Genomic DNA, 93,661 nt, shown 5'->3' on the forward strand with positions numbered 1-93,661 from the left:
AAGGACGGCGCGATCATGATCAACGGCGGCTCGTCCTCGGGCGTGGCCGTGGCGGTCCAGGGTCTCTGCCAGGAAGCGGGCATCATTTTCATGGCCGGCCTCACCCATGCCAACGACACCACCGGCAAGGACCGCAAGGCCAACGGCTTCCGTCACTTCTTCAACGCCTACATGTCGGGGGCCGCGCTGGCGCCGGTGCTGGCCAAGGAGATGGGCGAGGATCGCCGCGCCTACCACCTGACCGCCGACTACAACTGGGGCTGGACCCAGGAGGAATCGATCGTCGCCTCGACCGAGGCGCTGGGCTGGGAAACCGTCAACACGGTCAAGACCCCGCTCGCCTCGACCGACTTCTCGTCCTACATCACGCCGGTCCTGAACTCGGGCGCCGACGTGCTGGTGATCAACCACTACGGCGGCAACATGGTCAACTCGCTGACCAACGCCATCCAGTTCGGCCTGCTCGACAAGCAGGTGAACGGCAAGGACTTCAAGATCGTCGTACCGCTCTACTCCGAGCTGATGGCGCAGGGCGCCGGCGAGAACATCAAGGGCGTGCTGGGCTCGATGAACTACAACTGGCAGCTCGAGAACGAGGGCTCGAAGGCGTTCGTCAAGTCCTTCGGCGAGAAATACGGCAAGCCGCCGTCGAACTCGGCCCAGACCTGCTATGCGCAGGTTCTGCTCTATGCCGATGCCTGCGAGCGGGCCGGCACGTTCAACCCCTGTGGCGTGGCCGAGGCGCTGGAAGGCTTCGAATTCGACGGGCTGGGCAACGGCAAGACGCTCTACCGTGCCGAAGACCACCAGTGCTTCAAGGACGTGCTGGTCGTGCGCGGGGCGCAGAACCCGACCAGCGAGTACGACACGCTGGAAATCGTCGAGATCACGCCGGTCGAGCAGGTCATGTATCCGCCGGACCATCCGATGTTCGGTGGCGAAGAGGCCTCGCTGGGTGAGTGCAACCCGGGCGCGTAACCGCCCCGGTCCCCCGGCCGCCGACGCGCGGCCGGGGCTTTCATCCGACACTTCCGGATACACCCAAACCGACGTAACCCACGGGTGGGAACAATGGACGCAATCATTCTGCAAATTCTCAACGGGCTCGACAAGGGCTCGGCCTATGCGCTGATCGCGCTGGGGCTGACGCTGATCTTCGGCACGCTCGGAGTCGTCAACTTCGCGCATGGCGCGCTGTTCATGATCGGCGCCTTCTGTGCCGTGACGGTGCAGCGCATCCTGAACCTCAGCGTGACCACGGTCGACGAAAGCCGCAAGGACTTTCTCGGCAACCCGCTGAAGGTGGAGACGCCCTATGTCGAGACCTGGTTCGGGCCAGAGGTCGGGGCGACCATCGCCGACTGGTCGGTGCCGATTGCGATCCTGTTTTCCATCCCGATCATGCTGCTCATCGGCTTCATCATGGAGCGCGGCCTGATCAAGCATTTCTACCGCCGCCCCCATGCCGACCAGATCCTCGTGACCTTCGGCCTGGCCATCGTGCTGCAGGAGATCATCAAGTATTTCTACGGCGCCAACCCGATCCCCACCCCGGCGCCGGAGGCCTTCGCGGGCAGCCTGGACCTGGGCGTCATTTTCGGCTTCGACCCGAACGCGATCATCTACCCCTACTGGCGGCTGATCTACTTCGTCTTCGCGGCGCTGATCATCGGCGGGGTCTTCGCCTTCCTGCAATTCACCACCTTCGGCATGGTCGTCCGCGCCGGCATGGCCGACCGCGAGACCGTGGGCCTGCTGGGCATCAACATCGACCGCCGCTTCACCATCATGTTCGGCATCGCCGCGGCGGTGGCGGGGCTGGCGGGGGTGATGTACACGCCGATCAACCCGCCCAACTATCACATGGGCATGGATTTCCTCGTGCTCAGCTTCGTGGTCGTCGTCGTCGGCGGCATGGGCAGCCTGCCGGGCGCCGTGCTGGCCGGGTTCCTGCTGGGCATCCTCGAAAGCTTCGCCTCGACCACCTGGGCGACCACGACGATCCCGGGGATCAACCAGATCATCATCTACCTTGTCGCCATCATTGTCCTGCTGACCCGCCCGCGCGGTCTGATGGGACGCAAAGGCGTGATGGAGGACTGAACCAATGCTGGGACTGAACAAGAAAGACACGGCGCTTTTCCTGATCGTCATCGCCCTGACGATCCTGGCGCCCTTCATCCTGAACCCCTTCCCCACGAACAGCGCCATGGCCCAGTTCAACGCGGGCTACCCGGACCTGATGCAGCGCTTCGTGATCTTTGGCATCTTCGCCATCGGGTTCAACATCCTCTTCGGCCTGACCGGCTATCTCAGCTTCGGGCACGCGGCCTTCCTCGGCGTGGGCTCCTACGCGGCGGTCTGGATGTTCAAGCTGTTCACCTACAACGTCATCCCGGCGATCGTGGTGGCGGTGATCCTGGCGGGGCTGTTTTCGCTGCTGATCGGCTATATCAGCCTGCGGCGCTCGGGCATCTACTTCTCGATCCTGACGCTGGCCTTCGCGCAGATGTCCTTCGCGCTGGCCTACTCGGTGCTGTCGAACCCCAAGTTCAACCTGACCAACGGCGAGACCGGGCTTCAGGTCTATGGCGACGATCCGCAGATCTTCCACGGCGCCGGCCTGCCCAACCTGCCGCACATCTTCGGCTGGTCGATGCGGGGCAACAACCAGATGAGCTTCGGCGCGTGGGACTTCAACTTCAACACCGGCTACTATGTCTGCGCGGTCTGCATGATCCTGGCCTTCTACATCGCCATCCGGATCTTCCGCTCGCCCTTCGGCATGATGCTGCGGGCGGTGAAATCGAACCAGACCCGGATGACCTATACCGGCCTCAACTCACGCCCCTACGCGCTGGCGGCCTTCGTGATCTCGGGCATGTATGCGGGCCTCGCGGGCGGGCTGATGGCCTCGGTCGATCCGCTGGCGGGCGCCGAGCGGATGCAGTGGACGGCCTCGGGCGAGGTGGTGCTGATGACCATCCTCGGCGGTGCCGGCACGCTGATCGGGCCGATCCTCGGCGCGGGCTTCATCAAGTATTTCGAGAACATCTTCTCGAAGATCAACGACGCGGTGCTGCACAGCTGGTTCTCGTTCCTGCCCGACGGGCTCGAGGACGTGGTCGTGGCCCTGATCTACCCATTCGTCGGCAAGGGCTGGCACCTGACGCTGGGCATGCTGTTCATGCTGGTGGTGATCTTCCTGCCCGGCGGCCTTGTCGAGGGCGGCCAGAGGATCGGGCGCTTCACCTTCCGCCGGCGCGACGCCAAGGGCTCGGATGCCGAGCGTGACGCCGCCAACCAGCGCAACCCCGCCGAATAAGGAGACGGACCCATGGGAATTCTCGAGGTCAAGAACGTCAACAAGCGCTTCGGCGGCCTGCAGGCTCTGGGCGACGTCAACCTGAGTGTCGAGGAGAACTCGGTACACGCCATCATCGGGCCGAACGGGGCGGGCAAGTCGACCCTGCTCAACTGCCTGATCGGCAAGCTGATCCCCGATACCGGCTCGGTCATGTTCGACGGCCAGTCGGTGCTGGGCCGCAAGCCCTACGAGATCAACCAGATGGGCATTTCCCGCGTGTTCCAGACGCCCGAGATCTTCGGCGACCTGAGCGTGCTGGAGAACATGATGATCCCGATCTTCGCCACCCGCGACGGCGCCTTCCGGATGCACGCTATCGAGAAGACCGAGAACGAGAAGGACATCATCGGCCAGGCCGAGCAGATGCTGGAGAATCTCAACCTCGCCGAACAGCGCCACACCAAGGCGGCGTCGATGTCGCGGGGCAACAAGCGGCGGCTGGAGATCGGCATGTGCCTGGCGCAGAACCCCCGCCTTCTGCTGCTCGACGAGCCGACGGCGGGCATGGCGCGGGCCGACACCAACAACACCATCGACCTGCTCAAGCAGATCAGCGACGAGCGCGACATCACCATCGCCATCATCGAGCATGACATGCACGTGGTGTTCTCGCTGGCCGAGCGGATCACCGTGCTGGCGCAGGGCACCCCGCTGGTCGAGGATACGCCCGACAAGATCAAGGGCCACCCCAAGGTGCGCGAGGCCTATCTCGGCGAAAGCGCCTGAGCGACATTTCACCGGCGTCCCGGGCCGCGCCCGGGGCCCCGCCCCCATAACGGAGGTCCCGGATCAGGTCCGGGACGGGAGGACAAGACACATGAACGTCAAACCCGATTTCTCGAAGGGCAAGAACTATGCCGAGACCTCGCCCGCCTTCCTGTCGGTCTGGGGCATGCAGTCCTATTACGGTGAAAGCTACATCGTGCAGGACATCAGCTTCAACGTCCACGAGGGCGAGATCCTCGCCCTGCTGGGCCGCAACGGCGCCGGCAAGACGACCACGCTGCGCTCGATCGCGCGGATGGACAGCCCGCAGGTGAACCACGGCGAAATCTGGCTGGACCACCAGCCGCTGCACAACATGAACAGCCACCAGGCCAGCCAGGCCGGCATCGGGCTGGTGCCGGAAGACCGCTGCATCATCCCCGGCCTGACGGTCGAGGAGAACCTGCAACTGGCCCAGATCGCCCCGCCCGTGGGCTGGTCGCTCGACCGGCTTTACGAGCTGTTCCCGCGCCTGGCCGAGCGCCGCAAGCAGGAGGGGGTGACCCTCTCGGGCGGCGAGCAGCAGATGCTGTCGGTGGCCCGGGCGCTGGCACGCGACATCAAGGTGCTGCTGCTGGATGAACCCTACGAGGGGCTCGCCCCCGTCATCGTCGACGAGATCGAGAAGACCCTGCGCATGATCAAGGAACAGGGCATGACCACGATCATCGTCGAACAGAACGCGGTGCGCGCACTGGAACTTTCCGATCGCGCTGTTATCCTCGACACTGGCGGTATCGTCTTCGACGGCACCGCGGAGGAGGTTCTGCAAAACGAGGAGCTTCGCTCGGAATACCTGGCCATCTGAGGCCGGACGGCGTGCGCCCTGCAGTCTTTGCCCTGCCGGCGGCGCGGGCCGTTTCACCACGACCGGAATTTGAAAAAACCAAGGGTCCGATATGTCCGAACTGAAAACCTATCCCCCCGCTGCCGAAATTGCCGCGAACGCCCATGTCGACGAGGCGACATACGAGAAGATGTACGCGGCCTCGATCAGCGACACCGAGGCGTTCTGGAAGGAGCACGGCCAGCGCGTCGACTGGATCAAGCCGTTCAGCAAGATCAAGGACGTCAGTTTCGATTTCGGCAATGTCTCGATCAAGTGGTTCGAGGATGGCCAGCTCAACGTCGCCGCCAACTGCGTCGACCGCCATCTCGAGAAACGCGGCGACCAGACGGCGATCATCTGGGAGGCGGACGACCCCGATGAGCCGTCCAAGCACATCACCTACCGCGAGCTTTCCGAGCAGGTGAACAAGCTCTCCAACGTCTACAAGGAGCTGGGCGTGGGCCGCGGCGACCGCGTCGTCCTCTACATGCCGATGATCCCCGAGGCGGCCTATGCCATGCTGGCCTGTGCCCGGATCGGCGCCATCCACTCGATCGTCTTCGCCGGCTTCTCGCCCGAGGCGCTGGCCGCCCGCGTCAGCGGCTGCGAGGCCAAGCTGATCGTCACCGCCGACGAGGCCCCGCGCGGCGGCCGCAACACGGCGCTCAAGTCCAACGTCGACAAGGCGCTCGAGATCAGCGGCGACACCAAGGTCCTGATGGTCGAGCGCACCGGCGCCGATGTCGACATGAAGGACGGCCGCGATTTCGCCTATGGCCCGCTGATGGACAAGGCCTCGGCCGAGTGCGAACCCGAGGCGATGAATGCCGAGGACCCGCTCTTCATCCTCTACACCTCCGGCTCCACCGGCGCGCCCAAGGGCGTGGTGCACACCACCGGCGGCTACCTCGTCTGGGCCGCGATGACGCACGAGATCACCTTCGACTATCACGAGGGCGATATCTACTGGTGCACGGCCGATGTGGGCTGGGTCACCGGCCACAGCTACATCGTCTACGGGCCGCTGGCCAACGGCGCCACCACGCTCATGTTCGAGGGCGTGCCCACCTACCCCGACGCCAGCCGCTTCTGGCAGGTCTGCGAAAAGCACAAGGTGAACCAGTTCTACACCGCCCCCACCGCCATCCGCGCGCTTATGGGACAGGGCACCGAGTATGTCGAGAAATGCGACCTCTCCAGCCTGAAGATCCTCGGCACCGTGGGCGAACCCATCAACCCCGAGGCGTGGGAGTGGTATCACAACATCGTCGGCAAGGGCGAGGTGCCCATCGTCGACACGTGGTGGCAGACCGAGACGGGCGGCCACCTGATGACCCCGCTGGCCGGCGCCCACGCGCTCAAGCCCGGCGCGGCGATGAAGCCGTTCTTCGGCGTGAAACCGGCGGTGCTCGACCCGCAGACCGGCAAGGAGATCACCGAGAACCCCGCCGAGGGCGTGCTTGTCATCACCGACAGCTGGCCCGGCCAGATGCGCACCGTCTGGGGCGATCACGAGCGGTTCGAGAAGACCTATTTCTCGGACTACAAGGGCTATTACTTCTCGGGCGACGGTTGCCGCCGCGATGCCGACGGCGATTACTGGATCACCGGGCGCGTCGATGACGTGATCAACGTCTCGGGCCACCGGATGGGCACGGCCGAGGTGGAATCGGCGCTGGTGGCGCATCCGAAAGTGTCCGAGGCCGCCGTGGTGGGCTACCCGCACAACATCAAGGGGCAGGGCATTTACTGCTACGTCACCCTGATGTCGGGCGAGGAGCCGTCGGAAGACCTCCGGAAGGAGCTGCGCGACTGGGTCCGCAAGGAGATCGGGCCGATCGCCTCGCCCGACCTGATCCAGTGGGCACCGGGCCTGCCGAAAACCCGCTCGGGCAAGATCATGCGCCGCATCTTGCGCAAGATCGCCGAGAACGACTACGGCGCGCTTGGCGACACCTCCACCCTCGCCGATCCGGGCGTGGTCGACGACCTGATCGACAACCGGATGAACCGCGACTGACAGTTTGGCCGGGCCGCGTCAGGCGGCCCGGCCCCTCTCTCCGGCCGGTGCCCTACCCCACCGCAATCGCCTCCAGCTCCACAATCAGCTCCGGCAGGCCCAGCCGCGTCGTCCCCGACAGCACGCCCGGCGGCCGCACCCCGTATTCCGCCAGCCGCTCGGCCATCGCGTCGGCCGCCTCGGCCCTGAACAGGTCGACATCGGTGACATGGGTGTTGAGATGGACGACATGCGACAGGTCCATCCCCGCCTCCGCCAGCACCGCCGCCACGTTCTCGAGCGACAGTAGCGTCTGCGCCCGCATGTCGCCGGGATGCTGCGGGTGGCCATCGTTCGACATGGCGCACTGGCCCGACACGAACACCATCCTCTTGAAGCCCTCGACAAGCATGCCCTGATCGTCCGCCTCGTGCCAGTCGAAGGGGTTCAACGGTCGTTTCTGCATTGGTTCTCTCCTGATTCCCGTGGGATGGCACCGGTTCTAGAAGTTCAAGTATACTTGAACACAAGACGGTTATTCGCCCCCTCCCCGCCCGCCTTTCCGCCCTCCGATCGACCACCCCATGCGCCGTTTCCGACATCCCGTCGCAAACGTGGTGGACGACCCCCGCCCCGAGCGGCCAGCGTGCGCCCATGGCCACCCTGACCCCCGACACCCCGCGCGCGCCCTCGCGCACGGCGCATGGCATCGCCTGCGTCCTCATCGGCATGTGCCTCTTCGCCGGGCAGGACGCGTTCATGAAATCGCTGCTCCTGACCTACCCGATCTGGATGCTGATCTTCGTACGCTCCTGCGCCGCCGTGCTGGTGCTGGTGCCACTCATCCTCATCCTCGGCGGGCCGCACCGGCTGACCACGCCGCTCTGGCGGCTGCACCTTCTGCGGGCGGCGCTATTCGCGGTCGGCTTCTCGCTGTTCTACACCGCCTTCCCCTTCATGGGGCTGGCCGAGGTCACCACCATCTTCTTCTCCGCCCCGCTGATGATCGCGGTGATGGCGGCGGTCTTCCTCAGGGAAACCATCGGCCTCCACCGGATCGGTGCGCTGGTCACCGGCTTCGCCGGCGTGCTCATCGCCATGAACCCCGGCGGCGACAACTTCACCTGGATCTCGATCCTGCCGCTGATCTGCGCCGCCTTCTACGCCGCCTCGCAGATCATGGCCCGCCAGATCGGCGAGCGGGAATCGAGCCTCACCGTCGGGCTCTACACCCTCGCCTTCACCGGGCCGATCCTGCTGGGCATGGGCTACCTGCTCAACAGCGTCCTCACCTTCGGGCCGGAGTTCCACCACCTCCGCTGGGCCCTGCCGCCCGAAACCCTCACCGACCTGCCCACCCTGTCCCTGCTGGGGCTGATCGGCATGGCGGCCTATATCCTGCTGTCGCGCGGCTACCAGGTGGCCGATGCCAGCGTCATCGCGCCCTTCGATTACAGCTATCTGCCCATCGCCTCGGTCATGGCATGGCTCTTGTGGGGCGAGGTGCCGGCCCCCACCACGATCCTCGGCATGGCGCTGATCGTGGCCAGCGGGCTCTATATCGGCTACCGCGAATTGCGCGCCGCCAGACCGGGGCGGGATGCCGTCTACGTGGCCGAAACCGTCACCGTTCCGGGCAGCCCTCATCCGCAAAAAGTTCCCGACGATCAGACATGGCCCTGAGCGTAAGCGGCATTTTGCCGGTATGGCCCTGTACTCTCTGCAAAAATCTGCCGTCCGAAAAACTGCTCCTTCCGCTCGGCGTAAAGAAACCTAGCTTCCCATCAGCGAAATCGCGGCATAACGCCGCCTCAACTCGGAGGATTTCTCATGAGAAAGACCGTTCTCGCCCTTGCCCTCACCGCGCCCGTCGCGGTCGCCGGCTGCATGACACCCCAGCAGGAACGCCAGGCAGGCGGCGCGCTGATCGGCGGCAGCCTCGGCTTCATCACCGCCAAGGCCCTCGGTGCCGACAGCGACTGGACCGTCGTCTCGACCCTCGGCGGCGCGGCCGCCGGTACGCTGGTGGCGCGCAACACCGCGAACAACCAGTGCGCCTACGCCACCGGCGACGGCCGCTATCGCCGCGGCCCGTGCTGAGGCAGGCACAGATCATTTGATCAGGAAACCCCGCCGGGCCACCCCCGGCGGGTTTTTCGTTACCCCCGCCCGCGATAGGGCGGCACGCCCTGGTCGGGGATCCACACGCCCTCGGGCATCGGCCCCGTCTGGTAGAAGACGTCGATCGGAATGCCCCCGCGCGGGTACCAGTACCCCCCGATCCGCAGCCATTGCGGTTCGAGGAACTCCACCAGCCGCCGGGCGATCGACACGGTGCAATCCTCGTGGAACGCTCCGTGATTGCGGAAACTGCCGAGGTAGAGCTTCAGCGACTTGCTCTCCACCAGCCATTCTCCCGGCACGTAATCGATCACCAGGTGCGCGAAATCCGGCTGCCCCGTCATCGGGCAGAGCGAGGTGAACTCCGGCGCCGTGAACCGCACGTTGTAGGCCACCTCCGCCTGCGGGTTCCGCACCCGCTCCAGCTCGGCCTCCTCGGGGCTTTGCGGCATCGTCGTCGCCCCGCTCAGCTGTTTCAGCCCCTTGTAGATATCGTCGCTCATCGCATCATCCCCTCAGACGCCCCGCCTATTGCCCCACAGCATGACATGCAACTGCGGCAGCACCCGCGCCCCGTACCACTTGTCCTGCATCACCCGGTCGATCAGCCAGCGCATCCGCTCGTCGATCCCGGCCTGGTCGACCGTGGCGCTGTCATCCTCGGGCGGCGGCGGCGTGTGGTTGCCGGGCTGCAGGTAGACCGGCAACTCCCGGAACCGCTCCGACGCCTCGCGGGCAAAGGCGTAATCGGCCTCGTCGAACACCACGATCTTCAAGACCGTGGGCGCCGCCTTCGCCGTCCGCACGCAATTCGCCACGATCCGCCAGTCGGTGCTCATCCCCGACGACGGTGGCTTGGGGCTCAGCACCAGCGTATCCAGCTCGGCAAACCACGGTTTGACCACCGAACCTTGCGTTTCCATCGCGAAGCGATAGCCCTTGGTCTTCCCCTGCTTGATCAGCCGGTCCAGCGGCTGGGTCGCCGGGTTCCCGCCCGACAGCGTCACCATGATCGGCTTGCCGCCCGAGAGGCGCTCGATCTCGGCCATGATATCCTCGGGCGGCATCGCCCGCCACGTGTCGCGATACTCCGAGTCGACGGCATGAAGGCTGTCGCACCACGAACAGCGGAAATCGCAGCCGCCCGTCCGCACGAACACCGTTGGCTGCCCGATCAGCGCCCCCTCGCCCTGGATCGTCGGCCCGAAGATCTCCGAAACCCGGATGGTGTCGCGCGTGGTCATGGCCTGTACTCCGCCCAGGTCTTTGGTGTCTCGCTGACCCTGACGGCCGCGGTTTCCGGCCAGCGCGCGGCACACCAGTCGTGGAAATGCTTGGCCAGCCGCTCGGCGGTCACCATGTCATCCCCCAACACGTCATTCAGGTGCCGGTGATCGAGTTCGTCGTCGATATACCGCTTCAGCGGCGCCAGCTCGTGATAATCCCGCACGAAGCCATGCGCGTTCAACTCGACCCCCACCAGCTCCACCACGACCACGTAATTATGCCCGTGCAGCCGCCCGCACTGATGCTCCGGCGGCAGGTCCTTCAGCTGGTGCGAGGCCGAGAAGGCGAATTCCTTGGTGATCCGGTACATCAGGCGCGCTCCACGGCCTGACGCCAGTAATCCGGGTCGGCATAAACCGTCGGGTCGTCCACCCCGGCAATATCGAACGCCTCGCGCCGCTCGACACAGGTGCCGCAGCGCCCGCAATGGACCTCGCCGCCCTTGTAGCAGGACCATGTCTCGGCAAAGGGCGTGCCATGCTTCGCGCCTTCCCTCACGATATCGGCCTTCGAGACGGTGACGAACGGCGTGTAAAGCCGCACCTCGGCCACCCCGTCCAGCGCGTGATCCTGCATCGCCTGGAACGCGTCGATGAAGCCGGGGCGGCAATCGGGATAGATGAAGTGATCGCCCCCGTGCACCGCCGCCGCCACCGCATCGGCCCGCTCGGACGCGGCCATGCCGAAGGCGATCGCCAGCATGATGGCGTTGCGGTTGGGCACGATGGTGATCTTCATCGTCTCCTCGGCATAATGCCCGTCGGGCACGGCGACATCGTCGGTGAGGGCCGATCCCGACAGGGCGGCGCCCACGGTCGAGATATCCACCACCTTGTGCGGCACGCCCAGCCGCTTGGCACAGGCCGCCGCGTACTCGACCTCTTTCACATGCCGCTGCCCGTAGTCAAAGGACAGCAGGCCCCGCAGGCGGTGTTCCGCCGCGACCTTGTGCGCGAGCGACACGGAATCGAGCCCGCCCGAGCAGATGACAATCGTATCCATTTTTGTGACCCTTGTTTTGGTATGCGGGTAGGCTGCGACCGCAGGGCGGGGACGTAACGCCGCGTGCCTTTGAATGCAAGGGGAACGGGGGGTCAGGCGGACCGGTCGGCAGGAAACACCGACAAAATACCGACGTTATACCGACGCGATACCGACACCGCGTTTCAGGGTCACTGCGCCGCCTCGATCCGCACCGGATCGGCGCCAGTGCCGTCTTCCATGCTCTCGAGCAGCAGCCAGTCACGCATCGCCGCAATGCGCGGATCGTCGGCGCGCGCCTCCGGGTAAGCCACTGAATATATGACCTTTGGCGCCGTCTCGATATCGAAGAGCCTTACCAGCCGCCCTTCCACCAGCGTCGCCCGCGCAATCGCATCCCACGCCAGCGCCACCCCCTGCCCCCGCTCGGCGGCGGTGAGGTTGATGTCGCAATTGGCGTTGAACCTGCCCCCGAGGCCCTCCTCCGGCGCCGCCACCCCCGCCGCCCGGAACCAGTCGGCCCAGCAATCGAGCACCTGGTCGCGCAACAGCGGCTCGTTCAGCAAATCCCGCGGCCTTCTGATCCGCGCGGCCACTTCGGGGCTCGCCACCGGAAAGCGCACGGATTTCAGCATCGGTAGCACGTGGCAGCCGGGGATCGGGCTGTCGCACCAATGCACGATCAAGTCCGCGTCATTGCTGGCAAAATCCGTATCCGGCGCCCCGGCGGCGGTGGTCACCGACAGCGCCTCGCGCAACGGGCACCGCTCCAGCCGCGGCACCAGCCAGCGGGCGTTGAACGCCGCCGTCGCCTGCACCCGGAACGGCCCGGCACTCGCCCCCGCCATCGCCCCGTCCGTCGCGGCGACAAGGGCGGTGATGATCCCCGACAGCGCCCCGGCATACGCCTCCCCCGCCCGCGTCAGCGCCAACCTGTTCGCCGCCCGCACAAAGACCGGCTGACCCAGATGATCCTCCAGCGTCCTGACCTGGTGGCTGATCGCCGACGGGGTCACGCACAGTTCTTCCGCCGCGCCCTTGAAGCTCAGATGCCGGGCCGCGGCCTCGAAGGCGCGGATGGCGGAGAAGGGGGGAAGCGGGCGCTGGGTCATGCGTGAATGCGGTTCATCTGCGGGTGAGGAACGATCCTTTGAGGCTTTCTTTACCCGAGGTTAGCATGACTTCCACGTTCAGCAAAATTCTACGGAGGGTGCCATGCAACCCCTGCCCCGGTTCGCGCTTGCGCGGATCGCCCCGATCGCTATTGCCCTGTGTCTGGGCCTCGGCCCGCTCCCCGCCAACGCCGCCGAACCGGAACCCGACTGGCAGCGCGCGACCACCCTGCCCGATCTCATCGCCACGCTCGACCATTGGCTCGACGCCGAAAGCCCCTACCCGCCCCGCGCGACGGCCCCGCGCATCCGCCTGATCTCGCCCCAGCGGGCGCGGGCCATGTCCGACAGCGGCGGGCGGCTGGGCGCGACCCGCCGGGGCCTCTACGACCCCGACACGCAGACGATCTACCTCGTCCGCCCGTGGTCGATGCGCAGCCCGCAGGACGTCAGCGTCCTCTTGCACGAACTCACCCATCACCGGCAGGCCACGGCGCGGCACTGGTACTGCCCCGGCCAGCAGGAACTGCCCGCCTACCGGCTTCAGGAAGCGTGGCTGGCCGAACAGGGCGAGAGCATCCGCATCAACTGGATCGCCGCCACCTTGGCGGGCGGCTGCACACGCGGCGACATGCACCCCGATTAACCTTTCGTTAACCTTCCCTGCCGCCGCGCGCCTCCTTCCGTTCCCCGGCAAACCCGCCTAGCATGGGCTGACACCAAGGAAGGATCGCCCGAATGTGCGCAGACACCGGCACCGCCATCCCCACCGTGCAGATCGACAACGACCGCGTCCGCGTCACCGAATGGCGCTTCGCCAAGCGCGGCGACAATACCGGCTGGCACCGCCATGCCTTTGATTACATTGTGGTTCCGCTCTTCGACGGGGTGCTCGAGATCGACCTCGGCAATGGCGAGCGGGTCACCGCGCCGATGCAGAACGGCGTGCCCTATTTCCGGGAACTCGGCGTCGAGCATGACGTGATCAACGGCAACGATTTCGAATGCGCCTTCGTCGAGGTCGAGCTGCTGGAACCCAAGCCCGGCTAACCGCCCGCCCCCTCCTCCAGCCGCTTGCGCAGCTCGGTCTTCAACACCTTGCCGTAGTTGTTCTTCGGCAGTTCCGGCACTGCAAAATAAGCCTTCGGCCGCTTGAACCGCGCGATATTCTCGCGGCAATGCGCATCCAGCGCCGCCTCGTCCAGCGCCCCCTCGCAGACCACGAAGGCCACCACCTCCTCGCCCCATTCCGGGTCGGGCCGGCCCACCACCGAGACCTCGCTGACCGTGCCGTGCATCAACAGGCATTCCTCGACCTCGCGGGGATAGATATTGGTCCCGCCCGAGATGATCACGTCCTTCGAGCGGTCCTGCAGCGTCACGAACCCGTCGGCATCCATCGTGCCCACGTCTCCGGTCATCAGCCAGCCATCCTTCAGCGTCTTGGCCGTGCCCTCCGGGTTCTCCCAGTAGCCCCGCATCACCACGTCGCCGCGCACCATGATCTCGCCGGGCTCTCCCGCCGCACAGGGGGCGCCCTCGGCATCGCCGATTCTCACCTCGACCCCGGCCTGCGCCCGCCCGACCGAGCCCAGCCGCTCCCGCCAGCGCGGGTGCGCCCGGTCGGCCACCTCCTCGCGGGAAAGCGCGGTGATCCCCATCGGCGCCTCGCCCTGCCCGTAGATCTGGATGAAGACCGGGCCGAACACCTCCACCGCCTCGACGATATCGGCCACGTACATCGGCCCGCCGCCATAGACCACGCTGCGCAGCCCTTCGCCGCTCTCTCCCCCGGCCTTCGCCGCCTGCGTCATCCGCTTGATCATCGTCGGCGCGGCAAAGAGGTGCAGGTTGCCCATCCCCTTCGCCAGCTCGAGAATCTCCCCCGGCTCGAACCCGCCCGAGACGGGGCAGACATGCCGCGCCCCCATCAACACATGCACCGGCGCATAAAGCCCCGCCCCGTGGCTCATCGGCGCGGCGTAAAGCGTGGCATCCTCGGCCGTCACCCTGTCGACGCTGGCCAGGTACATCAGCGACGTGGCAATCAGCATCCTATGGGTGATCATCACCCCCTTCGGCCGCCCCGTGGTGCCCGAGGTGTAGAAAAGCCAGGCCAGGTCATCGAGCGCCCTTGGCGCGGGCCCCGCCACCGGCTCGGCCACCATCGCCCCGGCAAACTCCGCCCCGGTCGTGTCGACCACCGCCGCCTCGGCCCCCGCCTCGCCCAGCGCCCCGGCGAGATCGGGCGTGGCAAAGCACATCTTCGCCCCCGAATGCCCAAGGATCCACGCCGCCTCGCGCCCGTGCAGCTTGGCATTGACCGGCACCGCCGCCGCCCCGGCATACCAGATGCCGTAGAACGCGATCAGCACCTCGGGACAGTTCTTCATGAAGATCCCGACCCGGTCGCCCGGCCCGATGCCTCGCGCGCCCAGCCAGCCCGCCAGCCGCGCCGCCCGGTCGTGGAACCCGGCGTAATCCGCCACCGGCTCCGACCCTTGGAAAATCGCCGGCGCCTCCCCGCGCACCTGCGCCGTCCGCATCAGCCACTGACCGATGTTCATGCCTGTCCTCCCCGTCTCTTCGGCGCCACCAAACCACCGCCCCGCGCCGCAATCAATTCCGTAGAACCACGCATGCCCGCTTGGCGCGCCCGCCTCCCCGCGGCATAGTGCGCACATGCAGATCAAGGAAATGGCCTTCGACCATGCGCCGGTGGGGCTGGCGGTGCTCGAGAACCGCGTCATCCGCCAGTGCAACCGCCAGTTCGCCGCCATCTTCGGCGGTGCGCCCGAGGACTATGCCGGCATTCCGCTGGCGCATTACTACCCCTCGATCGAGGATTACCGCCGCATCGGCGAACGCGGGCTCAAGGCGATGCGCCTCACCGGCACCTACCATGACGAACGGGTGATGAAACGGCGCGACGGCGCGCTCTTCTGGTGCCGGGTGCGGGGCCAGTCGGTCACGCCCGACGACCCCTTCGCGCGCGGCGTCTGGTCCTTTGCCGATCTTTCCGACGAACGCCCCCTGGTGGAACTCACCCAGCGCGAGCGCGAGGTCGCCATCCTCACCTGCCGCGGCCTGACCTCCAAGGAGATCGGGCTGGAGATCGGCCTCTCCTACCGCACGGTCGAGGTCTACCGCGCCCGTCTGCTGGAAAAATTCCAGGCCCGCAAGCTCGCCGAACTGGTCGCGAAACTTTCGGGAATGCCCCTCTGAACGGGGCCGCGTTGCCCGCCCCTGACCCCGCCTTCAGCGAATTTTCGCGTTTCCCCTCGCAATTTTCGCACACTTGCCCCACCTTGATAGGCAAAGCGCCGCTTTTCTCGCCCTCCGGCTTCCCCTATAAGCGGCAAAAACATGCGACCGGCGAAAGGTCGCTTCTGGTCGAGGACTGAGATGGCGAACAAAACCCACGACACCGATGTAGCCTTTATCCGTGCCCTGGCGGAGCTGCTGAACGAGAACGACCTGAACGAGATCCAGGTCAAGCGCGACTATGGCGAGAATGACAGCCTGAACGTGCGCGTCAGCCGCAAGACCGAGGTGATCACCCAGGTGGCCGCCCCCGCGGCGCCCGCACCCTCCGCGCCGCACGCCCCCGCCGCGCCGGCGCCCGCCGCCGCCGCCGAGACCGGCGCGGGCGAGGACCCGGCCAGCCACCCCGGCGCCGTCACCTCGCCGATGGTCGGCACCGTCTACATGCAGGCCGAACCCGGCGCCCCGCCCTTCGTTTCCGTGGGCGACAAGGTCTCCGAGGGCGACACCGTGCTTATCGTCGAGGCGATGAAGACGATGAACCACATCCCCGCCCCGCGCTCGGGCACCGTCAAGCGCATCCTCGTCGAGGACGGCGCCGCGGTCGAGTACGGCGCGCCCCTCATCATCCTCGAATAAGGCCGCCCCCATGTTCGACAAGATCCTTGTGGCCAACCGGGGCGAGATCGCCCTACGCGTGATCCGTGCCGCCCGCGAGATGGGCATCCGGTCGGTCGCCGTGCATTCCACGGCGGATGCCGACGCGATGCATGTGCGCATGGCCGACGAAAGCGTCTGCATCGGCCCGCCGCCGGGCTCCGACAGCTACCTGTCGATCCCCTCGATCATCGCCGCCTGCGAGGTGACGGGCGCCCAGGCCATCCACCCGGGCTATGGCTTTCTCTCCGAGAACGCCAATTTCGTGCAGATCGTCGAGGATCACGACCTGACCTTCATCGGCCCCACGGCCGAGCATATCCGGATCATGGGCGACAAGATCACCGCCAAGGACACGATGAAGCAGCTGGGTGTGCCCTGCGTCCCCGGCTCCGAGGGCGGCGTGCCCAATGTCGAGGCGGCGAAGACGCTGTGTGACGAGATCGGCTACCCGGTCATCGTCAAGGCCACCGCCGGCGGCGGCGGGCGCGGCATGAAGGTGGCCAAGGATGCCGCCGGGCTGGAACGCGCCTTCCTCACCGCCCGGTCCGAGGCCAAGGCCGCCTTCGGCAATGACGAGGTCTATATCGAGAAATACCTCACCACGCCGCGCCATATCGAGATCCAGGTCTTCGGCGACGGCAAGGGCCGCGCCGTCCACCTGGGCGAGCGCGACTGCTCGCTCCAGCGCCGCCACCAGAAGGTGCTGGAAGAGGCCCCCGGCCCCGCCATCTCCGAGGAGGAGCGCGAGCGCATCGGCAAGATCTGCGCCGACGCCGTGGCCCGCATCAACTATGCCGGCGCCGGCACGATCGAGTTCCTCTACGAAAACGGCGAGTTCTACTTCATCGAGATGAACACCCGCCTTCAGGTCGAGCACCCGGTGACCGAGGCGATCTTCGATGTCGATCTCGTGCAGGAACAGATCCGCGTCGCCGAAGGCTACCCGATGTCCTTCACGCAGGAGGACCTCAAGATCAACGGCCACGCCATCGAGGTGCGGATCAACGCCGAGAAACTGCCCGAGTTCTCGCCCCGCCCCGGCACCATCACCCAGTTCCACGCCCCCGGCGGGCTGGGCGTGCGGATGGATTCGGCGCTCTATGACGGCTACAGGATCCCGCCCTATTACGATTCGCTCATCGCCAAGCTGATCGTGCACGGCCGGGACCGCCAGTCGGCGCTGGCGCGGCTCAACCGGGCGCTCGGCGAGCTGATCGTCGACGGGGTCGACACCACCGTGCCGCTCTTCCACGCGCTTCTGCAGGAAGAGGACATCCAGACCGGCGCCTACAACATCCACTGGCTCGAAAAATGGCTGGAAACCAACCTGCGCGGCTGATCCCGCCCTCCCGCCCGGCTTCTTATGGCCGGCAAATATCCCGGGGAGCGTTGAAATCCTCAAGGATTTCTACGTGGGGCAGCGCCCCCATATCCCCCCGGCCCCGCCCATGAAGGACGACGGCCCCCTGCTCAGCCCCCAGCTCATCCTCGGGGCCTATGCCTCGGGCATCTTCCCGATGGCCGAATCGCGCGACGACCCGGAAATCTTCTGGGTCGATCCGCGCCGCCGGGGCATCTTGCCGCTCGACGAATTCCACATCTCGCGCAGCCTCGCCCGCCGCATCCGGCGCGGCGGTTATGACGTGACGCTCAACGCCGATTTCGACGCGGTCGTCGCCGCCTGTGCCGACCGGGACGAGACCTGGATCAGCGGCGAGATCGCCGGCATCTACGGCACCCTGCACGAGCTGGGCCACGCCCATTCACTGGAAATCTGGAAGTCCGGAGAACTCGCCGGCGGCGTCTACGGGGTGGCGCTCGGCGCGGCCTTCTTCGGCGAAAGCATGTTCTCGCGCCGCACCGACGGCTCGAAACTGGCGCTGGCGCATCTCACCCATCACCTGCACGCCTGCGGCTTCACGCTCTTCGACACGCAGTTCCTGACGCCGCACCTGGCCACGCTGGGCGCCACGGAAATCTCCCGCGCCCGCTACCGGACCCTGCTGCACGAAGCTTTAGAGACGCCCGTCTCGATCAGTGCCGTGCCCTTCGACCCGTCGCCTCAGCCGGTCTTGCAGCGCAGGACCCAGACGTCGTAGCGCGGATGCTCCAGCGCGTTGAGCGCCGGCGACGAGGCCACCATCCAGCCGGAAAACACCTCGGTGTCGCTGGCCGTGTCGGTAATCGTCAGGAAGGCGAAGGCATCCGCCGCCGGGTCGCCCTCGGGATAGCGGCATTCGCCCAAGGTGACGGTCAGCCGGCCATACTCGGTGCTCTGCCCGCTTTGCAGCTCGATATCGGTGACGCTGGCATTGACCTTGTCGAGCCCGCGCAGCACCGCGCCGGTGCCGATATCCACCGCCGCCTCCTGTGCCGAGGCCAGGCCGGCGAAGCAGGCCAGCAGCGCCGCCGCGAGAGCCCGCCTCATTCGGCCGCCCCCTCGTCGTCACCGGCCACGAATTTCATCAGCAGGCTGACAAGACTGACCGAGCTCTGGGTGAACTCGATCTCCGAGCCCGGCTCGAGGAAGAAGGGCGAACCGCCCGGCAGGATCTCGACGTAATTGCCGCCCAGAAGCCCTTCGGAGGAGATCGCCACGGCGCTGTCATCGGGCACGTCGATCCCCTCGCGCACGGAAAACCGGGTGGAGGCGCGGAAGGTCTGCGGGTCGAGCGCGATATCCGTGACGCGGCCGACCTTGACGCCCGCCAGCCGCACATCGGTACCCACGCTGACCCCGTCGGCGCTGCGGAAACTGGCGTTCAGGTCGTATTCCGGCTGCCCGCCGGAAAACCCGGTCACCTGGCCCGCATAGACCATGAAGCCGATCGCCACCGCCAGAACGGCCCCGCCGACCAGGACTTCCGTCGTTTGCTGCGTGGACATGTGCCTGCCTTCTCCCGACCCGTGGTGCCGCCGTTACTCGGGGCTCCACGCCTCGTAATCGCGCCGCTCGACGGGCTCCGGCCGCCGGATCGAGCCCGCCGGCGCATAGGCCAGCGCCGTGCCCGTCAGGTTCTCCTCGTGCGGCTTCTCCCACGCCTTGCGCGGCAGCGGCCGCTCGGTCGGCGGTTCCTTGTAGGTGTAATGCAGCCAGCCATGCCAGGCCGGGCTGACCCGGCTGGCCTCGGCCTCGCCGTTGAAGATCACCCAGCGTTTCTTGTCGTCGTGGTTGCGGTAGAAGACGTTGCCCTGCTCATCCTCGCCCACCTTCGTCCCCTTGCGGGAGGTGTAGATCAGCGTGTTGAGCGTGGCCCCGTTCCACCATGTCACGGCGCGCAGAAGCGTGTTGATAAGGCCCATGAAACCCTCCGGTCATCGCTTCAATCCGTATGGCGCATATGGCGGCAAAGGTCCAGTGCCGCGACGCCCGATTTGCCCCGGCCAGCCGGGCCTGACGCGAAAACGCCCGGACAGTGCCGGGCGTTCTCGTTTCCTTCGGTCAGGCGGCCCTCAGCCCGCGCTGGTGCCTTCCTTCTTGGCATCCGCATAGATCATCAGCGGCGCCGCGTCGGAGGTGACAGCCTCCTCGTTGACGACCACTTCCTCGACATTCTCCATGCCCGGCAGTTCGAACATCGTGTCGAGCAGGATATCCTCGAGGATCGAGCGCAGCCCGCGCGCCCCGGTCTTGCGGGCGATGGCGCGTTTGGAGATGGCCTTGAGCGCGTCGTCGGTGAAGGTGAGCTGCGCATCCTCCAGCTCGAACAGGCGCTGGTACTGCTTGACCAGCGCGTTCTTCGGCTCGGTCAGGATGGTGACAAGCGCCTCCTCGTCGAGGTCCTCCAGCGTCGCGATCACCGGCAGGCGGCCGACGAATTCCGGGATCAGCCCGAATTTCAGCAGGTCTTCCGGCTCGAGATCGGTGAACACCTCGCCGATGCCGCGGGCGTCGACGTCACGCACATCGGCGCCGAAGCCCATGGCGCTACCCTTGCCGCGCTGCGAGATGATCTTGTCGAGCCCGGCAAACGCCCCGCCGCAGATGAACAGGATGTTGGTCGTGTCCACCTGCAGGAATTCCTGCTGCGGATGCTTGCGCCCGCCCTGCGGCGGCACCGCGGCGACCGTGCCTTCCATCAGCTTCAGAAGCGCCTGCTGCACCCCCTCGCCCGACACGTCGCGGGTGATCGAGGGGTTTTCGCTCTTGCGTGTGATCTTGTCGACCTCGTCGATATAGACGATGCCGCGCTGTGCACGCTCGACATTGTACTCGCTCGACTGCAGCAGCTTGAGAATGATATTCTCCACATCCTCGCCCACATAGCCCGCTTCGGTCAGCGTGGTCGCGTCGGCCATGGTAAAGGGCACATCGAGGATCCGCGCCAGCGTCTGCGCCAGCAGCGTCTTGCCACAGCCGGTCGGGCCGATCAGCAGGATGTTCGACTTCTGCAGCTCGATCTCGCTCTTGCCCGAGTTGTTCAGCCGCTTGTAGTGGTTGTGCACCGCCACCGACAGCACCCGCTTGGCCATCGACTGGCCGATCACGTAATCGTCGAGCACGTCGCAGATCTCGCGCGGCGTGGGCACGCCCTCGCTCGATTTCAGGCCGGCGCTCTTGGTTTCCTCGCGGATGATGTCCATGCACAGCTCGACACATTCGTCACAGATGAACACGGTCGGCCCGGCAATCAGTTTTCGCACCTCGTGCTGGCTTTTTCCGCAAAAGCTGCAGTACAGGGTGTTCTTGCTGTCGCCGTTGGAATTGTTCGCCATTCGTAACCTTTCGGGCCGTGCCCCGCCGACTTCCGGGTCAGGCCTGACCCATGTATTCCATTCGCTTGCCGCCAGCTTAAGACAGAGCCCCAGTCACCTCAACGTGAAAAATGGCCCCGCCCGTTTCGCCGGCATTCCCGCCGATCAGGCGCCTTCATCCGGGTCCTTCACCCGGTTTTCCACGATATCGTCGATCAGCCCCCAGGCCTTCGCCTCGCTGGGGTCCATGAAGTTGTCACGCTCCAGCGCATCCTCGACCTTCTTCAGCGTCTGGCCGGTATGCTTGACGTAGATCTCGTTCAGCCGCCGCTTCAGCTTCAGCGTTTCCTCGGCATGGATCATGATATCCGTGGCCTGCCCCTGGTAGCCGCCCGAGGGCTGGTGCACCATGATTCGGCTGTTGGGCAGCGAAAACCGCATCCCCTTGGCCCCCGCCGTCAGCAGAAGCGAGCCCATGCTCGCCGCCTGCCCCACGACCAGCGTGCTAACCTTGGGCTTGATGTACTGCATCGTGTCGTAGATCGACAGCCCGCTGGTGACCACGCCGCCGGGGCTGTTGATATACATGCTGATCTCTTTCGAGGGGTTCTCCGCCTCGAGGTGCAGAAGCTGCGCCACGATCAGGCTCGACATGCCGTCATGCACCGGGCCGCTGACGAAGATGATCCGCTCCTTCAGCAGGCGCGAGAAAATGTCGTAGGCCCGTTCGCCCCGGCTGGTCTGTTCGACGACCATGGGCACGAGCGTGTTCATGTATACTTCGAATGGGTCTTTCATAATCGGCCTGCCTGCTTGAGTGTCCGACCCTTAACGGATCAGGTGCTAAGAGAGTCTTAGTGGTGAGCCAGAGGGGCTGCAAGTGCCGCCCGGCAATTTCGGATCACGGCCGCGGCACCGGCCCGTGCCCTATCAGCGCCCTGCCCGGTCAATCGGCAGGCAGGCTGTGGCAATTTCGGCCCAATGCCCGGCCGCATGGCGACAGGGCTTTTGCACATCCCCCGCGAAGGCAGTAAAAAGTGGCAGGGGCTTGGGAGACAGGGGCATGACACTGCCGGTATTCGACACATCGCTCAGCGCCGAGGACAGGGCGCAGATGGCGGAAAACGCGCAGGAAGCCGCGAATTTCCTCAAGGCGATCAGCCACGAGGGGCGGCTGATGATCCTGTGTCACCTGGTCACGGGCGAAAAATCGGTGACCGAGCTGGAACGGCTGCTGTCGGCCCGACAGGCCGCCGTGTCGCAACAGCTCTCCCGCCTGCGGGTCGAGGGGCTGGTGGTGCCCCGCCGCGAGGGCAAGACGATCTATTACAGCCTTGCCGACGACCGGCCCAAGCGCGTGCTCGAAGTGGTCTACGACCTGTTCTGCGCCAAGGGAAACTGACCGGGCGGCTGACCGCGCCGCGCCACTCCCCTCTGGCCCTCGCCGCCGCGATCCGGTTAAACAGGGCGCACAAAGCCGCCTAACCGGAACGATGACATGAAAATCGCCACCTCCGCCTACCCGCTCGACTTTCATCAAAGCTGGGCCGACTACGCCGCCAAGATCGAGGCCTGGGTCGCCGAGGCCGCCGGCCAGGGCGCCGAGCTGCTGCTCTTCCCCGAATATGGCGCCATGGAGCTGGCCACGCTCGCCGGGGCAGAGACCGCCGCCGATAACGAGGGCTGCATGGTCGCCGTCTCCGAGCGGATGGAGGACGCCAACAGCCTCCACTCCGAGCTGGCCACCAAGTACAAGGTGCATATCGTCGGCGCCTCCGCCCCGGTCTACGACGCCGATTTCGGCCCCCGCCCGGTCAACCGCGCCTACGTCTTCACCCCGACCGGCAGCGTCGCCCACCAGGACAAGCAGCTCATGACCCGCTACGAGCGCGAGGCGATGGACGTGATCGGCGGCGGCCCGCTGCACCTCTTCGACACGGCACTCGGCAGGATCGGCATCCTGATCTGCTACGATTCGGAATTCCCCCTACTGGGCCGCGCCCTGCACGATGCCGACCTGATCCTCGTGCCCTCCTGCACCGAGGCGCTGGCCGGCTATTCCCGCGTCCGCATCGGCGCCATGGCCCGGGCGCTGGAAACGCAATGCGTCTCGGCCATGGCCTCGCTCGTGGGCACGGCGGAATGGTGCGAACATGTCGACGGCAACACCGGCATGGGCGGCATCTTCGGCCCGCCCGACACCGGGTTCCCGCCCACCGGCATCATCGCCGAGGGCAGCATGAACACCCCCGGCTGGACCTATGCCGAGGTCGACCCGGCCGCCATCGCCCATGTCCGCGCCGACGGCAGCGTGCTGGGCCGCACCCACTGGGCCGAACAGGACGGGCGCGACACCTATGTCACGGCCGAACGGCTGCGCTGATAAAAGCCTTGAAATAAACGGCGAATGGGATCATGTAAGCAACGTTCCGCGTTCAGGCGGGGCGATCAACAATGGAGACGTCATGGCCAAGGAAGATACGCTCGAATTTCCCGGTGTCGTGAAGGAACTCCTGCCCAATGCGACATTTCGGGTCGAGCTTGAAAATGGCCATGAAATCATCGCACACACGGCAGGGAAGATGCGCAAGAACCGCATCCGTGTTCTGGCTGGCGACAAGGTGCAGGTCGAGATGACCCCCTACGATCTGACCAAGGGTCGGATCAACTACCGCTTCAAGTAAGCGTCTGAAAACCCGATGAAACTCATCCTCGGATCTGGCAGTCCGCGGCGCTTGGAACTATTGGCGCAGCTCGGGCTGTCACCCGACGACATCCGCCCGCCCGAGATCGACGAGACCCCCCGGACGGGCGAACTGCCCCGCCCCTACTGCGTGCGCATCGCGCGGCAGAAGGCCGCGGCCGTCACCGCCGATGCCGACGACACCGTGCTCTGCGCCGACACCACCGTCGCCGTCGGCCGCCGCATCCTCGGCAAGCCCGCCGACGCAGGCGAAGCGGCGGTTTTCCTCCGCCTGATGTCGGGCCGCCGCCACAAGGTGATCACCGCCGTCGCCGTGAAACGCGGCGAGCGGCTGTGGGAACGTGACGTGGTCACCGCCGTCCGCATGAAACGCCTCACCGAGGAGGAGATCGCGGGTTACCTCTCCACCGGCGACTGGCAGGGCAAGGCCGGCGGCTACGGTATCCAGGGCCCCGCCGGCGCCCTCATCCCGTGGATCGGCGGCTCCTTCACCGCCGTCGTCGGCCTCCCGCTGGCCGAAACGGCGAACCTCCTGCGCGCCGCCGGGCACCCGATCTGGAAAGGAACGCCATGAAAGGCACCGTCATCGCCCTTGGCGCCGTGAATGGCCGCGACGCCGCCGCCCTGATCGAGGACGGCCGCCTCACCGACCTGCTGATCGACAGCGACCGCCCCCGCCCCGGCGCCATCTACCGCGCCCGCGCCGATCGGCCGATGAAGGGCCAGGGCGGCATGTTCCTGAACACCTCCGACGGCCCGGTCTTCCTGCGGCAGGTCAGGGGCCTCTCGCCGGGCGAGCCGATCCTGGTGCAGGTGACGGGCTATGCCGAGCCGGGCAAGGCGGTGCCGGTCTCCTCCAAGCTCCTCTTCAAGAGCCGCTACGCCATCGTCACCCCCGAGGCGCCGGGCCTCAACATCTCCCGCCAGATCCGCGACGACGACATCCGCGACAGCCTGCTCGAGATCGCGCACGAGGAGATGGGCGGGGCGGAGATGGGCCTGATCCTGCGCTCCTCCTGCGCCGGCGCCGATCCCGACGCCATCGCCGAGGATATCCGCACCATGGCCGCCATGGCCGAACAGGTCACCGCCGACCGCACGGGCGAGCCCGAGAAGCTCACCGAGGGCGACGGCCCGCACGAGCTTGCCTGGCGCGACTGGGTGATGGAGGCGACCGTCGCCGACACCCCCGACGCGTTCGAGGATCACGGCGTGCTCGACGCGCTCGACGCGCTGCAATCCCCCCTCGCCCCCCTGCCCGGCGGCGCCTCGTGCTACATCGAACCCACCCGCGCGCTGGTGGCGGTCGACGTCAACACCGGCGGCGACACCTCCCCCGCCGCGGGCCTCAAGGCCAACCTCGCGGCGGCGAAAGACCTCCCCCGCCAGCTCCGCCTCCGGGGCCTCGGCGGCCAGATCACGCTCGACCTCGCGCCGATGGGCAAGAAGGACCGCCGCCAGTTCGAAACCACCCTGCGCGCCGCCTTCCGCCACGACGCCACCGAAACCGCCCTCGCCGGCTGGACCCCGCTCGGCCATTACGAGCTCCAGCGCAAGCGCGACCGGGTGCCGCTCTCCGAGGTGCTCTCATGACCTGCCCGATCTGCGCGAAACCGTCAGACACACGCTACCGCCCGTTCTGCTCGAAACGCTGCGCCGACATCGACCTCGGCAAGTGGATCCGCGGCGATTACGCGGTGCCCTCCGAAGTTCCCGAAGACGCCGAACGCGCGCTCGACGAGCTCGACCGCCCCGACGGCAAACCGCACTGAAATTGCCGCGAATTCCCTCTGGACACCCCCTCGAACCTCGCCTAGAACGCCTCCACCCGAACGGCCCCGCCGTTCCCCGTGCCCGGGTAGCTCAGGGGTAGAGCAGTGGATTGAAAATCCTCGTGTCGGTGGTTCGATTCCGCCCCCGGGCACCACTTCCGCCATATAAAGAACCCGGACCCACAAGTAGCAGGTCATACTGCTCGATCTGGCCGGCCAACGGCTCGGTGTGACGCACCGGACACCGCGAGTTCCAGTAAAGCATCATCCCGATAGAAAGGTCCCGCCACCGTGACCCATGGCGCACACGCTCTCAACCTGGCTTCCAACGAACCGTGCCCCCCTTCCCCGGCGCCCGGCCCTCCGGGCAGGCGCGTCAGGACAGCCTGACCAGATCGTAGAGCCGCCGGCCGAGTGGCGCTTCCGGGTTGGCAAGGTGGAACACGATCGTGAGGTGATTGGCCCCGCGCTCCGTCCTGAGCTCCACCTCCTGTCCGTCGCGTTCCAACAGGTCGGAGAGGGAAACCGCCTGATCCTGGAACGGCGCGGTCTCCTGTTCGCCACGGGTGATGATGCGCCTCGGGCCCGGAACATGCTGCCCGCTCAGCGGTGACCAGTCGTTTGCCTCCTCCTCCCGCATCTTCGCCTCGTCCTTCAGGAAGGACCCCGGAATGCCGGACAGGTCATAGAGTCCGCTGACCATCAGGATACCCCGCAGATCCGGCGTGGCGGGCGGCCCGGCGTCGCCCGGCGCCTCGGCGGCCAGAAGCGAGGCCAGGTGCGCGCCGGCGGAATGGCCGCTTGCGGTGAAGCGCGCCAGGTCCGCCCCCAGATCGGGCGCCAGTCCGGCCAGATGCCGCGCCGCCGACCGCACCTGTCCGACGATCTCCGCCAGCCGCGTTTGCGGCATCAGGTCATACCCCACGAGTGCCGCGATGCCCCCGGCGGCCACGACGGGGGCGGCGACGAGGGTATGGGCCTCCTTGCTGCCGGCGCGCCAGTACCCGCCATGGATGAACATGTGCAGCGGCGCGCCGGGCGCCGGGTCGGGCGGAAAGACAAGGTCGAAGCTTTGCCGCGGCGTCTCGCCGTAGCTCACGTTCCGCTCGACGCGCGACCGGTCGGCAAAGGCGCGGCTTTGCGCCTCCGTTTCCGCCATGATGGCGTCGAAATCGGGGATGAAGTCGCGGTTGCGGTAGAGGTCGCGCTGCGCCTTGTCCGTCCTTTTTGGCCTTCAGAACTCGACGGCGAAATACTTGGGCTCCATGAATTCGAGGATGCCGGTGACACCGCCCTCGCGCCCCAGGCCGCTCTGTTTCGTGCCGCCGAACGGGGCCGCCGGGTCCGACATCAGCCCGCGGTTGATGCCGACCATCCCGGTGTCGATCCCCCGCCCGACGCGCATCGCCCGCATGATGTCTTGCGAATAGACATAGGCGGCAAGGCCGTACTCGGTTTCGTTGGCCAGCCGGATCGCCTCCTCCTCGGTCTCGAAGCGGTATACGGCGGCGACCGGGCCGAAGATCTCCTCATGCGCAAGCGCGGCGTCGGTCGGCACGTTCTCCAGAACCGTCGGCGGGTAGTAATGGCCGCAGCCATCCACCGGCGCCCCGCCGGTGGTGGTCCGCGCCCCGCGCGATACGGCCTCCGCCACCAGCCGGTCGATCTTCTCCACCGCCCGCGTGGTGATCATCGGCCCGCACTGGGTTTCGGGGTCATAGCCCGGCCCCAGCTTCAGCGCGGCCATGCGCCGTGTCAGCCCCTCGACGAAGGCGTCGTGAATGCCCGCCTGCACGTAGAACCGGTTCGCAGCCGTGCAGGCCTCGCCGCCGTTGCGCATCTTGGCCACCATCGCCCCGTCCAGCGCGGCGGACAGGTCGGCATCGTCGAAGACCACGAATGGCGCGTTGCCGCCCAGCTCCATCGAACAGCTCACCACCGACTTCGCGGCCTCGGCCAGAAGGGTGCGCCCCACGCCGGTCGACCCGGTGAAGGACAGTTTCCGCACCCGCGGATCGGCCAGCATGGCCGAGGTGACCGGCCCGGGGCTGGAGGTGGTCAGCACGTTGACAACACCCGGCGGCACCCCGGCCTCGGCCCCAAGCCGGGCCATGGCATAGGCTGTCAGCGGGGTTTCCGAGGCGGGCTTGAGGATGACGGTACAGCCCGCGGCCAGCGCCGGGCCGATCTTGCGCGTGGCCATTGCCGCCGGGAAATTCCACGGCGTGATGAGAACGGCGATCCCGATCGGTTCGTGATCGACGAGGATATTGTGTGCGCCCGATGGCGTGTGCCGGAATTCGCCGCCGATCCGCGTCGCCTCCTCGGCGTACCAGCGGAAGAACTCGGCGGCATAGGCGACCTCGCCGCGCGCATCGGCCAGCGCCTTGCCGTTCTCGAGGCTGATCAGCAGCGCCAGCTCCTCGGCCTGTTCGGTCATCAGCGTGAACCACCGGCGCAGGATCTCGGAGCGCTGGCGCGGCGGGGTGCGGCGCCAGTCGGCCGCGGCGGCCTCGGCGGCGTCCACCGCCCGCATCGCGTCCTCGATTCCGGCATCGGGCACCTCGGCAAGCGTGTTCCCGGTCGAGGGGTCGGTCACGGGAATGCCGGCCCCGGCCTCCCACTTGCCGCCGATGAAAAGACCTTCGGCGTGGCGCGAAGGATCGGCGGTGCCGGTAAAGGCGGTGTCGAGCGTCATTCTTACGTCTCCGTCAGTTGGTTTCGAGCACGGCCAGCTCGCCGTGATAGGCCGCCCCGACCAGCCGCCGCATGTCCTCGGGCGGCAAGGGGCGCGGGTTGTTCTGGATCAGCCGGGCGATGCCGCAGGATTGCTCCGCCACCCAGTCGAGCCTGTCCTCGGCCAGCCCCAGCTCGCGCAGCGTGCGGGGAATGCCGATGCGCCCGAAAAGCGCCGCGATGGCCGGGATCACCTCCGCGCCGGTGGCCAGGCCGATCACCTCGGCGATCCGGTCAAGCTCCGGCCCGATCTCGGGGGCGTTCCATGCCATGACATACGGCATCAGGCAGGCCACCCCCGCCCCGTGCGCGCTGTGGGTCAGGGCCCCCACCGGGTACTGGATCGCGTGGGCCGCGGCGGTGCCGGCGACACCGAAGGCCAGCCCCGCAGTCGTCGCGCCCAGCATGACCCTGGCGCGGGCACCGGCATCGCTGCCATCGCGGCACGCCGTCTCGAGCCCCTCCCACAGCAGGCCGATGGCGGTCAGGGCGAAATGGTCCGATGTCGCGTTCTTGCCGACGAAGACCCGCTCCTGTGCCAGCCCCGGCACGGGCGCGCGGCGAATCGCGGTAAAGGCCTCGATCGCATGGGTCAGCGCGTCCGCCCCGGCAATGGCCGTAAGAGCCGGCGGACAGGTCAGTGTCAGGTCAGGGTCGCAGATCGAGACCGTGGGAATGATATGCGGCGACGAGATGCCGACCTTGAGCTGCCGGCCGGCATCCGACAGCACCGCCACCGGCGTCGCCTCCGAGCCCGTGCCCGCCGTGGTCGGCACCGCAATCAGTGGCATGACCGGGCCCGGCACCATGAACTCTCCGTAGTAATCCTCGGGCTTGCCGCCATGGGTCAACAGCACGGCCACGCATTTCGCCATGTCGAGGCAGGAGCCGCCGCCGACACCGATCACCAGGTCGGGCGCGAAGTCGCGCGCCGCCTCGGCGCTGGCAATCGCGGTATCCGTGGGCACATCCGGCAGGGTCGAGCCATCGACCCGCACCGCCAGCCCCGCCTCCTTCAGCTGCGCGACCATCGCCCCGAAATCCGCGTCACCGGCCAGCCGCTCGTCGGTCACCACCAGCGCCCGCTTGCCGAGGCCCGCCGCGACCTTTCCGAGGGCGTTGCGCTGGCCACTGCCGAAGATCAATTCTCTCGGGGCTCTGATCGTGCCGAATAGGGTCATCTCGTCTCCTGTCCTCTGCGCGCGCCCTTTCCGGAAAGGGCGCATATGTCGTCCTGCAGCCGCCTCGGCAGGGCCGAAGCCCGGCCCGGCACCGTCACCCTGAATCAGATCGTATATGATATTGTATTTGACATACGACATCCTATCGGTGTTAAGGTCAGCCTTGTCAAGGATGCTGAAGACCGGGGAGGAGCGCATGGCTGTAACGACGGATCACGACCAGAAGGGCGGGTTCGTGCGGCCTTCCAGCATTGCCGATAGCGTTCACGAACGAATCTACGAGCGCCTCATGTCGCTGGAAATCCCGCCGGGCGCGCGCATCACCATCGACGGGCTTGCGCGCGAACTGAACGTCTCGCAAACGCCCGTCCGCGAAGCCCTCACCCGGCTCGAGCGCGAGGGCCTCGTGCGCAAGGCGCACCTCATCGGCTACTCCGCCTCGCCCCAGCTTACCCACAAGGAATTCGACGACCTCTACAAGTTCCGCCTCATGCTCGAACCCGAAAGCGCGCGCCAGGCCTGCATGAAGCTGACGCCCGAATCCCTCGCCCGCATCGAGGCCGCGGCGGCCGACATGGAAAAGGGTGAACCGCCTGTCGACCGCAACAGCCGGTATTCGCGCTTCGCCCGGGCCGACGCGCATTTCCACGACGAGATCCTGCGCGTGGCCGATAACGGCTTCGTGCGCCAGGCGCTCAACGACCGGCACATCCACCTGCATATCTTCCGCCTGATGTTCCACACCCGCGTCACCCAGGAGGCGCTGGAAGAACACGAGCGCCTGCTCGCCGCCTTCCGCGACGGCGATGCAGAGGCCGCCCGCCTGGCGATGCACGATCACATCGCCCGGTCGCGTGACCGGCTTGCGGCAGCCTTCGAATGAACCGGCCGGCGACCGATAGGGCGGGCACCCTTGCCACGCAGGATGCGGTGCTGCATGCCGAAGGCCTGTCCAAGGCCTATGGGCCCATCACCGTCCTGAGCGACGTGACGCTCGACATCCGGCCGGGCGAGGTCCACGCGATCATCGGCGAGAACGGCGCCGGCAAGTCGACGCTGATGAAGCTCCTCTCCGGCCACGCGGCGCCGACCGACGGCACCATGTCGATGGCCGGCGCACCGGTCGCCTTCGCCGATGCCGTCCAGGCCGAGGATGCGGGCATCGTGCTGGTCCACCAGGAAATTCTGCTCGCGCCCGACCTGACGGTGGCCCAGAACCTGTTCCTCGGGCGCGAGCTTTCCCGCTTCTTCGCGGTCGACGACAAGCGGATGAACCGGCGCACGGCCGAGGTGCTGGCACGGGTCGGGTCGGTGGCACGCCCCACCTCTCTGGTCGGCCACCTGCCCCTGGCCCAGCGCCAGCTCGTCCAGATCGCCCGCGCCCTGCTCGACGACCGCAAGGTGATCATCCTCGACGAACCGACCGCGATGCTCGCCAATGACGAGGTCGACGCGCTGCTCGGCATCGTCCGCAAGCTTCGCGCCCAGGGCGTCGCGGTCCTCTACATCTCGCACCGGCTGGAAGAGGTCGAGGCGATCGCCGACCGGGTGACGGTCCTGCGCGACGGAAAGATGATCGGCACCTGGCCTGCAGAGGACCTGAACCAGCGCCAGATGGCCGAGCTGATGGTCGGGCGCGAACTCTCGATGCTCTACCCGCCGAAACGGGGACCGGCCACGGCCGACCCGATCCTGGTGATCGACGAGCTTTCCGTAGATCACGGCAAGGTCTCCGGCTCCTTCAGCGTCCGGCCGGGCGAGGTGCTGGGCATCGGCGGCATGATCGGCGCGGGCCGCACGGAACTGATCGAAGGCCTGATGGGGCTCCGCCCCGCCCAGGCGCGCGCGATCCGGGTCGCCGGCACGCCCGTCGTCAAACCCGATGTGGGCACGCTGATGGCGGCGGGCGTCGTCTACCTGACCGAGGATCGCAAGGGCAAGGGGCTGCTGCTGAACGAGGGGCTGGGGCCGAACCTGACGCTGCAGGCGCTGAACACGATCAACCCCGGCCTGCGGCTCGACCGCCGGACGGAACGCGCCACGCTCACGGCGGCGGTGCAGGACTACGACATCCGTGTCCGCGCCCTGTCGGTCGAGGCCGGCCAGCTTTCGGGCGGCAACCAGCAGAAACTCCTGCTCGCCAAGGTGATGCAGGCCAACCCGTCCGTCGTCATCATCGACGAACCGACACGCGGCATCGACATCGGCAACAAGACGATGATCTACCGCTTCATCGACGACCTGGTGAGGGCCGGAAAGGCCTGCGTGGTGATCTCGTCCGAACTTCCCGAACTCGTCGGCCTCTCCGACCGCGTGCTGGTGATGCGCGGTGGACGTTTCGTGGCCGAACTGACCGGGGAAGACATCACCGAGCAGAACGTCGTCTATGCCGCCGCAAGCAGCGGCACCGGGACCGAGGGGAGGAAACGCGCATGAGCAGCGCCGAAATCGCAGACACGCCGGAAAGCGAGGGCTTCAGGATCCGCTGGGGCGACATGGCCCCGTTCATCGCGCTGGCGGTGATCGTCCTGCTGGGCGCCCTGATCAACTCGAACTTCGTGTCGTCGAACAACCTGCTCAACGTCATCACGCGCAGCGCCTTCATCGCCATCATCGGCGTCGGCGCCACCTTCGTCATCGCCACAGGCGGGCTCGACCTGTCGATCGGCTCGATGCTGGCCTTTGTCGTCGGCGTCATGATCATGGCGATGAACGCGCTCGCCCCCTCGCTCGGGGCCTGGGCCATTCCGGCCGGCGCGCTCGTGGCCCTGGCGGTGGGCTCGCTCTGCGGGTTGCTGAACGGGCTCATCGTCACGGTCGGGCGAATAGAACCCTTCATCGTCACGCTCGGCACGATGGGGATATTCCGCGCGTTCATCACCTTCATGACCGATGGAGGCTCGCTGTCGATCGACAACAGCCTGCGCAGCGCCTACCGCCCGGTCTATTTCGGCGATTTCCTCGGCGTGCCCTACCCCGTGCTGATCACCCTGGTGATTGCCCTGCTCGGCGCCTTCATCCTCTACCGGACGAAATACGGCCGCCGGGTCACCGCCGTGGGCTCCAGCGCCGACGTGGCGCGCTTCTCGGGCGTTCACGTGGGCCGCATCCGCACCATGGCCTTCGTGATCCAGGGCTTCTGCGTCGCCGTCGCGGCGATCTGCTACGTGCCGCGCCTCGGCGCCGCCACGCCCACCACCGGCCAGCTCTGGGAGCTGCAGGTCATCACCGCCGTCGTCATCGGCGGCACGCTCCTGCGCGGCGGCAAGGCCCATATCTGGGGCACCGTCGCCGGCGCACTCATTCTCGAGGTCATCGCCAACGTCATGGTCCTGTCGGACATGGTGTCCGAGTACCTCGTGGCCGCGGTCCAGGGGGCGATCATCATCATCGCCATGCTGGCTCACCGCTTCACAAGTGCCCGCTAGAAACGCGGGCTTACTATCACCCAACGGAGGAGGGGAAGATGAAAAACAGGAAAACAGGTACGACCTTCGTGTCGGCCGCACTACTCGCAGGGGGGCTGACCGCGACCGTCGCCCAGGCCCAGGACAAGGAGTTCACCATCGCGGTCTCCATCCCGGCCGCGACCCACGGCTGGACCGGCGGCGTGGTCTACCACGCGCAGGAAGCCGAAAAGCAGCTCGAGGCCGCCTATCCCAATATCGACGTCATCGTCTCGACGGCCTCCTCGGCCACGGCCCAGGTCTCATCGCTCGAGGATCTGTCGGCCACCAACGAGCTTGACGCCCTCGTGATCCTGCCATTCACCTCCGAGGAACTGACCGGCCCGGTCGAGCAGGTCGCCTCGAACGGCACCTTCATCACCGTCGTCGACCGGGGCCTGTCCGACGAATCGATCCAGGACCTCTACGTCGCCGGGGACAACATCGCCGTGGGGGCCAACACCGCCGAATGGCTGGTCGAGAAGCTTGGCGGCGAGGGCGAGATCGTCGTGCTGCGCGGCATCCCCACCGTGATCGACGACGAGCGGATCCAGGGCTTCACCGAGGTGATCGAGAAAACCGACATCGAGATCCTCGACATCCAGTACGCCAACTGGAACCAGGACGAGGCCTTCACGCTGATGCAGGATTACCTCGGCAAGTATCCCAACATCGACGCGGTCTGGGCGAATGACGACGACATGCTGCTCGGCGTGCTCGAGGCGGTCGACATGGCCGGCCGGGACGACGTGAAATACGCCCTTGGCGGCAACGGCATGAAGCAGGTGATCGAGATGGTGAAAGCCGGCGACGAGCGCACGCCGATCTCGACCCCCTACCCGCCGTCGATGATCGCCTCGGCGATGTACATGACGGCGGCTCAGTTCGCCGGCCAGGCCCCGATGCGCGGTTCGTTCAAGCTGGACGCACCGTTGATCACCCCCGAGAACGCGGACCAGTTCTATTTCCCGGACTCCCCGTTCTGATCACCCCCGAACACGGTCCGGCCTACCCGGGGCCGGACCGACCCACCCAAGACGCCAGGAGGCACAGATGAGCGGCAAGAAAATCCTCATGCTCACCGGAGAATTCACCGAAGAATACGAGATCTACGTCTACCAGCAGGGCATGGAGGCGGTCGGCCACACCGTCCACGTGGTCTGCCCCGACAAGAGGGCAGGCGACATGATCGCCACCTCGCTGCACGATTTCGAGGGGCATCAGACCTACACCGAGAAGCCCGGCCACAACGCCGAGATCAACAAGACCTTTTCCGAGGCCGAAGCCGAGCTCGACAGCTACGACGCGGTCTATGCGGCCGGCGGCCGTGGCCCGGAATACATCCGCACCGACCCGCGCATCCAGGCGATGGTCAAGCACTTCCACGACACCGGCAAACCGATCTTCACCATCTGCCACGGGGTACAGATCCTGATGGCGGTGCCCGGGGTGCTCAAGGGCAAGACCGTCGCCGGCCTCGGCGCCTGCGCCCCCGAGGTGACCGCCGTCGGCGGCACCTATTACGATGCCGACCCCAAGGAAGCCTATGTCGACGGCACCATGGTCTCGGCCAAGGGCTGGACCGCGCTGGCCGCCTTCATGCGCGAATGCCTCAAGGTTCTTGGCACCGAGATCCGCCACAGCTGAGCCGACACTCAAATCCCGACCGGCGAAGGGTTTCGGCCAGATGACCCTTCGCCGTGCGATCCCGGATCCGCCGCCCCGCTCCTTCCCCGCGTAGCGCCCGTCAACGCGTTCTCGGCGGAGGCACGCGATAGGGCCCGGTGGCCTCGAACGCACTGGCGCAGGAGAGCAGGTCGTTGTCGGACCAGCCCCGCCCCGCGAAGGTCAGGCCGACCGGCATCCCGATATCATCCGCAATGCCCATCGGCACGGTGACCGTGGGAACGCCGCAATGGCGGATCGCCAGGTTTCCGTTCGCCACCCAGGTGCCGTTGCGCCATGCCAGATCGGCCGAGGCCGGTGTAACGTCGGCATCCGCAGGCCCGATATCGGCCACCGCCGGGAAGATCACCGCGTCCAGCCCGAGCTTGTCCAGCCAGTCCTCCAGATCTTCGCGCCGCGTCGCCTCCAGCCCCTCGAGCCCCTCCGCGACCCCAGGAACGTCCCGGAAATCTTCGACCGCCTGCGCGCGGGCAAAGGCCGGGTATTCGGCAATGTCGTGCTCGAACCCGAAATAGCGGTCCGGCAGGGCCCCCTCGGGTTGGGGAAAAATCGCTGCGCCGTCGACGTCGCTCAGGCGGCTCAACCGCGGATCGGCATTCAGGCGCAGGAACGTGTCCCACGACCATACCGACAGGTCCCAGACTTCGCGCTTGAAGAACGCCTCCGGGACAAGGCCGCGGCTCCGGATCGTGGGCGCCCCCGGGCGGTCGCCTTCGTAGTTCGTGACAAGCGGAAAGTCGGTCACGACCACCTCTGCCCCGGCCGCCTCCAACGCCGCGCGCGCACGCTCCATGAGGCGAACGAAGGAGGGCCGGGTGTCGATCCGCTGACCCGTGGGGCCGCCGATGCCGCCCGCGGGGTTGGTCCCCGCCTCCGGATCGGCGTTGATATACATCGCAGGCAGCGCGAAGCGCCGGCCTTCCAGCGTCGCCGTATCGGCCAGGGCGGAATACGAGTCCGGCCGAACCTGCGAGGCCGCCGGTATCGAAACCCACGGCTGCATCCGCCAGCAATCGCCCTCGGTCTCGGGATCGTCGGCGACGAGCACGTCGAGGAGCGAAAGCATGTCCGCCATGCTCCTGGTATGCGAAACGACCACGTCCATCGTCGGAACAAGCGGCCAGTTGCCGCGAACCGAAATCACCCCACGGCTGGGTGTGTATGCGCAGAGCGCGTTGTTCGCGGCGGGCGCCCGGCCGCTCGACCATGTCTCTTCGCCGAGGCCGAAAGCCGCGAAGCTTGCCGCCGTCGCGGTGCCCGAGCCGTTCGAGGAGCCCGAGGCAAAGGCCGCCGTGAGGAAATCGGCGTTATAGGGGGATTCGGCCCGCCCGTAGAGCCCGCGCTGCATCCCGCCATTGGCCATCGGCGGCATGTTCGTCAGACCGATCAGGATCGCGCCCGCCGCACGTAGCCGGGAAATGACGAAGGCGTCCTCGTTGGCGACAAGATCCGCAAAGGCCGGCGAGCCGCTGGCCACGGTCATGCCGCGCACCTTGTAGCTGTCCTTGGCGGTATAGGGGATCCCGTCGAACGCCGAAAGCGGTCGCCCCGCGGCCCGGCGCGCATCCGACGCGCGCGCCTCTGCAATGGCATCCGGGTTCAGCACCGGCACGGCGTTCAGCCGGATCCCGCCTTGATCGAACCGGGCGATGCGGTCGAGATAGGCCGACACCAGTGCCTCCGCCGTTGTCTCCCCCGACGCGAGTGCCGCCTGCAAATCCGCGATCGACGCCTCTACCACGTTCATGTCCCGCTCCTCGTCTGTCGAACCGGCCGCCTGCCATGTTTGCCGCGGGCACCGGGCAAAAGCCCCGAACGCCCGCGGCCTTTCCCCGCCTAGCTCAGCGAACAGTTCGGATCGCTCGCCTCGACCCGTCCGAAATGCTCGACGATATCGAACAGCCCGTCTGCCCGCGCCCGGCCGATGATGGAGTTGGTGGACATGATATTGGTTTCGGGCGACACCGACACCGTGCCCTGCTGCGCCTCCAACGTCATGCTCGTCATCGCCTCGACCACCTCGGCATCCGTCGCGCCGCCCGTCTGCTCCACCGCCGCCGCGTAGAGCATGAACCCCGTGTAGGCCGCCTCGGAAATGGAGTTGACCAGCGCATTCTCCCCGAACATCTCGCGATACGCCGCGACGAAGGCGGCGTTCTCGGGGCTGTCGATGGTGGTGAAGTAGGACTGTGCCGACAGCATGCCCTCCGCCTCGCCATCCGGCAGTGCGCTGGTGGTGAAGACCTCGTCGAAGGCCTGGGTCACGTAGTCGGGCTTCATGTCGAAGCTGCGGTACTGCTTGACCGCCGTGATCGCGTCGTTGCCCACGACCATGGTCCAGACCATGTCGGGGTCGACCTCGCGCACCTTCTGCATCGACGGGCCGAAATCCTGCGTGCCGAAGGGGAACAGGTCCACGCCCACGACCTCGCCGCCGTGCTTTTCAAAGGCCTCCTGGATGATCCTCGACGACACCTGCGCCCAGGCATAATCCGACCCCTGAATGTAGCAGGTCTTGCCGACATTCTCGATCAGCCAGGGCACGTAATTGTCGATCTGCTGGTTGGGCACGCCACCGGTGGCGATCATGAAGGGGTCGCATTCCCCGCCCTCGAAATAGGTCGGGTAGACATAGAGCTTCTTGGCCGGGCCGGTGACCGAAAGCGTCGCGGTCCGCTCCAGGCTCAGGATGCCGCCCATCATCACGTCCACATTGTCCGAGAACAGCAGCTTGCGCGCCTTGTCCACCGCGCCCTTGGTGCTGGTCTGGTTGTCTTCGATGATCAGGTTCACCTCTCGCCCGCCGATGCCGTTCTTGGCATTCAGCTGCGCCGCGGCCAGCTTGTAACAGTTGGCCAGCGTCTCGCCCAGGATCGCGGACAGCCCGGTGATCGGCGCCGTGACGCCCACGTTGATCACGTCGGCGGCGCGCAGGATCGACGGCGCCCCGAAGGCCAGCACACCCGCCGCCCCGGTGGATTTCAGCATTTGTCGTCTCGAGATACTCATGGTTTTCTCCTGTTGGTTCATTTTCAGATGGCCAGATGACGGGCGACGAATTCCTCGTCGTCCAAGAGCGTGGGCGGGCCTTCGGCCACGATCTTTCCCTTGTCCATGACAAGGCAGCGATGGGCGGCGGTGCGGATCAGGTTGAGGTTCTGCTCGACCAGCAGGACCGACAACCGCCGCTCCTTCACGATCCGGGTGATCAGGTCGCCGATAAGATCGACGATATTGGGCTGAATGCCTTCCGACGGCTCATCCAGCAGCAGCACCTTCGGCTTGCCGCACAACGCGCGCGCCAGCGCAAGCTGCTGCTGCTCGCCCCCCGACAGCGTGCCGCCCATCTGGCCCAGACGCTCGCGCAGCCGCGGGAACAGCTCCAGCACGTCCTCCATGGCATCGGCGTCATGGCCGCCCGCCGCGCGCATGCCGGTCAACAGGTTTTCCTCGATCGTCAGCTTCGCGAAGATCTGCCGGCCCTGCGGAACGTACCCGATCCCGGCGCGGGCAAGCGCGTAGGGCTTCATTCCGCCCGTGTCCTTGTCCAGGAACCGGATCGTGCCGCCGGATTTCGGCAGATGGCCGGTCAGCACCCGCATCAGGGTGGTCTTGCCCACACCGTTGCGGCCGATGACGGTCAGAACCTCCTCTTCGCCCAGCTCGAAGGACAGGTCGTTCAGCACGTTGATGGTGCCGTACCCGCCGGTCAGGTCCCGTGCCGACAGGATCATGTATGCCTCCCCAGGTAAATGTCGCGCACCTCCTCGTCCTCGGAGATCGTCTGGAAATCCGAATCCCGCAGCAGGGCGCCCTGGTGCAGCACGACCGTCCGACAATCCAGCGCGCGCACGAAACTCATGTCGTGTTCGATCGCCACGACGCTGCAGACCTGCGCGACCTCCCGGGCGATCTCGGCCGTCCGGGCGGTCTCCTCCGGGGTCATGCCGGCCGTCGGCTCGTCCAGCAAAAGCACGCGCGGGCGGATCGCCAGAACCATGCCGATCTCCAGCCACTGGCGGTGCCCGTGCGACAGGTTGCAGGCCAGCGTATCGGCCTTCGCCGTCAAGCCGACACGTTCGAGAACGGCGTCGACACTCATGCCGCCCCCACGCGCGGCGCCGGGACCGTTCAGCGAAACCTCGATATTCTCCCGCACGCTCAGATCGTCGAAGGTGCTGGGCACCTGGAACTTGCGTCCGATTCCCGCGCGCACGATGTGATGCGGCTTCCAGCCCGTGATGTCCTGTCCGGCGGTCAGGACCTGTCCGCTGTCGGGCTTGATGACGCCGGTGATCAGGTTCAGCAGCGTGGACTTGCCCGCACCGTTCGGCCCGATGATCGCCACCAGTTCCTTCGGCGCGACCGACAACGAGACATCGCGCGTGGCGCGCACCCCGCCGAAACTTACCGCAAGGTGACGGGTTTCGAGGGCGGCATCGCTCATGACATCCGCCCCCCTGTCAGCCTGCGCCCGAGCCGGCCCAGCCACGGCAACAGCCCGTTCGGCGCGGTGAAGACCAGGATGACGAAGCCGACACCCACGACCAGCGGCCACAAGGCCGCGCTGACCGAGGAGATCTCCTGCTGAAAGCGCATCACCAGGAAGGTGCCGACCACCGGCCCCACCAGCGTGCCCCGCCCGCCAACGACGACCCACATGATCACCTCGGTCGAAAGCAGCAGGCCCACCAGGTCGGGAACCACGATGCCGGACGTGGCGGCATAGAGCGCCCCGGCAAGCCCCGCGATGCCCGCCGACAGCATCAGCGCCTTCAGCAGCTCCGCCGACGTGTCGTAGCCAAGCGACTGGGCGCGGGTCTCGTTGCACTGGATCGCGGTCAGCACCTTGCCCGTGTGGCCCGCGCTCAGCATCGCGACCACGAAATAGAGCAGCACAAGCGCGCCCAGCGCGAGGTAGAGAGAGCTGGTGGGCGAATAGAACACGACCCCCCCCAGCGTCAGCGGCGGCACCCCGACGAGGCCCGCATCGCCCCCGGTGACCGCCACCCAGGATATCGCCAGTTGCTGCGCGATCACCCCGAGCGCCAGCGTCACGATGGTAAAGAAATCGCCCCGTATGCCGGCGAACAGAAGGAAATAGCCGATGACACAGGCCACCACCACCGGCAGGGCCACGGCCGCGCCAAGCCCGGCCAGCGAGCCCGCGGTGCCGCCCAGCCCCGGCGCGACCAGCGCATAGGCATAGGCGCCCACGCCGAAGAACACCGCGTGCCCGAAGCTGAGCTGACCGGTCTTTCCCCAGAAATAATCCAGTGACAAGGCGAACAGGCCGAAAATGGCCGCGTCCCGCACGGCCGTCGTGTTGTAGTAATCGAGGAAGGGCGACGCCACCAGCACCAGCCCCGCCAGCACCACGAAGATCACCGTGTGGCTCCGGTCCTTGCGGAACAGCTCCCCCAGGGCCCCCGATCCGGTGTTCCGCGGGCTCATGGCTTCACCAGGCCCTGCGGCCGGAACCGCACCAGGATGATTGCCAGCAACAGGACGATGGCGCGCGACAGGCTGGGCGACAGCTGGTAGGCGATCAGGCTGTCCAGCCCCCCGATGAAGGCGCTGCCCGCCAGCACCCCGCCCATCGAGCCGACACCGCCCACGATCACCACGAAGAACGAATTGGCCAGGTAGTTCACGCCGATCTGCGGCAGGATCGACACCAGCGGCGCCACGAGCGCCCCCGCGACGGCGGCGACCGCACTGCCGATGGCAAAGGAGATCGAGAAGGTCCGCGCCGTGTTGATCCCGACCGATTCCGCCATCTCCCGGTTCTGGATCACCGCCCGCAGGTCCAGCCCGAGTGAGGTTCGCCGCATCGCGATGGCCAGGGCCACGAAGATCAGCAGCGCCAGCGCGATCAGTAGCAGCCGGTAGGCGGGATAAGCCGTGCCCATGATCTCCACCGCGCCCTTGATCGGCGCGGGCACCGTGCGGGCTCCGGTCCCGAAGGCCAGTTGCAACAGTTGCTGGAACGCCAGGCTGACACCCCAGGTCGCCAGGATCGCCTGGATCGGCCGGTGATAGAGATGCCGCACGATGCCCCATTCCAGCAGCAGCCCGCCAAGGGCCCCCACCGCCATCGCCAGCACCAGCCCCCCACGAAACCGAGCCCCGCGTCATGCGCCACCACCATGGCAAAGGCACCGATGGCAACGAACTCGCCATGCGCCAGGTTCAGCACGCGCATCAGGCCGAAGATGATGGCCAGCCCAAGCCCGACCAGCATCAGGATGCTGGTCAGCGTCGCGGCGTTCAGCAGGATGACGATCAGGTCACTCACTGCGCGACCTGCCTTTCGCGCAGCGCCGGCTGGCCCGCGATGGCGCGTTCGATGGCCTCCCTCTGGTGCGGCTGCAGGTCCTGTCCCGGCCAGCCCGCCACAACCTCCTGCAGCGGATCCCTGACGTCGGTGCGCTGCCCCGACATCTCCTCCAGCATCGCCATCGCGCAATAGGGCACGTAGGCCTCGCTATAGCCCCCCTCGTGCACCGCCAGCAGCCGGCCCATGCACAGCTCCGCCGCACGTTCCATCAGCCGCGCGGTCATCCAGCGATAGGTCTCGCTGTCCAGCATCTGCCGCGCCAGCGGGTCGAACCCGTTGGCATCGAACCCGGCGGCGATCACGATCAGATCGGGCGCGAAAGCGTCGAGCGCCGGCAGCACCGCCCGCTCGAACGCCGCCTTGTAGGCCCCGATCCCCGATCCGGCGGGAAGTGGGATGTTCAGGTTGTACCCCTCCCCCGCCCCGGCACCGCGCGCGTCATGCCCGCCGGTTTCCGCCGGATAGTTGCCGTCCTGATGAATCGAGATCGTCAGCACATCCGCGCTGTCATAGAACGCCTGCTCGGTCCCGTTGCCGTGATGCACGTCCCAGTCCACCACCGCCACGCGCCCCACGCCCAGCGTCGCCTGCGCGGCCATGATCGCGACCGAGATGTTCGCCAGAAGGCAGAAGCCCCGCGCGCGGTCGCGCTCCGCATGATGACCGGGCGGGCGCACCAGCGCATAGGCATTCTCGACATGGCCGGACAACACCGCCTCCATCGCGCTCAGCACACCGCCGGTGGACAGCCGCGCGATCTCGTACCCGCCTGCCGAAAACTGCACCGACTCGCCGGCGACACCGCCGGTCCTGTCGACCTGCTTGAGGTAATCGAGGTAATCCTGCGTGTGAAATCGCAGCAGGTCCGCCTCGGCGATCAGGCGCGGCTTCAGCGGCACCAGGTGGTCGCTCAGCCCGCTCGCCTCGACCATGTTGCGGATGCGCCGCTTGCCTTCGGCGGTTTCGGCACTCGGCATGGGCTGATGCACGCCCTCGCAGGGCACGACAAGGATGGCGCTGCCGGGGTCGTGCCACATGTACCTCTCGTGAAACAGAAATCCGGTCGCCATGGTTCCTCCGCATCCTTCGAATCGCCCTTCATCATGCATAGGCGACCGGGGGCGGTCGTGGACCCGTCGCAGGTCGGGGGTCCGGTCTCAGCCGCCCCGTACTTTGGTATGGGCCGGGATCAGCCCAAGCTGCTGCGCGCTCAGAATGGCCTGGGCCCGGTTCTTCACCGAAAGCTTGGAATAGATGTTGCCGAGGTGCCATTTCACCGTCGGCAGCTTCATACCCAGGTTGCCGCCGATCTCCTCGTTGGTGTTGCCGAGGGCGACCTGCGCCAGCACCGCCTGCTCCCGCCGGGTCAGCTCCTCCAGCAGCATCGCCTGCCCGCCCTGCGCGGCCGGGCGGGCGGTCGCGGCGGCCCCCGCCCGTGCGGCGGCCAGCAACTGGTTGATATAGTTGCGAATGCCCGGGTCGGCAGTCAGCGACGGATCCCGCGAGATGTGCCGAAGGATATCGGTGATCTGCGGCCCCTCGTCGAGGAAGGTACGCACGAACCGTTCCCCCTCGGACAGGCGCAGCGCCTCCGTCAGCGCGGCGCCGGCATCCTGCATCTGTCCGAGGTTGTGAAAGGCCAGCGCCCGCAGCACCAGCACCTCGATCTCGCGGCGCTTGCGCTGCGCCGCGTGGTTCTGTTCCAGCAATGTCTCCGTCGCCTTTATCGCGCCAAAGGATTCATCCTCCGCGATCATGCGCCGGATGACGGCGATCGCCGCGAATTCCCGCACGAAATCCGGCCCCTCCTCCCCGGGGCCGGCGGCCCGCGGCCGACCGGGCGGCGGGCTGACATCCGCGCGATCGGCGGTCAGCCGCAGCCGCTCGGCAATCAGCCGGTCCAGGTAGCGCTCGAACTTCATCTTGGGTTGCAGGCTGGCAAGGTCCAGCTTGCGGACCGCCTCGTCCCGGTGCCCGGCCGCCGCCAGCAGCCTTATCTCCAGCAGGTCTATGGAAATCTGCTGCACCACCAGCGCCCAGGACCGCGCCACCTTGTGATGCTCACGGAACAACTGCTCTGCCGCGCGCAGATCGTTGTATTCGTAAAGGATTTCCGCAAGCGCCACACTGGCCAGCGCCTCGGGATAGGATCCCGGCCCCAGCCGCGCCTGGCTGTCGCGGATCGACTGGCGCAGGATCTGCTCGGACAGGCGCAGGTTGCCGGCGTTCTTTTCGGTCAGCCCCAGAAGAAGGTCTGCCATGAAGACGCCAAAGTAATGCCGCGCCGCGGAATGGACGGCCCGGGCCTGTTCGAAATATCGCCGGGCGCTGGAAAGCTCGCCGAGCGCCAGATCGACATGCCCCAGGATATTGGCCAGTGTCCCCGACAGGTGGGGGCGGTCGGGGGGCAGCCGTTCCAGCAACCCCTTGCCCTTCTCCTTCGCGGCGGGGAAATTCTCCATCGCGCTCAGCATGCCGACTTCCATGACGCTGATCTCGCTCGGTGCGATCCCCGCGTCGTGATCCGCCGCGCGCAGCACCTCCATGGCCAGCCTGGCCTCTTCCAGCCGGGTGGCCGCATCCTCGGGGCTGGCGCCCTGCATCAGCAGCCACAGATGGCACAGCACGATTCCCGGCCTGTCCCGCTGAACGTCCGCCGGGATCATGTCCAGCAGCCGCCGGGTTTCCAGCACGTAGCCCTGCAACAGCCGGTTCACCGCGTGCTTCTCCACCAGCTGGACCGCCCGTTCTTCCAGCTCCGCGAGCAGGGCATGGCGCACCGCCTCGACGATCCGGTCCTCCTTCTCGAACCACTGGCTCGCCCGGGCCGAGATGTCGCGCCGCTGCGCCTCGCCGACCCGCGCCAGAAGAAGCTCCTGAAACAGGTGGTGATAGCGATAGCGCCCCTCCGGCCCGTCCAGCCGGATCAGGAACAGATTGCGTTCACCCAACTCGCGCAGGCGGTCGGCGGCGTCGGGCCATCCCAGGATGCCCTCACAGGTCTCGACCGAGAACTGCGTCAGCGCCGCCGTCTCGAACATGAAACGGGCAAGGTCTTCCGGCAGGTGCCTCAGCACCTCGTCGAACAGGTATTCCGAGATCTGATCCTGCGCATTGGCCTGGTCGAAGACGGACCGCGTCGCGGCGGTTCCGGTCATGTTCGACAGGCTGATCGCCGCCATCCGCATCCCCGCGGGCCAGCCCTCGGTTCGGTCGTGGATCTCCGCAATGGTATGTTCGGGAAGCACGGCCTGGCAGTTTCCTTCGAAGAAGGCCGCGGCCTCCTCCGCGGTGAAGCGCAGGTCCGCCTGTCCCAGCTCCAGCACATCGCCCGACAGCCGCAGCCGCGCCAGCGGGAAATCCGGCTTCTTGCGGGTGGTCAGCACCAGGTTCAACTGCGCCGGCATCGCCTTCATCAGCCGCTCGACAAAAGTGGCGGCGAGCGTGCCGCGGATCAGATGATAATCGTCGAGGAACAGCACCAGCCGCTCCTGTTCCGGAACGACGGCGCGCGCCAGCCCCTCCAGCAACTCCCGCTCGGGGAAGGCCACGGCGGACCGCAGCAACGCCAGCAGCCGCGGGCCCGTGTCGGGCGCCAGCCCGGTGAGCGATTTCAGCAGCTTTTCCACGAACTGCTCCGGCGACGCGTCGCTTTCGTCAAGGCCGATCCAGCCGCGCGGCACCTGCGCCGCGCCCAGCCGATGCCACCACTGCCGCGCCACGTGCGACTTGCCATACCCCGCCGGGGCCTGAACGATCAGCAGCTTCACCGGCCAGGCACCCTCGATTCGCGAAATCAGAGCATGCCGGGCAATGAACCTGGCATCCGCCCCACGGGGCGCCCCGGCAGACAGCGTGTCACCAGGTGGTACGGTCATTCGGGTATCTTCATCACGGTGGCGGTATCCATCGACAGGCGGACAGGCGGACTGGCCCCAGCATAGGTGCAGCGCGACAGCGAGCAAACAACTTCAGCCCTTGTTAGCACGCACCCCGGCCGCCGCATCCATTGATTGCGAGAGACCGGGCGCCACCTCGCCGCCCCCGGCTTGCCGGCCACGCGCAACTTGCCGCATCTGATGAGTCGCGGCGACGCCTGTCCCGCAACATCCTGACGTCATCATCGAGATTGGAAGAATTACTGACGCACGGTCGCGCTCAGCCCCCCGTCACGCCCGCAGCCCCTGCGCCGCCTCCGTCACCGTCAGGCAATGCCGGGCCGGGGTCTGTGCCGTGGCCGCTGCCCGGTCTCCCGACCGCGCCAGCCGCTGGCCGATATCGACCCCCGCCTCCGACAGCGCCCGCAAAAGCACCGGCGTCAGGCGCAGGCTCTCGGTCCAGGTGTTTTCGGCCAGGATCACCTCGTGCTTTTCCATCAGCAGGTGCACGTAACCCACCGGGCCGTCCACGACCCGGCCGATCCCCGGCAGCCCGGTCAGCGCCCGCGCCTCGACCAGCGCCTCCGGTTCGCCCACGCCACGCAGCAGGTCCCGGTCGGTGCTCAGCATCCGGTGCCCGGGCGAGACCACCATGTCCCGCTCAGGCTGGCCCGGCCCCAGCGCGCCCGCCCGGATCGTCACCGGCGCCGTCTCGGCCGACAGCGCCGACCCTGCCACCCGGCGCATGCCCCGCCACACCACCGGCTGAAACCCCCGGTCGCGGGTCAGCAGCATGTCTCCGGGCCGCAGCGTCTCGACCGCCCGCTTGCCGGCCCGCGTCGTCACCATCGTGCCGGGCGTGAAGCAGGGCACGACCCGGTCGGCGGGCGTCTCGCCGCGCCCTGCCGCACCGGGCCGGGACGTGCCGGCGAACGGGCCGTCAAACCCGTCGCCGATCGCCTGTATCGCCTTTGCACTGATCACCCGAAACACCTCTCACACCCGGTCCGCACGGCCCTTTGATCGGGCCAGGGCGACGGGGAAACCGCTCTTGCCCTTGTCCTACCCCGGCTTTGTGGCGGGAATGGGGGATTTCCGGGGATACGTGTTGACATTACGGCGACAATCCTGCCGAAACGGTAAAAAGATGTGGCCGCCCCGCCCCCGGGCCGGGGCCCGCCAAAGGATCAGGAGGCGCGCATGGATTTCTCGATCAGGCCCGAAATCAGGGCGTTGCTCGACCGGGTCGCCGCCATGATCCGAGACGAGATCGCCCCGCTCGAGGCCGAGTATCACGCCGAGATCGCCAAGGGCGACCGCTGGGCCTACACCGACCGGCAGGCCGAGATTCTCGAAGGCCTCAAGGCCCGCGCGAAAGACGCCGGGCTGTGGAATTTCTGGCTCACCGACAGCGACCGCGGCTTTGGCCTGACCACCGTCGAATATGCCTGCTTCGCCGAGGAGATGGGCAAGACCCCCATGGGCGCCGAGGTGTTCAACTGCAACGCCCCCGACACCGGCAACATGGAGGTGTTCGAACGCTACGGCACGCCCGGGATGAAGGACCGCTGGCTCGCCCCCCTGCTCGAGGGCGAGATCCGCAGCGCCTACCTGATGACCGAACCGCAGGTCGCCAGCTCCGACGCCACCAATCTCGAGATGTCCTGCCTCCGCGACGGCGACACCTACCTGCTCAACGGCGAGAAATGGTGGGCCTCCGGCGCGGGCGACCCGCGCTGCAAGGTCTATATCGTCATGGTGAAAACCGGCGGCGACGACCTGCCGAAACACAAGCGCCACTCGATGATCGTGGTCCCCGCCGACACCCCCGGCATCGAGAAACTCCGCCCCATGCAGGTCTACGGCCACGACGACGCGCCCCACGGTCACATGCACATCCGCTTCACCGATGTCCGCGTGCCGGCCGAAAACCTGCTCCTCGGCGAAGGCCGCGGCTTCGAGATCGCCCAGGGCCGCCTCGGGCCGGGCCGCATCCACCACTGCATGCGCGCCATCGGCCAGGCCGAGGCCGCGCTGGAACTGATGTGCCGCCGTGGCATCGCGCGCGAGGCCTTCGGCAAGCCGCTGGTCCAGCTCGGCGCCAATTACGACATCATCGCCGAGTGCCGGATGGAGATCGAACAGGCCCGCCTGCTCTGCCTCAAGGCCGCGTGGATGATGGATCAGGGCGATGCCCGCGCCGCCGCCCCGTGGATTTCCCAGATCAAGGTCGTGGCCCCCCGCGTGGCGCTCAAGGTCGTCGACGAGGCCGTGCAGATGTTCGGCGGCCAGGGCGTCAGCCAGGACGTGCCGCTCTCGGCCATGTGGACCCACCTGCGCACCCTGCGCCTGGCCGACGGGCCCGACGCCGTCCACCGCCGGCAGGTGGCCCGGGCCGAGCTGAGGAAATACACGCAGCAGAAGATGTGAGGCCCGGATCCCAGGCGGAGTAGCCCCTACTCCACCCGATCCACCTCCTTCGCCCGCCGCTGCATCCGCACCGGGATCTCCCTTGCCAGCCGCAACAGGTGCGCCATGAAGGGCTTCTCCCCGTCATCCTCCCGGATCGCCGCGTAAAGCCGCTTGGTCACACCCTGCTCCGTCAGCCGCCGGGTGATGTAATCCGAACTCGCCCGCTGCTCTCGCAGCACCCAGTCGGGCAGCACCGCCACCCCCCGGTTCGAGGCCACCAGCAGCAATATCACCGCCGTCAGCTCCACCTGCCTGACCGCCCTCGGCTCCACCCGCGCGGGCGTCAGCAACTCGGTGAACACATCGAGCCGCGTCCGCTCCACCGGGTAGGTGATCAGCGTCTCGCCCCGCAAATCCTCCGCCTCGATGAAATCCTTCTCCGCCAGCGGATGCTGCGAGGAGGCCACGAAAACCGGCTCGTAATCGAAAAGCGGCCGAAACGTGATCCCCTCCATATCCTCCGGGTCCGACGACACCACCAGATCCACCTCCTCCTTCTGCAGCGCCGGCAGCGCGTCGAAGGCCAGCCCGGGCCGGATATCCACGTCCACATCCGCCCAGGACTTGCGGAACTGCTCCAGCACCGGGAACAGCCACTCGAAACAGGCGTGGCACTCGATGGCGATATGCAGCCGCCCGGCGCTCCCCTGCCGGAGGCTGTCGAACTCCGCCTCCAGCGCCTCGATCTCGGGCAGCACCTTCTCGGCCACCCGAAGCAGGCGCAGCCCCGCCGCCGACAGGCGCAAGGGCCTGGACCGCCTGACGAAAAGCTCCACCCCGGCCTGGTCCTCCAGACCCTTGATCTGGTGCGACAGCGCCGACTGGGTGATGTGCAGAAGCTCCGCCGCCTTCGCCAACCCGCCCGCCTGGTGGATCGCTCGGATCGTCCGCAGATGCCGGAAGTCGATATGCATTATTAGCCAGCCTCATCTAAACCATGAAATTTATGAAGTTGTCTCACGTTCGCGCAAATGCCAGTTAAGGGCAAGCACCCTTTGCAAAGGACTCCGTACCCATGACCGCGCCCTCCGTTTCCTTCGAGTTCTTCCCGCCCAAGTCGCTCGAGGCCTCTTTCCGCCTCTGGGATACCGTGCAGGCGCTGGCCCCGCTCGACCCGGCCTTCGTGTCGGTCACCTACGGCGCCGGCGGCACCACGCGCGAGCTGACCCGCGACGCGGTCGCCACTCTGCACAAGACCTCCGGCCTCAACGTGGCCGCGCACTTGACCTGCGTCGATGCCAGCCGCGAGGAAACCCTGGCCATCGCCGACACCTTCGCCGAGGCCGGCGTGAACGAGATCGTGGCGCTCCGCGGCGACCCGCCCAAGGGCTCGGGTGGCTTCACCCCCCACCCGGACGGCTTCTCCGACAGTTGCGAGCTGATCTCGGCCCTGGCCGAGACCGGCAAGTTCAAGATCCGCGTCGGCGCCTACCCCGAGAAACACCCCGAGGCGGCCGATCCGGGCGCCGATGTAGACTACCTCAAGCGCAAGTTCGACGCGGGCGCGCAGGAGGCGATCACCCAGTTCTTCTTCGAGGCCGATACCTTCTTCCGCTTCCGCGACGATTGCGACAAGGCCGGCATCACCGCGCCCATCCTGCCCGGCATCCTGCCTATCGAGAATTGGAAGGGCGCCCGCCGCTTCGCCGAATCCTGCGGTACCTCGATCCCGAAATGGCTGGCCGACGCCTTCGAGAAGGCCGAGGCGCATGACGACGGCCGCACCGACCTGCTGGCGGTCGCCGTGGCGACCGAGCTCTGCAGCAAGCTGATCGACGGCGGTGTCGAGCACCTGCATTTCTACACGCTCAACCGCCCCGACCTCACCCGCGACGTCTGCCACGCGCTCGGCGTCCGCTCGCGGGTCGAACTGCGCGACGTCGCCTGACCGACACCGACACCGCCTGACACCACTCACGGCTCTCTGGTCGGGGTCACTCCGCCCCCGGTCCCTCGGCCCGGCCACCGCATCCCCATGCTGGCCGGGCCTTTTTTCGTGCCGCAGCGTCGCCCTTGCCCCGCGGCGCGCGCCCGGCTTACGTTGCGTCCAGAAACCGGAGCCCGCCCGCATGACAGACCAGCCCCCCCACGTCGCCCGAACCCTCGACGACCTGCCCGACATACGCGACCTGCTGTCGCGCTCCGGGCTCGAATTCATGCAGGACGTGCTCTCCGGCACCCTCTCCGCCCCCCCGATCGGCGCCACCATGGGCTTCACTCTCGCCAGCGTCGAACCCGGCCGCGTCACCTTCGAAGGCACGCCCGAATTCCCCGTCACCAACCCCATGCGCGGCGTGCATGGAGGCTGGTACGGCGCCATCCTCGACAGCGCCATGGGCTGCGCGGTGATGACCACCCTGCCAAAGGGGCGCCTCTACACCACGCTCGAATACAAGGTGAACATCACCCGCGCCGTGCCCATCGGTGTGGCCATGCGCGCGGTGGGCGAGGTCGGCCATGCCGGCCGCCGCACCGGCGTCGCCTCGGGCGAGCTGCGCGGCATCGAGGACGGCAAGCTCTACGCCACCGCCTCCACCACCTGCCTGATCATGGACGCAGACGGCTGACGCCACCCGCACCCGTGGAGGGGGCGCTGCCCCCAGCGTTGAATTTTCTGCAAAAATTCAACGCTCCCCCCGGGATACTTTTCCCAAGAAGAAGCAGCGCAGGCCCGGGCTTCTTCTTGGCTCAAATATCCATAATCCGACACGGGCCACCCGCGCCAACGCCCGAGGGTCACTGCGCCGCCGCAACGTGCGCCATCAGGTCCTCCCGCCCCCGCACGCTTTCATGCAGCCGTTCCGACGGGTCTTGCCCCACAACCCGCGCGCGGCGCAGCAGGAAGATCTTGCCCCAGCCGCCCCACGACCCGCAGGAGGGCGCCTCCGGGTCCGCCGGGAACCGCGCCTCCCACCCCTCGGGCAGGGCAATGCCGCACTCCTCCAGCTTGCCCATCATCCAGCGGAACGGCACGTTGGCCAGCGGCCTTGCTTCCTCGACCCCGCCCAACTGGCCGCCCACGTCGCCGTGATTGCCGCGGAACCAGACCTGCTCGATCTTGCCGGGAAACCCCTCCGGCGTCTCCCACAGCACCGGCGCGTAAACCGTGCGCGTCTCGTCCAGCGCCAGCGCGTGATAGCCCCGCTTGACCGCGGGCCCCAGCCGATGGTTGTGGAATGCATGCGCCGGCTCCGACCAGCGCCAGACCACCGGCAGCCGCAGGCCCAGCGCCTTGACCGTGTCCCAGACCCCGATCATCTCGATCTCCACCGCCTCGTGGCAATAGGCCTCGACAAAGGCGCGCTCGGCCGCGGTCTCGCCCCCGGCCTGGTAATGGCGATAGGCGGTCATGATGTTCCGCTCGGTCGCGTCCTGCGCCTTCAACAGCCCCACCTGGTCGATGATCCCGGCCAGCGAGCGCACCGCGTAGGCGCCCCGCGAATAGCCCATCAGGATGATCCGGTCGCCCGCGCGATACCGGCTGGCGAGATAGCCATAGGCCCGCCGGATCTGCCGGTTGATCCCCCGGCCCAGGATCACGTCGCCCGTGGTGCTCCAGTCCTGCCACTGCACGCCGGCCTCGTAATAGAGCGACAGCCGCGCCCCGCGCAGCTCGCCCAGCAGGCGATAGGCCAGCCCCGCGTTGCTTTCGTGCCCCTTGTCCAGCGTCGACATCGTGCCGTCGAGGATGATCACATGGGTGACCTGCCCCCGCGTGCCCTCATACCGGCTCTGCTTGTGGCGCAGGCCGGGGCGGAACAGCCCGTATAGTGTCTCAACCCACCGGCGCCATTGCATCGTTCAGCATGTCCCATACGCGCGACGGCGTGAACGGCATGTCGGCCTGCCGCACCCCCCGTTGCCACAGCGCGTCGGCCACGGCATTCGCCGTCGCCGCCATCGCCCCCACCGTGCCGGCCTCGCCACAGCCCTTCATGCCCATCACGTTCGCCGTCGAGGGCACCGGTTCCGAGGTAAAGCCGATCATCGGCACATCATCGGCCCGCGGCATGGCATAGTCCATGAAACTCCCGGTGAGGAGCTGGCCATCCTCGTCATAGCCCACATGCTCCCACAGCGCCTGGCCGATTCCCTGCACGCTGCCGCCATGCACCTGACCTTCGGCCAGCATCGGGTTGATCAGGTTGCCGAAATCGTCGACCACCGTGTAGCGCTCCAGCGTCACGTGGCCCGTCTCCGGGTCCACCTCCACCTCGGCCACATGCGCGCCATTGGGATAGGACCGGCCCGGCAAGGTCGCCGTCTCCTCGTGCACCAGCAGATCGGTCCGCCCGTCGGCCCGCGCCATCTCCGCGGCCTCCACGAAGGTCGGCGTCAGGTTCGAGCCCGGCGCGCGGAACGTCTCGTCGTCGAAGCTCACATCCTCCGCCGCCACGCCCATCTTTTCGGCCAGGTAGGGCGTGAACGCCTCGACCATCTTGCCCACCGTCGCCAGCGTCGCGTTGTTCTGCGTCGTGACCGAGCGCGAACCGCCCGTGCCGCCGCCCTTCTCGATCCGGTCGCTGTCGCCCTGCACCACGCGGATCTGCTCCACCGGAATCCCGGTCTGGTCCGACAGGAACCTCGCATAGGCCGTCTCGTGCCCCTGCCCGTTCGACTGCGTGCCTACATAGATCGACACCGTGCCATCCTCGTGAAACTCCACCTTCGCGGTCTCGGTCGGATTGCCGAGGATCGCCTCGATATAATAGCACAACCCCATGCCGCGCAGCCGGCCTTTGCCTTCACTCTCCGCCTTCCGCGCCGCGAACCCGTCGCGATCCGCTTCCGCCTCGGCCCGGTCGAGCAGCCGGGCGAACTCGCCCACATCATAGGTTTCGCCGGTAAAGGAAGTATAAGGAAACTGCTCCGGCCGGATGAAGTTCCGCCGGTGCAGATCCCACGTATCCACGCCCAGCTCCCGCGCCGCCCGGTCCATCGCCCGCTCCAGCGCATAGATCGCCTCGGGCCGCCCGGCCCCGCGATAGGCATCCACCTGCGTGGTGTTGGTATAGAACCCCTCGACATGCTGATAGGCGGTCCGGATATCGAACACCCCCGTCAACACCTTGGAAAACAGCACCGTCTGGATGGGCTGGTTCAGCCCGCTGTTATACGCCCCCATGTTGCAGCGCGTCTCGACCTTGTAGGCGGTGATCCTCAGGTCCTCGTCGAACGCCAGCGTCAGGTCATGCTCCAGGTCGCGCCCCGCATTGTCGGCCAGCATCGTCTCCGATCGGTCGGCATACCAGCGCACCGGGCGCTTCAGCATCCTTGCCGCCTGCCCCACGAGATAGGTCTCGGGATAATCCGGCGCCTTGGTGCCAAAGCCCCCGCCCACATCCGGGATCGTCACGCGAATATCCTCGGGCTTGATCCCGTAGATCTTCGCCCCGTTCCGCTTGGTGTTCCAAACGCCCTGCCCGCCAAAGGACAGGTGCAGCCGCCCGTCCTCCATGGCGGCCCAGGCCCCGCGCGGCTCCATCGGGTTCGAGATGATGCGGTTGTCCCCCACCGACAGCCGCACCACATGCGCGGCCTCGGCAATGGCGGTCTCCGTGCCCTCTCCATCGCCAAGCGCCCAGTCGAACGCCCGGTTCTCCGGCACATCCTCGTGCAACGGCTCGCCGCCGGGGGCCAGCGCCATATGCACCGGCAAGTCCTCGTAATCGACCTCGATCAGCTCGGCCGCATCCCGCGCCTCCTGCAGGCTGTCGGCCACAACCATCGCCACCGCCTCGCCGACGAAACGCACGCGCCCCTCGGCCAGCAACGGCCGGCGCGGGGCGGCGCCCTTGCTGCCGTCGCGATTCTCCACCGTCACGGCGGCCAGCCCCTCGGTCACGCCAGCCGCGCGCAGCCCCTCGCCGTCCAGCACAAGGTGAACCCCCGGCGCCTCCTTCGCGGCCTCCAGGTCGATCGAGGCGATCGTCGCGTGCGCCATGGGCGAGCGAAGGAAATAGACGCGCAGCGCCTCCTCGGGCGGCGTGTCATCCAGGTACCGGCCATGGCCGGTCAGGAAACGCACGTCTTCGAGGCGGGAGGCCGGTTGGCTCTTGCCGAATTTCTGCATGGGTCAGCGGGGTCCTCTGGCCTGTGTCGGAATGTGCCCGAACCCTAGCCCGTGGGCGCCGAGTGTCCAGACCCGATCAGGCCAAAGCCGCCACCGTCACCGCCTCGCCCGGCCCGTAGCCGTTGAACCGCGTGGCGATGGCGCTCGAATAGGCGCCCATCCCGTCGAAGAGAACATAGTCGCCCTCGACCATCTCACCGGGCAGCGCCACCGGCGCCGGCAACCGGTCGAGGCTGTCGCAGGTCGGCCCGAACACCACCCGTTCGACCCTTTCGCCACCGCGCGCCCCGCCATCGGGGCCGATCACCCGGATACGATCGCCCATGCCGATATCGCGCGCCTCGAACAGCCCGCCGTAAAGCCCGTCATTGAGAAACACCGCCCCGCAGCCGCGCAACGCCTTCACCCGGGTCGCCAGCGCGAAGGCCTCGGCCACCATCGCCCGGCCCGGCTCGCACACCAGCCCGGGCGCGTCCTCGCCAAAGGCGCTGCAGGTCACCTCCCCGATATGCCCGAAGATCGCCTCCAGGTCCGGCGCAACCCCGCTGCGGTGCGAGGCGAACCCGCCCCCCACGTTCAGCCGCGCGATCCTGACACCGGCGGTCCGGGCAACCTCCGCCGCCGCCACGATGTAGGCGCCCCATGCCGCAGGGTCGGCGCATTGCGTGCCGGGATGAAAGGTCATCGCCGGCACGAACCCCATCGCCGCAACCTCCCGCAGAAGCGCCGCCGCCTTCTCCGGCCCGGCCCCGAACTTCTCGCCGAAATCATAGGCCGCCCCGCTCACCGGCAACGCCAGCCGCACCGCCACCTCCGTCTCCCTTGGCAGCGGCTCCAGCTTCGCCAGCTCCCCGAAACAATCGACCGAGCACGAGGCCACGCCCATCGCGCGGGCGATGCCGACCTCCTCCACCGACCGCACCGGGTTGTTGTAATGCAGCACCGCGTCGGGACAGACCGCGCGCACCGCGTACATCTCCCGCGGGCTCGCCACGTCGAAGGCGCGCATGCCGCTCGCCACGAGGTTGGCCAGAACCTCCTCGCCCGCATTGGCCTTGACCGCATAGGTCACCAGCCCCGGGAACCCGTCGCGAAACCGCCGCGCCGTCGCCTGCAACACCGAAGGGGAAAAATAGAACTGCGCCATGTCCGGCTTGTGCCGCGCGATATGGCTGGCCGGGTCGGCCCATGTCGGGGTCTGTCTCATGTCACTGCCTCGCGTCCCGTTTTCTTTCAGTCTGCGCGCAATTCTCGTCGATTTCATCAGGCGGTTCGTATAAAATGGCGAAAATCGCCGACATAACGACGAAATCACCATGCAGATCGACCAGCTCGACCACGCCCTCCTTGCCCTGCTCCGGGAAAACGCCCGCATGCCCGTGGCCGGGCTCGCCCGCCGGCTGGGCCTTGCGCGGACCACCGTGCAGGCCCGCCTCGACCGGCTCGAGGAGACCGGCACCATCGCCGGCTACACCGTGCGGGTGACAGAGGCCCTCCGCGCGCCGATCCGCGCCACCGCGCTGGTCAGCATCGAGCCCCGAAGCGCGCCCACGGTCCTCGCGCGGCTCGAATCGCTGCCGGGCGTGCGCACCGTCCACACCACCTCGGGCCGCGTCGACCTGATCGTCGGGCTCGAGGCCGCCACCACGGAAGAGCTCGACGACACGCTCGACCGCATCGGCGAGGCGAAAGGCGTCAGAAGTTCGGAAAGCCTGATCCACCTGTCGACCAAGATCGACCGGCGCGGCTAGGCGTCAACTGCCGTAGACCCGCCCCCAGCGTTCCAGCAGCTTCTGCTGGAGGTTCTTCGACCGCGAATTCCACGTCATCGCGCCCTCGGGCCGCGCCTCCGAGCCCTTGTCGAACCCGGCACGCAGCTCGGGATCGGCGGTGAAGATCGCGAAGGCCAGCTCGCGCCCGTCCGGCGCCGTCATGTAGCCCGCCAGCGAACTGACGAAATACAGCGTGCCGGTCTTCGCCATCACCTTGACGGGATGCGCCGCGTCGATCTGCCCGTTGTCCCGGATCATCGGGAACTCCTTCAGGATCGGCTTCAGCAACCCGTCCCCGTGCACCTTCGCCAGCGCCTGCGCCAGCGCGGCGGCCCGCAGGCGCGAGGTCTCGCCCAGCCCGGAATGATCGACCAGCTTGGCGCCGGGCATGCCCAGCTCGATCTGCGCCCAGCGGCCCATCTCCTCGGCCGAATCCTTCATCGACACCGGCCGGCCCAGCCGCTTGGCGCTGGCGGTCATCCCGCACAGCTCGGCGGTCAGGTTGTTGGAATATTTCAGCATCCCCCGCAGCACCTCGGCCAGCGGCTCGCCCCGGTGCGTGACCAGAACGTCGCCCTTCGGCGCGGCATCTGGCGGCGGGGCCACGTCCAGCTTGATCCCGTGCGAGCGCGCGAAGGTGGCGAACACCTCGGCGGCATAGGCCTCGGGCTTGCGCACCGGCAGCCACCGCGCCCCGCCACTGCCCAGCGCGCCCTTCGCCACGGTCCACGCGTCGTGGTCGCCCATGTCGGCATAGGTGTAGACCGGCCCGCTGCGATCCGCGACCTGCATCCGCGACACCCGCACGTCGGGGCGGTACTTGCCCGAGCGCGCATCCATCGTCACGGTGTACTCGCCGCCCGCGCGGGTCCACTCGAAATGCACCCGGTTGTAGTTCAGGTTGATCCCCGACACCGACGGGTTGTAGCTCACCTCCTCGGGCTGGCTCGGATCGATCACCCGCTCGAAGGGCAGCGCCCCGCCCCAGACCCGGAACTTGCCCTTCACCTCGCGCACGCCGGCGTCCTTCAGCCGCGCGGCCATGCCGGCCAGCGCGTCGGTGTCCAGCATCGGATCGCCCCCGCCGGCCAGGATCAGGTCGCCCTGCACCACCCCGTCGGTCACCCCGCCCTCGGCCAGCAGCCGGGTCTCGAACCGATAGTCCGGCCCCAGCACGTCGAGCGCGTAAAGCGCGGTCACCGCCTTGGTCACGCTCGCCGGCGGCTGGCCGGAAAACCCGTCATGGGTCTCGAGCACGGCGCCGGCCTTCACGTCGACCACCGAGAAGCTGACCACCCCGCTCAGCCGCGATTCGGCGATCAGCTCCTCCGGCGTGGGCACCCGTTTGGGCGCCGCGGGGGCCGGCCGCGCCCGCGGCCGCAGGGAAACCTCGGGCGCCCCGGCCCAGGCCGGGCCGGCAAGAACCCCGAGGGCCCCACCCATAAAGAACCGTCTCGAAACACGCTTTAACATATGGTCAATTATGCCAAACTCTGCGGCGCGTACAATCCGCTACCACACTCACGTTCACGTCAATTGTTGCCACTGCGGCGCCAATCCCCGGCCTTGCGCAGCTCGGTCGACGAAATCCCGCGCATCGGCACGTTCACGAAACACCACGCCGGCGGCTCGGCATGGGCCAGACACCGGCTCTGCGCCGCTTTCAGCCGGGCGAAACGGTAGACCCGCGCCGCCTTCGACACCCGTGCGGATATCCGCTGACCGGGCCGCGCCAGCACCCCCAACGGCACCCGCCCGACGATCTCCTCCCAATCCTGCCACTGGTCGAGCTGGGCGAGGTTGTCGGCCCCCATCAGCCAGACGAAGCGCAGATCGGGCCGCGCGCCCTGCAACACGGCCAGCGACTCGGCGGTGATGCGCGTGCCCGCCTGCGCCTCGAAATCCGAGACATGCATCCGCGGATGATCGAGAATCGCCCGGCAGGCCGCCATTCGCTCCTCCAGCGGCGCCGGGCCGCGCGCCTTCAGCGGGTTGCCGGGGCTCACCAGCCACCAGACCTGGTCCAGCCCGAACCGCCGCAACGCCTCGCGGCTGATATGCACATGGCCCGCATGCGGCGGGTCGAAGGACCCGCCCAGAAGGCCGACCGCCTGTCCGGCGCGTATATGGGGCAGCGCATATCGCATCGCGCCTTTCTGACCGCAGGCGCGCCCGGCTGTCCAGCGGTTTCGTGCCTCCGCGCCGCCTGCGCGCCTGGCCGGCCGGGGGAGCCTCCGGCGGGGATATTTGGGGCCAGAAGAAACACGGGGCGCGCGCGCAGCTCGAATGGGGCGCATGACCATTTGAATTCGCCGCGCGGCGCGGTTACATGGGCGCCAACCTCAGAGTTTTCAGGAAGAGAGCCCCCATGGCGCAGAAATTCGTCTACCACATGCAAGGCGTGTCCAAGGCCTATCCCGGCGGCAAGAAATGCTTCGAGAACATCCATCTCAGCTTTCTGCCCGGCGTGAAGATCGGCGTGGTCGGCCCCAACGGCGCGGGCAAGTCGACGCTGATGAAGATCATGGCCGGGCTCGACACCGAGTTCCAGGGCGAGGCCTGGGCGGCCGACGGCATCCGCGTGGGCTATCTCCCGCAGGAGCCGCAGCTCGACGACAGCCTGACCGTGCGCGAGAACGTCATGCAGGCGGTGGCGCCGCAACGCGCCAAGCTCGAGCGGTTCAACGAGCTGGCGATGAACTATTCCGACGAGACCGCCGACGAGATGGCGGCGCTGCAGGACGAGATCGACAGCCAGAACCTCTGGGATCTCGACGCCCAGATCGACGTGTCGATGGAGGCGCTGCGCTGCCCGCCCGACGAGGCCAGCGTCAGCTCGCTCTCGGGCGGCGAGAAGCGCCGCGTGGCGCTCTGCAAGCTGCTGCTCGAGGCGCCCGACATGCTGCTCCTCGACGAGCCCACCAACCACCTCGACGCCGAGACGATCGCCTGGCTCCAGCAGCACCTGATCGACTACAAGGGCACCATCCTGATCGTCACCCACGACCGCTATTTCCTCGACGACATCACCGGCTGGATCCTCGAGCTCGACCGCGGCCGCGGCCTCCCCTACGAGGGCAACTACTCGGCCTGGCTGGAACAGAAGGCCAAGCGCCTGGCGCAGGAGGCCCGCGAGGACAAGTCGCGCCAGAAGACGCTCGAGCGCGAGCTGGAATGGATGCGCCAGGGCCAGAAGGCGCGGCAGGCCAAGCAGAAGGCCCGGATCAACGCCTATAACGAGCTCGCCGGCCAGTCCGAGCGCGAGAAGGTCGGCAAGGCGCAGATCGTCATCCCCAACGGCCCGCGCCTCGGCTCGAAGGTGATCGAGATCGAGGGTCTGAAGAAGCACATGGGCGACAAGCTCCTGATCGAGAACCTCTCCTTCTCGCTGCCGCCCGGCGGGATCGTCGGCGTGATCGGCCCCAACGGCGCCGGCAAGTCGACGCTGTTCAAGATGCTCACCGGGCAGGAGGCGCCCGACGCCGGCACGATCGAATATGGCGACACGGTCGAGATGTCCTATGTCGACCAGTCGCGCGACGATCTCAAGGATGGCGACACGGTGTGGGAGGCGATCACCGGCGGCGCCGAGGTGATCGAGCTGGGCGACGCGCAGATGAACTCCCGCGCCTATTGCTCGGCCTTCAACTTCAAGGGCGGCGACCAGCAGAAGAAGGTCTCGCTCCTGTCGGGGGGGGAGCGCAACCGGGTGCACATGGCCCGCCTGCTGAAATCCGGCGGCAACGTGCTGCTGCTCGACGAGCCGACCAACGACCTCGACGTCGAGACCCTGCGCGCGCTGGAAGACGCGCTGGTGGATTTCGCCGGCTGCGCCGTGGTCATCTCGCACGACCGCTTCTTCCTCGACCGGATCTGCACCCAGATCCTCGCCTGCGAGGGCGAGGCGCATGTGGAATGGTTCGAGGGGAACTTCGAGGATTACGAGGAAGACAAGAAGCGCCGGCTGGGGCCGGACGCGCTGGAGCCCAAGCGGATCAAGCACAAGAAGTTCGCACGGTAGGGCGGTCTCGGGTTTTTCGGCGAGACCGCGCGTAGGCCGGGCTTCAGCCCGGCACGTCGCAGATTTTTTTTCGCGGGCGAAAGCCGGGCTGAAGCCCGGCCTACGACCACCGCATCCGGCGCCGCCTGTGGCGCGTCGTGCCTATAGCGCCTTGGGCTACGCCTCGCACCTCATTTGCGCCACGCGCCGCACCTATGCCTCGCACCACGGTTGCGCCTACGCCTCGCCCCGCACCCACGCCACGCGCCGCACCTGCGCCTCACACACCGCCCGCACCTCGCCTGCGCCCTGCCCCACGCCAGCGCCCCTGCTACGCCTCCGGCGCGCCCAAGCGCCCGCCATCCCAGGCCTGCCCGGCCCTACGCGCGCCGCGCGCCCAATACCTGCGCCCCGCCCCATTCCGGCTCGACCAACCCCAGCCGCACATCCCGGTGAACCGACGAGTAGGGCCAGTCCACCGCCCGCTCCACCAGCCCGTGCTTCACCGGGTTGCCCCAGCAATACCGCACCAGCCGGGCATACTCGTCGAGGTCGCGCACGTGGTGCTCCCAGAACCGCCGCTGCCAGATCGCGCATTCGCGCTTGTCCGCCCGTAGGCCGGGCTTCAGCCCGGCATACCGCCCCGACCGGACAACCGGCAACTCCGCCGGCAATCGCAGCGGCCCGCCATCCGGCCCAGCATCAGGTCCGCCATCCGGTCCAGCATCGGGCCCGCCATCCGGCCCGGCCTCCCTCCCGCGCGCCGCCGCGTTCAAGCTCCGCGTGAACCGCGCCTTGATCGCGCCCCACCGCGTGGCGTAATCCGAATCCCCCGGCGGCAGGGTCCACACCGCATGGAGGTGATCCGGCAGCACCACCCAGGCATCGATATGAAACGGCCTCTCTTCCCTCACCCGCCGAACGGCGGCGCGCAGGCGCAGGATCTCTTCCGTCAGCAGGCGGCTGCCACACTCGGCCAGACAGACGGTAAAGGACACAGACGCGCCGCCGCGGCGGGGACGTATGTAATTCGACATGCCCCAGCGTGACCGATTCCGGTTAAAGAACCGTTCACGCCCCCCGGAAAATGCCCCGACCGCCCTGCGCACCGACGCGATACCGACAAAATACCGACGTTATACCGACGTCGATTTCCGGCACATTTCAGACCCCGTAAAACCCCGCCCCCGCTCCAATTCCGGCGGAATTGCCCGGCACACTCCCGCAATCGAGGAGATCCGCCATGCACCAGATCCGGACACCGAAATGGAGCCAGCCCCGCCGCCGCCCCGGCCGCATCCCGGGCTACCGCCCCGCCACGCCCTACCGCTTCCGCGACTGGGCCGCGCTCTGATCTAAGCGCCTGTAAATTGGCGCCTTTCCCCCCGCGCAGGGGTGCTTTATGCTTGCCCCCGGATACCGCAAGAGCCCGACCGACCATGCCACAATTCGATCTCGTCATCCTCGGCGCCGGCCCGGCGGGCGCGTCGGCCGCGGTGACGGCCCGCAAGCACGGGCTTTCCGTGGCGCTGGTCGACAAGGCCCGCTTCCCGCGCCCCAAGCTCTGCGGCGGGCTGGTCACCGGCCGCTGCGCCACCCATCTCAAGCAGGTATTCAACCTCGAGATCGACCCGCAACTCTTTGAAACCCGGCGGAATTTCGAGTTCTACATGGAGGGCCGCCCGCTCGGCCGGCTCGACGGGGTGCCGCCCACCCACCTGACCATGCGCTGGGATCTCGACCAGCTCCTGTTCTCCAAGGCCCTCGCCGCCGGCGCCGCCGACTTTTCCGGCCAGCGGGTCGAAGCGCTCGATCTCGCCGCGCACCGCCTCGTACTTCACTCAGGCGACACCCTCGATTACCGCTGCCTGATCGGCGCCGACGGGGTGCAGAGCATCGTCGCCCGCGCCCTTTTCGGCACCCCCTTCGACCCCGCCCGCGTGGGCTTCGCCCTCGAGATCGAGGCCCCCGCCCGCGCCCCCACGACCGACACGCCCGTCCGCATCGACTTCGCCGCCGCCGACTGGGGCTATGGCTGGTCCTTCCCCAAGCGCGCCAGCACCACGATCGGGCTGGGCGGGCTGCACCTGAGAAACCCCGACATGCGCGCCCGCCTCGCCCGTTACCTCGACCAGCTTCACACCGGGCAAGGCACGAAGATCAAAGGGCATTTCCTCCCCTTCGGCGGCTATCGGAGCCGGCCGGGCAAGGGCCGTGTCCTGCTCGCGGGCGATGCCGCGGGCTTCGTCGATCCGATCACCGGCGAGGGAATCGGCCACGCCCTCCACTCCGGCGCCCTGGCCGCCACGGCGGCGGCCGAGGCCATCGCCGCCGGCCGCCCCGACACCGCGCTGTCGCGCTACCGCCCGATGACCCGGCCGATCCGCACCGCGCTCCGCTCGGCCCGCCTGCTGCGCCCGATAATCTTCTCGCCAACACTCAAACCCTTCTTCGCCAGCACCTTCCGCGCCTCCCGCACGCTCAAGCGCGACTACATGCACCTGCTCTCGGGCGAGGTCGAATACCCCGCCCTGCTGGCCCGCACGATCCTCCGCCTGCCGCTGGCCGCCTGGCGCTGGATGGCCCGGCGGAAACGCAGTGTTTCCCGGTAACCCGGTGATTTTTTCCTTGGTTTGACAAGCCCTTCCGGGGAATACTGCACGTTGTTCTGCCAACGGGGCTTGCCGCGGCCTGCCAACCGCCTTCACGCCAGCCCCCGCCACAAGGGATAGTATGATGCGCGATACGGTATTCGAAGATACGGTATTCGGCGGGCCTTTCTTCGGCGAATCGCCGTCGGGCGACTCGGCCGAGGATCCGTTCGCCGACCTGCCCGGCGCCACCGCCCTGCCGCAAAACCCGGTGACCGTGGCCGGGTTCGACCCGGCCGAGGATATCCTCGTCATCGCGCTGGAAGACACCGGCGAGGACGCCGTGATCGAAACCCGCCCCACCCGCGACGGGCGGGGCACCGACGTGCTGGTCAACGGGCTGCGCGTGGCCACCGTGCCCGGCGTGCCGGGGCTGTCTCCGGCCGATATCGGGCAGATCCTGGTCTGACCGGTGCAGGAGCGACGCAAGGCGGCCACACCTCCGGCACGCCGTGTTTACGGAGTTTTGACATTTTTGCCGACATGGTGGCAAATGACCTCCGGGCGTCCTACGTAAGGCCGCCCAAGCAGGAGGCTGCCATGATCGACAGACGCCATTTCATCGCCACCGGCCTTGCCATGACCGGGCTTTCCACGCTGGCCGCCCCGGCCATCGCCCAGTCGGCCAGTTCGGTGATCAAGCCGCGCTACCAGCCCACCAAGGTGCAGATCAAGGCGCCTTACGGGCCGGGGCAGCTCCTGATCCTGCCGCGGGCGCATTTCCTCTACTACATCACCGCCCCGGGCGAGGCGATGCGCTATGGCGTCGGCGTCGGCCGCGCCGGGCTCGAGTTCCAGGGCACCGCCACCATCCAGGCCAAGCGCAAATGGCCCGACTGGCGCCCCACCGACGAGATGATCGAGCGCGAGCCCAAGACCTATGCCAAGTTCGCCGAGAACGAGAGCTACCGTCAGCCCGGCGGCCCCGGCAACCCGCTCGGCGCGCGGGCGCTCTACCTCTTCAAGAACGGCCGCGACACCTATTTCCGCATCCACGGCACCAACGCGCCCCGCACCATCGGCCTGTCGGTGTCGAATGGCTGCATCCGGATGCTGAACGCCCATGTGGAAGATCTCTACGAACGCGTCCCGATCGGCACCAAGGTAACGGTTCTTTAACCCGGAAATTAACGGTTCCTTAACCGAATCGTCGGCACATTTCTGCCTCGTCAACGGGGTAAGTTTCGCGGTGTCATAGAAATTTTTCTTGTGTTAGCGCTGGAACGGGGCCATATCAGGCGCGCGACGTTATCTCTATCGACCACCTGCTCCTATCCACGGCTCAGTCACTCGATCTAGCAATGACTTGCCGGTCTGCCGCAATTCCGCGGGCAGAAACATACCAGGAGACAGCACATGGCCACTGGCACTGTGAAATGGTTCAACACCACCAAAGGCTTCGGCTTCATCGCGCCTGACGCAGGCGGCAAAGACGTTTTCGTCCACATCTCGGCTGTCGAGCGCGCCGGCCTGACCGGCCTCGCCGACAACCAGAAGGTGACCTTCGACGTCGAAGCCGGCCGTGACGGCCGCGAAGCGGCGACCAACCTCGCCCTCGCCTGAGACGCGTGTTGACAAGATAGAGAAGGGCCCCAGCCGGGGCCCTTTTTCGTTCGGCGGCGGTCAGTCGACCTCCTCGATCAGCTCCAGCACCTTCGGCCCCAACGCCTCGACGATCAGGCCCACGCCCTCGGCATTGGGATGGATCCCGTCCGACTGGAACAACCCCCGCGCCTCCGCCGGGTCGGTCGTCCCCAGCCCCTCGAAGAAGCTCTCGACGTAAAGCGTGTCATACGCTTCGGCCAGCTCCGGATACATCCCGTCGAACGCCGCCTCGTACTCCGCCCCGTAATTCCCCGGCGCGTCCATCCCCACCAGCAGCACCGGCACCTCCCGCGCCTCCGCCGCCGCCAGGATCCGGTCGAGGTTCTCCCGCGACACCGCCGGGTCGATCCCCCGCAACAGGTCATTGCCCCCCAGCGCCACGATCATCGCGTCCACCTCCGGCGTCAGGCTCCACTCCACGCGCGACGCACCGCCCGCCGTGGTGTCCCCCGACACCCCGCCATTGATCAGCGCCACCTCGGCTCCCTGCTCATCGAGCCATCCCTGCAACTGCGGCACGAACCCGTCCGCCTCGGCCAGCCCGTAGCCCTGCGTCAGGCTGTCGCCAAAGGCCAGCACCGTGACCTCATCGGCCCAGGCCGGCGTCGCCGTCAGCATAATGACCGCCAGCGCCTTGCCCCGCGCGGCCGAGGCCCCATATGACAGAAAACCCTTGATTTTTAGGCGCCAGTTCATGTCTTCACCCGTTCTTTCGCTTCAGGACGCTTCGCTTTCTCTAAAGGGCAATGCCGGCCCCGTCCGGATACTTGATGCGATCTCCCTCGATGTCCACCGGCAAGAGACGGTGGGCCTGATCGGCCCCTCCGGGTCCGGCAAATCCTCGCTGCTGATGCTGATGGGCGGGCTGGAACAGGCCACCGGCGGCCGGATCACCGCGCTCGGCCACGACCTCACCACCATGACCGAGGATCAGCTCGCCCGCCTCCGCCGCGATCACTTCGGTGTGGTCTTCCAGTCCTTCCACCTGATCCCCACCATGACGGCGCTCGAGAACGTGGCCACCCCACTGGAACTCGCCGGCGCGGCGGATGCCTTCGCCCGCGCCGAGGAAGAACTGAAGACCGTCGGCCTCGAAAGCCGCATGAACCACTACCCCTCGCAGCTTTCCGGCGGCGAACAGCAGCGCGTCGCGCTCGCCCGCGCCGCCGCGCCGCGCCCCGACATCCTGCTGGCCGACGAGCCCACAGGCAATCTCGACTCGGTCAACGGGTCGGCCATCGTCGACCTGCTCTTCGGCCTGCGCGAACGCCACAACGCCACGCTCATCCTCGTCACCCACGCCCCGGAACTCGCCCATCGCTGCGACCGGGTCATCACCCTGACCGATGGCCGCCTCTCCCAAACCGAGGCCGCCGCATGACCACCCTGCGGCTGGCCGCGAAACTGGCAGCGCGGGAATTGCGGGGCGGGCTGCGCGGCTTCCGCATCTTCCTCGGCTGCGTCATCCTCGGCGTCGCGGCCATCGCCGCCGTGGGCACCGTGCGCGAAAGCATCGCCACCGGCCTCTCGCAGGAAGGCGCCCGCCTCCTGGGCGGCGATGCCGAGATCGAGCTCACCTACCGCTTCGCCAACGACACCGAACGCGCCTGGATGGAGGAGACCGCCACCCGCGTCTCCGAAATCGCCGATTTCCGCTCCATGGCCACCGTCCCCGACGGCCCCCGCGGCCTGACGCAGGTGAAGGCGGTCGATGCCGCCTACCCGCTCGTGGGCGAGGTCACGCTCGACCCGCCCATGCCGCTTGCCGAGGCCTTGGCAGGCGAGGGCGACACCCCCGGCCTTGTCATGCACCCCCTGCTGATCGACCGGCTGGGCATCGCCCCCGGCGATACGGTCCGCCTCGGCACGCGCGACTTCCGCCTGATGGCCGCGCTCGAATCCGAGCCCGACAACGCCACCGCCGGCTTCGGCCTCGGCCCCCGCACCATCGTCGCGACCGAGGCGCTGGAAGGCTCCGGCCTTCTCGAACCCGGCTCGCTCTACTCCACCAAGTACCGGCTCGACCTGCCCGCCGGCACCTCCCTAGCCGCGGTCGAGGCCGAAGCCAAGGACGTCCTGCAGGACAGCGGCCTGCGCTGGCGCGATGCCCGCAACGGCGCGCCGGGCGTGGCCGAATTCGTCCAGCGCCTCGGCGCCTTCCTCGTCCTCGTGGGCCTCTCCGGCCTTGCCGTCGGCGGCGTGGGCATCTCGGCCGCGCTGCGCGCCTACCTCGCCGGCAAGACCCAGACCATCGCCACCCTGCGCACCTTGGGCGCGGGCCAGTCGACCATCTTCCTCACCTACTTCCTGCAGGTGGGCGCGCTGGCCACCCTCGGCCTCCTCCTCGGCCTCGCCCTCGGCGTGGGCGTGCCCGTCCTCCTCTCGCCCCTCATCGAAGCTCAACTCCCCGTCCCGGCCGTCTTCGCCGCCTACCCGGCCCCGATGATCGAGGCTGCGATCTACTCGATCCTCACGGTGCTGATCTTCACCCTCTGGCCGCTGGCCCGCGCCAAGGAGGTCCGCGCCGCCGCCCTCTACCGCGACGCGCTCGCCCGGGCCCGCGCGCTGCCCTCGTGGCCCTTCGTCCTTGCCACGCTGGCCCTTCTGGCGCTCCTCCTCTTCGCCGCCGCCAGCTTCTCGGGCAATCTCGAACTCACCCTCTGGACCGCCGGCGGCATCCTCGGCGCGCTCCTGATCCTCGCCATCGCCGGCCTCGGCATCCAGGCCGCCGCCCGGGCCCTGCGCCCCGCCGCCCGCGGCCGCCCGGCCCTGGGCTGGGCGCTCGCCGCCATCGGCGGGCCGGGCAGCACCGCGGGCCCCGTCGTCCTGTCGCTCGGCCTCGGCCTCTCGGTCCTCGCCGCCGTGGGCCAGATCGACCAGAACCTGCGCGGCGCCATCGCCCGCGACCTCCCCGACCAGGCCCCCTCCTTCTTCTTCGTCGACATCCAGAAGGACCAGATCGGCCCCGTCCTCGAGCGCCTCGAAACCGACCCCGGCGTCAGCCGCATCGACAACGCCCCCATGCTGCGCGGCATCCTCAGCCGCATCAACGGCCAGCCCGCATCCGAGGTCGCGGGCGAGCACTGGGTCGTCCAGGGCGACCGCGGCATCACCTATGCCGACGCCATCCCCTCCCGCACCACGATCGTGGACGGCGACTGGTGGGGCGAAGGCTACGCGGGCGAGCCGCAGGTCAGCTTCGCCGCCGAAGAAGCCGCCGAGATGGGCCTGAAGCTCGGCGACGAGATCACCGTCAACATCCTCGGCCGCGACATCACGGCGACCCTCACCTCCTTCCGCGAGGTCGATTTCTCGACCGCCGGGATGGGCTTCATCATGGTCATGAACCAGGCCGCGCTCGAGGCCGCGCCGCACACCTTCATCGCCACGGTCTATGCCGACGAGGCCGCCGAAGCGGCCATCTTCCGCGACCTCTCCGACAGCTACCCCAACATCACCGCCATCCGCGTCCGCGACGCCATCGACCAGGTGAGCGGCCTGCTCGCCGGCCTCGCCTCGGCCACGGCCTGGGGGGCGGCGGCGACGCTGCTCACCGGCTTCCTCGTCCTCATCGGCGCGGCCGCGGCCGACCAGCGCTCGCGCAGCTACGAGGCGGCGATCCTGAAAACCCTCGGCGCCACCCGCGCCCGCATCCTCGCCGGACTGACCCTGCGCTCGGGCCTCTTGGGCATGGCCGCCGGGCTGGTGGCGCTCTTCGCGGGCATCGCCGGCGGCTGGGCGGTCAGCCACTACGTCATGGACACCGGCTTCGAGATCGCCTGGGGCCCGGCCGTGCTGATCGTCGCGGGCGGCGCGGTGATCAGCCTGCTCGCCGGCCTCGCCTTCGCCCTCGGCCCGGTCTCGGCCAAGCCCGCACGGGTTCTCCGCGCACAGGACTAGGCCCAAGTTGAACTTCCCGCCCAAGGGTGGCACTTCATGGCCCACGCCAGCCCGAAGAGGGAATCGCCCATGCCCGACAGCCTGCCCATCCCGCTGACCTCGCCGCTCAGCCGCGCCCAGCAGACGAGCCTCGTGAACCTCGTCCGCCGCACGGCCAAGACCGAGATCATGCCGCATTTCCGCAATCTCGGCCATGCCGACATCTCGGCCAAGGCCGACCGGTTCGACCTGGTCACCGCCGCCGACGTGGCGGCCGAGGCGATGCTCGCGCGCGGCATCCAGCAGATGTTCCCCCATGCCCTCGTCGTGGGCGAGGAGGCCGCAGCCGACGACCCCTCCATCACCGACAAACTGGCCGAGGCGGAACTGGCCTTCATCATCGACCCGGTCGACGGCACCTGGAACTTCGCCCACGGCCTGTCGCTCTTCGGCGTGATCCTCTCGGCCACCCGCTTCGGCCGCCCGGTCTGGGGGCTGCTCTACGACCCGGTGATGGATGACTGGATCACCGCCGACGAAGGTAGCGAGGGCGCGACGCTCGCCCGCAGCCTCGGCGCCGACCGCCCGCTCAGCGTCTCGCAGGGCGCCGAACTGGCCGACCTGTCGGGCTACGTGCCCATCTACAACCTGCCGGAAGACAAACGCGCCGCCCTCGCCGAAACCCTGCCCCGCTTCGCCTTCACCACGGCCCTGCGCTGTTCCTGCCACCATTACCGGACGCTGGCGCAGGGCGGGATGGATTTCCTCCTCTCCGGCCCGCCCAAGCCGTGGGACCACGCCGCCGGCGTGCTGATCACCCGGAAAGCGGGCGGTGTCGCCCGCATGCTCGACGGCTCCGATTTCGTGGCCGGAAAGATGGACAGCTACATCCTCGCCGCCCCCGACGAACAAAGCTGGACCCGCCTGCGCGACACCTTCTCCTTCCTGCTGGACTGAGAGCGCAGCAGGGGGGGCCAGCCCCCCACGTTGAAATCAGGAGATTTCAACGCTCCCCCCGGAGTATTTGCCACCAAGAAGAAGCATGTCTCCCGGCTTCTTCTTGGCCCAAATACTCCCGCCGGAGGCGTCCGACAGAAGCCACCAGGCGCCAGCGCCTCAGGTCAGCCGCGCCCGCTGCCCGCCGGGCGACACCCCGAAGAGGCCCCGGTACACCCGCGCGAAATGCGTGGTCGATCGGAACCCCGTCGCCACCGCGATCTCGGTCACCGACTTCTCGCTCTGCAACAGCAGGTTCCGCGCCCGCTGCAGCCGCATCTCGAGATAGTATTTCGACGGCGACCGTTGCAGGTACTGGCCGAACAGCCGCTCGAGCTGGCGGGTCGAGATACCCACCTGCCGGGCGACCTCCGCCGTCGGCACCGGGTCCTCGATCGACTCCGACATGATCTGCACCGCCTGGGTCAAATGCGGGTTGCGCATCCCGTGCCGCGCCTGGACCGAGACCTTCTGCGTGGCGGACGCCTCGCGCACGGTGTTGTAGACCATCTGGTCGGCCACCTCGTTGGCAAGCTCCGCGCCATGCGCCTGTCCCATCAGGTGCAGCATCAGGTCCGCCGTCGCCGTCCCGCCCGAGGCGGTGATGATCTTCTCGTCGGCGACGAAGACATTGGGCACGAGGTGGACGTTCGGGAACTCCTCGACGAAGAGGTCGTGATACGCCCAGTGAATGGCCGCGCGCATCCCGTCCAGCATCCCGGCATAGGAAAGGATATAGGCCGCCGAGCACAGCGCCCCGATCGGCGTGCCATGCGACCGCTCGCGCCGGAGCGCCGACAGGAGCCGCCTGGTCATGTGGTTGCGCATGTTCGAGCCCGCCAGCAGGAACAGCCGGTCCGCCTTCACCGGCCGGTCGAACCCGGCATGCACCCGCACGACCGTGCCGTTGTTGCTAAGCGCCGTCTCGCCGTTCTCCGAGGCGAAGCTCCACTCGTAAAGCGGCCTGCCGGACACGAGATTGGCGATCCTGAGCGGTTCGACCGCGCAGGAAAAGGACAAATGCGCAAATTCATCGACCAGGTAAAAGACGAAGCGTTCCGTCTTGACCATCACCGCCTCCCGGACATGGGTCCATCCGGACGGCGATTAGAGGATGCGCGGGGCTCCGTAAAGCCCCGCCGTTGCCGGGCGGGCTACTCCGCCGCCTCGGCATAGTCCTCCATCGGCGGGCAGGTGCAGACGAGATGCCGGTCGCCATAGGCGTTGTCGACCCGGTTGACCGGCGGCCAGTACTTGTCGACCCGGAAGGCGCCCGGCGGGAAACAGGCCTGTTCGCGGCTGTAGGGCCGCTCCCAGTCCTTCACCAGGTCCTCCATCGTGTGCGGCGCGTTCTTCAGCGGGTTGTTCTCGCCGTCGATGCGGCCCTCCTCCACGTCCCGGATCTCCTCGCGGATCGCCAGCATCGCCTCGCAGAACCGGTCGAGCTCGGCCTTGGTCTCGCTTTCCGTGGGCTCCACCATCAGCGTGCCCGCCACCGGCCAGCTCATCGTGGGCGCGTGAAACCCGTTGTCGATCAGCCGCTTGGCAATGTCGTCCACGGTGATCTTGGCGCTTTCGGCAAAGGGGCGGGTGTCGAGGATGCATTCATGCGCGATCCGCCCCTGCGAGCCCTTGTAGAGCACGTCATAGGCCCCCTCGAGCCGCTTGGCGACGTAGTTGGCGTTCAGGATCGCCACCCGCGTCGCCTGCGTCAGCCCGGCGCCGCCCATCATCAGGATATAGGCCCAGCTGATCGGCAGGATCGAGGGCGAGCCATAAGGCGCGGCGGACACCGGCCCGGCCGCGCCTCCCGTCGCCGGATGACCCGGCAGGTGATCGGCCAGGTGCGCCTTCACCCCGATCGGCCCCATGCCGGGCCCGCCACCGCCATGCGGAATGCAGAAGGTCTTGTGCAGGTTCAGGTGGCTCACATCGCCACCCACGTCGCCGGGCCTTGCCAGCCCCACCATGGCGTTGAGGTTCGCCCCGTCGATATAGACCTGCCCGCCATGGTCATGCACGATCTGGCAGACATCGCGCACGTTCTCCTCGAAGACGCCATGGGTGCTGGGATAGGTGATCATGCAGCCGGCCAGGTTCTCCGAATGCTCTTCGGCCTTGGCCCGGAAATCCTCGAGGTCGATATCCCCGCTCTTGCCGGATTTCACCACCACCACCTTCCAGCCCACCATCTGGGCGCTGGCCGGGTTGGTGCCATGGGCGCTCATCGGGATGAGGCAGACATTGCGGTGTCCCTCGCCATTCGCGCGGTGATAGGCGGCGATGGTCAGCAGCCCCGCGTATTCCCCCTGCGCGCCCGAGTTGGGCTGCATGGAAATGGCGTCATAACCGGTGATCTCGCACAGCTTGGCGTTCAGGTCGTCGATCAGGTGCTTGTAGCCCAACGCCTGATCCTCCGGGCAATAGGGGTGCAGGCCCGAGAACTCCCGCCAGCTCACCGGCATCATCTCGGCGGCCGAGTTGAGCTTCATCGTGCAGCTTCCCAACGGGATCATCGCCCGGTCGAGCGCGAGGTCGCGGTCCGCCAGCCGCCGCATGTAGCGCATCATCTCGGTCTCGGCCCGGTTCATGTGGAAGATCGGGTGGGTCAGGTACTCGGACCTGCGATGCATGTTCTTCGGCACGCGGTATTCCGGCTCGAAATCGTCATCCTTCCGCTGGATCCCGAAGGCCCGCCAGACGCCTTCCACGCTTTCCGGCCGCGTCGCCTCGTCGATGGTGATGCCGACGCGGGTCTCGCCCACGCGGCGCAGGTTGATCCCCTCGTCCACCGCCGATTTCAGCACCGCCGCCTGAAGCGGGCCGACATCCACGGTGATCGTGTCGAAGAACGCCCTGGGGTCCACCTTGAAGCCGTTCTCCTCCAGCCCGCGGGCCAGCCGCACGGTCTTGCGGTGGATGCGCTGCGCGATGGCCTTCAGCCCCTTGGGCCCGTGGAAGACGGCATACATCGACGCCATCACCGCCAGAAGCGCCTGCGCGGTGCAGACATTGCTGGTGGCCTTCTCGCGCCGGATATGCTGCTCGCGGGTCTGCAGGGCCAGGCGGTAGGCCCGGTTGCCATGGCTGTCCACCGACACGCCCACCAGCCGCCCGGGCATCGCCCGCTTCATCGGCTCGCGGCAGGCCATGTAGGCCGCGTGCGGCCCGCCATAGCCCATCGGCACGCCGAAACGCTGGGTGCTGCCCACGGCGATATCCGCCCCCATCGCGCCGGGCTCCTTCAGCAGGGTCAGCGACAGCGGATCGGCCGACATCACGCCGATCCCCTCATGCTCGTGCAGCGCCGAGATCTGGTCGCTGAAATCCCGCACGTGGCCATAGGTGCCCGGATACTGGAAGATCGCGCCGAACACCTTGTCGGCCTCCATCTTGTCAGGATTGCCGACGATCACCTCGATCCCCAGCGGCTCGGCCCGGGTCTGCATCACGGCGATGTTCTGCGGGTGGCAATCGCGGTCGACGAAGAACGCCTTCGCCTTCGATTTCGACACCCTTTGCGCCATGGTCATCGCCTCGGCACAGGCCGTCGCCTCGTCCAGAAGCGAGGCATTGGCGATCTCCAGCCCCGTCAGGTCGCTGATCATGGTCTGGAAATTCAAAAGCGCCTCAAGCCGCCCCTGGCTGATCTCGGGCTGGTAGGGCGTGTAGGAGGTGTACCACGCCGGGTTCTCGAGGATGTTCCGCTGAATCGCCGGCGGCGTCACCGTGCCGTGATAGCCCTGCCCGATCAGGCTGACCATCACCTTGTTCTTCGACGACACCTCCCGCATGTAATGCAGCAGTTCCCGCTCCGACTTGGGCTTGCCGAAATCCAGCGGCGTTTCCTGCCGGATCGCCTTCGGCACCGTCTCGTCGATCAGCGCGTCGAGGCTTTCGGCGCCCACCACCTTCAGCATCTCCTCCATCTCTTCCGGCGAGGGGCCGATATGGCGGCGGTTGGCGAAATCGTAGGGCAGGTAGTCGGTGGGTTTGAAGGGCATATCGTTCCTCTCCACTAGGTGGCGTGTCGGCGTTCGGTGGTGTGCTTCAGGGCCGTTTCAAAGATCATCCGCGCGCCGCGGGCGTTGATGAACACCTCGGCACCGGAACGATTGAAATGGCCCTTCAGCTCGGCGTTGCTGCACGTTGCGAGAAGCCGTTCGAGCGTTCGGCGAAGCCGCAGCCTCTCCTTGGCATCAAGGTCGCCGACCATTTCAGCAATGGCCTCATCGAGCGAACCATGGATCAGGAACGTGTCCTGGTGAAACACGTGGCCCAGATGTTGCAGGGCCTCCTGCTCCTCGCTTGTGAGCCGCATGACATCAACTGATGAACTGCTGATACGCGGCCTCGTCCATCAGGTCGTCCATCTGGCTCGGGTCCGACGGCTTGATCTTGAAGAACCAGCCATCGCCCATCGGGTCCTCGTTCACCTTGCCCGGCTCGTCAACGATCGCCTCGTTCACCTCGGTGATCTCGCCATCGACCGGCGCCATGATGTCGGATGCGGCCTTGACGCTTTCGATCACCACGATCTCGTCATCCTTGCTGACGGTCTTGCCCTCCTCGGGCAGCTCGATGAAGACGATATCGCCCAGCTCGTTGGCGGCATGTTCGGTGATGCCGACGACCACCTCGTCGCCTTCGGGCTTCAGCCATTCATGCTGTTCGGTGAATTTCATGTAAGTCTCCCTCGTGTTGGATCAGCGTTTGAAATTGGCAGGCGTAAAGGGCAGTTCGGCCACCCGCACCGGCAGGCGCTTGCCGCGCACCTCGCCGTAAAGCCGGGCACCGGGGCGCGACAGCTCGGCAGGCACGTAGCCCATCGAGACCGGCGCGCCCACCGTCGGGCCGAACGCGCCGGATGTCACGTGGCCAATGGCCTCGCCACCCTCCTCGTTGGCGAAAAGCTGCACACCCTCGCGCATCGGCGCGCGGCCTTCGGGGGCAAGGCCCACGCGCAGGCGCGGCGTGCCCTCGTCCAGCTCGTTCAGAATGCGCTCGGCGCCCGGAAAGCCGCCCGCCCGGTCGCCGCCGGAGCGGCGCACCTTCTGGATCGCCCAGGCAAGGTTCCCCTCCACCGGGCTGGTCGTCTCGTCGATATCGTGACCGTAAAGGCAAAGCCCGCCCTCCAGCCGCAGGCTGTCGCGCGCGCCAAGCCCGATAGGCTCCACCGCGTCATGCGCCAGCAGGTGCCGCGCCAGCGCCTCGGCATGGGTCGCGTGCACCGAAATCTCGTAGCCGTCCTCGCCCGTATAGCCCGAGCGCGACACCCACAGCTCGCCGAAATCCGAGTTGAAAATGCCGGTGTCCATGAATTTCATGATGTCGCAGCCCGGCGCCACCGGCTCCAGCACCTCTTCCGCCGCCGGGCCCTGCAGCGCCAGCAACGCGCGATCGCGCTGCTCGGCCACCTCGACCCCCGGCAGGCCCGCCTTCATATGGGCGATATCGGCCTCCTTGCAGGCCGCGTTGACCACCACCAGCATGTGATCGCCCCGGTTGGTCATCATCAGGTCGTCAAGGATGCCGCCCGCGTCATTGGTGAAGAACCCGTAGCGCTGCCGCTTCTCGCCCAGCGGCAGAAGGCTCACCGGCACAAGCCGCTCCATCGCCTGCGCCACCGGGCCATAGCCGCCCTCGTGCCGCAGGATCACCTGTCCCATGTGGCTGACGTCGAAAAGCCCCGCCTTTTCCCGCGTATGAAGATGCTCCTTCATGACGCCAAGCTTGTACTGCACGGGCATCTCGTAGCCGGCAAAGGGCACCATCTTCGCGCCCAGCTCCACGTGCAAATCATATAGCGGCGTCCTGCCGAGATCACTCATCCCGCACCTTTCTCGCTCTGCAAGGCCGGGTCGCGTGGTGGATCGCATCCGGCACCGTTTCGGCACGCACTACGCGCGCCATTTCCGATGCCCCCTCTGTCCTTCTGCCTGAGATCGCTATCCCTTCGGCGCCCCGGTCATGCTGCCGGGATCTCTCCAGAGTTCACTTCAGATGCAAAACGGTCCCTGCGGCCTGAGAGTTTCCGGGGCGGTTGCTCCTTCGGCACCGGCTCTTGCCGGTTCTCCCGTTTCGATCTGGGTGTACGCTAGTATACGGGACGAGTCGTTTCAAGCCCGCTTCGCGCAAGCCGGCAGGCTCAGGATATCCGCCAGCGCCACGTTCTCGCAGATCAGGTCATCCAGCGTCATCCGGTCGAGATGGGCATAGAACGCCTCCGCCGCGCCGGCCATCGCCTCGCGCAACCGGCAGGCCGGGACCAGCGGGCAGGTGTTGTCGACATCGGCAAAGCACTCCGCCAGCGGCGCCTGCGCCTCGAGATCGCGGAACACCCCGCCCAGGTCGATCTCGCCCATCGGCCGCGCCAGCGTGATGCCCCCGGCCCGGCCCCGCTGCGTATACAGGTAGCCCAACTGCCCCAACCGGTTGATCACCTGCGCCAGGTGGCTCTCGGAGGTGTTGCAGCGCTCGGCAATCTCGGCCTTGGTCACCAGCCGACCGGCATGGACACCACAGAACATGAGTACCCTGAACGCGATATTGGTTCGTTTCGTGATGCGCACGCCGCCCGCCCTCCCCCGGCTTGATGTCCGGCGACTTTGCAGGCACAAAACAAGGCGTACCATGACACAGATCAAAACATACACGGCAGATACAACTTCTGCCCCCGACCTGCCCGAGGCCTATTTCTTCGGCTACGGCAGCCTGGTGAACCGCGACACGCACCATTTCCAGAACGCCGAGCTGGCCCGCCTCAAGGGCTGGCGCCGGGTCTGGCGGCACACGGTGATCCGTCCGATCGCCTACCTGACCGTCATCCCCGATCCCACGGCCGAGATCGACGGGCTGATCGCGCCCGTGCCCGCCGCCGACTGGGCCGCGCTCGACGAACGCGAAGGGGCCTATGACCGCGTCGCCGCCCATGAACAGATCACCCACAGCCTCGCCCACCGCCCCGAAATCGCCGTCTACACCATCCCCGAGGGCAAGCATGGCAAGCCGGATGAAACCTGCCCGGTGCTGCTGAGTTATGTAGATGTGGTCCTTCAGGGCTACCTGCGCGAATTCGGCGAGCAGGGGGTGCAGCGGTTCTTCGACACGACGGACGGGTGGGATGCCCCGGTGCTGAACGACCGCGCCGACCCGGTCTATCCCCGTCACCGCACGCTCAACGAGCACGAGCGCGCCCTCGTCGATGACCTGCTGGCCGAAAGAAAGGTTCGCCTTTTGACTCGCTAGTCGCCTAGGCTGGGAAGACGGAAAAAGGAAACCTTCATGAAGAGATCGGCGATCGTCTCGGGCACCGCGCTCAAGATCCTGCGCTTCGCCCGCAGCCTCTGGATCCGGGTCGCGCTGATCTCGGTGCTGGCACTGCTGGCCTCGGGGCTGGCGATGACCTTCGAGACCATCCTGCCCGAAGCCCTGCGCCAGCGGTTCGGCACGGACGCGGTGATGCCCGTGCTGAAGATCCTCGCCTCGGGCATGCTGGCGGTCAGCACCTTCTCCCTCAACGTGATGGTCACCGCCCACCACGCCGCCGCGGCCCAGGCCACGCCCCGCGCCCACCGCATCCTGCTGAACGACACCGTCACCCACACGGCGCTCGCCACCTTCATCGGTGCCTTCGTCTATTCGCTCTGTTCCATCATCCTCGTGCAGGCCGGCCTTCATGCCGAGGGCTCGGCGGTGATCCTCATGGGGATGACGGTGCTGGTGGTGGTGCTGGTGATCCTCGCCATGATGCGCTGGATCGAACATCTCAGCGACCTCGGCAGCATGGATGCCACCCTGCGCAAGACCGATGAAGAGGCGCGCGCCAGCCTGATGACCACCCGGCAAAGCCCCGCCCTGACCGCGACACCGCTGACCGGGGACACGGTGATACCGCCCGACGCCAAGCCGCTTCCCGCCCCGCGCTCGGGCTATATCCAGGTGATGAACCTGCCCCATATCGACGATTGCCTGCCGGGCGAGGCCGCCCGCATCTGGCTCATTACCCCGCCCGGCACCTTCGTGCTCAAGGGACAGACCGTGGGCCACGTGGCAGGTCTCGACGAGGGCCAGATCGAACAGGTGCAGGCGGGCCTCACCATCGGCGAGTTTCGCACCTTCGAACAGGATGCCACCTATGGCCTGCTGGTCCTGTCCGAGATCGCCTCGCGCGCGCTGTCGCCCGGCATCAACGACCCCGGCACCGCCATCGACGTGGTCGCCCGGCAGGAGCGTTTGCTCTGGGAATGGGGCACGACCCCGCCCAACGACGACGCGCCGGCCTATTCGCGCATCTTCGTCACCGAGGTCTCGCCCGAAAGCCTTGTCGAATTTGCCTTCGCCGGCGTCGCCCGCGACGGCGCCGGGCATCTCGAGGTCCAGCGCCGCGTGCTTCACGCGCTCGACGCGCTACGGGAGGCCGGCAACGACCGGCTGGCCCGGGCCGCGCGCGACTGGGCGAAGCACACCTTCGATTACGGCCAGTCGGCGCTGGCCATCGACTGGGAACGCGAACGGATGAAGGAAACCTATCAGAAAGCCTTCGGCGCTAGCGCTTCGCCTTGATCGTCTGAAGCAGCGGCAGCACCTGGCTCATGTCCGGCCCGTGGCTCTGACCCGTCAGGGCCTTGCGCAGCGGCATGAACAGCCCCTTGCCCTTGCGCCCGGTCTTCTCCTTCACCTCGGCCGTCCACTGGCCCCAGGTCTCGCCGTCATGCGGGCCCTCCGGCAGCAGCGCCAGCGCCTCGGCCACGAATTCTCGGTCCTCCTCGGCGATATCCGGCTCCGCCCCGTCGCGGAACATCACCCACCACGGCCCGAGGTCCTTGATCGTCGAGACATTCTCGCGCGTGACCTCCCAGAACCGCTCGGCCTGGTCGTCCGGCACGCCCAGCGCGGCGATCTCGTCCTTCACATCCGCGAAAGGCCGGTTGTGCAGGATCCGCGCGCTCAGCGGGAAAAGGTCATTGGCATCGAACTTCGTCGGCGCCGAGCCGAAGCGCGAGATATCGAACCCCTCGACCAGCTCGTCGACACTGCCCCGAAGCTCCACCGGGTCGGCCGAGCCCAGCCGCGCCATCAGCGACAAAAGCGCCATCGGCTCCACCCCCTGCGCCCGCAGGTCGCGCAGGCTGAGCGTGCCCAGCCGCTTCGACAGCGACTCGCCCATCGGCCCGGTCAGCAGCGAATGATGCGCGAACGACGGCACGTTGCCGCCCAGCGCCTCGATGATCTGGATCTGCGTCGCGGTGTTGGTCACGTGGTCCGACCCGCGCACGACATGGGTCACGCCCATCTCGGTGTCGTCGACCACCGAGGCCATGGTATACAGAACCTGCCCGTCGCCCCGGATCAGCACCGGATCAGACACGCTGGCCGCGTCGATCGACACCGGGCCGAGGATGCCGTCCTCCCACTCGATCCGCTCGTGATCCAGCTTGAACCGCCACACGCCATCGCCCCGCTCGGCGCGCAGCGCGTCCTTCTCCTCCTCCGACAGCGACAGCGCCGCCCGGTCGTAAACCGGCGGCCGCCCCATGTTCAGCTGCTTCTTCCGTTTCAGGTCAAGCTCGGTCGGTGTCTCGAACGCCTCGTAGAACCGCCCCATATCGCGCAGCCGGTCGGCGGCTTCCGCGTAACGGTCCAGCCGCTGCGACTGCCGCTCGACCCGGTCCCATGTCAGGCCCAGCCATTCAAGGTCTTCCTTGATCGCGTCGACATACTCTTCCTTCGACCGCTCCGGGTCGGTGTCGTCGATCCGCAGGATGAAGGTGCCCCCGGCCTTGCGCGCGATCAGGAAATTCATCAGCGCGGTGCGCAGGTTGCCCACGTGGATGTAACCGGTGGGCGACGGGGCGAAACGGGTGGTGGTCATTGGCTCATGCTCCGGATGGTCGCAGCGGGCAATGTCACAGGCGGGCCCGATTGTCCAGAATACTCGGGCCCCTACGGCCGGCGCCCTCCTCGCCGGTCACATTGGCGTGAGCATGTCTGAGCTGTCACGCTCCCCGCGCTACACTTCGCACGGACAACAAGGAGGACTGCCAATGACCACCCTGATCACCCGCCGCTCCGTTCTCTCGGCGGCCGCCGCCCTGCCCTTCGCCGGCACCGGCATCGCCCACGCCGCCGCCCCGATGATGGGCGCATCCACCCCCACCCACAACCGCTTCAAGCTGGGTGCCTTCGAAGTCACCACGCTTCTCGCCGCCACCTCGCCCCGGCCCGACCCCCATTCCATCTTCGGCCTCAACGTCAGCGAGGAAGAGTTCGAGACCGTCTCGGCCGAGGCCAACCTGCCCACCGACCAGGCGCAGTTCTTCTTCACCCCCACCGTGGTCAATACCGGCGAACAGCTCGTGCTTTTCGATACCGGGCTCGACCCCGCGGGCATCACCGCCGCGCTCGAGGCCGCGGGCTACAGCGCCGACATGATCGACCTCGTCGTGCTCACCCACATGCATGGCGACCATATCGGCGGGCTGTCGGATGGCGAAACGCCCACCTTCCCCAACGCCGCCTATGCCACCGGCCAAGTCGAGTTCGACCACTGGGCGCAGGCCGAAAACGAAACCTTCGAGGCCAAGATGCGCCCGCTCGCCGACCAGACAACGATGATGGAGGACGGCGCCAGCGGCTTTTCCGGCCACACGGCGATGGCCGCCTTCGGTCACACGCCCGGCCACATGGTCCACATGATCGAAAGCGAAGGCGAACGCTTCCTGATCGCGGCGGATTTCGCCAATCATTACGTCTGGTCGCTCGCCCATCCCGACTGGGAGGTGAAGTTCGACATGGACAAGGAGGCCGCCGCCGCCACCCGCCGCAAGCTGCTCGACATGATGGCCGCCGACGACCTGCCCTTCGTGGGCTACCACATGCCGTGGCCCGGCACCGGCTATGCCGAGAAGCAGGGCGACGACTATCGCTTCGTGCCGACCAGCTACCAGATGATGCTCTGAAATACCCGCGGCGCGCCCTTCCATTCCGGCGCGCCGCGCCGCATATCAGGGGCATGTCACGCCCCGACCCCAGCCTTGCCCAGATTGAGGAGATGGCCCGCGCCGCCATCGCCGACCTTCCCGACGGTTTCCAGCCCGCCGCCAGGGAGGTGGCGCTGCGCGTCGTCGACTGGCCCGAACGCTGGATGCTCGACGATCTCGGCTTGGCCGACCCGCTGGAATTGACCGGCCTCTATGACGGCATCCCGATGACCGAGAAATCGGTCATCCACCAGCCGCTCGGCCCCGACAGCGTCTGGCTCTTCCGCGAGCCCATCCTCGCCGAATGGCACGACCGCGGCGATGTCGAGATCGAGGATCTCGTGGCCCATGTCACGATCCACGAGTTCGCCCACCATTTCGGATGGTCCGACGAGGACATCGCGTCCATAGACCGTTGGTGGGAGTGAGAACCGGTCCGGGCTTTGCCCGGCAAACCGTCCAGTGGACGGTTTGAGGTTCGAACGGGTGGAACCCAAACCGGTCCGGGCTTTGCCCGGCAAATCGCCCCCCGAAACCACGCAAAACCTGCTCTCACCGCGCGGTCCCAAGGCGCCAATTTGCGCGAAATCCCGTTTTGGAGTATTCTGGCTCATCCGTTTCAGGGGAGGATAACCAGATGAAACTCGATGAACGGAAGACCCTCGTCTCTCGGCGCAACATCATTTTCGGCACCTTGCTGGGTGTGCCCGCCGCGGCCATGGCCGTCGCGATCACCGCTCAACAGGCCCAGGCCAGCGGCGGAGGCCGCGATCCCGGCGACGAAGAGGATGGCTGCAAGAACGGCAAATGCGGCGACGACGATAACTGACGCCTGAGCGCCCGAACTCCTAGCTCCCGTCGCGCCAGCGGTTGACGATCGGATAACGCCGGTCCAGCCAGAACGCCCGCTTCGACAGCCGCGTGCCCGGCGCGGACTGGAAGCGCTTGTATTCCGAGATGTAAAGCAGGTGCTCCACCTTCTTCGCATCCGCGCGGTCATACCCGGCCGCCACGCAATCGGAAACCGACCCGTCCTGGTCGACGAGGATCTTCAGGATGCCGTCCAGCACCGGGTAATCGGGCAGCGAATCGCTGTCCTTCTGATCCTCGCGCAGCTCGGCCGAGGGCGGCTTCTGGATGACGTTCTGCGGAATGACCTCGCCCCCGGGCCCCTTCATCCACGCCCGGTGGTTGGCATTGCGCCAGCGACAGACATCGAACACCCGCGTCTTGTACATGTCCTTGATCGGGTTGTACCCGCCTGCCATGTCGCCATAGATCGTGGCATAGCCCACCGCCACTTCCGACTTGTTGCCGGTGGTCAGCAGCATCTCCCCGAACTTGTTCGACATCGCCATCAACAGAAGGCCGCGCAGCCGCGACTGGATGTTCTCCTCGGTCAGGTCCGGCTCCAGCCCCTCGAAGAGCGGCGCCAGCGTGTTGGTGATCGCCGCGCGCCCCTCGGAAATCGGCACGAAGTCATACCGGCAGCCCAGGTTCTCGGCCACCGCCTTGGCATCGTCCAGCGAGGCCTCCGACGTGTACTCCGACGGCAGCATCACGCAGCGCACGTTCTCCGGCCCCAACGCATCCACGGCCACGGTCGCCACGATTGCGCTGTCGATCCCGCCCGACAGGCCCAGCAAAACCTTCCTGAACCCGGTCTTGCGAAGGTAATCCCGCAGCGACAGCACCATCGCATGGTAATCCTGCTCATACCCGTCCGGGATATGCGCCAGCTCCCCCGGCTCGGCCCGCCACCCCTCTTCAGTGCGCACGAAATCGACATGCACAATCGCCTCCTCCATCAGCGGCATCTGCACCATCAGCTCGCCCCCGGGGTTCAGCACGAAGGTGCCCCCGTCGAACACCTGGTCGTCCTGCGCGCCCACAAGGTTCAGATAGACCAGCGGCAAGCCGGTCTCGACCACCCGCGACACCATCAGGCTCTGCCGCGTCTCCAGCTTGCCGCAGTAATAGGGCGAACCGTTGGGCACCAGCAGGAGCTCCGCCCCGGTCTCGGCCAGCGTTTCCGAGACATCCTCGTACCAGCTATCCTCGCAGATCGGGCTGCCGATGCGCACGCCATCCACCACGTAAGGCCCGCCCACCGGGCCCACGTCATAGATCCGCACCTCGTCGAACACCGTCTCGTTGGGCAGGTGATGCTTCAGAACCCGTGCGGTGATCTCGCCGCCCTTCAGGATGTAATAGGCGTTGTAGAGCCCCGTGCCCTCCAGCGCCGGCCCGCCGATGGCCAGCGCCGGGCCGTCGGCACAATCCACGGCCAGCTTCTCGATCTCGGCAATCGCAGCCTGGTGAAAGGCCGGCTTCATCACCAGGTCCTGCGTGTTGTAGCCGGTGATGAACATCTCGGGCAGCGCCACCATCTGCGCACCGGCCTTGCGGCCCTCTTCCCACGCCTCGCGCGCCAGCGCGGCATTGCCAGCCAGATCGCCTACCGTCGCATTGAGCTGTGCCAGTGTCAGGCGAAACCTGTCGGTCATGATGCGCGGGCCCTTCCTTCCGGTCGTCACGGCCTGATTTAGCAGATGACACCGCGAGGGAAAGGCGATTTGACCAAAACCCGTTGTCACCATAAGCCCGGTCCACTAGATTTAGCCCACCTGCAGGGGCGCAGGCCGGGGCAACAGAGGCAGACATGAGCAGAACGCTGACCAGATTACTCGTATTCGCAGTCGCCGGCACCGCCGGCGCCGCCCTCGCGCAGGATGGCGAGGTGCAAACCAAGCAGTACGAGGATGGCGGCATCTACGAGGGCACGTTCAAGGACGGGCTCCAGCACGGCACCGGCACCTACACCCTCCCCAACGGCTACGAATATTCCGGCGAATGGGTCGAGGGCGAGATCCGCGGACAGGGCACCGCGCGCTTCCCCAACGGCTCGGTCTACGAGGGGCAGTTCCTGCGCGGCAAGCCCCACGGCGTGGGCAAGATCATCTTCGCCGACGAGGGCACCTACGAGGGCGAATGGCTCGATGGCAAGATCACCGGGCGCGGCGTGGCGGTCTATGCCAACGGCGTCCGCTATGACGGCGAGTTCCGCAACGCCATGCACCACGGCCGCGGCCGGATGGAAAGCCCCGGCGGCTATGTCTACGACGGCGAATGGGTGGACGGCGTCAAGGAAGGCATGGCCAAGATCACATACCCTGACGGCGCGGTCTACGAGGGCCAGGTCGTCAACGGCGCCCGCGAGGGCGAAGGCACGCTTTCCATGCCCGACGGGCTGATCTACGCGGGCCGCTGGAAAGACGGCCAGATCGACGGCAAGGGCAAGCTCACCCAACCCAACGGCGACGTCTACGAGGGCGACCTCGTGCGCGGCCGGCGCGAGGGCACGGGCCGCGTCGTCTACAACAACGGCGATATCTACGAAGGCGAGTTCGCCGAAGACCGCCGCCATGGCCAGGGCACCTTCACCGGCACCGACGGCTACCGCTACGAGGGCAACTGGGTGGCCGGCAAGATCTCCGGCCAGGGCACCGTCACCTACCCCGACGGGTCGGTCTACGTGGGCGAGTTCCGCGACGACCTCGCCAACGGCATGGGCAAGATCACCTATCCCGATGGCTCCACCTACGAGGGGGAGTGGACCGGCGGCGTGATCGACGGCACCGGCAAGGCCACCTATCCCAACGGCCTCGTCTACGAAGGCGAATTCGAGAACGCGCGCAACCACGGCACCGGTGTCATGACCTATGCCGACGGCTACCGCTACGAGGGCGAATGGCAGGACGGCCAGCGCCACGGCCAGGGCACCGCCACCTACCCCGACGGCACGGTCTACGAGGGCCAGTTCGCCGACGGCCAGCGCCACGGACAGGGCAAGATCGTCATGCCCGACGGCTTCACCTACGAAGGCGAATGGCAGGAGGGCGAAATCTCCGGCCAGGGCGTGGCGACCTACACCAACGGCGATGTCTACGAAGGCACCTTCCTGCGCGGCAAGCGGCAGGGCGAGGGCACCATGCGCTATGCCAGCGGCGAGGAGGCCAGCGGCGAATGGCTCGACGGGGCGCTGACCGAAACCGTCACCGAGGACGCGACCACGCAGGAGGCCGCCACGCAGGACGCCCAGCCCACCGAAGACGGCGCCGACGAGCCCCAGTCCACCGAATGATCCGGCTTATCCGTCCGGATTGAGGGGCCAGCCCCGCCGCCATTGGGCTTGAACCAATGGCGCCACAATGCCGTCTCCCCGGGATATTTCCGGCCAGAAGAAACATGGCGCGCCCTGCCGCTTCTTCTGGCCCCAAATATCCCCGCCGGAGGCTCCCCGGCTAGACAGGCTCCCCGGCGTCGAGCTTTTTCAGAAACGCCTCCGCCTCCTCCAGCACCGTATCGCGCTTGGCCTTCTCCATCCGGTCCCATGTCCGGTACATCTGCGCCATCCGCGGGTTGCCCTTGAACCGCTGCCGGTGCCGCACCAGGAAATGCCAGTAGAGCAGGTTGAACGGGCAGGCCCCCTCGCCCGTCTTCTTCTTCACCGAATAGGTGCACGTGCCGCAGTAATCCGACATCCGGTCGATGTAATTGCCCGAGCTCACATATGGCTTCGACGCGATGATCCCGCCATCGGCATACTGGCTCATCCCCACCGTGTTGGGCGCCTCGACCCATTCGAACGCATCGAAATAGACCGACAGGTACCATTCATGCACTTCGTTCGGGTCCACCCCCGCCAGCAGGGCGAAATTCCCTGTCACCATCAGCCGCTGGATGTGGTGGGCATAGGCCTCGTCCCGCGTCTGCGCCACGGCATGTTCGAGACAGGCCATCTTCGTCTCCGCCCCCCAGTAGAGCGGCGGCAGGGCACGGTCGTGCTTCAGCCCGTTGCGCGCGGCATAATCCGGCCCCTCCCGGAAATAGAGCCCGCGCACGTATTCCCGCCAGCCGATCACCTGCCGGATATACCCCTCGGCCGAGTTGAGCGGCACCCGCCCGGCTTTCCATTCCTCTTCCACACGGGTGCAGATTTCCACAGGATCGAGCAGGCCGATGTTCAGATATGCGCTCAACAGCGAATGGTTCAGGTACTTGTCCCCGACCAGCATCGCATCCTGGTAGGGCCCGAATTCCGGCAGCAATTCCTTGGCGAAATGATCGAGCGCCCGCAGCGCCTGCCCCCGTGTGACGGCGAAATGAAACGGCCGCAGCGCGCCGAAATTCTTCCCGAACCGGGTCTCGACCAGGTCCAGCACCTCCTCCGTCACCTCGCCCGGCGTGAACTGCATGGGCTTCGCCCGCAGCATGTCGTCCGAGGCCGGCTTGCGGTTGTCATGGTCGTAATTCCACTTGCCGCCCTCGGGCTTGTCGCCATCCATCAAGAGCCCGGTCTTCCGCCGCATCTCGCGGTAGAAATACTCCATCCTGAGTTCCTTGCGCCCCTCGGCCCAGTCGTTGAACTCGTCAAGGCTCGCAACGAACCGGTCATCGGGCAGCACCGTCACCTTCAGCGGCGCATTCTCCAGCGCCTCCACCAGCCGCCATTCTCCGGGGCTGGTGGCGATCACCTCGCTGGTGTCGTGTTCCTGCCCGCGCCGCATCAGCTCGCCCACGATCGACTTGGTGGCCTCCGGATCGTCGAGCTTCGTGTAGGCGACCGTCCAGCCCTCGCTCTCCAGATGCGCCGCGAAATGCCGCATCGCCGAGAGGACCAGCGCGATCTTCTTCGGGTGATGTGGCACGTAGCCGGTCTCGTCCCCGACCTCGGCCATCACCACCACGTCCTCGGACTTGTCCGCCGCCTTCAGCGCCGCCACCCCGTCCGACAGTTGATCGCCCAGCACCAGAACCAGCTTCACCACGGCACACGCTCTCCCTGCCAGTCAAAGAACTGCCCGCTGTCGCCGGGCCCCAGCCCGTCGATCACCGAAAGCAGGTTCGCCGCCGCCGCCTCCGCCGGAACGGTCGGATGGCCCTTCGCGTAATCTGCGGTCAACGCCGTCTCCACCGTCCCCGGATGCAGCGCCACGCAGACAGCGCCCTTGTGCGTCCGCCCCAGCTCGATCGCGCCGGTGTGGATCATCTGGTTCAGCGCCGCCTTCGCCGTCCGGTAACTGTACCAGCCACCGAACCCGTTATCCCCGATCGACCCGACCCGTGCCGAAAGCGCCGCGAACACCGACCGCCCTTCCCGCGGCAGCAACCTCACCGAATGCTTCAGCGCCAGCGACGGCCCCACGCAGTTCAACCGGAACTGCGCCACCATCGCGTCGGCCTCCAGGTGTTTCAGCGATTTCTCCGGCCCGCGCCCGTCAAGCTCCAGCGCCCCGGTCGCCACGAAGATCAGGTCAAACGGCCCCTCCAGATCGCCAAGACAACGCGCAACAGAAGCCTCGTCGGTCACGTCCAGCCCGTCCGCCGACCGCGACAGCCCCGTCACCGCCACGCCCCGCGCCTCGAGCGCCGCGCACACAGCCGAGCCGATCCCGCCCGACGCCCCGATCACCAATGCCTTTTCCATGCAAGCGGACCTAAAGCGCCCGCGCCCGGTATCAAGCGGCCCGCGAAATCCGGGGGTTTTCAAGCCGGCACACGATCCCTATACTTCGCCCCATGATGATGCAGGACCATATCGCACCCAAGGCCACCCGCCCCCGCGCGGCTTGCCTTCCCGTCCTGCTGCTCCTAAGCCGCCTCTGAGCGTGCCGTGAGCCGGCGCGACCGCTCAGAGGATACGCCTTCTTCGCGCCACCAGGCTTAGGACAACAAAACGAGACCAGACATGACAAACGATGACAAAGACCGTGTTGCGCCAGACGCGAACAAGGACCGCGTGGTAATCTTCGACACGACCCTCCGCGATGGCGAGCAATCCCCCGGCGCCACCATGACCCACGAGGAAAAGCTCGAGATCGCGGGGCTGCTCGACGAGATGGGCGTCGACATCATCGAGGCGGGCTTTCCCATCGCCTCCGAAGGCGATTTCCGCGCGGTGAAGGAGATTGCCCAGAACGCGAAGAATTCCGTGATCTGCGGCCTCGCCCGCGCCAACATCAAGGATATCGACCGCTGCTGGGAGGCGATCAAGCACGCCGAGCGCCCGCGCATCCACACCTTCATCGGCACCTCGCCGCTGCACCGCGCCATCCCCAACCTCTCGCAGGACGAGATGGCCGACCGCATCCACGAAACCGTGACCCACGCCCGCAACCTCTGCGACAACGTGCAATGGTCGCCGATGGATGCCACCCGCACCGAGTGGGATTACCTCGCCCGCGTGGTCGAAATCGCCATCAAGGCCGGCGCCACAACCATCAACATCCCCGATACGGTGGGCTATACCGCGCCGGTGGAATCCGCAGACCTGATCCGCCGCCTGATCGCCGAGGTGCCGGGCGGTGACGAGGTGGTCTTCGCCACCCACTGCCATAACGACCTCGGCATGGCCACGGCCAACTCGCTGGCCGCCGTCGCCGGCGGCGCGCGGCAGATCGAATGCACCATCAATGGCCTCGGCGAACGCGCCGGCAACACCGCGCTGGAAGAGGTGGTGATGGCGCTCAAGGTGCGGAACGACATCATGCCGTATTACACCGGCGTCGACAGCACCAAGATCATGCATATCAGCCGCCGTGTCGCCACCGTCTCGGGCTTCAATGTCCAGTACAACAAGGCCATCGTCGGCAAGAACGCCTTCGCCCACGAATCCGGCATCCACCAGGACGGCATGCTCAAGAACGCCGAGACGTTCGAGATCATGCGCCCGGCGGATGTGGGCCTGGCCGAGACCAATATCGTCATGGGCAAGCACTCCGGCCGTGCCGCGCTCCGCGCCAAGCTCAAGGATCTGGGCTTCGAACTGGGCGCCAACCAGCTCGACGACGTGTTCTACCGCTTCAAGGACCTCGCCGACCGCAAGAAGGAGGTCTATGACGAAGACCTCGTCGCCCTCGTCGCGGCAGGCGAGGACGAGGCCAAGGACCGCCTCGTCATCAAGTCCCTGCGCGTGGTCTGCGGCACCGGCGGCCCGGCCGAGGCCAAGCTGGTCATGTCCGTCGACGGCGAGGAAAAGACGGTCACCCAGTCGGGCGACGGCCCGGTCGACGCCACCTTCAAGGCGGTGCGCGACCTGCACCCCAACGAGGCGCGGCTGTCGCTCTACCAGGTCAGCGCGGTGACCGAGGGCACCGACGCCCAGGCCACCGTCTCCGTCCGGCTCGAGGAAGCGGGCAACATCGCCACCGGCCAGTCGGCCGACACCGACACGGTGCTCGCCTCCGCCAAGGCCTATGTGAACGCGCTCAACCGCCTGCTCGTCCGCCGCGGCAAGACCGGCGAGGACAAGCGCGAGATCAGCTACAAGGACGTGTCGTAACGCCCTGACTTGGCACTGAAAAAGTATGAAGCCGGCGCATCCCCGCGCCGGCTTCATATTTTTTTGCACCTGCCCTCACACCTTGCAGATCGAGTTCCCCCCGTCCGCCAGCATCGCCGAGCCGGTCACGAAGCTCGCCATGTCCGACAGCAGAAACAGCGCCGCGTCGGCGATCTCCTCCGGCTGCGCCATCCGCTTGAGCGCGTGCAGCCCGGATATGAACGCCGCCGTCTCCGGGTTGGTGGCCGCATCCATCGCCGCCGGGGTCATCGTTCCGCCAGGCATCAGCACGTTGGCCCGGATACCCTCCGCCCCGTGCTCCACCGCGATCGCCTGCATGAGCCCGACCAGCCCGGCTTTCGAGGCCGCGTAGGCCCCCATCCCCGGCAAGGTCGCGGTGTGCCCGATGAACGACCCGGTGAAGACCAGCGATCCCCCGCCCCGCGCCCGCAGCGCCGGGATCTGCGCCCGTGCGGCGTGGTAGCTGGCGGTCAGGTTGGTCGCCAGAACCTCGTCCCACTCTGCCGGCGCCGTCTCGGCCACCATCGCGCCGTTCCCGAGGATCCCGGCATTGTTGAACGCCCCGTCCAGCCCGCCGAACCGCTCGGTCGCCATGTCCACCAGCGCCTCGGCAAAGCCCGCCTCCGTCACGTCCCCCGGCACCGCCACGGCGGCCCCGTTCGACTGGTTGATCTGCCCCTCGATCTGCCGCAGCTCGGCCTCCCGCCGGGCGCCCAGCACCAGCTTGGCGCCCTGCGCGGCAAGCCTCAGCGCCGCCGCCGCCCCGATCCCGCTCGACGCGCCGGTGACGATGATGATCTTGTCCTTCAACAACATGGGTACACTCCTTTTCGGTTGTCGCAGGCCTGACCATGGCCGCACCCCCGCCACCGCTCGACCCGGATCATGCGGAGCCATGACCCGGATCCTGCGCTTTGCCGAAAAGGCCGTTCAGGCGTACAGCGCGCAGCCCACCAGCAGCGCCGCCGCCCCCAGTGCCGAGGCGGCGGTGCGCACATGGTTCCACCGTGTCCATGTCACCGCATAGACCGCCCAGTAGGCCTCCGTCTCCGGCCCCTCCGCCGCCATCGCGTCCAGCCGCCGGTTCATCGGCACGTTGCCCACAAGCGTCACTAGGAAGGTGCCCACCACGTAGACGGCCCCGCCCGCGATGAACCACCCCTGCGCCGGCCCGCTCATCGCCACCCACGCATAGGCCATCAGGCCCAGCGACACCGGCGCCAGGGCCAGCAACGAGAAGACGAAGGCCGACGACAGAACCTCCCGGTTGATCTGCTGCATCGCCTCGATCCCCGCCCGGGGCGAGCTGACCCTGAGCGACCGCATGATGAAATCGGAAAACCCGAGAAAGACGCCCGAGACAAGCGCCATGATCAGCGCGACCGACCCAAAGGTGATGAGGATAACGGTTTCAGACATTGAAATAACTCCTTGATGTAAGAGAAAATATCAGGCCGCCGCGCGGCCCATCTCCCGCGCGCTGTCCAGCCAGCGGGCAATCTTCTCGGGCGCGGCCAGCTTGACCGACCCGAACTGTTTCAACCGCCGCATCCGGATGCCGCAGAAGCCCAGCACCTGGTTCTTCAGCACGCGCCGCCCCGGCTTGCGATAGATCAGCGTATCCAGCAGCGGCGGCGTGTCCGAGGTGATGACCGCATCCGCCGTGCGCCCGGTCAGCAGCTTGTCCCACCCCATCCCCCGCCGGTGATACTTGAACGCAAACCCCGAGGTCAGCGCCCGGTCCAGAACCGCCTTGGCCCGCGTCGGCATCGCGCCCCACCAATAGGGATGCACGATCAGCAGGTGATCGGCCCAGGCCACCCCCTCCTGCCAGGCAAGCAGGTCCCGCTCCAGCTCGGGCGCCTCCGGCCCGTAGCCTTCGACGGCCGGGTCGAACCGCATGTCGGCCAGGTCCATCCGCCGGACCTCGGCGCCCTGCCCTTCGGCCCCCTGCTGATACGCATCCGCCAGCGCCGCACAGAGCGACCCCGCCTTGGGATGCGCCACCCAGATGAAAATCTTCCGTGCCATATCGGGTCTCCTCTTGACTTGACACTGTGTAAATTGACACGGTGTAAATAGGCAGGAGTTTACATTGTGTCAAGTGAGAAGAATCCAACCCGCACCCGCATCCTGAAAGCCGCGTGGGAGTTGCTTGAATCGAACCCCGGCGTGGCCGCCCGGATGTCGGATATCGCCAAGAAGGCCGGGGTCAGCCGACAGGCGCTCTACCTGCATTTTCCCAACCGGACGGAACTGTTCGTCGCCACGACCAAGTACATGGACGAGGTCTATTGCGTGCAGGAGAACCTCGCCGAAAGCCGCGCCGCCACCACCGGCGAGGCGCGGCTCGAGGCCTATATCGCCACGTGGTCGGCCTACGTTCCGAAGATCTTCGGCATCGCCAAGACCCTGATCGTCATGGCCGAAACCGACGAAGACGCCGCCCGCGCCTGGGCCGAACGGATGCAGGACATGCGCGAAGGGTGCGAGGCCGCGGTGGCGGCGTTGGCCCGCGACGGCGCGCTCTCTACGGATTATTCGGAAACCGAAGCGACCGACCTGCTCTGGACGCTCATGAGCCTCCAGACATGGGAATCGCTGGTCGTCAAATGCGGCTGGGACCAGGCGCGGTACAGGGCCACGGTCCTGTCACTGGCACGCCGGGCACTCGTAGCCGGGGCGGATTAGGGGGCTCTGCCCCCAACGTTGAAATCCTTCGGGATTTCAACGCCTCCCCCGGGATATTTCCAGCCAGAAGAAGCAGGGGCGGATTAGTCCCTGGTCTTCTCCGCCCATTCCCACGGCCGCGTGAACCGGCCAAGCACCTCTTTCAGCTTCGCCTCGTCCACCTCGCCGGTCTTCTCGATCTGCGCCACCAGCCCCTGCTTCTTGGAGTCGACCACGTTCACCACCCGCGTGCCAAGGCCCTCCTTCTCGAGCTCGGCATTGTAGACACGGGTGATGGCCCGCTTGCGCAGGTCGGGCTTGAAGACCTTGCCCACCGCCGTCTTGGGCAGCTCGGGCAGCACCTCGATGAACTTGGGCTGCGCGGCGCGCTCGTGGACATGGGTCTTGCAATATTCCACCAGCTCCTCGCCGGTGACACTGCCGCCCTCGACCAGCTCGACATAGGCGCAGGGGATTTCGCCCGAATAGGCATCGGGCTGGCCGATCGCGCCGGCCATCGCCACCTCGGAATGCGCCATCAGCGCCTCCTCGATCTCGGCCGGGTCGATATTGTGCCCGCCCCGGATGATCAGGTCCTTCGCCCGGCCGGTGATCCAGAGATACCCGTCCGCGTCGATACGGCCCAGGTCGCCGGTGCGCAGGTACTTGTCGTGATAGTACAGGTTCGCATTCTTCGTGGCGTCGGTATAGGTGTGGCCGGGATAGACACCGGGGTTCGAGATGCAGATCTCGCCCACCTCGTCGGTCGCGGCCTCGACCGGGTCCTCGCCATTGCCGGCATTGTAGATCCGCACCTCCGTATAAGGCAGCGGACAACCGACCGAGCCCACCTTCTTCTCTCCCGTCGGCGGGTTGCAGGCCACGAGACAGGTCGCCTCGGTCAGCCCGTAGCCCTCGATCACCGCCATGCCGGTGGCCGATTCGAACCGCTTGAACAGCTCCAGCGGCATCGGCGCCGAACCGGAGAAGGCGTTCTTCACCGTCGACAGGTCCGCATCCACCTTGCGCTGCATCAGCGCCGAAACGGCCGTCGGCACGGTGATCACGAAGGTGATCTTCCACCGCTCGCACAGCTTCCAGAAATTGTCGAACACGCCCTCGCCGCGATAGCCGGCGGGGGTGGGGAACACCACATGCGCCCCGGACTTGATCATAGCCATCAGGATCACATGCGTCGCGAAGACGTGGAACAGCGGCAGCGGGCACATGATGTTGTCCTCTTCCGAGAACAGAAGCTGATCGCCCAGCCAGCCATTGTAGACCATCCCCGAATACCGGTGCTGCGCCACCTTGGGCATGCCCGTCGTGCCGCCGGTGTGGAAATAGGCGCCCACCCGGTCGCCCGCGGAATCTGCGAAATCCAGCGAGGTGTTCTGCCGCCCGGCCTCGGCCACGAAATCCTTGATGTCGGCATGGTGCTTGCCGGTCATCTTCGGCCGCAGGAAGGGCACGATCCAGCTTTTCGGCGGGCGGAGATAGGCGTTGAGGTCGATCTCGAGGATGGTATGCACCTGCCGCGCATGGCGCACCGCCTCGGCGGTCTTCTGGGCGATATCCGTCTTCGGGAAGGATTTCAGCGTCACCACCACCTTGGCGTTGGTCTCGCGCAGGATGGCGCCGATATTCTCGGGCTCGAGCAGCGGGTTGATCGGGCTCGCGATGCCGGCCACCATCGCCCCCACCATCGCCGTCGCGGTCTCGAGGCAGTTGGGCAGGATCAGCGCGACCACGTCGCCCTCCTCCACCTTGAGCGAGCGGAACAGGTTCGCCGCCTGGCAGACCTGCTCGTGAAACTCCCGCCATGTCAGCGTCTGTGCCGGGTCGGCCGCGCCGGAAAACAACTGGTAGCTGATCGCCGGACGGTCGGGAAAGGCCTCCGCCACGTTCCGCAACATCTGGTAGAGCGTTTCCGGCCGGTCCCGCTCCTCCCACGGCATCTCGTTCTGAATGTCGAGCACATCCTGACGCGTGGCAAAACTCATTGCCGTCTCCTCCCTTCGCGGTGGTCTCCGATACTCTCGTGCCCCGCTTGTTTCTCCCTGACACATAACATGTGGGTCTTCGTCGAAAGTCGCAAGATTTACGCTGCGTTTCCCGCGGGATCGGCGCCGTGCCCCCGAAGGCGCGGCTCGCATGAAATCACTTGACTATTTTCCTCGGACACCGCACCAGATATCCTATAATTTCAGTCGGAATCTCAAGGAGGATAGATCCGCATGGCCCGCATTACCCGCACTCTCACCGCCACAGCCGCCCTCGTGGCGCTGGCCGCACCGGCCTTCGCGCAGGAGGTGAACGTCTACTCCAGCCGTCACTACGATTCCGACGACGTGCTGTTCGACAAGTTCGCCGACGAGACCGGCATCACCGTCAACCGGATCGAGGCCGACGCCGACGAGATCATCGCCCGGCTCGAGGCCGAGGGCGACAACAGCCCCGCCGACGTCTTCATCGCCGTCGACGTGGGCCGCATGGACCGCGCTGAAGAGGCCGGCGTCCTGCAGCCCTTCTCCTCCGACGTGATCGAAGAGCGCGTGCCGGAACAGTTCCAGCACCCCGAGAACCTCTGGTTCGGCGTCTCGCAGCGCGCGCGCATCATCTTCTACGACAAGGAGCGCGTGGAGACCCCGCCCGCCACCTACGAGGCGCTGGCCGAGCCCGAGTGGAAGGGCAAGATCTGCATCCGCTCCTCCTCGAACGTCTACAACCAGTCGCTGCTCGCCTCGATGATCGAGGTCCATGGCGAAGAGGCCGCCCGCGACTGGGCCGCCGGCATCGTCGAGAACATGGCCCGCGCGCCCCAGGGCGGCGACACCGACCAACTTCGCGGCCTGATCTCGGGCGAATGCGACGTGGCCGTGGCCAACCACTACTACTTCCTGCGCGGCTTCGGCGGCGATGTCGACGGCCTCTCGGAAGAGATCGACAGCATCGGCTGGGTCTGGCCCAACCAGGACGATCGCGGCGCCCACGTGAACCTCGCCACCGCCTCGATGACCGCGGCGGCGCCCAATGCCGAGAACGCGGTCAAGTTCCTCGAATTCCTGACCAGCGACTTCGCGCAATCCCACTTCGCCTCGCAGAACAACGAGTACCCGGCCGTCGAAGGCGCCCCGGGCGTCGAGGCGACCGAGCGGCTGGGCGATTTCAAGGCCGACGACACCACCCCCACCGCCGCCTTCAGCCGCAACGCCAAGGCGGCCCAGACCATCTTCAACGAAGTCGGCTGGGACTGATTTCTTTCCGGGACGGTGATCAGAGCCCCCGCCGCGTGTGTCGGCGGGGGTTTTCTTTCGACCGGCTTCCGAACCGGTTCGCCCGGAACAAAGGCGCGCCAAGGGCGCGCCGCCGG

At 67.1% G+C, this 93,661-nt stretch carries 92 protein-coding genes, 1 tRNA gene, 1 pseudogene and 2 riboswitches; of the genes and pseudogenes, 47 read left to right on the forward strand and 47 right to left on the reverse strand.

Translation table 11 applies throughout. The features are described 5' to 3' along the window. The 6 genes from RLN94_RS11085 to acs form a co-directional block, all read left to right on the forward strand. Positions 1-978 (forward strand): ABC transporter substrate-binding protein (locus tag RLN94_RS11085; protein WP_350168965.1); only part of this gene is annotated, 978 nt, incomplete at its 5' end. 93 nt (positions 979-1,071) lie between these two features. After that, on the forward strand, positions 1,072-2,103 hold the full coding sequence (locus tag RLN94_RS11090; RefSeq protein WP_350125118.1) for a branched-chain amino acid ABC transporter permease: 1,032 nt from the start codon (positions 1,072-1,074) through the stop codon (positions 2,101-2,103). A gap of 4 nt (positions 2,104-2,107) precedes the next feature. Further along, positions 2,108-3,325 (forward strand): branched-chain amino acid ABC transporter permease, encoded by a 1,218-nt coding sequence (locus tag RLN94_RS11095; protein WP_350125114.1) that lies wholly within the window; start codon positions 2,108-2,110, stop codon positions 3,323-3,325. A 12-nt stretch (positions 3,326-3,337) separates the two neighbouring features. Then, on the forward strand, positions 3,338-4,093 hold the full coding sequence (locus tag RLN94_RS11100) for an ABC transporter ATP-binding protein (RefSeq protein WP_350125372.1): 756 nt from the start codon (positions 3,338-3,340) through the stop codon (positions 4,091-4,093). A gap of 91 nt (positions 4,094-4,184) precedes the next feature. Further along, positions 4,185-4,940 carry an ABC transporter ATP-binding protein gene (locus RLN94_RS11105; protein ID WP_350125369.1) on the forward strand — a complete coding sequence of 252 codons (756 nt, stop codon included), beginning with the start codon at positions 4,185-4,187 and terminating at the stop codon, positions 4,938-4,940. Between the two features lie 91 nt (positions 4,941-5,031). Continuing rightward, positions 5,032-6,981 carry an acetate--CoA ligase gene (acs, locus tag RLN94_RS11110; protein ID WP_350125366.1) on the forward strand — a complete coding sequence of 650 codons (1,950 nt, stop codon included), beginning with the start codon at positions 5,032-5,034 and terminating at the stop codon, positions 6,979-6,981. A 52-nt stretch (positions 6,982-7,033) separates the two neighbouring features. On the opposite strand, the gene RLN94_RS11115 is transcribed toward acs, so the two are convergent. Continuing rightward, positions 7,034-7,426, reverse strand: a complete 393-nt coding sequence (locus tag RLN94_RS11115) for a RidA family protein (protein ID WP_350125363.1) — start codon at positions 7,424-7,426, stop codon at positions 7,034-7,036. A gap of 188 nt (positions 7,427-7,614) precedes the next feature. Between RLN94_RS11115 and RLN94_RS11120 the strand changes: the two genes are divergently transcribed. Next, a complete protein-coding gene (locus RLN94_RS11120; RefSeq protein WP_350125360.1) occupies positions 7,615-8,643 on the forward strand; it encodes a DMT family transporter in 1,029 nt (342 codons plus the stop codon). Positions 8,644-8,790: 147 nt separating this feature from the next. Next, positions 8,791-9,060 carry a glucose-6-phosphate isomerase gene (locus RLN94_RS11125; RefSeq protein WP_350125357.1) on the forward strand — a complete coding sequence of 90 codons (270 nt, stop codon included), beginning with the start codon at positions 8,791-8,793 and terminating at the stop codon, positions 9,058-9,060. A gap of 59 nt (positions 9,061-9,119) precedes the next feature. Here the strand turns inward: RLN94_RS11125 and queF are convergent, their stop codons facing one another. From queF to RLN94_RS11150, 5 genes are all read right to left on the reverse strand, one after another. Continuing rightward, on the reverse strand, positions 9,120-9,584 hold the full coding sequence (gene queF / locus RLN94_RS11130; RefSeq protein ID WP_350125354.1) for a preQ(1) synthase: 465 nt from the start codon (positions 9,582-9,584) through the stop codon (positions 9,120-9,122). A gap of 12 nt (positions 9,585-9,596) precedes the next feature. Beyond that, entirely contained in the window at positions 9,597-10,325 is a 729-nt protein-coding gene (gene queE, locus RLN94_RS11135) for a 7-carboxy-7-deazaguanine synthase QueE (protein ID WP_350125351.1), read from the reverse strand. Then, entirely contained in the window at positions 10,322-10,678 is a 357-nt protein-coding gene (locus tag RLN94_RS11140; RefSeq protein WP_350125348.1) for a 6-pyruvoyl trahydropterin synthase family protein, read from the reverse strand. Before RLN94_RS11140 ends, queE begins: the two co-directional genes overlap by 4 nt. Continuing rightward, on the reverse strand, positions 10,678-11,370 hold the full coding sequence (gene queC, locus RLN94_RS11145) for a 7-cyano-7-deazaguanine synthase QueC (RefSeq protein ID WP_350125345.1): 693 nt from the start codon (positions 11,368-11,370) through the stop codon (positions 10,678-10,680). The genes RLN94_RS11140 and queC overlap by 1 nt, the downstream gene beginning before the upstream one ends. Positions 11,371-11,540: 170 nt before the next feature. Further along, the gene (locus tag RLN94_RS11150) at positions 11,541-12,461 is read right to left on the reverse strand and encodes a LysR family transcriptional regulator (protein WP_350125342.1); all 921 of its coding nucleotides are present in this window, start codon (positions 12,459-12,461) and stop codon (positions 11,541-11,543) included. 103 nt (positions 12,462-12,564) lie between these two features. Here RLN94_RS11150 and RLN94_RS11155 point away from each other — a divergent pair, with 103 nt between their 5' ends. Both RLN94_RS11155 and RLN94_RS11160 read left to right on the forward strand, forming a co-directional pair. Continuing rightward, positions 12,565-13,107 (forward strand): DUF6647 family protein, encoded by a 543-nt coding sequence (locus tag RLN94_RS11155; RefSeq protein WP_350125339.1) that lies wholly within the window; start codon positions 12,565-12,567, stop codon positions 13,105-13,107. A 92-nt stretch (positions 13,108-13,199) separates the two neighbouring features. Then, positions 13,200-13,511, forward strand: coding sequence for a cupin domain-containing protein (locus RLN94_RS11160; RefSeq protein ID WP_350125336.1), 312 nt, complete (start codon positions 13,200-13,202; stop codon positions 13,509-13,511). On the opposite strand, the gene RLN94_RS11165 is transcribed toward RLN94_RS11160, so the two are convergent. Then, a complete protein-coding gene (locus RLN94_RS11165; RefSeq protein WP_350125333.1) occupies positions 13,508-15,028 on the reverse strand; it encodes a class I adenylate-forming enzyme family protein in 1,521 nt (506 codons plus the stop codon). The genes RLN94_RS11160 and RLN94_RS11165 overlap by 4 nt on opposite strands. A 115-nt stretch (positions 15,029-15,143) precedes the next feature. Between RLN94_RS11165 and RLN94_RS11170 the strand changes: the two genes are divergently transcribed. The 4 genes from RLN94_RS11170 (at position 15,144) to aat (ending at position 18,484) form a co-directional block, all read left to right on the forward strand. Next, entirely contained in the window at positions 15,144-15,686 is a 543-nt protein-coding gene (locus RLN94_RS11170; protein ID WP_350125330.1) for a LuxR C-terminal-related transcriptional regulator, read from the forward strand. Positions 15,687-15,866: 180 nt separating this feature from the next. Beyond that, a complete protein-coding gene (gene accB, locus RLN94_RS11175) occupies positions 15,867-16,364 on the forward strand; it encodes an acetyl-CoA carboxylase biotin carboxyl carrier protein (protein WP_350125327.1) in 498 nt (165 codons plus the stop codon). A 10-nt stretch (positions 16,365-16,374) separates the two neighbouring features. Further along, positions 16,375-17,724: an acetyl-CoA carboxylase biotin carboxylase subunit gene (gene accC, locus RLN94_RS11180; RefSeq protein WP_350125324.1), complete on the forward strand. Its 1,350-nt coding sequence runs from the start codon at positions 16,375-16,377 to the stop codon at positions 17,722-17,724. Between the two features lie 109 nt (positions 17,725-17,833). Then, positions 17,834-18,484: a leucyl/phenylalanyl-tRNA--protein transferase gene (gene aat / locus RLN94_RS11185; protein WP_350125321.1), complete on the forward strand. Its 651-nt coding sequence runs from the start codon at positions 17,834-17,836 to the stop codon at positions 18,482-18,484. Here aat and RLN94_RS11190 read toward each other — a convergent pair. From RLN94_RS11190 to RLN94_RS11210, 5 genes are all read right to left on the reverse strand, one after another. Next, the gene (locus RLN94_RS11190; RefSeq protein ID WP_350125318.1) at positions 18,448-18,813 is read right to left on the reverse strand and encodes a DUF2155 domain-containing protein; all 366 of its coding nucleotides are present in this window, start codon (positions 18,811-18,813) and stop codon (positions 18,448-18,450) included. The two genes, aat and RLN94_RS11190, sit on opposite strands and share 37 nt — an antisense overlap. Then, a complete protein-coding gene (mlaD, locus tag RLN94_RS11195) occupies positions 18,810-19,271 on the reverse strand; it encodes an outer membrane lipid asymmetry maintenance protein MlaD (protein WP_350125315.1) in 462 nt (153 codons plus the stop codon). Before mlaD ends, RLN94_RS11190 begins: the two co-directional genes overlap by 4 nt. 33 nt (positions 19,272-19,304) lie before the next feature. Next, positions 19,305-19,688: an NADH:ubiquinone oxidoreductase subunit NDUFA12 gene (locus tag RLN94_RS11200; RefSeq protein WP_350125312.1), complete on the reverse strand. Its 384-nt coding sequence runs from the start codon at positions 19,686-19,688 to the stop codon at positions 19,305-19,307. A 150-nt stretch (positions 19,689-19,838) separates the two neighbouring features. After that, positions 19,839-21,101, reverse strand: a complete 1,263-nt coding sequence (clpX, locus tag RLN94_RS11205; protein WP_350168973.1) for an ATP-dependent Clp protease ATP-binding subunit ClpX — start codon at positions 21,099-21,101, stop codon at positions 19,839-19,841. Between the two features lie 144 nt (positions 21,102-21,245). Continuing rightward, positions 21,246-21,878 carry an ATP-dependent Clp protease proteolytic subunit gene (locus RLN94_RS11210; protein WP_350158972.1) on the reverse strand — a complete coding sequence of 211 codons (633 nt, stop codon included), beginning with the start codon at positions 21,876-21,878 and terminating at the stop codon, positions 21,246-21,248. Between the two features lie 265 nt (positions 21,879-22,143). Here RLN94_RS11210 and RLN94_RS11215 point away from each other — a divergent pair, with 265 nt between their 5' ends. The 7 genes from RLN94_RS11215 (at position 22,144) to RLN94_RS11245 (ending at position 25,711) form a co-directional block, all read left to right on the forward strand. Next, positions 22,144-22,482: an ArsR/SmtB family transcription factor gene (locus tag RLN94_RS11215; RefSeq protein ID WP_350122917.1), complete on the forward strand. Its 339-nt coding sequence runs from the start codon at positions 22,144-22,146 to the stop codon at positions 22,480-22,482. Positions 22,483-22,578: 96 nt separating this feature from the next. Continuing rightward, complete coding sequence (locus tag RLN94_RS11220; RefSeq protein WP_350122914.1) at positions 22,579-23,463, forward strand: carbon-nitrogen hydrolase family protein; 885 nt, start codon at positions 22,579-22,581, stop codon at positions 23,461-23,463. Between the two features lie 82 nt (positions 23,464-23,545). Further along, a complete protein-coding gene (gene infA, locus RLN94_RS11225; RefSeq protein WP_005978431.1) occupies positions 23,546-23,764 on the forward strand; it encodes a translation initiation factor IF-1 in 219 nt (72 codons plus the stop codon). A gap of 15 nt (positions 23,765-23,779) precedes the next feature. After that, positions 23,780-24,358: a Maf family protein gene (locus RLN94_RS11230; protein WP_350122899.1), complete on the forward strand. Its 579-nt coding sequence runs from the start codon at positions 23,780-23,782 to the stop codon at positions 24,356-24,358. Next, a complete protein-coding gene (locus RLN94_RS11235; protein ID WP_350122896.1) occupies positions 24,355-25,377 on the forward strand; it encodes a ribonuclease E/G in 1,023 nt (340 codons plus the stop codon). Before RLN94_RS11230 ends, RLN94_RS11235 begins: the two co-directional genes overlap by 4 nt. After that, positions 25,374-25,556, forward strand: a complete 183-nt coding sequence (locus RLN94_RS11240) for a DNA gyrase inhibitor YacG (RefSeq protein WP_350122893.1) — start codon at positions 25,374-25,376, stop codon at positions 25,554-25,556. The genes RLN94_RS11235 and RLN94_RS11240 overlap by 4 nt, the downstream gene beginning before the upstream one ends. 80 nt (positions 25,557-25,636) lie before the next feature. Then, positions 25,637-25,711, forward strand: a tRNA-Phe gene (locus RLN94_RS11245). Between the two features lie 221 nt (positions 25,712-25,932). Here RLN94_RS11245 and RLN94_RS11250 read toward each other — a convergent pair. The 3 genes from RLN94_RS11250 to RLN94_RS11260 form a co-directional block, all read right to left on the reverse strand. After that, on the reverse strand, positions 25,933-26,715 hold the full coding sequence (locus RLN94_RS11250; RefSeq protein WP_350122890.1) for an alpha/beta hydrolase: 783 nt from the start codon (positions 26,713-26,715) through the stop codon (positions 25,933-25,935). 75 nt (positions 26,716-26,790) lie between these two features. Then, a complete protein-coding gene (locus RLN94_RS11255; RefSeq protein WP_350122887.1) occupies positions 26,791-28,254 on the reverse strand; it encodes an NAD-dependent succinate-semialdehyde dehydrogenase in 1,464 nt (487 codons plus the stop codon). A gap of 13 nt (positions 28,255-28,267) precedes the next feature. Continuing rightward, positions 28,268-29,473 (reverse strand): iron-containing alcohol dehydrogenase, encoded by a 1,206-nt coding sequence (locus tag RLN94_RS11260; RefSeq protein WP_350122884.1) that lies wholly within the window; start codon positions 29,471-29,473, stop codon positions 28,268-28,270. Between the two features lie 196 nt (positions 29,474-29,669). Between RLN94_RS11260 and RLN94_RS11265 the strand changes: the two genes are divergently transcribed. The 5 genes from RLN94_RS11265 (at position 29,670) to RLN94_RS11285 (ending at position 34,566) form a co-directional block, all read left to right on the forward strand. Next, positions 29,670-30,356: a GntR family transcriptional regulator gene (locus RLN94_RS11265; RefSeq protein WP_350122881.1), complete on the forward strand. Its 687-nt coding sequence runs from the start codon at positions 29,670-29,672 to the stop codon at positions 30,354-30,356. Beyond that, complete coding sequence (locus tag RLN94_RS11270) at positions 30,353-31,909, forward strand: sugar ABC transporter ATP-binding protein (RefSeq protein ID WP_350122878.1); 1,557 nt, start codon at positions 30,353-30,355, stop codon at positions 31,907-31,909. Before RLN94_RS11265 ends, RLN94_RS11270 begins: the two co-directional genes overlap by 4 nt. Continuing rightward, a complete protein-coding gene (locus RLN94_RS11275) occupies positions 31,906-32,901 on the forward strand; it encodes an ABC transporter permease (RefSeq protein WP_350122876.1) in 996 nt (331 codons plus the stop codon). The genes RLN94_RS11270 and RLN94_RS11275 overlap by 4 nt, the downstream gene beginning before the upstream one ends. Before the next feature lie 38 nt (positions 32,902-32,939). Next, a complete protein-coding gene (locus RLN94_RS11280) occupies positions 32,940-33,905 on the forward strand; it encodes a substrate-binding domain-containing protein (protein WP_350122873.1) in 966 nt (321 codons plus the stop codon). A 67-nt stretch (positions 33,906-33,972) separates the two neighbouring features. Continuing rightward, positions 33,973-34,566, forward strand: coding sequence for a DJ-1/PfpI family protein (locus tag RLN94_RS11285; protein ID WP_350122870.1), 594 nt, complete (start codon positions 33,973-33,975; stop codon positions 34,564-34,566). 100 nt (positions 34,567-34,666) lie between these two features. Here the strand turns inward: RLN94_RS11285 and RLN94_RS11290 are convergent, their stop codons facing one another. The 10 genes and pseudogenes from RLN94_RS11290 to RLN94_RS11335 all read right to left on the reverse strand — a co-directional run bounded on the left by RLN94_RS11290 (position 34,667) and on the right by RLN94_RS11335 (position 45,807). After that, complete coding sequence (locus RLN94_RS11290; RefSeq protein WP_350122867.1) at positions 34,667-36,352, reverse strand: amidase; 1,686 nt, start codon at positions 36,350-36,352, stop codon at positions 34,667-34,669. Positions 36,353-36,441: 89 nt separating this feature from the next. After that, positions 36,442-37,614 (reverse strand): substrate-binding protein, encoded by a 1,173-nt coding sequence (locus RLN94_RS11295; RefSeq protein ID WP_350122864.1) that lies wholly within the window; start codon positions 37,612-37,614, stop codon positions 36,442-36,444. A 23-nt stretch (positions 37,615-37,637) separates the two neighbouring features. Next, complete coding sequence (locus RLN94_RS11300) at positions 37,638-38,339, reverse strand: ABC transporter ATP-binding protein (protein WP_350122861.1); 702 nt, start codon at positions 38,337-38,339, stop codon at positions 37,638-37,640. Continuing rightward, the gene (locus RLN94_RS11305; RefSeq protein WP_350122858.1) at positions 38,336-39,052 is read right to left on the reverse strand and encodes an ATP-binding cassette domain-containing protein; all 717 of its coding nucleotides are present in this window, start codon (positions 39,050-39,052) and stop codon (positions 38,336-38,338) included. Before RLN94_RS11305 ends, RLN94_RS11300 begins: the two co-directional genes overlap by 4 nt. Beyond that, complete coding sequence (locus tag RLN94_RS11310; protein WP_350122854.1) at positions 39,049-40,059, reverse strand: branched-chain amino acid ABC transporter permease; 1,011 nt, start codon at positions 40,057-40,059, stop codon at positions 39,049-39,051. The genes RLN94_RS11305 and RLN94_RS11310 overlap by 4 nt, the downstream gene beginning before the upstream one ends. Beyond that, positions 40,056-40,712, reverse strand: a complete 657-nt coding sequence (locus RLN94_RS11315) for an ABC transporter permease subunit (protein WP_350122851.1) — start codon at positions 40,710-40,712, stop codon at positions 40,056-40,058. The genes RLN94_RS11310 and RLN94_RS11315 overlap by 4 nt, the downstream gene beginning before the upstream one ends. A gap of 41 nt (positions 40,713-40,753) precedes the next feature. Next, positions 40,754-40,903 (reverse strand): annotated as a pseudogene (locus RLN94_RS11320) (ABC transporter permease subunit); the annotation flags it as partial. Further along, the gene (locus RLN94_RS11325) at positions 40,900-42,015 is read right to left on the reverse strand and encodes a histone deacetylase-like amidohydrolase (protein WP_350122848.1); all 1,116 of its coding nucleotides are present in this window, start codon (positions 42,013-42,015) and stop codon (positions 40,900-40,902) included. The pseudogene RLN94_RS11320 and the gene RLN94_RS11325, both read right to left, overlap by 4 nt. Positions 42,016-42,102: 87 nt before the next feature. Continuing rightward, on the reverse strand, positions 42,103-44,715 hold the full coding sequence (locus tag RLN94_RS11330) for a winged helix-turn-helix domain-containing protein (RefSeq protein ID WP_350122845.1): 2,613 nt from the start codon (positions 44,713-44,715) through the stop codon (positions 42,103-42,105). A 399-nt stretch (positions 44,716-45,114) separates the two neighbouring features. Next, on the reverse strand, positions 45,115-45,807 hold the full coding sequence (locus RLN94_RS11335; RefSeq protein WP_350122842.1) for a Hint domain-containing protein: 693 nt from the start codon (positions 45,805-45,807) through the stop codon (positions 45,115-45,117). Between the two features lie 216 nt (positions 45,808-46,023). On the opposite strand from RLN94_RS11335, the gene RLN94_RS11340 reads away from it, so the two are divergent. Next, complete coding sequence (locus RLN94_RS11340) at positions 46,024-47,253, forward strand: acyl-CoA dehydrogenase family protein (RefSeq protein WP_350122839.1); 1,230 nt, start codon at positions 46,024-46,026, stop codon at positions 47,251-47,253. A gap of 26 nt (positions 47,254-47,279) precedes the next feature. On the opposite strand, the gene RLN94_RS11345 is transcribed toward RLN94_RS11340, so the two are convergent. Further along, on the reverse strand, positions 47,280-48,209 hold the full coding sequence (locus tag RLN94_RS11345; protein ID WP_350122836.1) for a LysR family transcriptional regulator: 930 nt from the start codon (positions 48,207-48,209) through the stop codon (positions 47,280-47,282). Between the two features lie 101 nt (positions 48,210-48,310). Between RLN94_RS11345 and metF the strand changes: the two genes are divergently transcribed. Together metF and RLN94_RS11355 are read left to right on the forward strand one after the other, a co-directional pair. After that, entirely contained in the window at positions 48,311-49,183 is an 873-nt protein-coding gene (gene metF, locus RLN94_RS11350) for a methylenetetrahydrofolate reductase [NAD(P)H] (RefSeq protein WP_350122833.1), read from the forward strand. A gap of 181 nt (positions 49,184-49,364) precedes the next feature. Beyond that, complete coding sequence (locus RLN94_RS11355; protein ID WP_350122830.1) at positions 49,365-49,862, forward strand: PaaI family thioesterase; 498 nt, start codon at positions 49,365-49,367, stop codon at positions 49,860-49,862. A 169-nt stretch (positions 49,863-50,031) separates the two neighbouring features. Here the strand turns inward: RLN94_RS11355 and RLN94_RS11360 are convergent, their stop codons facing one another. From RLN94_RS11360 to RLN94_RS11370, 3 genes are all read right to left on the reverse strand, one after another. Then, on the reverse strand, positions 50,032-51,093 hold the full coding sequence (locus RLN94_RS11360) for a T6SS phospholipase effector Tle1-like catalytic domain-containing protein (RefSeq protein WP_350122827.1): 1,062 nt from the start codon (positions 51,091-51,093) through the stop codon (positions 50,032-50,034). Then, positions 51,071-53,368, reverse strand: coding sequence for a xanthine dehydrogenase family protein molybdopterin-binding subunit (locus tag RLN94_RS11365; RefSeq protein WP_350122824.1), 2,298 nt, complete (start codon positions 53,366-53,368; stop codon positions 51,071-51,073). The genes RLN94_RS11360 and RLN94_RS11365 overlap by 23 nt, the downstream gene beginning before the upstream one ends. A gap of 76 nt (positions 53,369-53,444) precedes the next feature. Further along, on the reverse strand, positions 53,445-54,575 hold the full coding sequence (locus tag RLN94_RS11370; RefSeq protein ID WP_350122821.1) for a type III PLP-dependent enzyme: 1,131 nt from the start codon (positions 54,573-54,575) through the stop codon (positions 53,445-53,447). Positions 54,576-54,684: 109 nt separating this feature from the next. Here RLN94_RS11370 and RLN94_RS11375 point away from each other — a divergent pair, with 109 nt between their 5' ends. Beyond that, complete coding sequence (locus tag RLN94_RS11375) at positions 54,685-55,119, forward strand: Lrp/AsnC family transcriptional regulator (protein ID WP_350122818.1); 435 nt, start codon at positions 54,685-54,687, stop codon at positions 55,117-55,119. A 3-nt stretch (positions 55,120-55,122) separates the two neighbouring features. On the opposite strand, the gene dacB is transcribed toward RLN94_RS11375, so the two are convergent. After that, positions 55,123-56,583 (reverse strand): D-alanyl-D-alanine carboxypeptidase/D-alanyl-D-alanine endopeptidase, encoded by a 1,461-nt coding sequence (gene dacB, locus RLN94_RS11380; RefSeq protein ID WP_350122815.1) that lies wholly within the window; start codon positions 56,581-56,583, stop codon positions 55,123-55,125. Positions 56,584-56,672: 89 nt separating this feature from the next. Further along, positions 56,673-57,287, reverse strand: a complete 615-nt coding sequence (locus RLN94_RS11385; protein WP_350122812.1) for a nicotinate-nucleotide adenylyltransferase — start codon at positions 57,285-57,287, stop codon at positions 56,673-56,675. 221 nt (positions 57,288-57,508) lie between these two features. Here RLN94_RS11385 and ettA point away from each other — a divergent pair, with 221 nt between their 5' ends. Next, the gene (ettA, locus tag RLN94_RS11390) at positions 57,509-59,161 is read left to right on the forward strand and encodes an energy-dependent translational throttle protein EttA (RefSeq protein WP_350168984.1); all 1,653 of its coding nucleotides are present in this window, start codon (positions 57,509-57,511) and stop codon (positions 59,159-59,161) included. 359 nt (positions 59,162-59,520) lie between these two features. Here the strand turns inward: ettA and RLN94_RS11395 are convergent, their stop codons facing one another. Then, on the reverse strand, positions 59,521-60,177 hold the full coding sequence (locus tag RLN94_RS11395) for an REP-associated tyrosine transposase (RefSeq protein WP_350122806.1): 657 nt from the start codon (positions 60,175-60,177) through the stop codon (positions 59,521-59,523). A gap of 402 nt (positions 60,178-60,579) precedes the next feature. Between RLN94_RS11395 and RLN94_RS11400 the strand changes: the two genes are divergently transcribed. The 4 genes from RLN94_RS11400 to RLN94_RS11415 all read left to right on the forward strand — a co-directional run bounded on the left by RLN94_RS11400 (position 60,580) and on the right by RLN94_RS11415 (position 63,354). After that, a complete protein-coding gene (locus tag RLN94_RS11400; RefSeq protein ID WP_350122803.1) occupies positions 60,580-61,752 on the forward strand; it encodes a geranylgeranyl reductase family protein in 1,173 nt (390 codons plus the stop codon). 124 nt (positions 61,753-61,876) lie between these two features. Next, positions 61,877-62,200 carry a hypothetical protein gene (locus RLN94_RS11405; RefSeq protein WP_350122800.1) on the forward strand — a complete coding sequence of 108 codons (324 nt, stop codon included), beginning with the start codon at positions 61,877-61,879 and terminating at the stop codon, positions 62,198-62,200. 131 nt (positions 62,201-62,331) lie between these two features. Then, entirely contained in the window at positions 62,332-62,910 is a 579-nt protein-coding gene (locus RLN94_RS11410; protein WP_350122797.1) for a L,D-transpeptidase, read from the forward strand. 237 nt (positions 62,911-63,147) lie between these two features. Further along, positions 63,148-63,354: a cold-shock protein gene (locus tag RLN94_RS11415; RefSeq protein ID WP_300895765.1), complete on the forward strand. Its 207-nt coding sequence runs from the start codon at positions 63,148-63,150 to the stop codon at positions 63,352-63,354. A gap of 60 nt (positions 63,355-63,414) precedes the next feature. On the opposite strand, the gene RLN94_RS11420 is transcribed toward RLN94_RS11415, so the two are convergent. Next, complete coding sequence (locus RLN94_RS11420) at positions 63,415-64,092, reverse strand: arylesterase (RefSeq protein ID WP_502949409.1); 678 nt, start codon at positions 64,090-64,092, stop codon at positions 63,415-63,417. On the opposite strand from RLN94_RS11420, the gene RLN94_RS11425 reads away from it, so the two are divergent. The 3 genes from RLN94_RS11425 to RLN94_RS11435 all read left to right on the forward strand — a co-directional run bounded on the left by RLN94_RS11425 (position 64,091) and on the right by RLN94_RS11435 (position 68,232). Continuing rightward, entirely contained in the window at positions 64,091-64,777 is a 687-nt protein-coding gene (locus RLN94_RS11425) for an ABC transporter ATP-binding protein (protein ID WP_350122790.1), read from the forward strand. The two genes, RLN94_RS11420 and RLN94_RS11425, sit on opposite strands and share 2 nt — an antisense overlap. After that, positions 64,774-67,296 (forward strand): ABC transporter permease, encoded by a 2,523-nt coding sequence (locus RLN94_RS11430; protein WP_350122787.1) that lies wholly within the window; start codon positions 64,774-64,776, stop codon positions 67,294-67,296. Before RLN94_RS11425 ends, RLN94_RS11430 begins: the two co-directional genes overlap by 4 nt. A gap of 69 nt (positions 67,297-67,365) precedes the next feature. Beyond that, positions 67,366-68,232 carry an inositol monophosphatase family protein gene (locus RLN94_RS11435; RefSeq protein ID WP_350168988.1) on the forward strand — a complete coding sequence of 289 codons (867 nt, stop codon included), beginning with the start codon at positions 67,366-67,368 and terminating at the stop codon, positions 68,230-68,232. A 159-nt stretch (positions 68,233-68,391) separates the two neighbouring features. Here RLN94_RS11435 and RLN94_RS11440 read toward each other — a convergent pair whose 3' ends face one another. The 6 genes from RLN94_RS11440 to RLN94_RS11465 form a co-directional block, all read right to left on the reverse strand. Next, positions 68,392-69,342, reverse strand: a complete 951-nt coding sequence (locus RLN94_RS11440) for a GlxA family transcriptional regulator (RefSeq protein WP_350122781.1) — start codon at positions 69,340-69,342, stop codon at positions 68,392-68,394. A gap of 83 nt (positions 69,343-69,425) precedes the next feature. Next, positions 69,426-72,275, reverse strand: coding sequence for an aminomethyl-transferring glycine dehydrogenase (gcvP, locus tag RLN94_RS11445; RefSeq protein WP_350122778.1), 2,850 nt, complete (start codon positions 72,273-72,275; stop codon positions 69,426-69,428). Between the two features lie 14 nt (positions 72,276-72,289). Then, the gene (locus RLN94_RS11450) at positions 72,290-72,592 is read right to left on the reverse strand and encodes a contact-dependent growth inhibition system immunity protein (RefSeq protein ID WP_350122775.1); all 303 of its coding nucleotides are present in this window, start codon (positions 72,590-72,592) and stop codon (positions 72,290-72,292) included. Positions 72,593-72,596: 4 nt separating this feature from the next. Further along, positions 72,597-72,956, reverse strand: a complete 360-nt coding sequence (gene gcvH, locus RLN94_RS11455; RefSeq protein WP_350122772.1) for a glycine cleavage system protein GcvH — start codon at positions 72,954-72,956, stop codon at positions 72,597-72,599. Positions 72,957-72,977: 21 nt separating this feature from the next. Then, positions 72,978-74,102 carry a glycine cleavage system aminomethyltransferase GcvT gene (gene gcvT, locus RLN94_RS11460; RefSeq protein WP_350122769.1) on the reverse strand — a complete coding sequence of 375 codons (1,125 nt, stop codon included), beginning with the start codon at positions 74,100-74,102 and terminating at the stop codon, positions 72,978-72,980. 86 nt (positions 74,103-74,188) lie between these two features. Beyond that, positions 74,189-74,272, reverse strand: a riboswitch (glycine riboswitch). Then, a riboswitch (glycine riboswitch) is annotated at positions 74,273-74,360 on the reverse strand. 30 nt (positions 74,361-74,390) lie between these two features. Beyond that, positions 74,391-74,843 (reverse strand): RrF2 family transcriptional regulator, encoded by a 453-nt coding sequence (locus RLN94_RS11465; RefSeq protein WP_350125843.1) that lies wholly within the window; start codon positions 74,841-74,843, stop codon positions 74,391-74,393. A gap of 61 nt (positions 74,844-74,904) precedes the next feature. Here RLN94_RS11465 and RLN94_RS11470 point away from each other — a divergent pair, with 61 nt between their 5' ends. Together RLN94_RS11470 and RLN94_RS11475 are read left to right on the forward strand one after the other, a co-directional pair. Then, on the forward strand, positions 74,905-75,519 hold the full coding sequence (locus RLN94_RS11470) for a gamma-glutamylcyclotransferase family protein (protein WP_350125840.1): 615 nt from the start codon (positions 74,905-74,907) through the stop codon (positions 75,517-75,519). Between the two features lie 36 nt (positions 75,520-75,555). Further along, positions 75,556-76,836 carry a DUF2254 domain-containing protein gene (locus RLN94_RS11475; RefSeq protein ID WP_350125837.1) on the forward strand — a complete coding sequence of 427 codons (1,281 nt, stop codon included), beginning with the start codon at positions 75,556-75,558 and terminating at the stop codon, positions 76,834-76,836. Here the strand turns inward: RLN94_RS11475 and gltX are convergent. Then, positions 76,820-78,145: a glutamate--tRNA ligase gene (gltX, locus tag RLN94_RS11480; RefSeq protein ID WP_350159172.1), complete on the reverse strand. Its 1,326-nt coding sequence runs from the start codon at positions 78,143-78,145 to the stop codon at positions 76,820-76,822. The genes RLN94_RS11475 and gltX overlap by 17 nt on opposite strands. 172 nt (positions 78,146-78,317) lie before the next feature. Here gltX and RLN94_RS11485 point away from each other — a divergent pair, with 172 nt between their 5' ends. The 3 genes from RLN94_RS11485 to RLN94_RS11495 all read left to right on the forward strand — a co-directional run bounded on the left by RLN94_RS11485 (position 78,318) and on the right by RLN94_RS11495 (position 80,082). Then, positions 78,318-79,232: an MBL fold metallo-hydrolase gene (locus tag RLN94_RS11485; RefSeq protein ID WP_350123343.1), complete on the forward strand. Its 915-nt coding sequence runs from the start codon at positions 78,318-78,320 to the stop codon at positions 79,230-79,232. A gap of 53 nt (positions 79,233-79,285) precedes the next feature. After that, on the forward strand, positions 79,286-79,681 hold the full coding sequence (locus RLN94_RS11490) for a metallopeptidase family protein (RefSeq protein ID WP_350123346.1): 396 nt from the start codon (positions 79,286-79,288) through the stop codon (positions 79,679-79,681). Positions 79,682-79,890: 209 nt separating this feature from the next. After that, positions 79,891-80,082, forward strand: a complete 192-nt coding sequence (locus RLN94_RS11495; protein ID WP_350123349.1) for a hypothetical protein — start codon at positions 79,891-79,893, stop codon at positions 80,080-80,082. A gap of 19 nt (positions 80,083-80,101) precedes the next feature. On the opposite strand, the gene RLN94_RS11500 is transcribed toward RLN94_RS11495, so the two are convergent. Beyond that, on the reverse strand, positions 80,102-81,760 hold the full coding sequence (locus RLN94_RS11500; RefSeq protein WP_350123352.1) for an NAD+ synthase: 1,659 nt from the start codon (positions 81,758-81,760) through the stop codon (positions 80,102-80,104). Positions 81,761-81,915: 155 nt separating this feature from the next. On the opposite strand from RLN94_RS11500, the gene RLN94_RS11505 reads away from it, so the two are divergent. Further along, positions 81,916-83,397, forward strand: a complete 1,482-nt coding sequence (locus RLN94_RS11505) for an MORN repeat-containing protein (protein WP_350123355.1) — start codon at positions 81,916-81,918, stop codon at positions 83,395-83,397. 160 nt (positions 83,398-83,557) lie between these two features. Here RLN94_RS11505 and RLN94_RS11510 read toward each other — a convergent pair whose 3' ends face one another. Next, the gene (locus RLN94_RS11510; protein ID WP_350123358.1) at positions 83,558-85,084 is read right to left on the reverse strand and encodes a cryptochrome/photolyase family protein; all 1,527 of its coding nucleotides are present in this window, start codon (positions 85,082-85,084) and stop codon (positions 83,558-83,560) included. After that, on the reverse strand, positions 85,078-85,743 hold the full coding sequence (locus tag RLN94_RS11515; protein WP_350123361.1) for an SDR family NAD(P)-dependent oxidoreductase: 666 nt from the start codon (positions 85,741-85,743) through the stop codon (positions 85,078-85,080). The genes RLN94_RS11510 and RLN94_RS11515 overlap by 7 nt, the downstream gene beginning before the upstream one ends. Positions 85,744-86,004: 261 nt before the next feature. Between RLN94_RS11515 and RLN94_RS11520 the strand changes: the two genes are divergently transcribed. Continuing rightward, positions 86,005-87,597 (forward strand): 2-isopropylmalate synthase, encoded by a 1,593-nt coding sequence (locus tag RLN94_RS11520; RefSeq protein WP_350130993.1) that lies wholly within the window; start codon positions 86,005-86,007, stop codon positions 87,595-87,597. Between the two features lie 75 nt (positions 87,598-87,672). On the opposite strand, the gene RLN94_RS11525 is transcribed toward RLN94_RS11520, so the two are convergent. The 3 genes from RLN94_RS11525 to RLN94_RS11535 all read right to left on the reverse strand — a co-directional run bounded on the left by RLN94_RS11525 (position 87,673) and on the right by RLN94_RS11535 (position 89,649). Next, positions 87,673-88,434 carry an SDR family oxidoreductase gene (locus RLN94_RS11525; RefSeq protein ID WP_350130994.1) on the reverse strand — a complete coding sequence of 254 codons (762 nt, stop codon included), beginning with the start codon at positions 88,432-88,434 and terminating at the stop codon, positions 87,673-87,675. Positions 88,435-88,548: 114 nt separating this feature from the next. Next, positions 88,549-89,037 carry an anthrone oxygenase family protein gene (locus tag RLN94_RS11530; RefSeq protein ID WP_350130995.1) on the reverse strand — a complete coding sequence of 163 codons (489 nt, stop codon included), beginning with the start codon at positions 89,035-89,037 and terminating at the stop codon, positions 88,549-88,551. Positions 89,038-89,067: 30 nt separating this feature from the next. After that, a complete protein-coding gene (locus tag RLN94_RS11535) occupies positions 89,068-89,649 on the reverse strand; it encodes an NAD(P)H-dependent oxidoreductase (protein ID WP_350130996.1) in 582 nt (193 codons plus the stop codon). 66 nt (positions 89,650-89,715) lie between these two features. Between RLN94_RS11535 and RLN94_RS11540 the strand changes: the two genes are divergently transcribed. Then, the gene (locus RLN94_RS11540) at positions 89,716-90,309 is read left to right on the forward strand and encodes a TetR/AcrR family transcriptional regulator (protein ID WP_350130997.1); all 594 of its coding nucleotides are present in this window, start codon (positions 89,716-89,718) and stop codon (positions 90,307-90,309) included. 83 nt (positions 90,310-90,392) lie between these two features. Here the strand turns inward: RLN94_RS11540 and RLN94_RS11545 are convergent, their stop codons facing one another. Further along, entirely contained in the window at positions 90,393-92,291 is a 1,899-nt protein-coding gene (locus tag RLN94_RS11545) for an acyl-CoA synthetase (protein WP_350130998.1), read from the reverse strand. Between the two features lie 234 nt (positions 92,292-92,525). On the opposite strand from RLN94_RS11545, the gene RLN94_RS11550 reads away from it, so the two are divergent. After that, the gene (locus tag RLN94_RS11550) at positions 92,526-93,545 is read left to right on the forward strand and encodes an extracellular solute-binding protein (protein ID WP_350130999.1); all 1,020 of its coding nucleotides are present in this window, start codon (positions 92,526-92,528) and stop codon (positions 93,543-93,545) included. The last annotated feature ends 116 nt before the right edge of the window (positions 93,546-93,661 follow it).

The sequence above is a fragment of the Roseovarius sp. genome, assembly GCF_040223625.1.
GTDB lineage: Bacteria > Pseudomonadota > Alphaproteobacteria > Rhodobacterales > Rhodobacteraceae > Roseovarius.

What these genes read in the sequence shown, in the direction of transcription:
- RLN94_RS11300 (WP_350122861.1), bottom strand. Translation starts at nt 38,339, where the DNA reads ATGATCCTGTCGGCACGGGACCTGACCGGCGGGTACGGCACCATCAAC.
- queC (WP_350125345.1), bottom strand. Translation starts at nt 11,370, where the DNA reads ATGGATACGATTGTCATCTGCTCGGGCGGGCTCGATTCCGTGTCGCTC.
- RLN94_RS11505 (WP_350123355.1), top strand. Translation starts at nt 81,916, where the DNA reads ATGAGCAGAACGCTGACCAGATTACTCGTATTCGCAGTCGCCGGCACC.
- RLN94_RS11355 (WP_350122830.1), top strand. Translation starts at nt 49,365, where the DNA reads ATGACAGACCAGCCCCCCCACGTCGCCCGAACCCTCGACGACCTGCCC.
- aat (WP_350125321.1), top strand. Translation starts at nt 17,834, where the DNA reads ATGAAGGACGACGGCCCCCTGCTCAGCCCCCAGCTCATCCTCGGGGCC.
- RLN94_RS11475 (WP_350125837.1), top strand. Translation starts at nt 75,556, where the DNA reads ATGAAGAGATCGGCGATCGTCTCGGGCACCGCGCTCAAGATCCTGCGC.
- queF (WP_350125354.1), bottom strand. Translation starts at nt 9,584, where the DNA reads ATGAGCGACGATATCTACAAGGGGCTGAAACAGCTGAGCGGGGCGACG.
- RLN94_RS11265 (WP_350122881.1), top strand. Translation starts at nt 29,670, where the DNA reads ATGGCTGTAACGACGGATCACGACCAGAAGGGCGGGTTCGTGCGGCCT.
- gltX (WP_350159172.1), bottom strand. Translation starts at nt 78,145, where the DNA reads ATGACCACCACCCGTTTCGCCCCGTCGCCCACCGGTTACATCCACGTG.
- RLN94_RS11270 (WP_350122878.1), top strand. Translation starts at nt 30,353, where the DNA reads ATGAACCGGCCGGCGACCGATAGGGCGGGCACCCTTGCCACGCAGGAT.
- RLN94_RS11200 (WP_350125312.1), bottom strand. Translation starts at nt 19,688, where the DNA reads ATGGGCCTTATCAACACGCTTCTGCGCGCCGTGACATGGTGGAACGGG.
- RLN94_RS11370 (WP_350122821.1), bottom strand. Translation starts at nt 54,575, where the DNA reads ATGAGACAGACCCCGACATGGGCCGACCCGGCCAGCCATATCGCGCGG.
- RLN94_RS11345 (WP_350122836.1), bottom strand. Translation starts at nt 48,209, where the DNA reads ATGCATATCGACTTCCGGCATCTGCGGACGATCCGAGCGATCCACCAG.
- RLN94_RS11095 (WP_350125114.1), top strand. Translation starts at nt 2,108, where the DNA reads ATGCTGGGACTGAACAAGAAAGACACGGCGCTTTTCCTGATCGTCATC.
- RLN94_RS11255 (WP_350122887.1), bottom strand. Translation starts at nt 28,254, where the DNA reads ATGACGCTCGACACCGCCTTTACCGGCACCGCCGATCCTTCGCGCCAC.
- RLN94_RS11235 (WP_350122896.1), top strand. Translation starts at nt 24,355, where the DNA reads ATGAAAGGCACCGTCATCGCCCTTGGCGCCGTGAATGGCCGCGACGCC.
- RLN94_RS11155 (WP_350125339.1), top strand. Translation starts at nt 12,565, where the DNA reads ATGCAACCCCTGCCCCGGTTCGCGCTTGCGCGGATCGCCCCGATCGCT.
- RLN94_RS11550 (WP_350130999.1), top strand. Translation starts at nt 92,526, where the DNA reads ATGGCCCGCATTACCCGCACTCTCACCGCCACAGCCGCCCTCGTGGCG.
- RLN94_RS11545 (WP_350130998.1), bottom strand. Translation starts at nt 92,291, where the DNA reads ATGAGTTTTGCCACGCGTCAGGATGTGCTCGACATTCAGAACGAGATG.
- RLN94_RS11515 (WP_350123361.1), bottom strand. Translation starts at nt 85,743, where the DNA reads ATGGAAAAGGCATTGGTGATCGGGGCGTCGGGCGGGATCGGCTCGGCT.
- RLN94_RS11100 (WP_350125372.1), top strand. Translation starts at nt 3,338, where the DNA reads ATGGGAATTCTCGAGGTCAAGAACGTCAACAAGCGCTTCGGCGGCCTG.
- RLN94_RS11230 (WP_350122899.1), top strand. Translation starts at nt 23,780, where the DNA reads ATGAAACTCATCCTCGGATCTGGCAGTCCGCGGCGCTTGGAACTATTG.
- RLN94_RS11470 (WP_350125840.1), top strand. Translation starts at nt 74,905, where the DNA reads ATGACACAGATCAAAACATACACGGCAGATACAACTTCTGCCCCCGAC.
- RLN94_RS11450 (WP_350122775.1), bottom strand. Translation starts at nt 72,592, where the DNA reads ATGCGGCTCACAAGCGAGGAGCAGGAGGCCCTGCAACATCTGGGCCAC.
- RLN94_RS11525 (WP_350130994.1), bottom strand. Translation starts at nt 88,434, where the DNA reads ATGTTGTTGAAGGACAAGATCATCATCGTCACCGGCGCGTCGAGCGGG.
- RLN94_RS11535 (WP_350130996.1), bottom strand. Translation starts at nt 89,649, where the DNA reads ATGGCACGGAAGATTTTCATCTGGGTGGCGCATCCCAAGGCGGGGTCG.
- RLN94_RS11425 (WP_350122790.1), top strand. Translation starts at nt 64,091, where the DNA reads ATGTCTTCACCCGTTCTTTCGCTTCAGGACGCTTCGCTTTCTCTAAAG.
- RLN94_RS11190 (WP_350125318.1), bottom strand. Translation starts at nt 18,813, where the DNA reads ATGAGGCGGGCTCTCGCGGCGGCGCTGCTGGCCTGCTTCGCCGGCCTG.
- RLN94_RS11120 (WP_350125360.1), top strand. Translation starts at nt 7,615, where the DNA reads ATGGCCACCCTGACCCCCGACACCCCGCGCGCGCCCTCGCGCACGGCG.
- RLN94_RS11170 (WP_350125330.1), top strand. Translation starts at nt 15,144, where the DNA reads ATGCAGATCAAGGAAATGGCCTTCGACCATGCGCCGGTGGGGCTGGCG.
- RLN94_RS11305 (WP_350122858.1), bottom strand. Translation starts at nt 39,052, where the DNA reads ATGAGCGATGCCGCCCTCGAAACCCGTCACCTTGCGGTAAGTTTCGGC.
- RLN94_RS11325 (WP_350122848.1), bottom strand. Translation starts at nt 42,015, where the DNA reads ATGGCGACCGGATTTCTGTTTCACGAGAGGTACATGTGGCACGACCCC.
- RLN94_RS11165 (WP_350125333.1), bottom strand. Translation starts at nt 15,028, where the DNA reads ATGAACATCGGTCAGTGGCTGATGCGGACGGCGCAGGTGCGCGGGGAG.
- RLN94_RS11495 (WP_350123349.1), top strand. Translation starts at nt 79,891, where the DNA reads ATGAAACTCGATGAACGGAAGACCCTCGTCTCTCGGCGCAACATCATT.
- RLN94_RS11250 (WP_350122890.1), bottom strand. Translation starts at nt 26,715, where the DNA reads ATGGCGGAAACGGAGGCGCAAAGCCGCGCCTTTGCCGACCGGTCGCGC.
- RLN94_RS11365 (WP_350122824.1), bottom strand. Translation starts at nt 53,368, where the DNA reads ATGCAGAAATTCGGCAAGAGCCAACCGGCCTCCCGCCTCGAAGACGTG.
- RLN94_RS11530 (WP_350130995.1), bottom strand. Translation starts at nt 89,037, where the DNA reads ATGTCTGAAACCGTTATCCTCATCACCTTTGGGTCGGTCGCGCTGATC.
- RLN94_RS11215 (WP_350122917.1), top strand. Translation starts at nt 22,144, where the DNA reads ATGACACTGCCGGTATTCGACACATCGCTCAGCGCCGAGGACAGGGCG.
- RLN94_RS11310 (WP_350122854.1), bottom strand. Translation starts at nt 40,059, where the DNA reads ATGAGCCCGCGGAACACCGGATCGGGGGCCCTGGGGGAGCTGTTCCGC.
- RLN94_RS11405 (WP_350122800.1), top strand. Translation starts at nt 61,877, where the DNA reads ATGCGCGATACGGTATTCGAAGATACGGTATTCGGCGGGCCTTTCTTC.
- RLN94_RS11260 (WP_350122884.1), bottom strand. Translation starts at nt 29,473, where the DNA reads ATGACCCTATTCGGCACGATCAGAGCCCCGAGAGAATTGATCTTCGGC.
- RLN94_RS11440 (WP_350122781.1), bottom strand. Translation starts at nt 69,342, where the DNA reads ATGGTCAAGACGGAACGCTTCGTCTTTTACCTGGTCGATGAATTTGCG.
- RLN94_RS11520 (WP_350130993.1), top strand. Translation starts at nt 86,005, where the DNA reads ATGACAAACGATGACAAAGACCGTGTTGCGCCAGACGCGAACAAGGAC.
- RLN94_RS11160 (WP_350125336.1), top strand. Translation starts at nt 13,200, where the DNA reads ATGTGCGCAGACACCGGCACCGCCATCCCCACCGTGCAGATCGACAAC.
- acs (WP_350125366.1), top strand. Translation starts at nt 5,032, where the DNA reads ATGTCCGAACTGAAAACCTATCCCCCCGCTGCCGAAATTGCCGCGAAC.
- RLN94_RS11340 (WP_350122839.1), top strand. Translation starts at nt 46,024, where the DNA reads ATGGATTTCTCGATCAGGCCCGAAATCAGGGCGTTGCTCGACCGGGTC.
- gcvP (WP_350122778.1), bottom strand. Translation starts at nt 72,275, where the DNA reads ATGCCCTTCAAACCCACCGACTACCTGCCCTACGATTTCGCCAACCGC.
- RLN94_RS11150 (WP_350125342.1), bottom strand. Translation starts at nt 12,461, where the DNA reads ATGACCCAGCGCCCGCTTCCCCCCTTCTCCGCCATCCGCGCCTTCGAG.
- RLN94_RS11240 (WP_350122893.1), top strand. Translation starts at nt 25,374, where the DNA reads ATGACCTGCCCGATCTGCGCGAAACCGTCAGACACACGCTACCGCCCG.
- accB (WP_350125327.1), top strand. Translation starts at nt 15,867, where the DNA reads ATGGCGAACAAAACCCACGACACCGATGTAGCCTTTATCCGTGCCCTG.
- RLN94_RS11385 (WP_350122812.1), bottom strand. Translation starts at nt 57,287, where the DNA reads ATGCGATATGCGCTGCCCCATATACGCGCCGGACAGGCGGTCGGCCTT.
- RLN94_RS11140 (WP_350125348.1), bottom strand. Translation starts at nt 10,678, where the DNA reads ATGTACCGGATCACCAAGGAATTCGCCTTCTCGGCCTCGCACCAGCTG.
- accC (WP_350125324.1), top strand. Translation starts at nt 16,375, where the DNA reads ATGTTCGACAAGATCCTTGTGGCCAACCGGGGCGAGATCGCCCTACGC.
- dacB (WP_350122815.1), bottom strand. Translation starts at nt 56,583, where the DNA reads ATGGGTGGGGCCCTCGGGGTTCTTGCCGGCCCGGCCTGGGCCGGGGCG.
- RLN94_RS11280 (WP_350122873.1), top strand. Translation starts at nt 32,940, where the DNA reads ATGAAAAACAGGAAAACAGGTACGACCTTCGTGTCGGCCGCACTACTC.
- infA (WP_005978431.1), top strand. Translation starts at nt 23,546, where the DNA reads ATGGCCAAGGAAGATACGCTCGAATTTCCCGGTGTCGTGAAGGAACTC.
- RLN94_RS11430 (WP_350122787.1), top strand. Translation starts at nt 64,774, where the DNA reads ATGACCACCCTGCGGCTGGCCGCGAAACTGGCAGCGCGGGAATTGCGG.
- RLN94_RS11115 (WP_350125363.1), bottom strand. Translation starts at nt 7,426, where the DNA reads ATGCAGAAACGACCGTTGAACCCCTTCGACTGGCACGAGGCGGACGAT.
- RLN94_RS11220 (WP_350122914.1), top strand. Translation starts at nt 22,579, where the DNA reads ATGAAAATCGCCACCTCCGCCTACCCGCTCGACTTTCATCAAAGCTGG.
- RLN94_RS11485 (WP_350123343.1), top strand. Translation starts at nt 78,318, where the DNA reads ATGACCACCCTGATCACCCGCCGCTCCGTTCTCTCGGCGGCCGCCGCC.
- gcvH (WP_350122772.1), bottom strand. Translation starts at nt 72,956, where the DNA reads ATGAAATTCACCGAACAGCATGAATGGCTGAAGCCCGAAGGCGACGAG.
- mlaD (WP_350125315.1), bottom strand. Translation starts at nt 19,271, where the DNA reads ATGTCCACGCAGCAAACGACGGAAGTCCTGGTCGGCGGGGCCGTTCTG.
- queE (WP_350125351.1), bottom strand. Translation starts at nt 10,325, where the DNA reads ATGACCACGCGCGACACCATCCGGGTTTCGGAGATCTTCGGGCCGACG.
- RLN94_RS11210 (WP_350158972.1), bottom strand. Translation starts at nt 21,878, where the DNA reads ATGAAAGACCCATTCGAAGTATACATGAACACGCTCGTGCCCATGGTC.
- RLN94_RS11275 (WP_350122876.1), top strand. Translation starts at nt 31,906, where the DNA reads ATGAGCAGCGCCGAAATCGCAGACACGCCGGAAAGCGAGGGCTTCAGG.
- RLN94_RS11375 (WP_350122818.1), top strand. Translation starts at nt 54,685, where the DNA reads ATGCAGATCGACCAGCTCGACCACGCCCTCCTTGCCCTGCTCCGGGAA.
- gcvT (WP_350122769.1), bottom strand. Translation starts at nt 74,102, where the DNA reads ATGAGTGATCTCGGCAGGACGCCGCTATATGATTTGCACGTGGAGCTG.
- RLN94_RS11290 (WP_350122867.1), bottom strand. Translation starts at nt 36,352, where the DNA reads ATGAACGTGGTAGAGGCGTCGATCGCGGATTTGCAGGCGGCACTCGCG.
- clpX (WP_350168973.1), bottom strand. Translation starts at nt 21,101, where the DNA reads ATGGCGAACAATTCCAACGGCGACAGCAAGAACACCCTGTACTGCAGC.
- RLN94_RS11400 (WP_350122803.1), top strand. Translation starts at nt 60,580, where the DNA reads ATGCCACAATTCGATCTCGTCATCCTCGGCGCCGGCCCGGCGGGCGCG.
- RLN94_RS11435 (WP_350168988.1), top strand. Translation starts at nt 67,366, where the DNA reads ATGCCCGACAGCCTGCCCATCCCGCTGACCTCGCCGCTCAGCCGCGCC.
- RLN94_RS11360 (WP_350122827.1), bottom strand. Translation starts at nt 51,093, where the DNA reads ATGCAATGGCGCCGGTGGGTTGAGACACTATACGGGCTGTTCCGCCCC.
- metF (WP_350122833.1), top strand. Translation starts at nt 48,311, where the DNA reads ATGACCGCGCCCTCCGTTTCCTTCGAGTTCTTCCCGCCCAAGTCGCTC.
- RLN94_RS11490 (WP_350123346.1), top strand. Translation starts at nt 79,286, where the DNA reads ATGTCACGCCCCGACCCCAGCCTTGCCCAGATTGAGGAGATGGCCCGC.
- RLN94_RS11420 (WP_502949409.1), bottom strand. Translation starts at nt 64,092, where the DNA reads ATGAACTGGCGCCTAAAAATCAAGGGTTTTCTGTCATATGGGGCCTCG.
- RLN94_RS11125 (WP_350125357.1), top strand. Translation starts at nt 8,791, where the DNA reads ATGAGAAAGACCGTTCTCGCCCTTGCCCTCACCGCGCCCGTCGCGGTC.
- RLN94_RS11295 (WP_350122864.1), bottom strand. Translation starts at nt 37,614, where the DNA reads ATGAGTATCTCGAGACGACAAATGCTGAAATCCACCGGGGCGGCGGGT.
- RLN94_RS11410 (WP_350122797.1), top strand. Translation starts at nt 62,332, where the DNA reads ATGATCGACAGACGCCATTTCATCGCCACCGGCCTTGCCATGACCGGG.
- RLN94_RS11090 (WP_350125118.1), top strand. Translation starts at nt 1,072, where the DNA reads ATGGACGCAATCATTCTGCAAATTCTCAACGGGCTCGACAAGGGCTCG.
- RLN94_RS11500 (WP_350123352.1), bottom strand. Translation starts at nt 81,760, where the DNA reads ATGACCGACAGGTTTCGCCTGACACTGGCACAGCTCAATGCGACGGTA.
- RLN94_RS11285 (WP_350122870.1), top strand. Translation starts at nt 33,973, where the DNA reads ATGAGCGGCAAGAAAATCCTCATGCTCACCGGAGAATTCACCGAAGAA.
- ettA (WP_350168984.1), top strand. Translation starts at nt 57,509, where the DNA reads ATGGCGCAGAAATTCGTCTACCACATGCAAGGCGTGTCCAAGGCCTAT.
- RLN94_RS11395 (WP_350122806.1), bottom strand. Translation starts at nt 60,177, where the DNA reads ATGTCGAATTACATACGTCCCCGCCGCGGCGGCGCGTCTGTGTCCTTT.
- RLN94_RS11415 (WP_300895765.1), top strand. Translation starts at nt 63,148, where the DNA reads ATGGCCACTGGCACTGTGAAATGGTTCAACACCACCAAAGGCTTCGGC.
- RLN94_RS11105 (WP_350125369.1), top strand. Translation starts at nt 4,185, where the DNA reads ATGAACGTCAAACCCGATTTCTCGAAGGGCAAGAACTATGCCGAGACC.